We start from the raw sequence: 115,343 nt of genomic DNA, 5'->3' as shown, positions 1-115,343 counted from the left end.
TGATTAAAAATGTCAAAAATGCCTTGCCTATTTTAGAAAAACAAATTCCAAAAGATATAAGCATTAATATGCTTTATGATAAAAGCTTAAATATCCACAAGCACCTTTCTCAAGTGATTTTTGATATGGTTTTGGGGATTTTTCTAACCCTTGTTATCGTGTTTTTATTTTTAAGAAATTTAAGTGCAACTCTCATTGCTTGCATAGCTATACCTACTTCTATCATTTCAACTTTTTTTATTATCGATCTTTTAGGCTATGATTTAAACCGCTTAACTTTTATAGCTTTAACCTTAAGCATAGGAATTTTTATCGATGATGCTATAGTAGTGATTGAAAATATTGCTAAAAAACTAAAAACTTATCCGCCTTTACAAGCTGCTTTTTTAGGTATCAATGAAATAGGTTTTAGTGTTTTAAGCATAAGTATAGTTTTACTTTGTGTTTTTATCCCTATTTCTTATATGAACTCTATATCAGGGCTTTTTTTCAATGCCTTAGGCATAAGCGTTGCAAGTGGGATAGTTATAAGCTTTTTGGTTTCTGTATTTTTAATACCTAGTATTGGGGCAAGATTTTTAAATCCAAAAGAAAACAAGTTTTATGAAAAAACAGAAGCTTTTTTTGAAAAAATAGAGCAAAAGTATGAAAATTTACTCTATAAAATTTTACAAAATAAAGTAAAATTTATCCTAGCCACTCTTGTTTTTATAGGGCTTTCTTTTGCTTTAGCCACTCGCATAGGGCTTGATTTTTTACCTATGGAAGATGATAGTGAAATTCAAGTTTTGCTTGAAAGCAAAAAGGATTTAAGTTTAGAAGCCATGAAAGAAAAAAGTTTAAATTTGCTTGAAAAAATCAAAAATGATAGCAATGTCAAATACGCTTTTTTACTTGTAGGCTATGATGATGCCAAAGATGCTACAAAGGCTAAAATTTATGTTAAACTTAAAAATTTAGACGAAAGAAATTTAAGACAAACTGCCATAGTAAGTTTATATCGTCAAAAATTTCAAGATGAAAGTTTAAAAATCAAAATTTTAGAACTTCCAAAGATAGAGGGTGCAGGCATTGATGATCCCGTGCAATTTTTAATCTTAGGAGATGATTTAAACACTCTAAAAGAAGCTGCTTCTCAGGCAAAAGAAATTTTAGGCACTAATGCACGCATTGTAGATATAAGTGATAATGCTAATGCTACAAAAGATGAAGTAGCCTTACACATCAACAAAGAAAAAGCCAAACTTTTAGATGTCAATCCTCAATATATCGCTGGGGTTTTAGGGTATTCTTTCTCGCAACTTAGCGTAGGAAGCATGGATAGAGGCAATTCAAAAGATGATATTATCCTAAGTTTTGCTCCAGAATTTAAAAAAGACATAGAAGCTTTAAAGCGCATTAGCATTAAAAACAACCAAGGTATAAATTTAGAACTTTCAAGCGTGGTGGATTTTATATACAGTAAAGATTTAAAAACTATCAATCGTTACAATAAAAACCGCTCTGTGAAAATCACAGCTGGAGTGAATGATCTTTCCTTAGGAGCGGTGCAAAAACTTTTACTAGATAATATGGATAAAATTTTAAATAACAATCCAAGTCTTAGCTATGCTTTTTCAGGCTTTATCAATCTTTTAGGTGAAACCGTGCAAGGTTTTGCTATGGCAGTAGCACTTGCTTTTGTTTTAATTTATCTTGTTTTAGCCGCACTTTATGAAAGTTTTATTCTGCCTTTAATCATCATGATAACCATGCCTTTAGCCTTTGGCGGAGCTTCTATAGGGCTTTTTATCACAGGGCATAATTTTTCACTTTTTGTACTTATTGCCATCATCTTACTTTTTGGTATGGTAGGGAAAAATGCTATTTTACTCGTAGATGTAGCTAATAAAAAATGCCATGAAGGTTTAGATCCCGATAAAGCTCTTTTAATCGCTGGAAAATCGCGCTTAAGGGCTATATTGATGACAACTTTTGCTATGATTTTTGCTATGCTCCCACTTGCTCTTTCAAGGGGTGCGGGCTATGAAGCTAATTCTCCTATGGCAATAGCCATTATCTTTGGACTTATAAGTTCGACTTTGCTTACCTTACTCGTAGTACCTGCACTTTTTCAATTTTGTTTTAAACTAGATAGCAAATTAAGAAAAATTTATGAGAGAGAAAAATTAAATTAACCCAAATGATTAATTTAATTTTTTAAGTATTATTCTTATAAAGTGCTTTTAAGTTATCATAGGCAATTTGTATTTTTTCAAACTGCTCTCTTGCGTAAGCTTTTTCTATTGCACTTTTTCCTTGATGAAAATCAGGATGATAAAGTTTTACCAAAATCAAATATTTTTGTCTGATTTCACTAAGATCATTTTGCGGAGTGCATTCTAAAGTATTAAAATAATTACTAAAAAGCTTAGCTAAAGCATTAAATTTCCATTTCATATTTTCTTTATTGTGAATATTTTGGCGAAATTTTTTATACTCTTCGCGGTCAACTTCAAAATTCACGCAATATTTTAAATGCTCGCTCTCATCTGCAAAAGCTTCAAAAAGTTCAAGGGTATTCTCGTTTTTATATTCTAAAATTAGAATATTTGTCATTTCATTATATTCTATATTATGATCTTGAAAATAATTTCTTATATAAGTAATAAATAATTTTTCATTAGAGCTTAACTTCATCAAAATTCTACCCGCAACAAAATCAATCTTGATAAACAACATAGGCTTAAGCATATTATTTTGCTCAAAAATTAATCTAAAAGTTTTAAAATGAGCATCTTGTAAATTCTCTATACCTTCATTTGTGCTTTTGCGATATTTTTGATCTAAAACTTTTAAGAAATAACGGCGCTGTGGAATTTCATTTTCTTCAAAAAAAGAAAAAATTTTATTTTTTCGTCCTATGACCTTTGTGAAATTTTTGGTAATCAAGTCTTTAAAATACTGAAATACGCTAATATCATCTGTATTAACATTGATAGTTTCTAAAGTTTGCACGATTTGCATCTATTTCTCCCATAAAACCTCATTTTCAAAAAGCTCTTTAGTGCCTTTTAAAATTTCATTGGGTGTATAATCGGCTTTATAAGATAAAGATTGACACTTTTTTACAAAATACCCAAGATAAATATAATCTAAGTTCATTTTTTTAGCTATTTGTATTTCATTGAGCAAAGAAAATTTACCCAAAGAAAAATACGAAAAATCAGGATCATAAAAACAATAAATGCTTGAAATTCCATCCTCTAAAATATCAATCAAATCAACACAAACGAGCTTATCTTCTATATAAAATGCAAGCTCATATCCAAAATTCATAAAACCATCGACATAAAGATTATAATACTGTTTAAAGCTTAAATCATAACGCTTCCAGTTCTTTTTTTCTTCCATAAAACGATGGTATTTATCATATAAAAACAAATGTTCATTGCTTAAATTGGGTGTTCTAAGTATAACTTTGGTGTTAATATTTTTATTTACAACCCTTCTTTCACTTCTTGAAAAATTATATTCATTAACTAAAATTCTAAGACTTAAACATTCATCACAATCTTTACAAATAGGGCGTGAAAAATACCTACCAAAACGACGCCAACCTCGTTTTATTAGCTCATTATTGATTTCTTTAGGGCAATTTTCAATGTATTTATACTCTATTCTTGAACGTTTATCCTTTAAGTAAGGACACTGATCTTCAAGAGTACAAAAACCAATCTCAAGCATTAAATTTTCTTAATATCTGTATTTTTAATAAATTCGGAAAATTCATCCTGTAGTTTTTCTTGCTTTAAGAAAATTTCTTGCATTTCCTTATCTATGTTTGTTTCTTGATTTTTTTCGCGAATATCTTTAGCTAGTTTTTCTAAATTTTTTACACTTGCTCCACTCTTGCTTGATTTCTTCGCTAATTTTGAAGTATTGGTGTTAGCTTGCATTTCTTTTTTAATACTTTTAAGACTGTCTAAAAAATCCATCTATTATTCCCTACTTTCTCGTATTTTTTTAAGCGTAGCAGCTATTGCAGCTATAACTTCTTCTTTATTTTCTTGATGACGATCTTCTGTTTTTTCTAATAATTCTTGCATATGTGTCTCTATGAAAGAGGTGTCTAAATACCCCCTTCTAAATTCTCTTGTTTTTGTAATGGCAATTAAAAATGGTATTGTTGTTCTAATATCATCAATCACAAATTCCTTCAAAGCACGCTCAAGTTTATTAACCGCTAAATCATAACTTGTTGCTTTAATAATAAGCTTTGCAAGCATGGAATCATAATAAGGCGGCACAGTATAGTCTTTATAAATATGACTATCAACCCTAACAGATGGTCCAAGAGCTGGGTAGTATTCTCCTATTTTTCCAGGACTTGGAATAAAATTTTTCCATACATTTTCAGCAGTAATTCTAGCTTCAATAGCAAAACCCCTAGGTTTAATATCGCTTTGTTCTAAGTCCAAAATTTCTCCTGCTGCAATACGAATTTGTCTTACAATAAGATCAATACCTGTAATTTCTTCAGTAATTGGATGCTCAACTTGAATTCTTGTATTCATTTCCATAAAATAAAAGCGATTATAATCATCAAGCAAAAACTCTATAGTTCCAGCATTTGTATAACCTACAGCCTTAGCAGCTGCCACAGCTGTAACACCCATGGTTTTTCTAAGATTATCTGAAATTCCAGGGCAAGGTGCTATCTCAATTACCTTTTGATGTCTTCTTTGAATAGAACAATCCCTTTCACAAAGATGGATAATATTTCCGTAGTTATCTCCTAAAATTTGAAATTCTATATGTCTGGGATTAACTACATATTTTTCCATAAATACTTCATCATTATTAAAGTATGTTAAAGCTTCTCTTTTGCAAGATTCAAAGGCATTTTCAAGATCTTGTTCTTTATGAACAACGCGAATTCCGCGTCCACCTCCACCACCTGAAGCTTTTAAAATAACAGGATAACCAATCTTCTCAGCAAAAATTTTAATTTCTTCCATGCTATAGGAATTTAATTTTTCAGTCCCTGGAACAATAGGTATGCCATTTTTAGCCATTAACTTACGAGCGATATTTTTATTTCCCATCTTATGGATTACTTCAGATTTTGGACCTATAAAAATAATTCCAGCATCTTCACAAGCCTTAGCAAATTCGTAATTCTCACTTAAAAATCCATAACCAGGATGGATCGCATCAGCACCACAAGCCTTAGCAATCTCGACAATACGAACAACATCTAAATATCCTCTTATAGCATCCGTTCCTATGCGATAAGCCTCATCTGCGATTTTTACATGCAAACATTCACGATCAGGCTCTGTAAAAACTGCAACACTTTTAATATGTAAATCTCTACAAGCACGGATTACCCTAACAGCTATTTCAGCTCTATTTGCTATGAGAATTTTATGGATTTGATTCATAATTTGCCTTTTTTGTTATATTTTTATTGTTAATTTTAGCAAATTTTCCTTACAAAAACTTAGCAAAAAAATTAATTTATTTTAGTTATAATAAAACTTTTTAAAATTTTAATTCCAATAAAGAAAAGTTATAATTATAATGGTTGCTGATAAAAGATTATTTTATTTAAGTTGTATTTTAATCACCATAGGAATAGTATTTTCATACTCTCTTACAGCTTTTACTGTTCTTTTTCTTGACTATAGCGAGTTTCATTTTTTTATTCGTCAGCTTTTTTTTGGAATTAGTGGCATACTTATAATGTTTTTTATTTCTCGATTGGATCCTGATAAAGCACTTTCTAAAAAAATTATTTTAGCTATTTTGATTATTTCTTTTATCTTTATCATCATTTTGCCATTTTTACCTTCTGTATTAGCAACAGCTAGCGGAGGAGCTAAACGCTGGATACGCTTAGGCCCACTCTCTATCTCTCCTGTGGAATTTTTTAAAATAGGATTGATTTATTTTTTAGCATGGAGCTATACAAGGCGTATTGATGATAGCAAAAAAGCTATCAGACACGAGGCTTTAATTCTTCTGCCTTATTGTATCTTAGCTTCTATAGTTATAGGATATATTTATATCACTCAAAACGATTTAGGACAAAGCGTAATTTCTTTCTTTTTGATTCTAGCTTTAGCTTTTTTTGCAGGAGCTAGTAAAAGGCTTTTTGCTTTTGGAACTTTAATCATTATGATGATAGGTATAATGGTAATTTTTAGCAACCAAAGAAGAATTCAAAGAATCGCTTCTTGGTGGGGGAATATACAAGATGCTTTTTTACCTATGCTTCCTGATTGGCTGGCAAATGCTTTAAGAGTAAGCAGCAATAGCGAGCCTTATCAAATTTCACACTCTTTAAATGCTATAGCCCATGGAGGAATGTTTGGCGAAGGCTTAGGACTTGGAACTTTTAAATTAGGCTTTTTAAGTGAAGTGCATACTGACTTTGTTCTTTCAGGAATTACTGAAGAAATAGGACTCTTAGGTCTTGGGGTTATTTGCTATATTTATCTTTGGATGATTTTAAGAATTTTTAGAATTGCAGGAAGATGTGAAGCTAAACAAGATTTTATTTTTTGTTCAGGCATAGCCTTACTTTTACTTTTTTCTTTCTTTATGAATGCTTTTGGTATTATTTCTCTTACTCCACTAAAAGGCGTAGCGGTTCCACTTTTAAGCTATGGAGGAAGTTCAATGTGGGCAATTTGTATAGGCATAGGATATGTATTAATGATTTCAAAAAAGGTTAAATTATGACAATAGCTTTAACAGGTGGTGGAACTGGGGGACATTTGGCCATAGTGCGTTGCTTATTAGAAAGTGCGATTAAAAAAAATATAGAATGTGTATACATAGGCAGTCAAAATGGTCAAGATAAAGCTTGGTTTGAAAATGAAGTACGCTTTAAGGAAAAATTTTTTTTAAACTCTAAAGGAGTGGTTAATCAAAGCAAATTTGGCAAAATCAGTTCTTTACTCCACACCTTAAAACTCTCCAAAGATTGTAGAGAAATTTTTAAAAAATACCACATCCAAGCCGTTTTTAGTGTAGGTGGATATAGTGCAGCTCCTGCATCTTTTGCAGCTTTATTCTCACATTTGCCTCTTTTTATACATGAACAAAATTCAAAAAGCGGCTCTTTAAATATGCTTTTAAAACCTTTCGCTACAAAATTTTTTAGCGCCTTTGAAAAAGAAATTAGCCCTTATCCTGTAGCAGATAAATTTTTTGATAATGCTAGGATTCGCAAAGAATTAAAAAATATTATTTTCTTAGGAGGATCACAAGGAGCTAGCTTTATAAACGAACTAGCTTTAAATTTAGCACCAAAACTTCAAGAACAAAATATCAAAATCATCCATCAATGTGGAAAAAATGATTTTGAAAAGTGCAAAAAACATTATCAAAGCTTAAATATCCAAGCTGATATTTTTGATTTTAGTTTAAATTTGGAAGAAAAAATGAAAAATGCAGATCTAGCTATATCAAGAGCAGGTGCAAGTACTCTTTTTGAACTTTGTGCTAATACTTTGCCCACTATTTTTATACCTTATCCTTATGCAGCTAAAAATCATCAATACTTTAATGCTAAATTTTTACAAGATCAAGCTTTATGTCAAATTTTTATGCAAAACTCTATTAATCTTGATGAATTTTTTAAGTCAATATTAAAACTAAATCTAGAAAATATTTCTACAAGATTGCAAAATATAACCCAAAAAAATGGCGCAGATATGCTAATCCAAAAAGCTTTATTTGATAATTTGACTTTTATAAGATAAATATCCAAAGATATTTACTAAAATTCCAACAAAAACTAACATCAAAATAGCAAATGAAAAATTTTCAAATTTGTCATGCAAAAAACCTATAATCCATTGTCCTTGTGCTGCAATTAAATATCCAAAACCCTGAGCTAAAGCAGAAAGTCTCGCTGCTATTTGAGCATTAGAGCTTTTTTGTGCAATAAAAAGCAACGCAATGCCAAAAACTCCACCCCATGGAAAACCCATGATAAAAGCACTGATAATAATAGAAATTTTACTATCAAAAATAAAGAGCATACCAAAAGCGATCACATACATACTGCACAAACCTGCTATGTAAAAAGTATGTAAATTTTGTCTTAATTTTCCTAAAAGTAAAGGGCCAAAAAGAGACACTGGAGCTGCAACAAGTTGAGCAAATAAAACCATACTTGTAGAAAATTCTTTATCAAATCCTTTTTCTACAACAATTTGAACATACCAAAAAAACAAAGAATAAGCTAAAAAACTTTGAAATCCCATAAAAAGAGTAATTTTCCAAGTTGTTAAATTTATAAAAAGATTGATTTTTTTATGAGCTTTTTTCTTAATACGAAAAAATCTACCATTTTTAGCTTGAGGATAGTAAACTACTAAAGCTACAAAAGAAAAAATAGCCCAGAAAAACATAGCTCCAGCTAAATCAAATACACTAAGCAAAGGTATAGCTAAAGCAATACCCATAATCGAAGAAATACTCAAAACAAGACTATAAATTCCCATTATACTTGCCATTTTTTTTGGAAATTTTTCTTTAATAAAACTAGGAAGTAAAACATTTGCAATTGCTATACCACAGCCCATTGCTAACATTCCTAAAAATAAGCCATATACACCAAAATAAGAACGAATAATTTCGCCTAAAAAAATTAAAAAAATTCCAAAAACAATAGCACGAATAGGAGAAAAATACCCCACAATAAAAGAAATACTTCCAAAAGCTATCAAAGGAAGACTTGTAAGTATGCCCGCTACGGTTGAGTTTAAATAATACTTATCTTTAATAATATCAATAATAGGCCCCACTGCAGTAATTGGGGCTCTAAGATTAAAAGCTACAATAATAACAATAATAACATTAATCCAAAATATCTTTTTAAAAGAAGCCATAAAAGCCTTATTTGTTAAGTTCTACTTTGAATATTTTACCTTCTGCCATCTTAGGAATCCATAAAATATTACCTTCAATAAATATATCTGCAGGACCTTTCATCAAAGGAAGTTCAAGTTTTACAGATTTAACATTATCTAAATTATAAATATATCCATTTAGATTATTTCCCCAAGAACTTACCAATAAACCATCTTTATAAGGAACTATTCCATCATAAGATTCTTTTTCATTTTTAATTATACTGAGTTCTTTTGTATTTAAATCATAAGCCATTACAACACCGCCACTTACACCATCAGGATGATAACCAGCTATAAAAAGCTTATGTTTTTTTCTATCTAGATATAACCCATTTGGACCGCCAAATTTTGCTAAATCAAGTTTTAATAATTCATCATATTGCTTAGTTTTTAAATCAACCTTTAAAATAAGCCCTGTGCCAGTATCGCTAACCAAAAGCGTATTGTCGTCTAATTTTTCTATGTCATTTAAAAAGATTGCACCTTTAATAGGTAAATTAAAAATTTCTTTTTTAGTTTTAAGATCAAAACCGCGTAAAACATCGATATCTACCACATAAAGAGTTTTTCCAATCTCCATCATGCCTTTTGGTGCATTAAGATGGGTTAAAAATTTATATTCTAGCACTTTGCCATTTTTATCAAGCTTAGAAATAAATCCATCATTATCTTTCGCCAAAGGTTCAAGTTTTTCTCCTACATTAGATACATAAACATAGTTTTTATCTACAAAAATACTTTCAGGGCTTTTAAAACCATCAAATTCTTGATATTTTAATTCACTTGCACCAAGCAAACTTCCAAGAAGCGCTAAACTTAAAACATATTTTTTCATATTTTCTCCTTTATTTAAAAATATTTTCATTGAATTATATTTATTTAGATAAAAAAAATGTGCTAGTTTTTTGATAAAAAATACAAGTTTTTTGTTTTTTGATATTGCTTAGGAGTTTGCTCATATTTCTCTTTAAATCTTTCAATAAACCAAGCTACCGAAGAAAAAGCGCACTCATTAGCTATTTCATTGATATTTTTTTTAGAAAATTTAAGTAAAATCTTTGCTTTTTGCAACCTTTTTTCATCTAACCATTTTTTAGGACTTTGTCCAAAACATTTCTTAAATTCTTTAGAAAAAGTTGCTAAATCTAATTTCGCAAAATTAGACATTTCATTTACGCTTAAAAATTCTCTACCACAATACTCAAAAAGTTGGGAAAGATCAAGGCGAAATTCTTTTAAAATTCCTGATAAAAAACTAATAAAATAAATATTCTTATTTAAAAGCAAATGTAAAAAAATCTCTTCAAATTTCAAACTCACTATAGGATCTAAAATTTGCGTATTTTCTTCAAAATGCGGTGAAAAACTTTCCAAAATTCCTTGCAAAATCTTATCATTTTTTACCCAAAAAATTTCATAGTTTTGAAACTTTTGATCTAGTTTAAAAAAATCTTTATACTTATAAATAAGTTCAATTAAAAATGCATTGTCAAAAAAAAATAAATAAGCTTCATAAACTCCTTTACTAAGTCCTACATTGCTTAAAGTATAGCTCCCAGCTTTTAAAAACAAAGTTTCATAAGAGTTAATCTTATAATCTTTTGATGCAGTATGTAAAATTTTATATCCTTTGCGAACAAAAGTTAAAAGATGACTTCCTACATTAACAAAAGTAGAATGCGAAGTATCCGTTTGTGTATATTTGGCAAAAGTGCAAGATTTAATTTTTTTATAATTGACACCTTTTAATTGCTTTAAATCTTCTGGTAAAGAAAGAATTTTATTCATCGTAAATTTTGCCTACATTCTAAAAGATACTTTTTAAGATCTTTTTCTTTCATTAAAATTTCACGCATACAAACGCCTGCTACATTTATATCTTTAAAATTTTCTATATTTTGAGCATTGATACCGCCTATAGCATAAAGTGGAATTTGACTAAATTCAAGTAAGGATTTTAAAAAATCAAGCCCTTTAGGTTCTAAACCCATCTTGCAAGAACTTTCAAAAATATGCCCTACAAAAGCATAATTTACCTTATAGCTCATCGCCTCTAAAAGCTCTTCTTTGCTATGGACTGAAGTACCAAGTATATGAAAATATTTTGTTAATTTAGGTTCTTTTCTTAGCAAAGAAAGCGGTGTGTGAAAATAACGATGTCCCAATTTTAAACACTCCCTATCAAAAAAATGCAAAAAACAAGTCACTTTTTGCTTTGCGCAAATGCTTAAAACTTCTTTTGCTAAGTCATAATACTCAAATTCGCTTAAATCTTTTTCTCTTAAAACTATAGCATCTACCTTAGCCTTAGCAAGTTTTTCAATCTGCTTTAAAAAGTCTATTTCTACACATTTTCTATCGCTTATGGCGATGATTTTTTTATCCCACATAGATACTATCGCTCATCACAGCTTGCAAATTGGATCTTTTAAGCATAGCTAAAATTTCATCTACGCTTCTATCATCTGAAATTTCAAACTGCTCATCACCCTTTTTCTCACCCTTATGCTCACCTATACCCACACTCACTCCTGCACTCATTTTAGTAGCGCCAAGCTTAATAACCTCATCTCTAAAACCTATTCTTTCACGACTTGAAATGGTAATGCCCGCAAAAGGCAAAAAGAGTCTATAAGCACAAAGTACTTGCAAAAGGCGTTTTTCACTTACATCTTTAGGATGGATTTTAGCATTATTGATAATAGGCCTTAAACGTGGTACTGAAATAGAAATTTCAGCATGCGAATAAGCTTGTTGTAAAAAATGTGCATGAAGCGCCGTAGCAAGGGCGTCTTTTCTAAAATCATCTATACCCAAAAGTGCGCCAAAAGCCACTCCACGCATACCCGCTTTTAAAGCTCTTTCTTGAGCATTAAAGCGATAAGGGAAAATGCGTTTTTCACCAGCTAAATGAATTTTAGAATATTTTAAAGCATTGTAAGTTTCTTGAAAAACAGTCACATAATCACAACCCTTTTCATGCAAAATTTTATATTCATCTTCATTCATAGGATAAATTTCAACGCCTACAACCTTAAAATACTCTCTAGCTATTTTACAAGCATTTGCTATATATTCTACACTTGCAAACTCCCTACCCTCGCCTGTTAGCATTAAAATTTCTTCTAAACCACTTTTAGCAATGGCTTGCATTTCTTCGTGAATTTCAGCTTCACTTAGCTTGGCTCTTGCGATTTTATTACCTTTTTGAAAACCACAATAAACACATTTAGAATTACAATAATTTGACAAATAAAGTGGGGTAAAAAGAGAGATAGAATTTCCAAAATATTTTTGCTTGACTTTAGCGGATTTAAAGGCTAATTCTTCTATGAAATCTTCTGCTGCACTTGAAAGCAAAGCTTTTAAATGCTCTATGCTTAAATGTGTTTGATTTAAAGCATTTTTAACATCTTTAGCGCTAAATTGACTCTCATCATAGCTTTGAACTTGACTTAAAACCTTATTTAAAATTTCGCTTTTTATTTCCTGCATGTGAGGTAAATGCTGCATATAATCTTGCATAATCAATCCCTTAAAAAGCCTGTTAATGGAGAACTTGCTTTAGCTTCACTCACACTTGCCACACCTGCTAAAAAAGCCGCTCTTCCCGCATTTACTGCCAAAGAAAAAGCTCTAGCCATCAAGGCTATATCTTTAGCTTCAGCTATGGCTGTATTTACCATCACTGCACTTACTCCCATTTGCATAGCTTCACAAGCTTGCGCAGGACTTCCAATACCCGCATCTACAATGATAGGCAAATCAATCTCATTAAGTAAAATTTGTATAAATTCCTTAGCGCATAAGCCTTTATTACTTCCAATAGGCGCTGCCAAAGGCATGATAGCCGCAGCTCCTGCATCACGCATAGCTCTAGCTGCGTAAAGATCAGCATGCATGTAAGGTAGGGGCGTAAAACCCTCTTTAGCTAAAAGCTCACAAGCTTTAATCGTTTCATAATTATCAGGTAGCAAATACCTACTATCGCTTATCACTTCTATCTTGATAAGTTCTCCACAACCAAGCTCTCTTGAAAGCCTTGCAATGCGTAAAGCTTCATCGGCGTTTCTTGCGCCTGAAGTGTTGGGTAAAAGTGTGATATTTTTAGGGATATAATCAAGTATATTAGCAATTTCCCCTGTATTTGCACGGCGTAAGGCTAGAGTGATAATCTGTGCTTTAGCTTCTTCTATAGCTGATTTTATAAGCTCTAGCGAATATTTTCCAGAACCTAAAATAAATCTTGAATCAAACTCGTATTTGCCTATTTTTAATTTATCATTTTTTAAATTTTCTTGCATTTTTACTCCTTATTTGCTAAAAGCTCTAAAACAAGGTTGCTTTGATGTCCTGCGCAAATATTTACCCTTGGTGCCATAAGTCCATTTCCCACCTTAGCACCATTTACCAAATCCCCACACACATAGAAATTTTTAGCAATTTTTCTTGTTTGTATGCTGTTGCTATCACCATAGCCCGCAAGCCCTGAAGCGCAGATTAAAATACCATCTTTGTAAAATCTATGAAAATTTTGCGCTATCATTGCTTTTGCGATAGCACTATCAAAAGCTTCGCAAACTATATCTATATCTTTAAATAAAGACTCTAAATTATTCTCATCGATTTTTAAAGTGCAAATTTCAACGCTGATATAAGGGTTAATCTCGCTAATTTGCTCTTTTAAAGCTTCGGTTTTAAATTTACCCAAATCACTTACACGATAAGCTTGACGATTTAAATTGCTAGGCTCAATCACATCAAAATCAATCAGCTTTAAAAACCCCACTCCACTTCTTGCTAAATTTATCGCTATATGTGATCCAAGTCCGCCTAAACCACACACCGCCACGCGCCCATTTTTAAGTTTATCGTGAAGCTTTGGAGTGTGTCTTGCTCTCATCATAGCATCTAGTGCATCTTTTGGAGGTAAAGTATTTCTTTCTATACAAAAAAGCTCATCATCTTCATTTAAAGCGATATTCTCTTTTGTTGCAAAACCATTGATAATCCATACATCATTTTCATTTTTGCTGATATTTTCAAAAAATTCCAAACTTGTTTTAAAGTCTGTATCAAGTTCTTTGCCATTAAATTTCACTCTCATCATCCACCTCCTACAAAGCTTACGATTTCAGCTTTATCGTTTTCTTTTAAAATCAAATTTTCAAATTCGCTCTTAGGTACAATCTCTCCATTTAATTCCAAGGCGATAAGTTCGATTTTAAAACCTTTTTCTTTGATAAAATCCATAAATCTAAGCTCTTTAAATTCAAATTTTTCTCCGTTGATAATCATACTTTTCCTTGTATTTGCTCTTCTACTTTAATTTTTGCATTATCTAATAATTGTTTAGATTTTTTCCTTAAATTAAAGCTTTCTTGTATATATTTTGCAATTTTTTCTTGAGTTGTAGAATCTATTTTAGGGATAAGGATATTTTGCATATCTATTGAAGAAAGATTTGTTTGAACCCCACCTGTACCAATTCTCTCAAATTGCATTTTACAAATAAAAGAATTTAAAAGCAATACCAAAACATCACTATTAAAATTTTTAATCGAAATTTTTAAAATCCTTTGATTAACCATAGCTGATATATCATCTCTAACCACACAAGACAAACCAATGCTACCAGACATAGAAATTAAAATATCACCTTTTTTTATTTTATCTTTAGGGCTTAAATTATAAGCTTCATTTTTAAGATAGATAACATTGCTTAAATCTAGCGTAGCATTTTTTATATTATTAATCCTAATTAATACAAGCTCTCCAACATCTTGGTAGTCATCACTTGAAAATGCAAAACCACTTGAAATATCATTAACTAAATCTTTTAAATTACAAAAGCCATCTTTATAACTTCTAATCATCTTTTCTATGTCTTCATATTTACTTTGATAATATTCAGAATCCAATCTTCCTGTTTTTAGAAAAGATTCTTTTAATGTGTGTATAGAGATATTTGGTGAGTTTGTAGGATTATTTGTTTTAGAATCTAGCAAACTTTGCAATGGATTCTTTGGATCAAGTCCTAACTCAAGGTATAAAGTTTCCTCTGCTTTTTTATATAACTCCTTACTTTCTTCTAATGCCTTATGAGAATCTTTTACCAAATTTTGAATTTCTAACTGAAATTCCATAGGGAAAATGGGAATTTTAATTTCTTTTAATTCTTCAGGATTTACATTTGTTTGATTAATTGATGGTCTAGCCCTTCTTCTTATCTCTTTTTTACCAATATGCGTATTTAAAAAAACTGTAAGATACTCTGGCAACAGAATTTCCTTATTGCAAACAAGCCTTACTAAATATGAAGCAAAAACAAAGTTTTCTCTATTGTTATAAAAAATTCCTGTTCTGCCCACAAACTCATAGGAATTTGTTCTATTAAACAAAACATCTCCATAATTTAACCTAAAAGTTTGCAATTCATTTTTATCAATTAAAGCATATTTTTTGACTTCAAAATTACAAAGCATATTATCAATGTCATTCATTCTATAAATAGGGATACCATCGCCCCCTTCATTCATATTTATTGAAATACCATATTGAGATTTTAATAAACATTCTCCTATTTTTTTATAGTTCAACTTATTGTTATAGATAAGCTTCATTGTCCAAAAACTATCATCTATGCGAAAATCTATATTTTTTTTCACTTCACTAAGCTTTAATACACTTACTTCTAAATGTGGATATTTTTCCTGCAAAGTTTGGTTTAGATTCATTTTATTCCTTTTTTTATTTCAATCTAAGTAAAAAATATTTATAATTATAAAGCTCAACTACCGGTGGTAGAAAGAGATGGCTAGCTTTTATGCTTCTTGCAGATGCCTAAATCTGCACCAAACCCCTAAAACCATTCGCAATTCTTTAGCTCTATATCATTTCCGTTTATATAATTTCTATATCTTTTTTCATAAATATTTTTATTATATCCTTTATCTATGTAGAAACTTGTCACTAAAAATGAACTACTTCTGCCTAGCTTTTGTAAAATAACTATAAAATTATGGTTATGTAACCACAAATAAAAACGGATTGCTCGTTTCTCTTTATAATAAAAAGCTTTAATTTCGGGATGAGTATGATTGATAATAATTTGTTTAATCCAATTTATTCTGCAAGCTCTTTGGCTATCAAACTCCCTTGTTTTATTTTGTTTGTTTTCTCGTGTTGTGATATGCCAAAATATCTTTTCTTTCCCCTTATGCTTCTTATGTGATTGCGGATCTATATAAATACAACCTGCTAAATACAATGGAACCTCAATAAAGTCTTGTTTGAAAATTTTATAAGCTAAGTCAAATTTTTCATTTTCACATTTACAAGTGCTAAAATCCAAGAGGTAATACATTATTGTTCACCTTTACTCAATTGAATCCTAAAAATATTAAATTTATTTTCCCAAGGTGGCGTTCCTGCATCCAATTCAATATTTGCCAATGTTTCAATTTTATTTATAATATAATTTTTTATTTCGCTTACATGCTCTATATCATTTCTTGCTTTGTATGAAATAGCACCTATTAACAAATCCACAAGTTGAACAATATTTGATTCATGTGATTGAATTGTAAAAATTTTTATATTTACTGATTGTTTAAATTTATTAAACAAAACTTTTTCCAATCCTTTTATTTTATCTCCACTCTTCGTATCTTTATAATCAAGATATATTTTTATTTTTGTATCAATATCTATTAAATTATGCAATGCTTGATAATACATTTTATAATAAAATAAATCATGATCTCCTTGATTGTAAATATCATGTTGTAGAATGGTTTTATTTGGAATTAATACAGCTTTAAACCACATATATACAGAAGAAAAAAAGAATTCTAATAATTCATCATAAAAACCTTTTTGACTTAAATTTAGTTTTGTCCATTTAATTTCTTTATTATATTTATATTTATGCTTTAAATATTTAATTGTTTTATTAATTTTAATAATTTCAGATGATGGAACTTTAAGCGCTCCTAATACCATAACCTTTGAACACAAAGTTGGATTATCTTTGTAGGATAAATGATTGCTTTCATCGCAAAAAATTTTAAATTCTTTCATATTATCCATTCACTTATTCTTTCCAAAAACTCAAATTTTCTGCTTTTGCAAATTCAATAAAAGCTTCAGCTATGCCATCTTTTTGCAAGTCTTTATATTTTTCTACATTTAATCTATATTCTTGTATTCTTTTGTCAAACTCTTCTTGGCTTTCATCTTTTTGTTTTATAGGCTCATCTCCTTCTAAATGCGGATGAAATAAATCATGTTTTACTACTAAATGATCATGAGAATCTAAAAGTGGGTAATAAATCTTTTCGCCTGAATTATCTTTGCTAGGCTCATTCATAGTAGCAAAGAAGATATTATAGTCCTCACACTTTGGACATAATTTATCATCCCATTTTTGTAAAAATAAAACACTTGTTTTTGTCCCCGTGTGTGGTTTAAAGACATTTCCATGAAGTCCTACAACCGCTAAGATTCTAGCTTTTTGTGCAATGAATTCTCTTATATATTTATCGCTTGAATTATTAAAACGCCCTTGTGGCAATACAATAGCCATTCTACCACCAGGCTTTAACATGTCTAAATTTCGTTCGATAAATAAAATATCTCTTCCTACTTTACTTTGAGGTTTGCCATTTTCCTTTTTGCCCAACTCATATCTAGCTAAAATTCTACTCTCTTTTATATCTCCTGCAAAAGGCGGATTTGCCATTAAAATATCGAAATTAAAATCCCTATTTTGATTTTTAGTTGCTCTTAAATTTTTTAAGCGTTTAAAACCTTCAAAATACACATCTTGCCAATCTTCATCATCTTTTACCCATTCATCCCATCTATCAAAGTCAATGGAATTTAAATACAAAACATTTGTATGCCCATCACCTGCAATTAAATTAAGCATTTTTATACGCGCACACTCTTTTCATCAAAATCTATACCAAACACTTTTTCTTTTACATAATCTTGACACTCAGAAATCTTTTCTTGGGCTGTAAAGAGATGACTTGCTTCTATGCCTCTTTCTTTATAAATTGAACGCCACACATAAAAACAAGTATGTATCGGAAATCCACAACTTCCACTTGCAGTATCTATCATACTTTCATCTTTTTTAGGATTTAGCATTTTTACACACATATCTATTACATAACGCGGAGTAAAATATTGCCCTTTTTCACCTTTTGAGGATTTATTCACTAGATATTCAAAAGCATCATCAATCACTTCTAAATTTGAGTTAAATAACTTTACATTTTGCAATGATGATACACATACACTTAGGTGCGAAGGAGAAAGTTTAATTTTCTCATCATTATTAAATACACCTTCCCATTTTTTCTTTGCTTTATCAAAGAGTTTTTCTATTTTTTGCTTAAGTTCAGAATCAGACTCTCCATAATTTCTAAACTCTAAGCTCTTTGTTCTATCTCTTGCACCCTCTAGCTCATCAAAAAGTTTTATAAATATAAGCTTAAAACATTCTTCAAATACATCAACTCCAGCATTTGCCAACACCTCATCTTCCATTTCTGTAACTAAATTCTTTAAACTTCGCTTTTGACTTTTTAAAATATCTTCTTTAATCAAATCATCAAAGGTAAATTTTACTTTCAACAGATCCGGTAATGTCTGGTTTGATGCAGGAATATTTGGAATAGATTCAAAATAATTTGGATCTTTTCTATGATAATAGCTAATTTCTTTACCATTGCACCACACAGCCATAGTTGCACCTGTAGCATTACAATAACTTTTTAATTGTTCTTTACCATCTTTCAACTTTGGCTTTTTTACTTCTATAATGATGTATGGGACTGTGATTTGGATTTTATCCATTATCACAATATCAGCCCTTTTTACTTCGCGTCCAAAATGCACACCAAATTCAATTTTTATCATATCTTTAGGATAGTTATATTCATTTAAAAGCTTATCGATATAAAGCTGACGCACAATTTCTTCTGGCGTAAGTTTAATTTCTTTATCGCGGATAAGGCAATTAGTATAGTATATAATTTGGTTATTTTTGTTTGTTTTAGCTATAATTTTAGTTTCCAATTCAGCAATAGCTTTTTTACTAAATAGATCTAGCTTATAATCACTATCTTTTAAAATTTCCTCAATCATCCTAAACCTTTAAAAATTTTCTATCAAGTCTTTAAAAACAAGGCAAAGCTTTTCAAATTCTTCTATACTTACCCTTTCATCAATAGCGTGAATTCTATCATTACAAACCCCAAATTCTACTACCTTTACACCGTATTTTGCAAAATACCTTGCATCACTTGTACCGCCTTTGGTATTAAGCTCTGGCACTTCATGAGTGATTTTTTGAACGCTTTCATTCATTTTTTGAACGATTTTATTATCGATATTTGTCAAAAAAGCTTCGCTTGATTGTTTTAGCTCTAACTCATAGTTTAAACCATGACAAATTTTTTCTACATAACTTTTTACATCTTCTAAGCTTGTATCAGGGGAATTGCGAACATTAAACATAAGTTTTAAATCATTTGGAGTAACATTACACACCCCCATACCTCCGCGAATATCAGTTATAACGATTTTTGAAGGACTAAATTCAGCACTTCCAGGATCAAGATCAAAACCCGCTAAAAGCTTTAAAACTGGCGCAAAATCATGCACAGGATTGATACATTTTTCAGGATAAGCAACATGCCCTTGTTTTCCACGGATTAAAAGTTTTCCATTGATAGAACCACGACGCCCTATTTTAATACTATCGCCGATTTTTTTAACACAGGTTGGCTCGGCAACCACAGCATAATCAGGTAGCATATCTCTTTCTTGCATCCATTCTAAAACAGCCTTAGTTCCATATATAGCTTCGCCTTCTTCATCACTTGTTAAAATAAGGCTAAGTCTAGCTCCTTTAAAATCCGCATTCTTTACCGCATCTACAAAGGCTGCTACTCCGCTTTTCATATCTTGAGCACCCCTTGCATAGATAAAGCCTTCTTTTTCCATAGGCACAAAAGCATTATTACTCCAACCCTCGCCTGCAGGCACCACATCTACATGCCCACCAAAAGCTAAATGCTCGCCTTCATCTTTAAATTTTTTAGTGAGTAAAAGGTTTTTAATGCCTTCTTTTTCTATAAAAAAAGCTTCAAAATCACTCAGTTCCATAGCGATGAAATTTAAAGCTCCATCATCATTTGGCGTAACAGATTTAAATTTTAAAAGCTCGATTAAAAATTCTTTTGCATTCATTTTTTATCCTAAGAAAGTTTTATATAATAAATTAAGAGCAAAATACTCTATAATTATAGCTGAAATTATATTGATTATAAAAACAACTTTTGCACTAAAAACATGACTATATCTTGCCACCACAAAGGCTAAAGCACTTACCCAAAAAAGTATAGCCACAACAAGCCCTAAAGTCATCAAATAAGCATGATCGCTGCTTAAAACCACACTTGCAGCACTAAGCCAAAATCCTATCACAAAAGGATTTGAACCATTTAAAAAAGCTCCTTTAATATAACTTTTCAAAAGACTTTCTTTAAATTCTTTATGCTCTAAATTTAAGCTTTCTTTCTTTTTTCTTAGCATCAAATACGCCATATAAGTTAAAAAACAAAAACCAAAAATCGCCAAAAAACGCATAAAAATGACATTGTCTAAGAAATTTAAAAGCCCAAATTGAAGCAAAAAAAGATAAAGCATATCTATACTAAATGCTCCAAGTCCTACAGCTATGGAATTTTTAAAAGCTTTTAGTGCATAAGTTAAAATCAAAATATTTACAGGTCCAAAAGGCACACTCACTCCAAAGCCCAAAAAAACTCCACTTAAAAAAGAATCAAACATTACCATCTTTCATAAAATTTTCTATATCAAGTGCGATTTTATCAATAGCGCTTATAATATCTTCTATATAGATTTTATCAAAATACTGCTCTAAATTCGCATCTTTTTCGTAGATATTTAAAATACTTTTTTCGCACATTGAAGCATACTGCCCCACAGGCAAAACCGCCCCACTTGTGCCTATGCTAATAAATAATGAAGTTTGATGAAGTAAAGAATAAAGCGTAGCATAAACAGGAGCTTGCTCTTCAAACATGACTATATTGTGTCTTAAATCCTTACTTTTGCATTTTGGGCATTGTTTATCTGTGATTTTTTCATAGCCTATATTAAAAATTTCTTCGCATTTTAAGCAGCGAAGTTCAGGCAAAAAGCCATGCAAATGAATCACATCTTTACACCCTGCACGCTCTAGCAAATCATCTACATTTTGCGTGATGACAAAAAGGTTTTTACCCCATTTTTCTTTTAATTGTGCGATTTTTTCATGAGCGTGATTTGGCTTTACATTTTGAAGTTGCACCCTTCTTGCATCGTAAAAATCAAGTACTTTTTTAGGATTTTTTCTAAAACCTGTTGCAGAGCAAACCTCCATCACATCGTATTCTTCCCAAAGTCCGTCATTGTCTCTAAAAGTTTTAAGCCCACTTGGAGCAGACAAACCCGCTCCGCTTAATATCATAATGTTTTTCATAGCTAAACCTTATAAAATTTACAAAGTTTAGCGAAAAATGCTTTAAGAAAATAAATATTTTTGTAAGATTTTTTCTTTTTCTTTTTCTAAAAATTCTAATTTAAGATTAAGAAAATCAATTTGTTGTTCTACCAATTCAATGTTTTGAACAATTTTTTCTTGAATTTCTAGCGGTGGGAGTGGGATTGTAAGATTTTTTATAAAATTAGAATTAGCCATAGCAAAATCTCCTAATTTTCCAAATTGGCCATATAAGCCCATACAAGCATAATATAAATATTTTGTATTTAAGATTTTTAGATTTTTTGGATATAAACCAGTAATATTCTGATTTGTTGCACTTTCAAAAGTTAAAAAACCGATTTTACCTATAGTAGCACCAACTAATGCAATTAATGTTGTTTCTTTCTTTAATAATTTTGCCGATGATTTTTGTAATCCTAATTCTGTAATTTTTTCTTTAACTTGATAATCATAAACATAACAATTTTGACATACTTCAGATTTTACCCAATTGATATTTCCATTCCAATATTCTTTAATTTTTCTATCAGGTGTTCCTCCGCTTTGAATGCTAACAATTTCATTTAGTTTTTCTTTATTCCAACCTTGTTTTGGTGGTGTTGAAAAGGTACCTAAAATAGCTTTTATATTCTTGACGAATTCTTTAAATTTCTTTAAGTCTTCTTGCCTTGCATTAGTAAAATCATCTATAAATGAAAACAAGAGATTAAAGTCAAGTTTAGATTCTAATTTTTGCAAATTTTCTAAAATAGAATTTAGTTCATATTCTTGATTGTCCTCTATAATACCACATTTTTGAAGCATTGCTTTGATTAGGTTTTGATACTCTTTTATACTCAAGCTTAAAGTATTATGCTGCTCTTCTACCTTTTCACACTCTGCTACGATTTGTTTTTGAATTTCAAATGGCGGAAGTGGGATTTTAAGTGATTGTATAAAACTTTTTGCTATATTTTTTAAAGCAATACCCTTAAAACCTACTTCTAAAATATGTAAATTAGAATTAATCACATAATAAATAAACTTAAGAATAATATTTTTTTTATTATTAATAAAAATATATGTATGGTCTGAACTAGAAAATTTGCCGTTTATATAATGTATATTAGCACTACCTCCATCGCCTATAATTAATGCTTCTATATCAAAATCATATTCATTGCATTTTTCTAAAATTCTAGAACTCTTTATAAAAGGATATTTTCCATTAGAATCTGCAAAAGAAGCTGGTCGCCTTCCTTTTCCTAAGCTTTTTGTCAATTGTCCAAATTCCACCAACTCATACTTAGAATTTGCAAAAGGATTAGACATCTCACTTTGCGTTGAATTGCTAGGATTTAAACTTATAGCTTTATTAAATTCCACTTTTTCAAAATCCATCATATCAATAAGCCTCGCTTTACCAGCATAGCCTTGTAAATCTTTTGGTATATCGCTAAGAGTTTTTAAAAATGCTTTACAAATTAAAGTATTAAGCTTGGTCTCATTTTGTGGATTGCCTCTTTCAAAAAGTGGGCTCAAATAAGGCTCATGCAATTCTTTTAAACCTTCATCGCCTTTTCTATTGCTCCACTCATAACCTAAAAATTTCTTTTGTTCTTTTATATCACTTGGGGATTTTATGATTAAGACTTCTTGATTAAGACTTAAGCAAAAATAAAGCAATTTATCCTTTTCTATTGCTTGAGTATAAGCTAAAAAGGCTTTATCTTCTAAATCTTGCTTATCTTTACTTTCTTTATAAATTTTAGATTCTTTAAGTTTTTTATAATCGCTTGTTTGCTCAAATGCATTGCGATAATCTTTAAAGGCTTCTAACTCTACAAGTTTAGAATCTAAGCTGCCATTTAAAAAATTTTCATAAAGCTCTTTATCAAATTTTCTAAAATCACAATACGCACTTAGATAATTTTGATAAAAGTTTTCACTGTCTTTTAAATTTTCAGCTTCTATGCGTTCTTTAATCAAACTATAATCTTGAGAAATAAGATGATTTTCTTGTTTAAAAGTTTCTTTTTTGCGTAAAAATAAAATAATCGTATTTGTCCCTGTTGCTCCAAATGTTTGGCTCCCAAGCTCAACAATGGCAATAAAATCAAAATTTTGAAACAATATTTCTCTTGTATTTTTATAAATAGAATCCTTATTTAAAATAGAACTTGGTAAGATAATAGCGGCTTTAGCATTATCATTTAAAATTTGATTTGCTCGCTCGCAAAAAAAGCATTCGATAGAATTATTTGTTTCTATGTTTATATCATCGTTAAAAAGTTTATAGGTATTCTTAGATTTATCACTTAAAGTTTCTAAAAATCCTTTTACAGAATAAGGCGGATTTGCTATAAGCAAATCAAAACTATTTGATTCTATTTGTGGTTTTGCTTTTTCTCCTTCTAAATTATTTGTATTTGCTAATTCAAAAGAAGCAAGTGCATCAGCATATAAAATATTGATTTCATTTTGCCCATACATTGCACTTGATACCTTAGAAACCTTACTTAAGCGATACTCTTTTTCAATACCATAAATATTTTTATAATGCTCTTTAAGCTCATCTTCTGTTAGATAACGCTTAAGCTCATTGGCATAGGTGTTTAAAAAATGTCCAGCACCACAAGCATAATCAATCACCCTTAAAGCTTTAGAGCTTTTGCTTAACATTTCTTGAAGCGGTAAAGAATACATAATAAATTCACAAATTTGAATAGGGGTAAAAAACTGCCCTTCATCTTGCTTCATACCTTTTTGCAAAAAAAGTTCAAAAAGATTGCCTAAAAATTGATTTGTAGAGTTTTGGGTAAGCTTGTAATTTGCAAAAAGCTCTACTATTTCTTTTAATACAAGTGCATTTTTTAAGAATAATTCTTTATTATGCACTTCTAAAAATGCAAAATCATTATTTGAATAAAATTTTAATTCTTTGATGTAATTTTGCATTACTTCTTTTAAAGTTTTTATCTTTAATTGCTTAAAGTCTTTTTCTATATCTTCATTAGATACAAAGGTAATTTTTTCTCCTAAAAATTCTTTCATAGCTTCTTTATAAAGCCACATTAATCTATCTTGCATATTTGCATAAGTATCTGCCATTACGCCAAAATATCCAAAATTGAGATTGTTTTTATTAAAAGTTTCATCATAAATTTTGCAAAGAAAAATATTTACAAGTTTATCAAAGGCATTTTCCTTGCCTGATATATTATGCTTGCGTAAAATTTTTGCAAATTCGTGATATTTGCCTTCTTCTTTAAGTTCTTTAAGATTATCAAAAGTTGGAGTAATTTCTAAAATTTTATAAGCATTGACATTTGCTTCAAAAATACCTTGTTTAAAATATTGCAGTTCATAACTTTCTTTCCAAGTTTTAAAAAGTTCTATATTGTTATTAGATTTTTTATAAGAATTTTGTAATTCCCTTTCTTTTAGATATTCTTCGTTATCGTAAGCTTGTATGATGTAATTTTTATATTCTAACTTATCGCTAAAATCACTTGTATAAAGACAAAGATATTTTACACCTTTTTCTTACTGAAAATAAGAAAAAAGCTGCCCGCCATCTTCTTGCATTCTATTCCATTCTTTTATAAATTCACTATTTTTAGAATCTGTGGTTTTACATTCTATAATCAAATAAGGATTTTTTTCATTATCCTTTACTAAAATATCAGCCTTACCACCTTTTTTATCCCTACCAAGATTCCATTTTGGCTCTAACTCTAAATGTTGGGCCTTATAACCTTTTTCTAAAAGTCTATGCACACATTCAAAAACTACAAAATTTTCAGGATGTGAAAAATTAGAAGTAGTTTTATCGTGAATTTTTATTTCTTTTGGGTAATTAATACTTTGGTTTTTATAATCTATTAAAAGTGTGTAATTATTGATTGTTTTTACATAATTTTCATTTTTATTTTTAAAGCCTAAGTTTTCTAGAACTTGTTTTAAATTATCTTTTGTAATCATTTATTTCCTTATAATCTCACCACCTTAGCACCAAAGCCACCTTGATTGATCGGTGCGTCATTAAAGCCCTTGACACTTTTATGAGTTTTCAAAAACTCTCTTACAGCAAAGGCAAGCTTTCCTGTTCCTATACCATGGTAAACTAAAACTTCATCAAAGCCTGCAAGCAAAGCATCTGAAATAAATTTATCAAGCCTTGAAATAGCTTCATCACTCCTAAGCCCATGCAAATCCAAGCTAACGCTAAGATTAGTCGGTTTTGCCACACTAATGCTTGTTTTTGGACTTATTTTAGGTGTAGGAGTGCTTTTTTTAAGCAGTTTTAAAGGCACACGAAGTTTGATCCCATCACTTTCAACCATAGCATCGTTTTTAGAAATGCTTATGATTTTACCCTTAATTTTTTCATATTTTACAAAATCCCCCACACGCAATTCTTCGTTTTGCTCCATACTTGGCAAGATGATTTCTTTTTTAAGTTCATTGGCTTTATTAAGACTTCTTTGCTTGTCTTTTATATCTTTAAGCTGTATGGTTTTTTTAGCTTCTTCTATGGCTTTGTGAAATTTAAATTCTAAATTTCTCAAACTCGTACGAAATTCTTGTTCATTTTTTTCTTTTTGCTCTTTTAAAGAAAGTAAAATTTCATCGACTTTTTGCTCTTTTTTCTCAACATTTTCAAGCTTAGCTTTTAGTTCTAATTCAAGATTGATATTTTTACCCACAAGCTCTTCTAAATTTTCTTTATCCTCGCCATAAAGCTTTTTAGCCTCGCTAACTAAATTCGGCGGAATCTGATAACGCAAAGCAGTTTCAAAGGCATAAGATTTTCCTATAGTACCTTTTAAAAACTCATATTTTGGGCGTGAAAGCTCTTCATCATATAAAGCAGCAATGAGTTCAACTTGCTCATTCTTTGCTAAAAGCATAGCAAGGCGTTTGTGGTGTGTAGTAATGATGATTTTAAGATTATTAGCTATGAGTTTTGAAATTAACACACTATACAAACAAGCCGCTTCTTCAAAATCTGTTCCAAGCTCTATTTCATCGATACCTAAAAGCAAATTTTTCTTAGAAAAAAGTCTAGAAAAATGCAACATTCTTCCTGCAAAAGTTGAAATGTCGTTTTTAACATTTTGCGGATCTTCTATGATGGCATCAAATTCTTTAAAAGTACCAATTTTACTTTCACTTGCTTTGATATGCATAGGCAAAAGATGTTTAGCTAAAAATGCTGCGCTTAGCATGGATTTTAAAAGCATGGATTTTCCGCCTGCATTTACCCCTGTGATGATTAAAACTTGTTTTTTAAATTCCAAACTCACGCTTTTTGGATTTTTTAAGGCAGGATGAGCGAAATTTTTAAGCACTAAATCTGTACTTTGATCACACAAAACAAATTCAAAATCCCTTTTTTTAGCAAGCAAAACCCTAGCACTATAATGATCAAAAAGATCAAAGGCTGTATTGATAAATTTTAAAAAAGGTAGGTTTTTTGCTAAAAAAGCTGAGAAATTTTTAGCGTATTCATAATAAATTTCTTCTTTTTGATTTTTGATTTTTTCTATATCATTTTGCAAATTTTCAACACTTAAAGGCACGATATAAAAGCCACCGCCACTACTTCTACCTATGATTTTTGCTTTAATAGCGTGATTAAACCCGCCTCTTACAAGCAAGGCTTCAAGATTGTTTATAAGATGGATTTGTGTATCGATAAGATAAGGCATTAAAGCTTTTGTATAGCAAAATTTCTTAAACTCAGCTATTATGCTTTCATTTTTTAATCTTAGAGCGGCATTAAGATTTACAAGTCTTTCATCTAAACTTTCTTTTAACTCCCCTTTTTCATCGAAATTCAAACAAAGCTCCAAAGCCCCGCTAATAAATTCTATCTTTTGTAGCCAAGAGTCTAAATTTGTTCCTAGTTTTATTTTTTTTAGCTTCTCAAAATAACGAAAAATTTTTACAAATTCAAAAATTTCATCTAAATGCAAAATTCCTTGCTTGCTTAAATGCACTAAGGCTTTATCAAGATTGCTAAGCTCTGGCATAGTAGGAAATTCCACCTCGCAAAGCTCATGTATGCGTTTAAAATGAAGATTAGAATCTCCTTGTAAAAAAATCTCTTTATCTCTTGCAAAAAGAGCTTTAAACTCTTCTAAATAGCCATTTAAATCAAGCTTTGAGATCAACTCTTCTTTAATATCATTCATCATTTAACCTACAATCTTTAATATCTATGATTAAAGAATTAAAACTTTGATTATTATCCTTTGAAATAAAACTTCCTGTACCAAATTCATAATTAAAATACGCCTTAGAAACATTGATATCTTTACATAAAATATTTTTATTTTGATTAAAAGCTACGATAATATTTGTTCTTAAATGACTTTTTTGTGTGTTTTCAAATTCAAAAAATACTGCTAAAACAATAAAAATCACAAGCAAAATACCAAAAAAAGGTTTAGTTTTTTTGCCTAATTTTTCACGCAAAGCAAAAGTGATTAAGGCTAAAATTAAAATAATTAAAAAATATAAAAAAACCCTACTCATTTTTTTGCCTTAATTTATTACTGATATCTCCTGCACCAAAACCTATAATAAGCCCTTCTTCAAAAACCTGTCCCTTGGAAGCTACTAAAAATTTACCCTCTCTTTTGATATCTTCTACGAATAAAGCCTTAGGAAAAATCGCTTTTAAATCAAGTTCTATAGGCTCTTCTCCTGCGGCATAAACAGGTAAAATTACAAGCTCATCAACACCTTCAAAAGCCTTTGCAAATTCCTTTAAATTTGCAGCTAAACGCGTGTAGCGGTGGGGTTCAAAGATAGCTGTGATTTTTTTATATCTACCTAATTTTGCGTATTCTTGTGCTGCACTTAAAGTCGCTTTTATTTCGGTTGGATGATGACCATAATCATCGATTAAAACCAAATTTTCATCAGCATGTAAAATATCAAAACGCTTTTTAATACCTTGATAATTTTTAAGCCTAGTTCTTATCGTTTCTATATCTAAAAAATTTAGAGCCGCCAAAATCGCCAAAGACGCATCAAGGGCTAAATGATATCCCATACCAAAAACTTTAAACTCACCTAAATCTTTTAACTCAAAGCTTGTAAAAGGTTTGAAATTTTCTATACACATGGTGCAGTTTTTGATATCTTTGCTTGGATAAAGCTTGATTGACTCATTTTTATAATTTTTCAAAAACTCATCTTCAGCATTAATCACGCGAATTTTAGCCGTATCTAAAAACTCCGCATAAGCATGATGGAGTTTTGAAACTTCATTGCCATAATGATCTAAATGCTCTGCTTCCGCATTGGTAACTATAGCCAAATAAGGATTTGAATTTAAAAAAGAACTATCGCTCTCATCAGCTTCAAAAACAAGGTTTTGGCTTTCTTTATAAATCATATTTGAACCAAATTCTTTTAAAATCGCTCCGATGATCACAGAAGCATCATCAAGCAAAGAAGCTAAAATACTTGAAGTTGTGCTTTTTCCATGTGCTCCTGCAACTGCAAAAACACGCTTATCTTCTAAAATAAGAGGCAAGGCCTCCTTGCGTGAAAGGCATTTAATGCCTAATTCTTTAGTGTGTTTAAATTCAGGATTTTCTTCTTTGATAGCTGCAGAATAAATAACTAAATCTTTGTTTAAAATATTGTCTTTATGATGAGGGATGCTGACCTTAACCCCTTCTTTTTCTAGTTCTTTAGTGATTTTACTCTCTTTAAGATCACTTCCGCTAATCTTAAAACCTTTTTCTTTTAAAAATCTTGCTAAAGCGGAAATTCCTATACCGCCTATGCCGATAAAATGGATATTTTGCATCATTTAAACCTTTATACTTTAAAGGCTAAATTTTAGCACTTTTTTACTAAAAAGAAAATATAAATCCTATTTTGAAATGCCTAAACGCTCGGCTAATTGATATAAATTTAACTCTCTATAAAATTTATCAAAGTCTTTAGTATAAACATCAAGGTTAAAAGCTTTATTCATATCTTTTAAAGTATCATTACTTTCAAAATAATACCCTTTACCGCCACTATAAATACCTTTTTTATCAATCCATACAGCATCGTTGATCCCAAATTCTAATTTCTCATCACTTGGTCTTGCTAACATATTTCTTCCGCTTACGCTTAAATACTTAACATTATTTAAACTTAAAGCATAAAGAGTTGGAAAAATATCTTTATGAGATCCTACACGATCTTTATCATAATAAATATCATCTTGTAAATCCTTAGGAATATAAAGATAAAAAGGTACACTATAAGCAAAAGCTTTTTGGGAATTTAAATCTATACTCATTTCGCGTACTCTATGATCTCCAGTTGCTGCTATAATGACACTATTCTTAAATGGACTTTGTTTTACTTTATCTAGAAATTTTCCAAATTCATTGTTTGCATAAGTATAAGCTTTGATAATGTTATCTTGTTTATCTTTTTCATAAGGAAGCATATTAAGCAAAGTTTGCGGAATGTTTTGTAATTTTGGCAAATCATTTTGTGGAATTTTATAAGGTGGATGATTAGAAATAGTAAGAGCAATTATAAGGGTGTTGTGTGGATTTTTTTGAAGTAAGTCATAAACTTTTTTATATAAAAACTCATCAGCTACCCCATAACCATTTTCGCTATCTTTTGCTCCATTATACTCTTTCATTAAAATATTTTCATCTATAATCTCATCTACCCCCAAAATACTGAGATAATTTTTAATATTTTGCCAAGATCCATTACCTGCACTTACAAAAATCACCTTATATCCTGCTTTCTTATAAATAGCAATAGGTGTTAAATCTAAATAAGTTTTCTGAAATTTACTTGTGGAAATATTAGAAAATGGACTTACAAAAAATAAGTTTGCAAAACTTGGTATAGTTCCATTACTAGAACTCAAAAAGCGTTTGAATAAAAAATCTTGCTTAAAATGTTTATCTAACGAACCCAAAAAATTATGTTCCGTATTTGTAAAATCAGCCAAATTAAGCCCAAAACTTTCCATTAAGTTAACAAATACACTAGGATGATTCTTTTCAGCTTTTAGATTTATAGGACTTTGATGCAAATAATCAAAAAGTTTTTCTTTAAGTTCTTGTGCTTTCAAAGGTGTGATAACCTTCAAAGCCACTTCTTCTTTATATTGTTTTAAAGCCCAAGAAAATGCCATAATTGGATTTAACATTGTATCATTTACAACACTATATTCGCTAAAAGAATAATTTTGCACATTTATAGCCACATGCTTAAAGGGACCCCTTAAGGCTATAACATAAACAATAATTAATATTAAATTTAAAGCTATTAAGGGAAATAATCTTAAATTAACAGGTTTTAGCTTTAAATTTAATATTTTCAAATTTAAAAAAAATACAAAAACTCCAAAAATCAACATTAAAGCTAAAATTTTTAAAATTGGATAATCGTGATAAATAATACTTAAAATAGTTTTTGTATTATCATCTTTTAGAGTAAACATAAAAATATCAAATTTAGTCTTGTAAATTTCGTAATAATAGTATTTTGCATAAGAAAATCCTATACAAAGACAAGAAAGAACAATTATATAAATGCTTGAAAAAATGAAATAAAAATTTTTACTATATATTACTAATTTATTATTTATTTTTATATTAGAAAAAATTAAACTTAAAAAACCACAAAGCAAGAATGGTAAAAACGCTGCACTTAAAAATCTTATATCATGAAAAACACCTAAAAGATACATTAAAAAGATTTCATTTTTATCGCTAATTAAACCAGTAGGGATAAAAGAATTTTGCATTAAAATACGATTAATGGTAAAAGTTACTATAAATAATACACTAAAAATAAAAATTTGAAGTAAAATTTTTCTCATATTCATCTTCTTTAAAAATTCTTAAGAATTTTATCAAAACCCCAAAGTTTTCTTGCTTCATCACTTTTTTTAGGCTCTATGATAAGCATTTCTTCTTCAGAACCTAATTTACTTTCTATCTCACCAAAAGCATTGATAAACAAAGTATCACCGTAAAAATTCCATTCATCTTTTGTTTTACCTATGCGATTGACTCTTAAAATGCTTGTAGAATTTAAAAACGCTCTTGTTTTTAAAAGTTCTTCCCATCTTTGTTTACTTTCAAAGGTACAAGCACTAGGAACGATAACCAAATCAATTTTTTTCGCCATAATCTGTTGCCAAAAAATATCAAAATGCGTCTCAAAACCAAAAAGCAAAGCACATTTTAATTTTTCATAATTAAAAGTAAAAATTTTTAATTCTGATGGAGTTTTGTTGCTGAAAAATTTTTCTTCATTCCAATGTTCATAAGGCATTAAAATTTGCTGTTCATAACTTTTCACACCATTTGGAGTAACTTTTAAGCAAAGTTTTTTATAACTTTTAGCTTCAACGCTTACATAAGGAGCGATGATTTCTAATTCGTATTTTTTAGCAAGTTTAATCAAGCTTTCTTTTTTAGCTTCGCTTTGTTCTTTTATCATATTTTTTGGCATATGCAAAAGTTCTGTAAAAAAACTGTTGATCACATATTCTCCCAAAACTACTAAATTTGCTCCATTGTCTTTTGAAGCTTTAAGATAATAATCAAGCCTTGATTCACTTAAAGCTAAAGTTGGAAACTGTAAAGCTGCTATTTTACTCATCGATTTGCTCCACTTCTAATTTTGCTTTTTCAAGCTCAAGTCTTGCTTTTTTAATGCTTTCTAAACCTTCTTTATAAATTTTTACACTTTCATCTAAGGCAAGCTCTTGATTATTTAATTTTTCCAAAGATTCATTAGCGTGTTTTAAATTTTCTTCAAAACTCATTGATGATTAACCTTGTAGTTTGGTGCTTCATGAGTGATAGTAACATCATGCACGTGACTTTCTTTAAGCCCTGCAGTGGTAATTTCAACAAATTCGGCTCTTTTTTGAAAATCTTCTATATCTTTAGCCCCAACATAACCCATAGAAGAACGCAAACCTCCTAAAAGTTGATGCACCACGCTTCTTATACTTCCCACATAAGGAACACGCCCTTCTATACCTTCAGGAACGAGTTTATCTTGAGCAGTACCTTGCTGAAAATATCTATCCGAACTTCCCTTTTGCATAGCCCCAAGTGAGCCCATACCACGATAAGACTTATATTGTCTTCCTTGATAAGTAAAAAGATCTCCTGGACTCTCATCCGTTCCAGCTAAAAGCGATCCTATCATAACAGAACTCGCACCTGCAGCTAAAGCTTTTGCAATATCACCTGAATATTTAATCCCACCATCAGCTATCACAGGAACGCCAAATTTATTTGCTTCTTCTACGCATTCATCAATGGCTGAAATTTGAGGCACACCCACACCTGAAACAATACGTGTAGTGCAAATACTTCCTGGTCCAATACCTACTTTAACCGCATCTACCCCTGCTTCACAAAGTGCTTTTGCTGCAGCTGCAGTGGCGATATTTCCTGCGATAAGATCTAAATTTGGATATCTAGCCTTAATTGCTTTTACTGTATCAATAATACCCTTAGAATGTCCATGTGCAGAATCAAGCACAACAACATCAACACCCGCTTCAACTAAAGCATCCACACGATCCATTTGCCCTACTCCTATAGCCGCACCCACACGTAATCTTCCAAAATTATCTTTATTGGCATCAGGATATTCTTTACGTTTTTTAAGATCTTTTATAGTGATAAGTCCTTCCAAGCGTCCTTGTTCATCAACTATAGGAAGTTTTTCTACTTTATTGGTACTAAAAATTTTTTCCGCATCATCTAGAGTGCAACCTTTTGGAGCAGTGATTAAAGGCATTTTAGTCATAACATTTTCAACCAAATTTGAAAAATCACTCTCAAATCTTAAATCACGATTGGTCAGTATGCCTATTAGTTTCTTATCTTCATCTACTACAGGAACACCTGAAATTCTATACTCTGCCATGATTTCTAAAGCCTCTGCAACACTTGCTTTAGGACTTACAAAAATAGGATCGATAATCACTCCACTTTCGCTTTTTTTCACTCTTTTTACTTCTCTAACCTGTGAAGCTATATCCATATTTTTATGAATCACTCCAAGTCCTCCAAGTCTTGCCATCATGATAGCAGCTCTGTGTTCAGTAACGGTATCCATAGCCGCAGAGATTAAAGGCATATTTAAAGTGATATTTTTTGTTAGTTTAGTGTGAATTTTTACTTCCTTAGGTAGAACTTCAGAATACCCAGGACGCAATAATACATCTTCAAAAGTTAAAGCTCTTTTTACAATTTTCATCTTTTATCCTTAATTTTTAATCATTTGTTCTAAACTTAAAGCCCCATCTAACAAGGTTTGTTCATCATAAGCTTTGCAAATCAGTTGTGCTGATATATTAAGCCCTTCTTTATCTTTTGCAACAGGCACGCTAATGCCTCCAAGTCCTGCTAAATTTACAGAGATAGTATAAACATCTTCTAAATAAGTTTGCATAGGGCTTTTTTGAGTATCAAATTTAAAAGCCGTTGTAGGAGTTACAGGCATAAAAACAAGATCACAATCTTGCAAAATTTCTTCATATTTTGCCTTGATAAAAGCTCTAGCTTTTTGTGCTTTGATATAATACGCATCATAATATCCACTGCTTAAAACAAAAGTTCCTAACAAAATTCTTCTTTTTACTTCTTCGCCAAAACCTTCGCTGCGTGTATTTACATACATTTCTTTTAAATTTTGGATATTTTCGGAACGCTTGCCATAACGTACCCCATCATAGCGGCTTAAATTCGCACTTGCTTCGGCTGTTGCGATGATATAATACGCTGCGATATCAAACTTAGAATCAAGTAAATTTTTATATACAATCTCATGTCCATTAGCTTTTAACATATCTATGGTTTTTAAAAGTGCGTTTTTTACTTCGCTATCTGCATCATTGATATAATTTTCAATCACTGCAATTTTTAATTTTTTATTTGCATTTAAATTTGAAGCGGTTTTGATAAACTCGATATTTGCACTCGTGCTATCCATTTTATCATATCCTGCAATCGCATCATATAAAATTGCCGCATCTTCTACATTTTGCGTTAAAACCCCGATTTGATCCAAACTTGAAGAATAAGAAGCCAAACCATAGCGACTCACTCTTCCATAACTCGGTTTAAATCCTACACAACCACAAAAAGCTGCAGGTTGACGTACAGATCCTCCTGTATCAGAACCCAAACTTGCCAAAGCCAAGCCACCCGCTACCGCAGCAGCACTTCCACCACTTGATCCACCTGGAACACGCTCAAAATTTAAAGGATTTAAAGTTTTTCCATAACAAGAACTCGCTGTTGAACTTCCCATAGCAAATTCATCCATATTGCAACGCCCAAAAGGAGCAAAACCATTAGCTTTTAAATTAACAATCGCACTTGCATCATAAGGAGCGATATAACCTTGTAAAATTTTACTTGCGCTAGTAAGCTCCCAACCTTTTACACTGATATTATCTTTTATAGCTACAGGCACACCTTCACCTGAAACACTTAAGTCTTTATCTAAAAATTGTTCAATATAAGCACCTATTTTTTTTTCTTTTTTTGCTTTTTCATTGAGTTCTTTTTTTAAATTTTCAAGTTCTTCTTTGGAGTATTTTAAAGCTTCTTTTAAAGTTATCATTTATTTTCCTTTGTTTTTTTGATCAAAAATACTGCTAAAGCACTAAAAGCTAAAACCACCGCTATAGTTGTGATGATAATGCTATTTGGAATAGGATTTTCTAGCATTGAATCCCTTTTAAAACTTCTTCACATCTTAAACAAGGTGTTTCTTCATTTTTACTTTGAAGTTTCCAACATCTTGGGCATTTACAAAGCGAAGCTTTGGTGATTTTAAATTTCTCATTCTCTACTTCAAATTCAGCTAAAATTTCTTCATTTTCATTGCTGATTTGACTCACCATAAACCAATCGGCTAATTCCTCATTTGGGAATTTATTAAAACTAATGTTTAAATTTAATTCCAAAGTAGATTTAATGATTTTATCTTTTTTAAGCATATCAATTTGTTCAAAAAATTTCTCTCTAGCGCTTATTAAAAATGTATCATCTATACCAAAATCATAATCAAAATCCTGAGTTAAACTCAAATCAAATACATCTTTTGCATCGCCTTTGATTAAAACATTAGCATGTTCTAAAGCCTCATCTACGCTATAGCTTAAATTTGGAGCAAGTAAATTTAAAAGCTCTTTTGCTATCAAAGCCATAGCCACTTGAGCAGATTTTCTTCTTTGGGCATTTTCACTATCACAATAAAGTCTATCTTTGCTGATATCAAGATAAATCCCGCTTAAATCCGCACTTAAGAAATTTAAAAGCAAACTAAAACCTTTAGCAAATTCATAAGCAAAAAATGCTTCTTTACTTGCTTTAAAAACTTTAGTTGCACGGCTTAATATCCATTTATCAATAAAGCTAAATTCTTCAACCTCTAAATCTTTTAAGTCATTTGTATTGGCAAGCAAAAATCTTATAGTATTTCTTATTTTGCGGTATTGTTCACCTACTTGTTTTAAGATATTGTCCGAAATTTTTAAATCACTTGAATAATCACTTAAAAGTATCCAAAGTCTTAAAATTTCGACTCCATAAGTTTTTGCTACATATTCAGGAGCGATCACATTGCCTTTAGATTTAGACATTTTTTGCCCTTTTTCATCCGTAGTAAAACCATGAGTTAAAATGCTTTCATAAGGTGCACTTTCATTGATCGCTGTACCTACAAGTAAAGAGCTTTGAAACCAACCACGATGCTGATCGCTTCCTTCTAAATACATACTTGCTCTTTTTTCTCCTGCGTCATAAAGTCCGCTATTTAAAACCGCATTAAAAGTACTTCCACTATCAAACCAAACATCTAAAATATCATATACTTTTTCTAAATTTTCAGCGTTGTATTTTGAATTTGCAGGAATTAAATCTTTGATTTCAAACTCCCACCACGCATCAGCGCCATGTTTTTCAAAAATAGCTGCTACAAAGTCAAAAAGTTCATCATCAAAAATCACTTCTTTAGTGTTTTTATCTCTAAAAAAAGCTATAGGCGTTCCCCAGTCCCTTTGTCTTGAAATACACCAATCTGGGCGATTTTCCACCATAGAACCTATTCTTTTTACCCCACTTTGCGGATAAAAAGTTGTTTTTAAAAGTTGTTCTTTTGCACACTCTCTTAAAGTTTTTCCTTGAAGTTTTGGTTCATCCATTAAAATAAACCATTGTTTAGTAGCTCTATAAATCACAGGCTTATGCGTTCTCCAACAAAATGGATAAGAATGTATAAATTTAGAAGAATGTAACAGTTTTGCGCCTAAAAGTTCTAAAATTTTTTCATTGGCCTTAAAAATATGAAGACCTATAAACTCTTCAAGCAAATGAGAAGGCAAAAGCTCTTTAGCTCTTAAAGTTTCATCATAACATCCACCATCATCAACAGGCATTAAAACTTCAATACCGTATTTCAAACAAGCATAGTAATCATCTTCGCCATGTCCTGGTGCAGTATGCACAAGTCCACTTCCACCATCCATCAATACATGCTCACCCATAATTAAAACAGATTTTCTTCCATTTAAAGGATTGATAGCTTCAAGTTTTTCAAATTCTTTTGCGTTTAATTCTTTTTGAATTTCTCCACTTGTAAGTCCTTTTTCTACCATACTTTTAAGTAAAGCACTTGCAAAAATCAAACCTTCTTTGGTAATCACATAATTTTCATTAGGATTTAAAGCTATAGCTTGATTAGCCACTAAAGTCCAAGGCGTAGTTGTCCATATCACTGCGCTTGCTTTTGAAACACCTAATTTTTCGCAAGCTTTTACATCTAAATCAAAAGCCACAAAGATAGAATAATCTTCTTTATCTTGATACTCTACTTCAGCTTCCGCTAAAGCTGACTTTGCCGCCCAACTCCAAAAAACAGGTTTAGAACGCTCGCAAAGTAAGCCTTTTTTAGCAATCTCACATAAAGTTCTATAAATCGCTGCTTCAAACTCAAATTTCATAGTCAAATAAGGCTTATCCCAATCCGCAATAATGCCTAAATTTTTAAATTCTTCTCTTTGGATATCTACAAATTCACTCGCATGTTGTCTGCAAAACTCACGAATTTCTTTCTTGCTTAAGCTTTTTTTCTTTTCTCCAAGCTTTACTTCTACTTGTTGTTCTATAGGTAAACCATGACAATCCCACCCTGGAGTAAAACGCACACTCTCACCTTTAAAATAATGCGTTTTGATAATAGTTTCTTTTAAAATTTTATTTAAAGCATGTCCTATATGGATATGTCCGTTAGCATAAGGGGGGCCATCGTGTAAGGTAAAACTTTTTTTCGCATTTTTGCGATTTTCTTTCATTTTTTCATAAGCATAATTTTGCTCAAACCATTTTTTAAATCTTTGCGGTTCAAGTTCCGCTAAATTCGCCCGCATAGCAAAAGTAGTGCTGGGCAAAAGTAGAGTTTCTTTGTAGTCCATTTTTTCCACCTAATTTTTAATAATCTTAAATTCTACTCAAATTAGCTTTAATTTCTACTTTGTTTTTGGCTATAATTATAAGAAAAAAAGGAAAATTTATGAAACATTTGCTTTATCTTATAGGAGATGAGCTTACTATAAACGAAAAATTCAAAAATTATATTTATAGAACTTATGAAGAAAAATTTAAAGAAATCAACGAAATTCGCATACAAAATAAAACTGATAAAGATTTACCCTTTTTGCTTGAAAATCTCTTAAATCAGTACGATTTTATCACTTTATTTACAAGCCCTTTGCATTATGCAACTGTTGCTAAAATTTTAGCAACTTTGAATGATGATAATCTTATCTTAAAAGATGATACCTTGGTTCCAGATAAAGCAGAATTTAGTAAAAATAGCTTTGTGTGTAATTTTTCAAATTCAAAAATCAATGTCGTTAAAATAAATCCAAGCGAAAAATTACCCAATCTTCTTGGGCATATAAAATTAAATTTTGCATATTTTTGCATTTTTGGCATGGATGATGAAAGCGCTATATTGCTACTGCAAACCCTAACAAAATCTTATGAGATAAGTATAAAATCAACTAAGCTTTTAGATAATCTTGTGCTTATTAAGGCCACTTGTGCTAATTTTGGAAAACTTGATGGTTTTTTAAATAGCGTAAAAAATCTTTTTGGACAAAAGGTGTTTTTAGGTAAAGATCCTATACATTTTATAAGCTCTAAACTTTTAGAAAAAAAATTAAAAATTTCTTTTGCTGAAAGTTGCACAGGTGGACTTTGTGCAAGTACCTTAACCAAAATTTCAGGTGTAAGTGAAATTTTTGAAGGTTCTATTGTAAGTTATTCCAACCGCATCAAACACGAATGGCTTGGAATTAGCGAAAGCGTCTTAGAGAATAATGGCGAATACAGTGAACGTTGTGTTTATTTTATGCTAAAAGGTATTTTTAAAACAGCTAATCCTGATTTCGCCTTAGCTATTAGCGGAGTAACTGGCGAAAAAGATGAGGGAAAAATAAAATCAGGTACTATTTATATAGGTGCAATGTTTAGAGATGGAACTTTTATCCAAGAAACGCTTTATTTAAATGGGGATCGTGAATTTATGCAAGAACAAGCCGTTTTAGCAACTTTTTGCTTACTTTTAAAATTAAAACCTGAGATTTTTGAAATTTAAAGGATTTAAAAATGAAAGAAATAAAGCTAAAAGAAGACTTGGAAAAAATTTATCCCTTGATAAAACAATTAAGAAATAACCTATCTTTGAAAGTTTTTTTAGACAAATTCCAACTTACTACACAAACTCAACATTATAAACTTTTTGCCTACGAAAATGAGGGAAATTACAAAGCAGCTTGTGGAGTCATGCCTTTTAATATACCTTATCATAATCATTTGTCTTTATATTTGTGATTTTGTCGTAGATGAAACTTTAAAAGAAAAAGGTATAGGTTTAAGCTTTTTTGACAAAAATCCAAATTTGGGCAAAAGATCAAGGAAATGAAAAATTAGAACTAAGCTCAAGCTTTTTTAGAACACAAGATCATGAATTTTATATCCAAAAAATGGGTTTTGAAAAATCTGGTTTTGTTTTTAAGAAAAATATCAAACTATAATATTTTTTGATTAAGCTTTGCATTTTATAATTAATATTATTATTTTTGATTTTAAGGAATAAAATGAATTTTAAAGAACTAATTTCAAAACGCAGAGCTTGTAAACTTTTTAATGATAAAAAAATCAATGAAAAGGATTTGCATTTTATCTTAGAAAGTGGAGTCTTAGCCCCAAGCTCACATGGATTTGAGCCTTGGAAATTTGTAGTATTAGAACAAAAAGAACACAATCTTAAACTCTCAACCCTATGTTACAATCAACAAAATGTAGCAAGTGCGAGTCATAATATTATTTTTCTAGCAAGAAAAGATCTTCAAAGCAAAGATGAATTTGCACAAAAACAAGTGCGTCGCTTCTCAGGTTCTAGTGAAGAAAATTTTCAAAAAATTTTAGAAATTTACACCCATAAAACCAATGCAATGAATGATAATGAACTCTATCATTGATGCACAACTTCAATGCTATCTTGCTATGATGCAAATGTCGCTAGCTGCAATGAGCTTAGGTATTGATTCTTGTATGATAGGTGGCTTTGAAAAAGCTAAGGTTGATAATTTTCTTAATTTAACTTATCCTTTTGAAACTGCTGTAATTTTATCCTTAGGATATAAAGCCCACGAACCAAAATATTCTACTCAACGCTTAAATTTTAATGAAGTCGTCGAATTTTACAAGGAAAAATAATGAAAAAAGAACTTGAAATTTTTAGCACAAGATATTCTTGTAGAAATTTTAAAAATGAAAAACTCAAAAAAGAGGATTTAAATTCTATTTTAGAAATAGCAAGATTAAGCCCCAGCTCCTTAGGACTAGAACCTTGGAAATTTATAGTAGTGCAAGATGAGAAAAGAAAAGAAGAACTTTCTAAAATTTGCAACCAACAAAAACATGTAAAAGATTGCGCTGCGTTAATTATCATCATTTCAAGACTTGATTTTTTGGATTATTTTGAAGAAAAACTTAGAAAAAGAGATATGAGTAAAACAGAAATTCAAAAACGCTTAGATACTTATATGCCTTTTTTAAAATCTCTAAATCAAGAACAAAAAATATCTTATGCAAGAGAACAAGCTCATATAGCTCTAGCTAGCATACTTTACAGTGCTAATGCTTTAAATATAGCAAGCTGCACTATAGGTGGTTTTGATAAAGAAAAGCTTGATTCTTATTTATCACTTGATATTCAAAAAGAAAGATCAAGTTTGGTAGTGGCTTTAGGATATTGCAACGATGAAAAAAATCCTCAAAAAAATCGTTTTAGTTTTGATGAAGTTGTAAAATTTATTTAAATTTTGCTTTTAAGCAAAATTTAAATAAAAATAAACTGATTCTTTTTTGTATTTTTACTAAGTCTTTGCTTAAATTTTATACAATTTTGATTATAATTTTACATTTAATTTCACAAGGCTTGTTATGAATTTACCCAATATCTTGGCGATTTTTAGAATGGTTTTAGCGCCTTTGCTATTTTTTTTGTTAATTCATAAATTTGAAAATATTCATCAAAGTTGGATTAATTATTTTGCTGCTTTAACTTTTTCATTAGCGGCTTTAAGTGATTTTTTTGATGGATACATCGCAAGAACTTGGAAACAAACTACAAAACTGGGTGGAATCTTAGATCCATTAGCTGATAAAATGCTTGTTTTAGCAGCTTTTTTAGGACTTTTGCTTACAGGAAAAGCTAATGAATGGGTAATTTATATTATATTAGTAAGGGAATTTTTTATCACAGGTTTTAGAGTTGTGATGATTAGCGAAAATTTAAATGTCAATGCTTCTTTTGCAGGTAAACTTAAAACCGCTTTTCAAATGACTGCGATAGGATTTTTAATCATGGAGTGGATAGGCGGTGAAATTCTACTTTACATAGCTTTGATTTTAACTCTTTATTCTGGATTTGAATACATCTATACTTATATAAAAGCTCAAAAAAAAGGAGAAAAATGAGATCTTTATTGTTTTTAATTGTTATTTTGATTTTGGGAATTAAATTTTATTCTATTGAATTTTTAGCAACTATTTTAGTCATCTCATTTTTAATTTTCTTTCACGAATTAGGACATTTTTTAGCTGCAAGATCTTTGGGTGTAAAAGTTGAAGTCTTTAGCATAGGATTTGGAAAAAGTCTTATAGAGCGTGAATTTAAAGGCACGAACTATCGCTTAAGTGCTTTGCCACTTGGAGGATATGTTAAACTTAAAGGACAAGATGATATGCGTCCTGGTTTTGAAAATCTAGACAAAGATAGCTATAGCATTTTAAGTCCTTTAAAAAAGATTTATATTCTTTTTGCTGGACCATTTTTTAATCTAATTTTAGCTTTTTTTCTTTATATTATCATAGGAAATTTAGGTCTAAACAAACTTGCTCCGCAAATAGGAAACATAGCGCCAAACTCTGCTGCACAAGAAATAGGACTTCAAAAAAATGATACTATCTTAGAAATTAACGGTGTAAAAATTCAAAGCTTTGATGAAATTTCAAAGCATTTAAGTTTAGAGCCTTTGAAAATATTAATCAATAGAGAAGGAAAAAATTTAGAATTTATTTTAACTCCAAAAATAGGACAAGGATATAATGACTTTGGACAAATCGTTGAAAAACCTCAACTTGGAGTCAGTCCAAATGCGACAAGCACTCTTGTAAAACATCAAGGTTTAGAAAGTTTTAAATATGCCATACAAGAAAGTTTTCAAGCTTCTACACTCATCATCAAGGGTATAATAAAACTCATAAGTGGTGAAGTTGAAGCAAAAAATTTAGGCGGTATTATCACCATGACTGAAATTACCTCAAAGGCTGCACAAAATAGCTTTACTTTGCTTTTATTTATCACTGCTTTAATTTCTATAAATTTAGGCATTTTAAATCTTTTACCTATTCCTATGCTTGATGGAGGACATATACTTTTTAATCTTTATGAAATGATTTTTAGACGCAAGGTTCCACAGCGTGCTTTTGAATACTTAAGTTACGCAGGTATGGCAATACTTTTAAGTCTAATGCTCTTTGCAACTTATAATGATATATCAAGGATTACAGGTGAATAAAAAATTTTCCTACCCTATTCCAAATTTTACTGATAGAAGAAAAAGTATCATCTTTTGGCGCTATTTGCGTTTTCAAGCAAGAAAAATTCTATATTTTCCTCAAGTAAGGCTTCTAGAAAAAACGCTTAATGAAGAAAAAAATAAACATTTAAAAGACTTTTTCTCTCAAAGACCCTATGCTTGCTACAATGCTATAAGAAGATTTTGCGATAAAAGTTTTAAAGCAAATGAACGCGTTAAAACACTTATTTATGATGTTGATAAGGGACTTACTTGTTTTAAATTTCTTCCCGAAGAACAAATGATTTTTTCTTTTGATGAAGATTTTGAGCTTTTTTTAGGATATAACCATAATGTTTACGAAGAAGGTTTTTGGGCTTTTTCTTTAAAATTTAAAAAATACACTATCTCACAATGTAATTTTTGCTTTACTTTAGAAAATAATCTTCTACTTTCTTGCATACAAGGATATAAATACAAAGATTTTAATATTTTAGAAATTAATAAAATTTTAACTAAAAAATGTCATGGTTTGCGCCCTGTTGCTTTACTTATAGAATGCTCTAAGATGCTTTGTGAAATTTTAAAACTTCAAGCTACTTTAGGTGTGCATGAAAAAAATCAAATCCGTTCTCAAAAAGGAAAAGAAAAAGGATATTTTGTAGATTATCAAAAAATTTGGCTAGAAAATGGTGGAGAATTAATAAAAATCAATAAACACAAATACTATAAACTCCACCACTCTCAAAAAAACCTAGAAGAAATCCCTTCACAAAAACGCTCCATGTATAAAAAACGTTTTGCCATGCTTGAAGAAATCAAAGTAAATTTAGATAAGACATTGGATATTCAAGACTAATTAAGTATATTTTGATATAATCTAGTCTTGCTTTATGCAAAATCCTTGCTCATGAAAATGGGCTTTAATATCCATAAGGAGAAAAGATGAAACATTATGAGGTTTTATTTATCTTAAAACCAACACTTACCGAAGAGGAAGTGAATGCGAAGTTGGAATTTGTTAAAGAAGTCCTAACCAAAAATGGTGCAGAAATTGAAACTGTTGTTCCAATGGGCACTAGAAAATTAGCGTATAAAATCAAAAAATACGAAAGAGGAACTTATTTTGTGATTTATTTCAAAGCTCCTACAAACTTGATCGCTGAGCTTGAAAGGGTGTTAAGAATCACTGAAGAAGTAATAAGATTTTTAATCGTAAAATATGAAAATAAAAAAGAAATTGCAGCTTGGGAAAAACTAAGCCACGGGATTAAGCAATCTAAAAAAGAAATCAAACCTTTAGATGCTCCTGAAATTCAATAAGGAAAAAGATGTTTAACAAAGTTGTTTTGGTTGGAAATCTTACACGCGATATAGAAATGCGTTATGCACAAAGCGGTAGTGCTATTGGAGCTTCCGCTATAGCAGTAACAAGAAGATTTACCACAAATGGAGAAAAAAGAGAAGAAACTTGCTTTATTGATATAAGCTTTTATGGTCGCACCGCAGAAGTTGCAAACCAATACCTTACAAAAGGTTCAAAAGTGCTTATAGAAGGACGTTTGAGATTTGAACAGTGGAGTGATCAAAATGGACAAAATCGCTCTAAACATAGCATACAAGTTGAAAATATGGAAATGCTTGGAAATTCCAGCACTCCACAACAAGGTGGAAATTTTGGCAATAATAGCTTTTCAAACAACAATTATAGTGGAAACTATGAAAATCAAAGCTATGATCCTTATATGAGTGAAAATCAAAATTTTAATAAAGCAAAAGCAAACCCTGCTCCACAAAGAAACCAAAACCCACAACACGAAGAAAAAATAAAAGAAATTGATATCGATGCTTATGATAGCGATGATACTAATTTACCATTTTAAAGGATAAACTATGGCAGAAAAAAGAAAATACTCTCGCAAATATTGCAAATACACTGAAGCAAAAGTTGAATTTATTGATTATAAAGATACAGCAATGTTAAAACATGCTTTATCTGAAAGATTTAAAATCATGCCACGCCGTTTAACAGGTACAAGCAAAAAATACCAAGAAATGGTAGAAGTTGCAATCAAACGTGCAAGACATGTAGCTCTTATCCCTTATATAGTGGATAGAAAAGAAGTAATCAATAATCCTTTTGAAGGACTATAATCTTTTAAAAGCAAACTTATAAAAAGTTTGCTTTCTTATACATTTATTCTCAAAATAAAATTAAACCAAAGTATATTCTAAAACATCACTAAAAGTATCAACAGCAATGATTTCCATATTGTCTCTAACCTCACTAGGAATATCTTTTAAATCCCTTTCGTAATTTTTTCTTGGGATTAAAGCTGTTTTTATATCTGCTTTATAAGCTGCAATTAATTTTTCTTTTAATCCGCCTATTGGTAAAACTTTTCCTTTTAAATCTATTTCACCTGTCATTGCAACATCTGCTTTAACCTTTTTATCACTAAAAATAGAAGCAATGGCTGTGCTTATCGTAATGCCTGCACTTGGGCCATCTTTTGGAGTAGCTCCATCTGGCACATGTATATGAATATTATAACTATCATAAACATTAACTTTAGGATCGATAATTATTTTTTTAGGTATTTTTATTTTTCCTTCATCGATTAAAACTTTTATCATGCTAAAAGCAATTCTAGCTGATTCTTTCATTACATCACCCAAACTTCCCGTGAGCGTTAATTCTCCTTTACCTTTAATTTTTACAGCCTCTACTTTTAAAACATCTCCACCTACACTTGTCCAAGCCAAACCATTAACCTGACCTACTTGATTTTCTCCATTATTTTTTTCTATTTCAAAAACTTTTTTATCTAAAAATTCATTCAAATTTTTTGTATTAATAATGACTTTTTTAATATTTTCTAAAAGTAGTTTTTTAGCACTCTTACGACACAACTCTGTCACTTTGCGACGCAAATTTCTAACTCCTGATTCACGAGTATAATCACTAATGATTAACTCTATAGTTTCATCATCAATAGATAATTCATTGGATTTTAAGCCATGTTTTTTAAGCTCATCTGGAATTAAATATTTTTTCATTATATGAAATTTTTCACTTGGAGTATAAGAGCTAAGTTCTATAAATTCCATTCTATCTCTTAAAGGTGTAGGAATATTGCTAATATCATTTGCCGTTGCTATAAAAATGACTTTACTTAAATCAATATTAAAATTTAAATAATAATCTCTAAATTTAGAATTTTGCTCTGGATCTAAAATTTCTAAAAGCACCGCACTTGGATCGCCTCTAAAACTGCGATTTAATTTATCAATTTCATCCAATACAATTACAGGATTAATTTGTTTTGCCTCTATGAGTCCTTGGGTAATACGTCCAGGCATAGCGCCTATATAAGTTCTACGATGACCACGTAGCTCATTAACATCTTCAAGTCCGCCTAAGGCTATGCGAATAAGCTCTCTTTTTAAAGCTTTTGAAACAGAATTTGCCAGTGAAGTTTTACCCACGCCAGGAGGTCCATAAAGACAAAGTATAACTTTAGCACCATCTTTTTCTGCTATTTTTCTTTTTTCTAAAAGTTCCCTAACTGCAAAATATTCTTCTATGCGTTCTTTTGGTTTGTTTAATGCATAATGATCATGGTTGAGCTGTTTTGAAACTTCTTTAATATCAAGTTTTTTCTTAGAAATTTTTTCAAAAGGAATATCTAATGCTGTTTCTATGTAAGTTTGAATCATCGATGCTTCGGAATTATCTTGATGAATGCGTTCAAATTTTTCAATTTGCTTTTTGATTTCTTTATAAGCGTCTTCGTGCATAAATTTCTTCTTTAACTCCAGACGCTTTTGATACTCTCTAACCTCATCTTCTTTTTGTGTATCAGAACCAAGCTCTTTTTGAATTTGTCTTAATTGTTCTTTTAAAAAATATTCTTTATTTACCTTATCAATACGAGAATGTACTTTATTTTTAATTTCTTTTTGAATTTTATTGGCTTCTATTTCTTGGGCAATTAAATCTATTAATTTTACTAATTTTTGCTCAAGATCTGTTAAAACAAAAAACTCATAAGCAACTTGTTTTTTAATACGCACAGTATTTAAAATCAAATCACAAATCCTAGACGCATCAAAACCTTCTTCAATTGTTCTTAAAAGATCTGGAGAAAAATAATGACTAATATTTGCCAAATTTTTTACCTTCTCTTTTAAAACTTCAAGAAGCGCTTCTTTTTTAGTTCCTTCTAAAAAGTCTTCTTTTATAAGTTCTATCTTGGCTTCTAAAGGTTTATTAGAAATTTGCTCTATAATTTTGCCCTTAGCATATCCTTGAAAAAGTATTTTCACCCTTCCATCGGGTAAAGGAACTTTTCGCATGATAGTCCCAATCACTCCACAATTATAAATTTCATCAAAATTTCTTCCATTTTCCAACTTTGAAGGTGCAACAAAAAGCATACTATCATTTTTAATCGCAAGATCTAAAGCTTTCATATTGGATGAATCGTTAATAAAAATAGGAGTTATCATAAAAGGATATAAAAATAATTCATCTTCAACCAATACTGGTAAATTTGCTGGATAATTTTGTATCTCTTCAATCTGCATTTATTTTCCTTGTTTATTAAAATCTTTCAAATATACTTCTATACCAAGGAAGCTCAGGTTTGATAATACTTTGCTGATAAAATTCACTTTCTTGAAGTCTTTGTTTATAAATTTGCGCACTTTCATCATGCCCTATGCGCTGGTATAGATTTTCTATAGTACTATTAAGATAAAAAACCGCTAAATTAAATTTTGTAAGCATTGTTTGAACCAAAGGTTCATATTCTGTATAAGGATAATCTTTCAAAAAAGTATCTATTTCTTTTTGGCTTTCAAGCATTAAAGCCTGATTACGATTTGGCACTGCAAATGCATCAAATTTTGCTTTAATTTTAAGATAACGAATATAATCAGCATTGCGTGAATTTCCAAATTTTTTATTATATTCATCTAAATAAAATTCAGCTAACTTATATTCCTCTTCATCCATATGAGCTTGTGCTAAAATAATTAAAGTAGTTTCCAATAAAGGATCGGCAACATGCTCACTTGCCATACCATTATAATGATCATCAGCTTTTTCCAAATCCTTGTCCTGCAAATCTTTAATAATTTGCTTATACCACTCACTAGCACTAAGATTGTATAAACCTTCATCATTTTTCGTACTACACGCACTAAAAAAAACACTTAAAAAAACCAATAAAAAAATACCTTTTTTCATACTTCACCTTGATTTATATTCTCAAAAATATATATTTTAACGATTTTATAATTATGTTCTTCTAAAATTATAATAAAATTAATTAAATAATTTAAAATTTTGGAATGATTATTGCTTATTTTATGTTAAAATATTAAACATTATAACTTAAGGAGAAAACATGACCCTAGCTGTTAAATGCCCTATCTTAGGTTTTGAAGAAACCAAAAATATGGAATTTTCAACTATCGATGAAGTATTTGTAAGACTTAAAAGTCTTGATGGTAAAGACTTTTCTTTTGTTTTAATTAATCCTTATTTGATTAGACCTGATTATGAATTTGATATACCAACTTATTATCAAGAGCTTCTTTCTTTAACACCTGAATCTAATATGAAAATTTTTAATATAGTAGCCATAGCAAAAAGCATTGAAGAATCGACAGTGAATTTTCTAGCTCCAGTAGTCATTAATCTTGATAATAATACTATGGTACAAGTGATACTAGATACAGTTAATTATCCCGACTTTTTTCAAGCTGATCAAATTGCTAATTATATTAAAAAATAATGCTCTATATACTTGCAAATGGATCTATGGCAACAGCCTTAGCCTATGGATTAAAAGATGATTATGAAATTTGTATAGTAGGAAGAAGTATAGAAAAACTTCAAGCCCTCGCCAAAGAAGGCTTTAAAACCTTACTTTACAAAGATTTTAACATAGAAGGTAAAGATGTTATTTTAGCATTTAAACCTTATGCTTTAGAAAATATTGCTCAAATGCTAAAAGGACAAGCACGTATCTTAATCTCTGTTTTAGCCAATGTTGATTTTGAAAAACTACAAACCATCAAAGCTCAAAATTATGTTAGAATAATACCCAATACAGCAGCTAAATACAAGGCTTCAACCACACCATATATACTTAAAAACTCTCATTTTGAAAATGAAATTTTAGACATTTTAAAAACTTTTGGCTCGGCTTATAAATTAGATAATGAAATACAAATGAATGCAGCTATGGCGATTAGCGGCTGCGCTCCTGCTTTTTTAGCACTTATAGCAGAAAGCATTGCTAATGCTGGAGTTTATGAAGGTTTATCAAAAGAACTTAGTCTTAATCTTACGCGCTCTTTATTTAAAAGCTCTAGTGCTTTACTAGAACATGAACATCCAGCTATTATCAAAGAAAATATTTGCTCCCCTGGCGGAGTTACAATAAAAGGCATAAAAATACTCGAACAAAAAGGAATTCGCGGAAGTTTTTTTGAAGCCATAAATGCTAGCAGCGCCAAATGAAAAAGGCTTTCATACTTATAGAAAGCATTAGTGCTATAACGATCATATCTTTAATTTTCATTGGCATTTTTTATTACTATATTCAACTTTACAAAAACTATGAAAATTTAAATATTTTTGAAAGACTCTATAAACTTCAAGAAGAATTATATGAAAAGCCTATTTTTAAAACCATCATACTTCAAACTTCAGCCTTAAAACCTATAGTTTTACAAGAACAGTTTGTTAATGATGGTATATTTCAATTTCAAAAATTATACTTTCAAGATCAAAATTATAGCGTTTATTTTAAAGAATGAGCAAAGCTTTTACACTTTTTGAACTTATAATATCACTAATACTTTTTACTTTTATAACTAGCTTACTTTCAAAACCTTTAATGGATTTTTATCATTTAAATTTTACTGCTTTACATACAAACAATCTTATCACTCAAGCACATTTAAACTTGCTTAAAATAGAAAAATTAATACAAAATTGTATTAATATTACATTTTCACAAAATACATTAAAATGTCTTTTAAAAGATGAGTTAATTAGCCTAAAAGATAATAAACTTTATCTTATTAATTCTGCTCTTATTTTAGAAAATAATCATACACTTTATTCACCTCATTCTGATTTTAAAACACAACTCCAAAATAGAAAAGATTTATACAATGACAATGAGCATATTAGCTATGCTTATAAAATTAATAAGATTGAAAAAATATCCATCTTAGAAAATGGTATATCTACAAATTTTACAGGTAGTTTTATTCCTTTGCAAGCTCAATTAGTTATCAAATTGCAAAATGAAGAACTTATATATGAAATAAAGCCAAAATTTAATGAACAATTAAACCAACAAGGATTAATTTCTAAAAACATAAGCTCATTTAACCTGCAAAACAATAAATTAAAAATTTGCCTAAAAAGACAAACAAAATATTGCCTTGAAAAAAGAATTTTACTATGAAAAAAGCTTATGTTTTAATTTGGACAATTTTTTTAATACTACTAATAAGTCTATGGATGAGCTTGACCTTAAACATATCTAGCTACACTCCAAAAATAATCCAAGATAGTTATTACTACCTTCAAGCTCAAATTTTAAGTCACAATGCAACACAATTTTCTAAATATTTTTTATATCAAGCAAAGCAAGAAAATAAAGAATGTTTAGATAATATATATTTTAATTACGCAAAAGCTTTGATTAAAATAAAATATTTTTATCCTATTGCACAATGTGTTAATTTTAAATTTTCCAACTTCAATCCCGATGCAAATTTAAACAAAGATGGTGTTATTATAGCCCACATTAGCATTGCTTTAAATCGTGATAAAAATGTCAATGATGAAATTTTACTCACAAAAAGCATTATTATTTATCCTAAAGAAAATTTTTGGAATTTAAAAAATTAAACCAAAGTCTTAGCGAGCTTAACACAGTCTAAAAGACTTTGATTTTCGCATATATAAAGATTTTTAAAATTTAAAAGCTTCTTTGCTGTGCTTTGTCCTATAACTACAACCTTATCTTCTTCTTTTAAGCTATAAAATTTTAAAAAATTTTCTACACTTAAAGGAGAGGTAAATATAAAAATAGCAGGATGAGTAAGTTTTTTGTCACCTTTTTTAAAAACATTTTCATAAACAATCACTTCATCTAAATCCACACCTGCATTTTTAAGATCCAAATTTAAAGTTGAAACAATATTTTTAGCCCTTAAATACAAACATTTTTGCGTTTTTAATTCCTCTTTAAATTCAAGAAAAAGATCTTTTCCATAAGCCTTTGATGGAATTTTAATCTTTTTAAAACCTAAATTTTTAGCGTATTGAGCTGTACTTTGTCCTACAGCGTATAAATTGAGTTTGAAATTTAAAGTGATTTTTGCATGTTGTAAAGCTTTTAAAGCATTTTTTGAAGTACAGATTAAAGCATCATACAAACTCAAATCTATACTAAAATCATAAAAAACAATCTCATTTAAAATAAGATTTTCTACCCCTTCAAAAGGAGTTTCATTTAAGAGATAAATTTTCATAGATTTTACACTTTAGCTCTTTAGCTGCCAAAAAAGCATCTTTAGCATCCATGATCGCCCTAACCACAGCCACGCCGCTTAAATTTATACTCTTTAACTCATCAAGCACCGCTTTATCAACCCCTCCTATAGCTACAACCCCTATAGGACTTTTATCACAAATTTGGCTTAAAAGCTCAAGGCTTAAAAGCGAACTTTCTTTAGTAGGCGTTGCCTTGATAGCTCCACAACCTAAATAATTTGCTCCTTGTATGAACTCAAGTTGTTCTAGCTTTTTAAGGCTTAAGCCTATGATTTTTTCATCTCCTAAAAGCTTTCTAGCTAGTTTTACTTCTAAATCTTCCTGTCCTAAATGCACCCCATCAGCATCTAAGGCTAAAGCTATGTCCACTCTATCGTTAATCAAAAAAGGTATTTTATAAGCCTTGCAAAGTTTTTGCACCTTTAAGCCTAGTTTATAAAATTCTCTTGCATTAAGCTCTTTTTCACGAAGTTGTATGATACTTACTCCACCTTTTATAGCATTTTCTAAAGTATTTAAAAAACACTCCTCGCTTTTATTTCCCTTAGTAGCAACCAAATAAAGACTAAGATCTAATTTATTTTTCATCTAAAAACTTGAAAAAATGATTTGTAGGACCACAACCTTTTCCAAGATTGAGTGAATAATAAATCGCATTTCTTACATATTCTTTAGCTTCACTAACAGCATGAAACAAATCCTTGCCTTTAGCTAAATTACTAGCAATAGCCGAAGAAAGCGTACAACCTGTACCGTGAGTATTTTTAGTTTCTATGCGTTCGCCTTTTAAAATATAAATTTCTTTTCCATCATAAAGCACATCATTGGCATTTGTTTCACTATGTCCGCCTTTAAGCAAAACTGCCTTAGCCCCCAAGCTGCATAAATGCTTAGCTGCTTTTATCATCTGCTCTTCATTAGCGATCTTAAAACCACATAAAAACTCTGCTTCAGGAATATTAGGAGTAAGAATGTCTGCAAATTTTATTATAGTTTGTTTGAAAAAATCACAATTTTCTTGCGGCATTAAAGCATAGCCATTTTTGGCAAACATTACAGGATCAATAACTACATTTTGAGGTTTAAACTCGCTTAAATTTTTAGCTACACAGCTCATTAATTCACAAGAACCTATCATTCCGATTTTAGTTGCCTTTGGCACTATATCTTCAAACACGGCAAGCATTTGTTCATCCACGCTTTGAGTAGGTATATCGTGTACAGAAATCACCCTTGCGGTATTTTCAGCTACCACACTTAAAACCACACTCATACCAAAAAGATTGTGTGCACTAAAGGTTTTAAGATCGGCTTGTATCCCTGCTCCACCACTACAATCACTCCCTGCTATAGTTAAAACAGGTATAAGCTCGCTTCCTTTTGCTTTCATAAATCTTCCTTTAAAATTTTGATCCATTCTTCACCCTTAGGGCTTAATTTTTGTCCTTTAAAACTCTGTTTTGCAAAAGCTACAATCAAAGCATGAAAAATTTGATAAAGTTCGTAAAGTTCGCATTTTTTTCCTAAAATTTTATACAAATTTTCTTGCTCACTCTCTATGCCACTTTGAAAAAATTCTCTTAATTCTTCATAATTTTCAAACTCATAACCTAAGTAAAAAGCCAAACGCAAACTATAATTATCTACAACCAAAACCTCTCTTTTGCAAAGATAGTTTAAAATACTATCAACGCTTTCAAAACCTAAACCTTTGATATTTAAAAGCCATTCTCTGCTTGCATTTGTTTTAAAATTTTCTAAATTTTCATAAGTGTTTATAATACTTTCTACCAAACCTTTTAAACGCTTAGTTTTGGTATTATAAAATCCGCTAGGCTTAATTAAAGTTGCAAGTTCTAAATTGGATAAAGTATTGATTTGTTCTAAGCTTGCAATATTTTCTTTTTTTAAATTTTCTAAAGCTTTTAAGACATTTTTCCAATTTGTATTTTGAGTTAAAACGACAGAAATTAAAAGCTCAAATTCACTCAATCCTTGATTTTCAAGCCAATCAAAATCATGATAATTTAAATCCAAATTTAAAAGCTTGGTAAAAATTTGTGCTCCAGTCATTTAAAATTCTCCTTAAAAGCTAAATAAAATTGCTTTGCGGTACGACCACTTCTACTTGCTCTTAGAGTAGCAAATTCTTTAGCTTTAGCGTGTAAAAGCTCTTTATCACAAGAATAATCTTTAAAATAAAAATCTATCATCTTTAAATACTCTTCTAAATTTCCCTGATAAAAACTTAACCACAAACCAAATCTATCACTCAAGCTTAATCTTTCTTCAGCAGCATCGCTTAAATGAAGTTCTGTATGTGTGATTTGCGTATCAAGATTATCAGTAATGCTTTCACTTAATAAATGCCTACGATTTGAACTCGCATAAATAATTACATTATTTGGGGCTTTTTCTATGCTTCCCTCAAGTAAAGGTTTTAAAAATTTATAACTATCATCTCCCTTTTCAAAAGAAAAATCATCACAAAAAAGTATGAATTTAAAATTTTCCAATCTGATTTCATCGATGATATCTGCTAAGGCAAATAAATCTTCTTTATTTAATTCGACAAGTCTTAAGCCCCGTTCTTTAAATTCATTAAATATAGCTTTAATTAAACTTGATTTTCCAGTGCCCTTAGATCCCCATAAAAGTGCGTGATTTGCTCCCTTATCTTGAATAAAATTTAAAGTATTTTCATAAAGTGCTTTTTTTTGACTTTCCATACCTACTAAATCTTTTAAAGCAATAGGATCGATTTCAAAAATAGGCTTTAAATAATCTTTTCTTGCTCTATAAATTGCTGCATAAGTTTTATTCCAATCCATTTTAAGCCTTTCTTAAATGCGTTAAAATTGCCTCTAAAATATCATCATCATCTTTGCTTTTTGCCTTGATGAGTTCTTTTTCATCATTTAAAGCAGTAAATTGAATATTTTGCTCATAGTTACTAATGCTTTTAAATTTATTTAAAGCTAAAATTTTAATAGTAATCAAAGATAAAAATTGCTTAGTATAAATGTCAAGTTTTCCAAAGCGATCTTCAATTTCACCTTCAATCTCATAAACCTCATAAACTTGCTCACACTTGCTAAGTCTTCTATAAAGTTCTAATCTTAAGCGATCTTCGCTGATAAGCTCACTATTTAAAAAGGCATTAACATTGAGTTTTAAATCAAGTTTATTTTCTTTTTGATCCACTTCATTTTTACTTAAAGCATTAAGTTCATCTTCTAACATTTTAAGATATAAACTATATCCAATTTGCTCGATATGTCCACTTTGATCCACGCCTAATAAATTTCCACCGCCACGAATTTCAAGATCATGATAAGCCAAAATAGAACCTGCGCCTAAAAAAGAATTACTTTCTAAGGAAACAAGACGCTTTAAGGCATCTTTTGTGATAGCATTTTTATCTTCAATTAAAAAATAACAATAACCTTGCTTATCACTTCTTCCCACACGCCCACGCAATTGGTGTAGATCAGCCATACCAAAACGATCGCTTTTTTCTACTATGATAGTATTTGCATTAGGCAAATCAATTCCACTTTCTACGATAGAAGTACTTAAAAGCAAATCATATTCTTTATTTTCAAATTTTAACATTTCTTCTTCTTGTACCTTAGCATCAATTTTAGAATGTAAAATCAAAATACGCAAAGTAGAAAAAAGTTCTAATAAATGCTTTTTACACTGCTCTATACTTGCAATATGATTATGAATATAAAAAATTTGCCCACCACGTCTTAACTCTCTTGCTATAGCTTCTTTTAAAAGTGCGTCATCATTTTCTTTAACAAAAGTTCTTACATCTATTCTATCTTCTGGTGGAGTTTGTAAAACACTATAAGATTTTATAGAACTTAAAGCTTGATTTAAGCTTCTTGGTATAGGGGTTGCTGACATGGATAAAATATGTGAATTTTGAGTGATTTCTTTAAGCTTTTCTTTTTGTTTCACTCCAAATTTATGTTCCTCATCGATAACAACAAGAGCTAAATTTTCACATTCTACACTTAAAAGTGCATGAGTTCCTACAACTACAAAAGCTTTATTTTCTTTTAAATTTTGTAAAACCTGTTTTTTTTCTGCACTACTTGCAAAGCGATCAAGTTTAAAAACCTCTATATCAAAAGGATCAAAACGCTTTTTTAAGGTTTTATAATGCTGATGAGAAAGCAAAGTTGTAGGTGCAAATAAAAATGCACAAAATCCGCTTTTAACTACTGAGTAAATAGCATTCATAGCAACTTCAGTTTTTCCAAAACCCACATCACCGCTTAAAAGCCTATCCATGACTTTTCCACTTTGAAAATCTTGCAAAATTTCATGACAGGCTTTATCTTGATCACTTGTATAAACAAAACCCGCACTAGCTATAAAATCAGCTTGTCTATTTAAATCCACTGTAATTTTTTTTGCTTGCACCAAAGATCTTTTAGCCGCCATAATAACAATTTCAGAAGCTATGGCTAAAAGTTTAGTTTTTAATTTTTCTTTAAGTTTAATAAAGCTTGTTTTACCTAGTTTATCTAAGCTTGGAATAGATCCACTCACGCCCAAATATTTATCAATTAAATAAAGATTTTCCACTGGTAATAAAAGCTTGTCAGAATTTTGATACTCTATAGCAACAAACTCTTTTTTTGCTCCGCTTATCACTATCATCTCAAGACCTAAAAATTTACCTACCCCATAATCTTCGTGTACTATATAATCCCCATTTTTAAGCTCATCTATAATCAAACTAGCTTTTTTTCTTGTTTTTTGTTTTTCTTTTTGATTTAAAGAAATGATTAGCTCTTCAGGACTAATAAGATTAAGTCTTAAATCACTTTTTATAAAATGGATATTTTGAGTATCTTCAAGCTCTAAAGCTTTAAATAAAGCTTCGTTTTTAGCTAAAAGTGTGATTTTTTTATTTTTATGAAATTCAAAAAAATCTTTATTGTAAGAACTTTGCAATTCTTTAAATTTTTTAGCTTGAGGTAAAATTTTTGCATTCACAAAACTTATATCTTTTTCATATTCATTAATATCAAACTTTTCACAAGCTAAAAAATCAAGCTCCAAATAATCAAAAAAATCATCAATACACCAAAACCCTAAAGAATTAATATCATGTATTAAAGTATCGCTTTGAAAATCTTCTAATTTGTCCTTAAAAATTTCATAATTTTCTTTGTCAAAATATTTTAAAAAAGGACAAATTTCAAAATGTTCCAGTTCATTAGGAATAGACTTTTGACTTTGCAAATCAAAATATCTTATACTTTCAATCTCTTCACCAAAAAGTAAAATTCTAATAGGGTTTTCTTCATTGATACAAAAAATATCAATAATATCGGCACGAATCGAAATTTCACCCTTATCCTGAACTATATCTACAAATTCATATCCCAATCTTGAAATTTCATCTTTAAAACATTTCAAATCAAAATTTTGTTTTTTATCGATATGATAATTTTGCAAATGTTTTTTTGAAGGAAGTTTTTTTAAAACAGTATTTAAAGGAGAAATAAGGATTTTTTTTTCTTCTTCTTTATGATAAGCATTTAAAATCTTGCAAAGATCAAAAAGTTCTTTAGAAAAAGCCCTTAAATCATCTCCAAACTGCGCTCTAAAATCAGGTAAAACAAAGGTTTTTAAACCCTTAAATCGTGAAACTTGAGCAAGTAAATCTGCTTGTTTTTCATCTTTACAAAGCAAAAGTTCACAAATTTTTGGATTTTGTAGGTATTCATAGAATGAAGCTTGCATTATTCTTCGTTGTTATTTTCAATAAGTTTGATAGTATCTTCTTTAATTTTACTAGTCCCATTAAAGCGACCGCCGTTTTCTATAGAAATCTTTTGCGTTGAAACATCGCCATTTACAACTCCGCCCGCTAAAATTTCCAAACTATTAGCTTCAAGCTGTCCTTCAAAATAACCATTTACTACAATTTTATCTGCTTGTAATTCACCTTTTAAATTTCCATTTTTTCCGATAACTACAATGCTTTCAGAATGAATAATACCACTTAACTCCCCATCAACATGAAGCATAGAAGCAAAATAAAATTTACCCTCAATTCTTGCACCTGAAGAAATTACCGTTGTTTCTGAGCTAGAGCTGGATGCTGGGCTGATACCGCCTTTATTAAAGATTGCCATGGAACTCTCCTTTCTTGATTAAAAAAATCATTCATATTTTTTCTTTGCAAATTTAAAAAATACAAAGGTTCTAAAGTTTTATTAATAAACCTTACCTCATAGTGCAAATGCGGCCCCGTAGAAAGACCTGTATTGCCACTATAACCTATCAACTGTCCTTTATTAACAAATTGACCTGCTTTAACCACTTCTTTGCGCATCATATGAGCAAATACTGTTTTAAAACCAAAATTATGCAATAAAATTACATTATAGCCATAGCCATTATCACTATAACCTGAAAATTCCACTACTCCACTAGCTGGCGCATAAATAGGAGTACCAATTTCCGCTCTTAAATCAATACCAGGATGAAATTCCCTTCTTTTTAAAAGCGGATGCTCTCTCCAGCCAAAATTTCCTGTAATGCCTTTATTTTCAATAGGCCATCCATTAGGAATTTGCCCCAAAATTCCAAGTTGCTGCTCATTGGTAAGCTGAAGATTATCAAGTCTTGCACTAATTGTAAGATTATTTTCTGCTTCTAAGCCCAAAGCCTCTTCAAAAGAAGCTATTTTATCTTCTATAGCTGCATACTGCTGAGTTTTTTCTTCTATGCTTTTTTGCATTTGCGAATTAGATAATTCCAATTCTTTGCTTTTTTTCAAAAGCTCCTCACGCTTTTCACTGATATCACTAAGTTTACTATCAAGATATTTGATATAAAAACCACTAAAAACTAAAAATAAAACAATAAAAGCAATAGTATAAAAAACTATTTTTTTGATTATTTGATTTAAATAAAAATGTCTTGAACCGTTAATATCTGTAATGGTAATAGTGAATTTATTTTTTACCACACCACTCCTTTAAAAAATTTTCTACCAGTATAAAAGAACCAAAAACTAAATTTTTTTTATTTTCTTCCAATTTTACAAATTCTTTACATTGTATGCCTAGCTTTGATGCAATACTATAAATTTCATCATCAGCCAGCTTTCGTTCTGCACTTTTATATTTATATATTTGTATTGTATCAATAATAGGCTTTAATGTATTTAAAATTTGAAAAATATCTTTATCCAAATAAGCATTATAAATAAGATTTATTTTTTCTCCTTGAAATTTATCAAGCATAGCCTTAGCAGCCATGGGATTATGACCCACATCAACAAAAAAATTTGGAGAAATTTCTTGACATCTTCCTTGTAAATTTAACTCTTGCAACTTTTTTAAAGCTTCTAAAGTTTTTTCTTGCGAAGTTAAAATTTCACAAGCCTTTAATGCAAGCTTTAAATTATGCTTTAAAAAACAAGGTAAAACAAACTTTTTACAATAAATCTCAAATTTTTCTTTCAAAAAAGGATTTAAGGAAGAAACTTGCAAATTAGCTTTTTTTAAAAAAGCAATTTTTTTTGCTAAATTTAAAACATTTTGCTCTTGCTCATCACTTATAAGTGCTATAGGCGCCATAACTTTAAGCTTGGTTCTTGCAATATCTTCTAAAGAATTGCCCAAAATTTGAATATGGTCAAATCCAATTCTTGTAAAAATATTCATTCTTCTTTCAAAAACAGAAGTAGCATCATATTCTCCACCCACTCCTGCTTCTAAAACAATGAAATCGCATTTTTGAAATAAAATCATAGCTAAAAAAGTAGCGTATTCAAAATAACTTAATTTTTGCAAGTCTTGTTTAAAAATTTCTTCAAGATTTTCATGAGCTTGTTCTAATTCTTCATCATTTGCAATCTTACCATCAAGATAAAATCTTTCATTAAAACTGAAAATATGCGGACTAGTATAATGTCCTATTTTATAATTTAAATTTTCTAAAAGTTGGGTTAAATATCTACCCGTGCTACCTTTGCCATTTGTACCTATAACTTGGATTATAGGAATATTTTTAAAATATTTCTTATATTTTTCATACATTCTAAACATCAAAAAACGATCAATTTTATCGTAATTTATACTTTTTTGAGCTAAAAAATTCTCAACTTTCATTATATTGTTCATTAACCGCTGCAATTTGCTTTATTAACTCATCTAAAATATTAATACTTGGTTTACTTTGCTTATCAAGATAAGCCACGTGAATTTTAGGAGTTATAATATCTTGCTTATAAATAAATCTAAAATTTTCTATAGTTTTAAGATTTGTATTTACAAGCTGTGTAATTTCATCTTTGCTTTTTCCTGGAGAAACAATCAAATAACTCTTTTCATCTATCATCCACAGCTCATCAAATTCGCTACAAGAATCTTTTAGAATTTTTTTAAATCGCACAAAAATTTCATTCAAACTTCCCATGCCATATTTTTCCATAATAAAACGGTAATTTACTATAGAAAATAAAGCTAAAGAATAATTAACTTTATACTTATTAAAATTTTCATCCATTTTATCAAGCTCTTTAAGAACACTCCAAGCCTCTCTCTCCTCTAAGCTTTGTGTGAATTCAATTTGATTATTTAAAGATGTAATTTTTTCTCCAAGTTTTTTAAATTTTAATTTTAAATCTTCAAAACTAAGTTTTACTTCCCCATTTTCATCTGGTTTTAAGGTGTTAATAAAATCCATATTTTGTTCATTCGATTTATTGAGCAAAATAAGCAATTCATTGATTTTTTTTAAATTATCATTAAAAAAATTTAAATTTTTTTGGACATATATATTATCAACCATTATACGATGATTGATAAATCCCATTAATTCGTTCTTAAAATTTTCTTCACCTATTACAAAAGGTTTTTGCGTTAAATTTTGTATAAAACCTTGAATTTTTAAATCTTCTACCAATGAAGGATTTAAACCCAAACATAATAATTCACTAAAACGCTCATAACTACGCTCTTCAAGTTTGACTAAAAGTTTTTTAATCACACTATCATAATCATCATATTTGCTAACGCCATATTTACGAGCTTGCTCCTCTAAGTCATTTTCATCATAATTTCTTTCAAGCTCTTTCCATTTTTTAGTAAGCAAGTAAATACTTTCACTATCCATAGTTTTAGAAATTCTAATCGAAGTCACTTTAGCCAAATCTCTTATTTTTTTATCTTTACTTATTTGCAAGGTTTTAGATATAGTAGATAAAAAATCAAAAAATTCACTAAATTGTTTTCCACTTTGTCTATTTAAAGCAGAAATTAAAAAACTAATTAGTTCTTCTAAACTTCTTATAGTTTTAGAATTTAATTCTTGTTGATAAATCGGTAAAAGCAAGGTTTTGTATTTGTCAAGTTTAGCTTTATTTGAGCTTGTGATACCATATTTTAAAGATAATTCTTCAAAAATTTCCGTATAATTTTCAGGGGTTGGCTTTAGTTTTCTTTCTTTTAATGTAATTAAAGTTTGCTTTGCTATTTCATTAGTATTTGGAACCACGTTTTTGCCCTTTAATAGCAATTACGGAAATAAACTCATCAAATGCCTCACTTGAAGCCGCTCTAATAGCCTCATACCTTGCAGAATCACTAATAATGCTATTTGGAGAAATTTCAAAATTATAACTCCCACTTGTACTAAAAGCCTGACTTGAGCCATCTTTAAAAACAACATTAAAATCTAAATTTAACTTAGCTTTATAACTAATAACATAGCCATTTTTATCATAGGCCAAAGGAATAAATTCTAAATTGTTCATTTTAACATTGATTACATCATCAGCTTCATGTTTTAAAGCAAGCTTACGCCCTAGTTTTGAAATCACCATTTCTTTTAAAGTGTCAGCAACATAGATACTATTTTTTGGATCCTGTTGACTTAATTCAACATTAACATAAACTTTCTCATCAAAAATATTATTAGCGATTTTTGATGTAGGAATATATCCACAAGCACCTAAAAATAAACCTATACAAAAAATCAAAATCTTTTTCATTTGATTACTAGATTAACTAGCTTTCCTTCCACATAAATTTCTTTAACTATACTTTTACCTTCGAGCCATTTAGCGGTATTTTCTTTTGCAAAAGCTAAAATTTCTTCTTTACTCGCACTACTTGAAATTTCAAATTCAGCCCTTTTCTTACCATTGATACTTACAGCTAAATTTAAAGTATCTTTTACAAAAACCTCTTCTTTAAGTTCTAATTTTTTGAAATTTTTACATTTAAAAAGCTCCTCGCTAAGCTCAAAACAAACATGAGGAATAATAGGCTCTAAGATATTTAAAATAATATAAAAAGCCTCTTGTTCCAAAGCCTCATTTTTACAAAGCGCTAAAGCATTTAAAGCTTCCATACAAGCTGCAATTAAAGTATTAAAAGTAAAACTCTGATGATAAACTTCAAAAGATTTTTTTAAAGCTTCATACACCTTTAATCTTGCATATTTTTCTTCTTTATTTAAATTTTCTTGTTTTAATTCTACAAGCTCACCTTTTTTAACATTTTGCGCTCTATCATAGAGTTTACAAATAAATCTATAAGCCCCTTCAACCGCATCATCATTCCATTCAAGTTCTTTAGCCGGAGGTGCAGCAAAAAGTATAAAAAGTCTTGCGGTATCAGCACCATATTTTTCTATAATCTCATCAGGATCCACAACATTGCCTTTTGATTTTGACATTTTAGCACCATCTTTTAACACCATACCCTGAGTTAAAAGTCTATCAAAAGGTTCATTTTGTGTTAAATAACCCAAGTCTCTTAAAGCTTTTTGGAAAAATCTCGCATAAAGTAAATGCAAGATTGCATGTTCAATACCACCTATATATTGATCCACACTCATCCAATACTTTACACTTTTTTCATCTAAAGCTTTTTCCTGCCAAGTTTTCTCATCACTTGCAAAACGTGCAAAATACCAAGAACTTTCAAAAAAAGTATCTAAAGTATCACTTTCTTTTTGAGCCTCTTTACCACATTTTGGACAGATACAATTTTTCCAAGTTGGATGTTTATCAAGTGGATTACCCTCACCTGTAATTTGCACATCTTCAGGCAGAGTAATAGGTAAATTTTCTAGTTTTTGAGGCACTACACCACAACTTTGACATTTAATCATAGGAATAGGCGCACCCCAATATCTTTGACGCGAAACACCCCAATCACGAATTTTAAAATTTACAACCCTTTTTCCTATATTTTTAGCTTCAAACTGAGAAATGATTTTTAATCTTGCTTCATTACAATCAAGATTATCAAATTCTTGACTATGGATTAATTTTCCTGATTTTTGCGTATAAGGTAAATTTTCTTGAGTTTGAATAACTTGTTTGATGGCAAGATTATATTTTGTTGCAAATTCAAAATCTCTTTCATCATGAGCTGGAACAGCCATAACCGCTCCACTACCATAATCAGCCAAGACAAAATTAGCCACCCATAAAGGAATTTTTTCTCCGCTTAAAGGATGAATGGCATAAATTCCTAAAAAATAACCTTCTTTTTCAGAACTTTGTCTTTCTCTTGGGCTTTGATTTTGAATAACTTTGATTTTATTTAATACATCTTGATTTAATAAATTTTGTGAAAGCAAATTTTGAACAATCTTATGTTCTGGAGCTAAAGCGATATACGAAACTCCATAAATTGTATCTGCTCTTGTAGTAAAAACTTCTAAAGAACTTTCTTTGGTTTTTTGCTTACTTTCTTCGTCTAAATTTAAAGAAAATTCCAAACCTTCACTTTTACCTATCCAATTTTCTTGCATAGTTAAAACTTGATTAGGCCATTTATCTTTTAATTCTTCTAAATCTTTTAAAAGTTCCTCAGCATAAGCAGTGATTTTTACATAATAACCTGGCATTTTTTTCTGCACTACTTCATGACCACAACGCCAACATTTTCCGTCTTCAACTTGTTCATTAGCCAAAACCGTTTGATCTTGTTCACACCAATTTACATTTGCTTCTTTAGTGTAAATCAAACCTTTTTCAAACATCTTAATAAAAAATTCTTGCTCAAATTTTGTATAAAGTGGATCTGAAGTAGCAAGCATTCTTTTTTTAGAAAAAGAAAAACCTAAAGAAAAAAGTTCTTTTTTCATATAAGCTATATTTTCATAAGTCCATGACTTAGGATGAATTTTATGTTTAATAGCTGCATTTTCAGCAGGCATACCAAAACTATCAAAACCTATAGGATGTAAAACATTAAAACCTATCTTGCGATAATATCTTGCCAAAGCATCACCTATAGTATAATTTCTTACATGCCCCATATGAATGCGTCCACTAGGATAAGGAAACATCGATAAAATATATTTTTTAGGCAAATTTAAGTCATCTTTTGGCTCAAAATATTCATTTTCATCCCAAATTTTTTGCCATTTTTTTTCTATTAAACTTGCTTCATAAGCCATAAATTCTCCTTACACAGTTCCTTTTTCATACATTGCACGATTGCGTTCTTTATCTTGTTTTCTTTTTGCTTTTTCAATTTCTTTATTTCTAAACTCAAGCACACTAAATTTAAACCATAATAATGTCGGACTTGCAACAAAGATAGAGCTTAAAGTTCCCGCTATAATACCTACAATTAAAGCCAAAGAAAATCCTTGTATCATTTCCCCGCCAAAGAAATAAAGTATCACAACGGTTGCTAAAGTCAACCCTGAAGTTAAAACCGTTCTTGATAAAGTTGCTGAAACACTTTCATTAATAATAGGTGCAAGTTCGGTTTTTTTACTTGTTTTAATACCTTCTCTGATTCTATCAAAAATAATAATTGTATCATTTAAAGAGTACCCAAGCACAGTTAAAACAGCAGCCAAAGTATCTAAATTGACATCAATTTTAAATAAAGAAATTGCCCCTAAAGTAATCACAACATCATGAATTTCACTGATTATAGCCGCAAGAGCAAAACGCCACTCAAAACGCAATGCTATATAAATTAAAATTGCTATCAAAGATACAGCTATAGCCATAAGTCCTTTATTTCTAAGTTCATCACCTACTTTTGGACCTACCACATCAGCACGACGCACTTCAAATTTTCCCGTATCCTTTAAAAGAATGCTTATATGCTCACCTATATCATTGCTTACATTATCATTACTTCCTAAAAAGCGTATAGTTACTTCTTCATTGCTTCCAAACTCAGTTACAGATAAATTTTGAAAAGTTCCTTGATTTTCTAAAATTTCTCGAATTTGCGTTATAGGAGCTGCATTTTCATATTTAAGCTGAACTAAAGTTCCTCCGCTAAAATCAATGCCATATTGCAAACCCCTATCCCAAAGTAAATAAATAGAACTAAAAAACAAAATAAAAGAAAAGGAAATAGCAGCAAAACGCATTCTCATAAAATCATAAATTTTCTTTTCGCTAAAAAACTGCATTATCTTCTCCTATAACCAAACCAAAATCTTGTATTATTATTTTTTTCTATGCGTTGCATAAAATAATCAAACATTCCGTGAGTTCCTAAAATAGCTGTAATCATAGAAACAACGATACCAATTCCCAAAGTCACAGCAAAACCTTTAACTGCTCCTATTCCATAGGCATAAAGTGCTACCGAAGTAACTAAAGAAGTGATATTTGAATCTATAATCGCACTCATAGCATTTTTATAACCTTGTTCTATACTAACTCTTATATTTACTCCATCTCGCAAGAGTTCTCGTATACGCTCATTGATAATCACATTTGCATCTACTGCCATACCCACAGTTAAAACAAGTCCTGCCATCCCTGGTAAAGTTAAAGTTGCTCCAAACATAGCCATAACGGCAACTACTACCAAAACATTAACTAGCATTGCAATATTTGCAAAAATTCCTGCCACACCGTAATACATCATCATAAATACTACAATAAAAACCGATGCACCGATTAAGGCTATCATACTCATTTTAATACTATCAGCACCTAAAGATGGTCCTATGCTTCTTTGTTCAAGTAATTTTACAGGCGCAAGCAAAGCTCCACTTCTTAAAGCTACCGCCACATCGCGTGCTTCTTCTTGAGTAAAAGCTCCACTGATTTGCCCACTACCTCCGCCTATGCGTTCATTAATAGATGGAGCAGAATATACTTTATTATCAAGTACAATAGCAAGACGCTTTCCAACATTTGCTCCTGTATAATCAGCAAATTTTTTAGAACCCTCGGCATTTAAAGTAAAATTAATCACAGGATAATTACTCTTATCGCTAAGTCCTACTCTAGCATCAGTAAGCATAGATCCATCTAAAATAGGTATACTTTTTAAGGTATATTTTAAATTTGGATTTCTAGAATCAGGCACTAAAATCAGTCCATAACTCGCAGCCTCAGCATCACTCATTGTAGAAGCTTGACCCATTTTAGAATCATCAACTTCCATAAGTTGCAAATGTGCTGCTTTTGTGATGCGTTCTTTTGCTCTTAATTCGTCTTCTTTGGTTTTAATCCCAGCAAGTTCAACCAAAATCTTATCATCACCTTGTTTAGCAACTGTTGGCTCTGCTAAACCAAATTGATCAAGCCTATTTCTTATGGTTTCAACTGCTTGTAAAAGTGCAAAATTTTCTATATTTTTTACTTCTTCTGAGGTAAAAGAAATTTTATAGTGCATATTTTCACTTTGTATATTAATTCCTTTTATTTCTTTAAGCAAATTTTCAACTTTTGCAACATCCGCATTATCGAGCAAAGTAAATTCTAAAATATCATCATGGGTATTTAAGCCATCATTTAAAATATTTTCTTTATTAAAAGAATAACTCAATGAAGATGCAATTGATTTTATTTTAGATTTTACAGCTTCTTCATTATCTACACCTAAGAGCATATAAAGCCCACCTTGCAAATCAAGACCTAAATTAATCTTCGCACCACGTTCTGACTGCAAAAAAGAAGGGAGTGAAAAAGCCACTCCAAAAATAAATACCGCCATAAAAATAATCAAGCGATAATTGATTTTAGAATTACGCATCAATTTTCTTTGCTATAAATTCTCTTGAAATTTTTGCAGTAACATTATCTTCATTAAGCTTAACTTTGATAAAATCCTCCTCTGGTTTTACGACTTCACAAATAAGTCCGCCATTGGTGATGATTTTATCTCCTTTTTGCAAAGACTCAAGCATTTGTTTATGTGCTTTTGCTTGTTTTTGTTGTGGTCTAATTACCAAGAAATAAAAAATTGCAAATAACACTACAAGAGGTAACAATGAAGTTAAAATTGAATTTTCTGCCATATTTTTCCTTTATTCCAAAAAAATTAAACACTAATTCTATCATTTTTAAAATAATAAAAGTCTTTTTTATTGCAATTTTACTTTCAAATTCTATTTATCTATCATTTTTTGAAAATATTTTTACACAAACCATTAGTCCATTTTTAGCTATTTGGGGGTTAGTTTTACTTCTAAAAAGTAAAACTTCTAAACAATATTTTTGGATAGGTTTTTTTGTAGGGATTCTTTGGTTTTGGTGGATTGGTTTATCTTCAATTTATTTTAATCTAAACTATTTAGTACCAATTATACCAATTATCATTGGTTTTATTTATGGGTTACTTTTTAGATTATGTTATTTATTAAAATTTGATTTTTTAAGGCTTTGTGGAATTTTTTGCATAAGTTTTATCCATCCTTTAGGATTTGATTGGTTTAATTGGGGGATTTTTACAGTTTATGGTTTTTTTGACCCAAGTTATCGTGGCATTATTTGCATATTTTTAATAGCATATTTCATCTATGAGGGTTATATATCAAGATATTATAAAATAGCAATTGTTCTTATTTTATTCTTTAGTGGATTTCAATATAATGAAAAACAAGCTCAAACTCTTAATTTAAACTACAAACTCATCAATACTAATATCTCTCAAGATCAAAAATTTTTACAAGAAAATTTAAAATCAAATTCTGATATCTTAATTCAAGATATACTTCAAGCTATAAATGAAAAAAAAGAACTTGTAATCTTGCCTGAAACCGCTTTTGCTTTTGATTTAAAAAATACCAAATATGAGCTTATGCTTAAAGAATTATCTTATAAAATCACCATTATTACAGGAGCATTTCATGTTGAAAAAGAGCATACTTACAATAGCACTTATATCTTTAAAAAAGGCAATGTCTATATTTTAAATAAGTATTTTTTAGTTCCCTTTGGTGAAGAAATTCCATTTTTTAAAGACTTAACAAAAAAATATTTTCTTAAAAATATTGAAGAATTTTCTAAAGGTCCTATACAAAGCAAATATAAATTAGATAATCAAATTATCACAAATGCAATTTGTTATGAAGCTACCAAAGAACAAAACTATCAAAATTCACAAATTATTATAGCCCTAAGCAACAATGCTTGGTTTAATAATAGCAGCGAATACAAACTCCAGCAACTCTTAATGAAATTTTATGCAAGTAAATATGGGGTTAGTGTTTATCATGCTACAAATGGCAAAGAGAATATAGTTATACTCCCTAAAAAGCTTTTAAGTAAAGATTGGAAAAATTTATCCAAAGAAATATTTAATGATAAAAAATAATATTAAAATTTTAATTTTAAAGTAATTTAAGTTATTTTATATTATAATTCTGTCAAACAATATTTTGACTTAGAGGGGTTTTTACCCCAAAAGCTAAATTAATTTAGCTTCCTTCCTAACTTTTATATTTATGGGGGATATTGAAAAATATCCCTCTAAGTCAAAAATTAATATAACTTTATTAATTCTTTATAATTATACAAGCCTTATTTAAGCTTGTATAATATTGTTAATTTTTTAAAGTAGTTTTTTAAACTGCTCTAGAGCATCAAGTTTTTCCCAAGGATAGTCCTTTTGTCCTACTTGCCCACGAGCTGCTACATCTGCATAAAGAAAAGTTTCTTTACTTGGTTTATCCAGATGAAATTTATCGCGAATCCAATTTGGTGTTAAAGAGAAATTTTGCATTACAAAATCACTTAAAACATCATCATTTACACTGGTATTTGTACCCATACAATCCACGCTTACCGAAGTAGGTTTTGCAACACCTATAGCATAGCTAAGTTGAACAATACATTTTTTAGCAAGCCCTGCTGCAACTATGTTTTTAGCTAGCCATCTACCTGCATAAAGTCCACTTCTATCAACCTTAGTATAATCTTTGCTCGATTGTGCGCCACCACCTATTGGAGAATAACCTCCAAAACTATCTACTATAAGTTTTCTTCCTGTTAAACCACTATCATGCAAAGAAGAGTGATTGACATATTTACCAGTTGGATTAATTAAAATTCTAGTTTTATTAGGATCAAAAAGTTCTTTTGGTAAATTACTATCTAAGATAAGTTTCATCACCAAAGATCTTAAATCTTCTATTTTCATACTTTCAACACAAGGTGCAGAAACTACTATAGTATGGATACTTTGCGGTTCGCAATTTTCAAAATTCGCCTTAGTACCATAATCAATAGTTACTTGAGTTTTAATATCTACTCCAAGTTCATGTGGATTTGCTTTTGCATAAGCATAAACTCTATCGCATAGCATTCTTGCATAACTAATAGCTGCTGGCATGTATTCTTCAGCTTCGCAACTTGCAAAACCAAACATAATACCTTGATCGCCTGCTCCTGTTTCGCCATCTTCTTGATCGACACCTTGATTGATATCAGGGCTTTGTTCATTTAAAAACACCATAACATCAACTTCATCAGGATGCAAACACTGCTCTTTACTAAAATGCCCTGCTCCGTCATAACCAATGTTTTTTAAAACATCTTTAACTAAATTATCGTAATCAGCTTTACTAAGTTTGTGATTTGACTTAACTTCGCCTCCTATCACAACCTTATTTCCTGCGACAAAAACCTCACTCGCCACCCTTGAATTTTTGTCATTTTTCAAGAGTATATCCACTATCGTATCAGCGATTATATCAGCGCACTTGTCTGGATGACCTGCACTTACGACTTCTGAAGTGAATAGATACATAAAAAGTCCTTTCATTTAAAATGAACCACAATTGTATCCAAATAAACTTATCAAAGCTTGATAAATTAAAAATTCTCTAAAATTAAGCAAAAGTTAGCTAAAATCAACTTCTGATATAAAAAATATTTAAAAGGTTTTTATGTTTTCTAAAATCATTCAAAGCTACGCTAAAGGCAACCTCATAGTTCAAATTTGTATAGGTATAGCACTAGGAATACTTATAGGCATTAGTTCTAAAGAAATATCTGAAATTGCAAATTTACTTGGAATACTTTTTACAAGTGCCTTAAAAGCTATCGCTCCTATGCTTGTTTTTATTTTAATTTTAACCTCAATTTGCACTAAAGATTTTTCTCAAAGTGGTGCTAAGATCAAAAATATTATCATTTTATATATAGTAGGCACCTTTTTTGCTTCAGCTTGTGCAGTTCTTGCTAATTTTTTCTTCCCTGTAAAGCTTGTTTTAGATGGAGTTCAAACTGCTACAAACTCATCTCCAACCCACATGAGTGATATTTTCAAAGATCTTTTATTTAAAATTGTTGATAATCCCATAAATGCTCTTTCAAGTGGAAATTATTTAGGAATTTTAACTTGGGCAATAGCTGGAGGTATAGCATTAAAACACTGTTCTAACGAAGCAAAACAAGTTTTTATAGACATTAATGAAGGGGTTTTAAAAATTGTTAAATTTGTAGTAAAACTTGCTCCTTTTGGAATTTTTGGACTTGTGGCTAATTCTGTAGCACAAACAGGAGCACAAGGTTTACTAAGTTATGTAAAACTTTTAATTTTACTTGTAGCTACTATGCTTTTTGTTACTTTTGTTATCAATGCCTTAATAGTCTTTTTTTATACAAGAAAAAATCCTTTTCCTTTGATTTTTATCTGCTTAAGGCACAGTGCATTTTTTGCCTTTTTTACAAGAAGTTCAGCGGCAAATATTCCTGTAAATATGGCACTTTGCGCTAAACTTGGCATAGATAAAGAATTTTATGGCATTTCTATACCTTTAGGAGCTACTATCAACATGGCAGGAGCAGCAGTTACTATAGCTATTTTAAGTCTTACTGCAGCCAATACCGTTGGTATAGAAATCAGTCTTTTACAAGCCTTTTTATTAAGCATTATTGCTACCTTTGCAGCTTGTGGGGCTAGCGGAGTTGCGGGCGGATCTTTACTGCTTATACCTTTGGCTTGTTCTTTATTTAATATAGACTATGATATTGCTATGAAGGTAGTTGCCATAGGTTTTATTATAGGGGTTATTCAAGATAGTGTTGAAACTGCTTTAAATAGTTCTACAGATGTTCTTTTTACAGCAATTTGTTCTAAAAATGAATTAAATTACAATATCAAATAAGGTAAAAACATGCGTCATCTCATCACTACAAAAGATTTTAATAAAGTCGAAATTATGGAGCTTTTTAAAGAAGCAAGTGATTTCTTAGATGAAAAACCTAGAACTTTTCTTAAAGGAAAAAGTATCACGACAATTTTTTTTGAAAACTCTACACGCACCCTTTCATCTTTTGAAAGCGCTGCAAGAAGATTAGGCGCTAGGGTTTTACGCCTTGATGTTTCAAGATCAAGCTCTAGCAAAGGAGAAACTCTTTATGATACTGCTGCTAATTTAGATGCCATGAGTCCTAATGCTATTGTTGTAAGACACGCAAACTCAGGAGTTCCCTTGATATTAGCAAAGCATATGCATTGTCCAGTTGTTAATGGAGGAGATGGAAAACACGCCCATCCTACTCAAGCTTTGCTAGATTTATTTACTATTTATAATCATTTTCAAGGTGATGTCGAAGGTAAGAAAATTTGCATCGTAGGTGATATTAAAAATTCCCGCGTTGCAGCGTCTAATATAGAACTTTTAAGCAGATTTAATCTTGATATTACCCTAGTAGCTCCACCGCATTTTATGCCTAATACCCATCTTAAAAAACATTATAAGCTTGATGAGAATATCATAGCAAATTCAGATATTATCATGAGTCTTAGAACACAAACAGAAAGACATAATAAAACCGTTTACGCTTCACTTAAAGACTATGCAAATGATTTTTGTATTCAAAAAAGCTTAGTAAAAGATAAAAAGCTTATTTTACTACATCCAGGCCCTGTAAATCGCAATATTGACATAAGCGATGAAATGATGAGCGATGAAAGAACTTTAGTTTTAAAACAAGTTAAAAATGGAGTGGCCATTAGAATGGCTGTTCTTAAAAAACTCATATTAGAAAATGAAGGATAAAAAATGTTAGAATGGGATTTAAGTGCTTTATTCCACGATAAAGAAGCATTACAAAATTTTACACAAGATCAAATCCAACAAAGTTTAAATTTCAAAAAAAACTATGAAAATAAACTTTATGCATTAAATGCTAATGAGTTTTTGCAAGCTTTAAAAGATTATGAAAATTTAAATCAAGCTCTTGGTAAAATCATGACTTATGCTTATTTGCTTTTTGCTAAAAACACTCAAAATGGTTCTTTTTACGCACAATACGAAGAAGAATGCAAAAAAATAGAAGAAAATTTACTCTTTTTCGAGCTTGAATTTTGCGAGTTAGCTCCTGAGAAAAGTCGAGAATTTACAACTTTTTGCAAAGATTATGATTTTTATCTTTCTAATTTATTGCAAAACAAACGCTATAATCTTAGCAAAAACGAAGAACGCATTATGCTTTATCTTTCAAATACAGGTGCAAATGCTTTTAGTAGACTTTTTGATGAAAGTATGAGTGCTTTAAAAATCCCTTTTGAAGGTAAAAAACTTAGCGAAGAAGAAATTCTAAGCAAAATGTATGATGAAGATAGAAAGATACGCAAAAAAGCTGCTAAAAAATTCAGTAAAGTTTTGCAAAAAAATAGCAGACTTTTAAGTTTTATTATCAATATGATAAAAACAGAAAGAAAAAATATAAGCTTATTAAGAGGTTATGAAAATGCTGAAATTTCAAGACATATCAGCAATCAAATTTCACAAAAAAGCGTTGATTCTTTGATAGCAAGTGCGCAAAAACATTTTAACTTAGTATCGCAATTTTACAAAAGAAAAAAACAAATTTTAGGCTATGATGAGCTTAAAGACTATGATAGATATGCACCCATAGGAAAAGAAGCAAGTTTTGATTTTAAAACAAGTAAAAATATTGTTTTAGAGGCATTTCAAGCTTTTTCTCCGCAATTTTATAATATAGCAAAAAATGCTTTTAATCAAGGCTGGATTGATGTTTATCCACAAGAAAATAAACAAGGGGGTGCTTTTTCACATTCTGCAACTTCTGATGCACATCCTTTTGTTTTATTAAACTACACCGATAAAAGACGCGATCTTTTTACACTTGCACATGAATTAGGACACACCATCCATCAAAAACTTTCTTATAATGTAAGCTATTTAAATCAAAACACGCCTTTAACCACCGCAGAAACAGCTTCAGTTTTTGCTGAAATGCTCGTATTTGATTTTATTAAAGATAAGTTAAAAAAAGAAGAACTCCTATCTTTATATGCAAATAAAATCGAAGATATTTTTGCAACTTTTTATAGACAAATTAATTTTACTTGTTTTGAAAGACGCTTACATGCTCAAGAAAATGAACTTAGCACCGAAGAAATCAATAAAATTTGGATGGAAGAATCTCAAAGGATGTTTCAAGACAGCGTAAAACTTACAAAAAATTATGCTTCTTGGTGGAGTTATATTCCTCATTTTATCCATTCTCCTTTTTACTGCTATGCTTATGCCTATGCACAACTTTTAGTTTTAGCTCTTTATGGACTTTACAAAAGTAAAAAATGTGAAAATTTTAAAGAACTTTATATCAAAATGCTTTCTTTAGGTGGAAGCGTGAGTCCAAAAGAACTAGTAGGAATGTTTGGATTTGATATAGAAGATGAAAATTTTTGGGAAATAGGCATAAAAGAAATTCAAAAACTCATCAATGAATTCATGGAGTTACAATCATGCTAGAAACAATCTTAAAAAATGAAAATTTTATCCATACCATGCAAAAGCATTGTTATGAAGTTATTTCACACCTTATAGAAGAAAATATAGAATTTTCCATAGTTGCAAATACAAATTTCATAGATTTTAACCCTGAACTTCCCAAAGAGCTTGATATTAAACAAAATCCTTATGCTCTTTTTGCTCTTGGAGGATACACCTTTGAATCCATACAACTAAATAAAGATTTCATTCAATTTCACGCAGGTTTTGGAAATGATGATTTTGATAGTTTTGTAAAGGTTGATTTAGGAGCTATCACGCAAATTCAAGTAGAAAATAGCATTTTATTCGTTAATTTTAGTCTTTATAAACGTGAAGATAGCAAAAATTTACAAAAATCTAAAAATATATTTTTAAATAATCCAAAAAATAAAGATATTTTCAAAAAATGAATCTATTTGAAGATTTAAATGATAGTCAAAAACAAGCGGTAAGCCACATTGATGGAGCCATGCTTATCCTAGCAGGCGCAGGTAGTGGAAAAACCAAAACTATCACCACTCGTCTTGCTTATCTTATCGGTGAAGTAGGCATCCCCTCACATAACACTCTTACTCTTACTTTTACAAATAAAGCAGCTAGTGTTATGCGTCATAGAGCATTAAATTTTCTACAAGGCAATCACAATCCTTTGCTTTGCACCTTTCATAAATTTGGACTTTTATTTTTAAAACTCCATTTTGAAAGATTGGAGCGTAAAAATAGTTTTATTGTTATCGATACAGATGATACAAAAAAAATAATTAAAGACTTAATCCATGATAAAAACAAAGATAATGTCTATGATATTATCCAATACATATCTTATTGCAAAAATGAAGGCAAAAGAGTAAGCAATGTCTTTGAAGATTTAAATTTACTAAAAGAACATAATTTTGAAAAATATCAAAATGAATACAAATTTGCCAACTATTACCGTGCTTATGAAGAATACTTATTAAAGCAAAATTTTGTAGATTTTGATGATCTTTTATTGCTAAGCAATCTCATTTTAGAAAATGATATAAATTTTGCCAAAGAACAAAGCTTACTTTATAATTACATTACAGTTGATGAGTATCAAGATACTAATACCTTGCAATATAAAATTCTAAAAAATCTATGTTGTATGCATGAAAATATCACAGTTGTTGGTGATGATGATCAAAGTATTTATAGTTGGCGTGGAGCAAAAATTGAAAATATTTTAAATTTTCAAAACGATTTTAAAAATGTTAAACTTGTAAAACTTGAACAAAACTATCGTTCAGTAGGGACTATTTTACAAGCAGCAAATAATCTCATATCTCACAATGAGCAACGACTTGGAAAAACTTTAATCTGCACTAAAGATACTGGGGAAAATATTAAAATATTAAAAAACGAAAACGAAAAAGATGAAGGTTTATATATCGCTCAAGAAGTGAAAAAATTGCTAAATTCTGGAGTAGAAGCTAAAGAGATCGCCGTTTTATTTCGAGTTAATGCACTATCAAGAGCAATAGAAGAAGCATTTATGAAGGAAAAAATTTCTTATAAACTGCTTAGCGGTATGCGTTTTTATGAGAGATTAGAAATAAAAGATTTAATCTCGTATCTTAGACTTATCTTAAATCCAAATGATGATTTGTCGTTTAGGCGTATTATTAATCGCCCTAAAAGATCCATAGGAGAAAAAGCCCTAAAAAATTTAGAAGAATATGCAAAAAAACGTCAAATTTCACTTTTTGATGCCTTATGTGAAAGCGATGGCGGTGTAGGAATTTTAACAACAAAAAAAGCACAAAATGAAGCAAATATTTTTATACAAAATATTCACACTCTAAAAAGCTACGATAATGCAAAAAAAGTTTTTGACAATATAGAAGAATTATTTAAAATCAAAGATTATTTTTCAGAGCAAGATGATGGAGATGAAAGAATCAGAAATCTTGATGAGTTTTATGCTAATCTAAGAGAAAAACTCAAAGAAGATCCCGAAGCTTCTTTAGAAGATCTACTTAGTGAAATTTCTTTATTAAGTGATCAAGATAATTTAGATGAAGAATGTGTTTGCTTGATGAGTATTCATGCTAGCAAAGGTTTGGAATTTGATTATGTTTTTATAATAGGCTTTGATGAAGGATTTTTTCCTTTAAATAGCGAAGAAAATCTCGAAGAAGAACGCCGTCTTGCTTATGTTGCCATCACTCGCGCCAAGAAATTTCTCACAATAAGTGTTGCAAATTCTCGTTTTTATCATGGTTCAAGAGCAAATATCAATCCTAGTCGCTTCTTAGAAGAAAGTAAATTAATCAATAAAAAATCAAAAAATCAAAATATACAAAAAACTAGTTTTTGCAAAGGAGATCTAGTTAAACATAAAATTTTTGGCATTGGCAGGGTTGTTGAAGTTAATAAAAGCGGAAAAGAGGAAAAGCTTAATATTAATTTTGGTGGTATAATGCGTGTAATCATGGCAAGCTTTGTGGAAAAAGCAGTATGAATAAGATCTTTGCAGCCTTTAAACCAAGAGGTTTGAGTTCTAATGCCTTTTTAAGTACTTTAAAGAAAAAATATAAAAATAAAAAAGCAGGATATTCTGGCACTCTTGATCCTTTCGCCAAAGGGGTTTTAATCGTTGCGTTTGGACAATACACAAAACTTTTCCGATTTTTAAAAAAAACTCCAAAAACCTATAAAGCTACTTTATGGCTTGGAGTTTACTCCTTAAGTCTTGATGATCAAAATATAAAAGAAATTAAAAATATAAAAGAATTTGATCTTGCAAATTTACAACAAATCATTGATCAAATGCAAGGAATTATCTCCTATACACCGCCGCAATTTAGCGCCAAAAGAATCAATGGAACTCGCGCCTATGAACTTGCAAAAAAAGGTATAGAAGCAAATTTAAAACCTTGCCAAATGGAAGTATTTGATTGCAAGATTTTAAGCTATAATCATCCTTTTTTAAATATCGAAATCACAGTCAGTGAAGGTGCTTATATAAGATCTTATTGCGAACTTTTTGCTAGAAAACTAGGTATTAATGCGACTTTAAGCTCTTTAGAGCGCATTAAAGAAGGCAAATTTGTTTATAATAATGAGAAAAGCTTAAATGTGTTAAAATACATTAACCTAAAGCCAAATTTTATCAAGGATTTAAATAAACTCGAAAATGGTGCTAAAATTTTTGTCGAAGAATTAAAATTTCATGATGAAGGAGATTATTATATTGAAACAGAAAAATATTTTAGCATAATTAATATTAAAGAAAATACAGTAAAATATCTTCTAAATAAGGTTGAAAAATGTTAATATTATCAAGAAAAGAAAATGAAAGTATAATTATCGGAGAAGGTATAGAAATCAAAGTCGTTCAAACAGGGAAAGGATATGCCAAAATAGGCATAGAAGCTCCAAAATCCCTTATGATACTTAGAAAAGAACTTGTTCAACAAGTAAAGGATGAAAATTTGCATTCTGTTGTTCAGAATGATATTAAACTTGATGACTTAAGCAAAAAACTAATCAAATGAAAGCTTACGCTAAAGCAAATATTTTTTTAAAACTTACCGGTTTTGACTCAAGAAAATATCATCTTTTAGAATCACGATTTATACTTTTAAAAGATCTTTTTGATGAGCTTGAGCTTGTTGATAAAGAATCAGACTCTAAAAAAGAATTTGAAATCATTAGTAATTTTAAATGCGAAAATAATATTATTCAAAAGGCTTACTTACTACTTTCTAAAAGATATAACAACGAATTAAAAGAATTATTTAGCAAAAAAAGCCTAAAACTCACAAAAAATATCCCAGTATGTGCTGGACTTGGCGGTGGAAGTAGCGATTGTGCGAGTTTTTTACTACTAATGAATGAAACCCTAAATTTAAAATTAAACCTACAAGAACTTATAAATTTAAGCATACAACTAGGAAGCGATATTGCCTTTTTTTTAAGTGGCTTTCACTCTGCTAATGTAAGTGGCTGTGGCGAAATTATAGAAGAATTTGAAGATGACATACCTAATTTAAAATGGACTTTTCCACAAATATCTTGCCAAACTAAAGCTGTTTATGATGAATTTGATAGAGGAATATTTGACTTTCAAAAAAACAATAATCAAGCGCAAATCTACAAAAAACTCAGCACAAAAGAGTTGTTACAAAATTTTAAAAACAAAGAATTAAATGATTTATTTACTCCTTGTGCAACTTTATATCCTAAAATGAAGTCTTACTTACAAGAAGATTTTTTTCTAAGCGGTAGCGGTAGTAGTGTTTTTAAGGTTGATCGATGAAAATTATTGCGAGAAATAAAAAAGCTTTATTTGATTATAGCATCATAGAACGCTTTGAAGCCGGAATTGTCCTTAAAGGAAGTGAAGTTGTAGCCTTAAGAGCAGGAAGAGCAAATCTTAAAGACTCTTTTGTTCGCATTATAAAAAATGAGATTTTTTTACTTAATTCTCATATTTCATTGCTTCATACTACACATTCTTTCTATAAACACGAAGAAAGAGGTGCTAGAAAGCTTTTAATGCATAGAAAGCAAATTGATAAATTATTAGGTAAAGTAAGTATAGAAGGATATACTATTGTTGCATTAGATCTTTATTTTAACACAAAAAATAAAGTAAAAGCCACTCTTGCTTTAGCTAAAGGGAAAAATTTGCACGACAAGCGTGAAACTTTAAAGAAAAAGCAAGCCGATTTAGAAGCTAGAGCTGCTATGAAAAATTATAAATAAAGGAAATTAAATGAAAAAAATTTTAACCCTATTTTTAATAAGTTTAGCATTTTTTCTTAATGCTTGCTCCAAAGAAGAAGAAATTCAAAATGATTTTATGTTTGAAGAGTATCACAAAGGAGATAAAATAGTATTAAATAGTGTAAATGGTGGAAGCAAAACTTTAATAAGAACAGATAAAGGTTTTGTGGTAGAAGGAGAGGAAGGAAAAGTTCTAATGTTTGATTTTTTTGGCACTTTTTGCACCCCATGCAAAGAAGAAGCTTTAGATCTTAGCAAACTTTGGAAAAATAATTCTAGCAAATTTATCATTATAGGACTTACACATTTTGAAGATGTTAGCGATGAAACAGTTAAAAAATTCGCGGATGATTATGGTGCTTACTATTTTCTAAGCAATGGCAGCTCTAATGATCGTATTATTGCTCAAATTTTAAAAGATATAGACTATCAAAATATGGAGCAACTTCCTTTTAAAGTTGTTTTAAAAAATGGAATTTATCAAAAAATAAGCGATTACTGGAATAATAATACTCCAACAAATTTTTATCTTGGTAAAATTCCAACAGAACTCATGCAAGAAGATTTAAATAAAATCTACAAAGGAAAATAATGCCAAAAACCCAAACTCTAGAGCAAACAAAACTTAGTGAACCAAAAATGTATAAAGTTATACTCTTAAATGATGATGTAACAACCATGGATTTTGTTATAGAAATTTTGATGAATATTTTTCATCAAAACCTTGAGAAAGCAAGTCAAACAATGTTAGAAATTCATCACAATGGTTCTGGAATTTGTGGCATTTACACTCAAGAAATAGCTCTTTCAAAACAAAAAAAAGTTATGGATGCAGCTAAACTTGCTAATTTTCCGCTACAAGCAAAGGTAGAAGAAGAATGAAATACCAAGAAAATTTACAAAAATATCTTGATAATGCCAAAAATCTAAGCTTAATAAATCACCATGAATTTGTTACCTGTGAGCATGTACTGTTTGCATTACTAAAACTAAGCACTGATTTTAAGGATATATTTGAAGAATTTTCAGATGGAGATCTTGAGCTTCTAGAAACCGAATTAAAAAATTACATTTCTCAAAACAATCAAGTTATTAAACAAGAAATAGAACCTACAATATCTGTTGTTTTAGATGAAATCTTACTTTCATCTAAAAATAAAAATAATGAAATTAAAATTATAGATTTTTTAGAAAAGCTCATACAGGATTCAAGAAGTTATTCTAGCTATCTCTTAAAAAAACACAACATAAATCTTAACAAAATTCAAGAAGTTCAAAATCATGAAAATATACAAAATTTAAGCAACCACACAAGTGATTTAACACTTTTAGCTCAAAATGGCAAGATTGATCCTTTAATAGGAAGAAAATTTGAACTTGAAAGAATGATGCAAATTCTTTCACGTCGCAAGAAAAATAATCCTATTTTAGTAGGAGAAGCAGGAGTTGGCAAAACGGCCATTGTAGAAGGATTAGCATTGGCTATTGCGGAAAAAAAGGTGCCTAAAAACTTACAAAATGCAAAAATTTTTAGTCTTGATATGGCTAGTATACTTGCGGGAACAAAATACCGTGGAGATTTTGAGAAAAGAATTAAAGAAATTTTAAATGAACTTGAGAAAATACCCAATGCTATTTTATTTATTGATGAAATTCACACTATAGTAGGAGCTGGAAGCACAGGAGAATCTCATACTGATTTTTCCAATCTTTTAAAACCAGCTCTAAGTAATGGAACTTTAAAATGCATAGGTGCAACAACTTTTATGGAATATAAAAATACTTTTGATAAAAATAAACCTCTAAGTCGCCGTTTTGCTAAAATAAATGTAGATGAACCAAGCCAAGAAGAAAGTTTGCAAATTCTTAAAGGATTAAAAAACAAATATGAAGAATTTCATCATATAAAATTAAACGATGAAATTCTTCAATATGCTGTAATTTGGGGTAAAAAATTTTTTAATGATAAATTTTTACCTGATTGCGCTATAGATCTGATCGATGAACTTGGCGCTTCTTTTGCTTTAAATCCAAAAGCTAAAAAAAATGCAAATTTAAAAGATTTAGAAAATGTTTTAGCAAAAATGACCCACCATCACAAAATGTTTGAATTCGATCAAAATAAAGCTTTAATGAATTTAAAAACAAATTTAAAAGCAAAAATTTTTGGCCAAGATGAAGTTATAGATAGCCTTGTTTCATCACTTAAGCAAAGTTTTGCGGGATTTAAAAATTCCAATACACCACGCGGAGTGTTTTTGTTTACTGGATCAAGTGGAGTTGGAAAAACAGAACTTTGCAAAGCTTTAGCTGAATTTTTAGGTTTAAATTTAGAGCGCTTTGATATGAGCGAATATGCAGAAAAACATGCTATAAGTAAACTAATAGGATCTCCAGCTGGATATATAGGTTTTGAAGAGGGTGGACTTTTAAGCAATGCTATTCGCAAAAATCCTTTCAGTCTTGTTCTTTTTGATGAAATAGAAAAGGCTCATCCTGATTTAAGCAATACCTTTTTACAGATTTTTGACAATGCTGAACTCACCGACAATAGCGGTCTTAAAGTAGATTTTAAAAATACAATCATTATTATGACATCTAATCTAGGACTTAAAGAAAGCAATGAGCTTGGTTTTTTAAGTAAAAATGAAGAAAAAAGTAATCGTGCTATCAAAGATTTTTTTGCTCCAGAATTTATTAATCGCATTGATAAAATTTTACATTTTAATGATTTAAACGATGCTATACTTGTTAAAATTATCGAAAAAGAACTTGATGAAATTTCTAAAAATTTAAATAATATAAAATTATCAGTGGATGATAAAGTCAAAATTTATTTAGCTAAAAAAGCCTATAATAAAGAATTTGGAGTAAGGCTTTTAAAACGCATAATTTCTGAGGAAATAGGAGAAAAAATCAGTGATGAAATTTTATTTGGAAAGCTTAAAAAAGGTGGTATAGCTAAAATCAAACTTGGTAAAAATGGAAAGCTCGAATTTATATTCTAAATTACTCAATGCGCCTAAAAATGCTCCTGTATTTTTAAGTCAAAATTTAGAAGCTGATTTTATTGTAAAAGCTTATACTTTTGGTCTATTCCCATGGACAAGTAAACCTGTAACTTGGTGGTGTCCAGATCCTAGATGCATTTTAATTCCAAATCAAATTCACATCCAAAAAAATATGAAAAAATTTATTAATCTCTATCAAATTAAACTTGATTATGATTTTTTAAAATTAATTACATTATGTCGCGATACACGCTCTCAAAGCTGGATAGATGATGAATTTATTACCACTTATTATAAGTTATTTACCCAAGGCTATGCGCATAGCCTTGAACTTTATGAAAATAATGAACTTATAGGTGGAATTTATGGTTTAATTTTAGGCAAGGTTTTCTTTGGTGAAAGCATGGTAAGCATTAAAAAAAATGCATCTAAAGTTGCCATGATTAAACTTTGTGATTTATTAAAACCTTATGATTTTATCATAGATTGTCAAGTTTATAACCAACATTTAGAATTTATGGGTGCTCATAATATTTCTAGGAAAGAATTTTTAAATATTTTAAAAGAAAAATGCAATCAAGAAAGTGGTTTTAAAAATTTTAAAGATTTAATTACTTAAAAAATAAGCGTGAAAATCACGCTTATGACATTGCTTTAGCAACTTCAGCAGAGCTTTCACGAATTTTCTCCATACATTCTCTTGCTTCTTTTGCAAGTTCAACACTCTGATTAACATCCTCTAAACCGCTTTTAATACTCTCAACCACTTGTGATGTAACATTACGAATAGAATTAATCGTAGTGGTAATTTCATTAACTGAATGCCCTGTTCTTTCAGCTAAATTTCTTACTTCATCAGCAACAACAGCAAAACCTCTACCATGTTCACCAGCACGTGCTGCCTCAATAGCAGCATTTAAAGCAAGCAGATTAGTCTGATCAGCAATATCACTAATAGTCTGAATAATAGATTTAATTTCATCTGATTGTTGATTTAATGAGGAAACAAGATTTGAACTTTGAGACATCATATCAGCAATATTCTGAACATTTGAAACAGTGTTTTCAATTACACGATCTCCATCTTGAGTAAGATTATCATTTTTTTCTGCAAGTTCGCTTATGAGGCGAAGTTTTTCTTGATCTTTTTTAACTTGTTCGCTTATATCTGTAGCAAATTTAATAACCTTGTAAATTTTTCCATCATCATTTTTAACCGGATTATAACTTGCTTCAAGGTATACTTTTTTATTATTTCTTCCGTATCTTATATATTTACCTGATTGAAATTTGCCCTCTCTTAAATCTTCCCAAAATTGAACATAGTCCTTAGAGTGTCTATAATTAGAATCACAGAACATACTATGATGCTTTCCTTTAATCTCATCAATATTAAAATCCATAGTTCTTAAAAAATTTTCATTAGCCGTAATAATAGTCCCATCAGGTTTAAATTCAATAATAGCCATAGAACGATTAGCAGCAGCAATAGTATTTCTAAGATCAAGCATTTCATAATGTCTTTGAGTTATATCATTGGCAAATTTAATAATTTTATAAACATGACCATTATTATCACTAATTGGAAGATAATTTGCTTCTAAATAAACATCTATCCCTCCCTTAGCTATACGTCTAAAAAGACCACTTCTGGCTTTTCCATCTCTTAAATCTTTCCAAAAATCACTATATGCTGAAGAATTAACAACTTCAGGCAAACAAAACATACTATGATGCTTGCCCTTGATCTCTGAAAGGGAGTATTTCATAGTTGTTAAAAAATTTTGATTTGCCTCTAAAATAACGCCATCGGTGGTAAATTCAATTACTGCCATGGTATTCCCAATAGATCTTAAAATATCTCCTAAACCATTACACTTTTTTTCAAGTTGTTCAATTATTTCAGTATTATTTTTCTTAGCACCAAACATAAAACTCACCTTTTTAATAATAAATTATTTTAAAATTATATCATATTTATATAGTATTATTTACTTAAAATTATATTAATTTATAAGTTAAATATATCCTTTAAACCTACAATAATCATCTTAAACCCCATAGCAGCAATAAATACTTGTGCTATACGAGAAAAAACATGTAAAATCAATTTTCCAACTATTTTTTCTATAGTAGCTGCAAAATGAAAAAGTATAAACATAAAAATAAAAGCTATCATTACTCCGCCAAGAGCAACATCAAGCCCACCATCTTCGGCTATAACGATAACACTAGCTAAAGTTCCAGGCCCAACAAGCATAGGAAATGCCATAGGTATTAAACTCTGTCTTAAAATTTCCTTATCATCCATATCCTGATAAGAACTAAAATCCTTAGTTGCAATTTTTGTTGAAAAAAGTAAATTTTTAATAGCCATTATAATAAGAACCAAACCACCAGAAACCCTTAAATCATCTAATGAAACCCTAAAAATATAGTTCATAAACAAAGGTCCTGATAATAAAAATACCAAAACTATAGTAAAAGCTGTATAGAGAATAGTTCTAAAAAGTTTTTTTCGAAGCATTAAAGGCAATCCATCACTCATAGCCAAAAATTGAGTTAAATTACCAAAAGGATTTAATATGGCAAGTAAAGTAATTGCAGCAAAAAACATCAAATAAAGCTCAGAACCCATACTAGAAAACACTATCAATCCTTAGTTTTTACAAATTCCAAAGAAATAGAATTTACACAATGTCTTACATTTTTAGCAGAAAATCCTTCTCCTTCAAAAACATGACCTAAATGTCCATTGCAGTTTGCACATACAATCTCGGTTCTAATCCCATCTTTATCAGGAATTCTTTTAACAGCCCCTTTTATTTCATCATCAAAGCTAGGCCACCCACAACCTGATTTAAATTTATCTTCGGATTTATAAAGCGAAGCTCCACATTGCTTGCATTGATAGATTCCTTTTTCATAAAAATCATTATATTTCCCACTAAAAGGAGCTTCTGTTCCTTTATTTAAAATTACTTTTTTTTCTTCTTCATTTAATTCTTTCATGATCTACCCTTGTAAAATAATTTTTATATTATATAATTAAAATTTCAATTTTAAATGATAAATTTTTATAATTTTCAAGAAAGTTTTAAATGCAAAAAGAATTTTTTCAAGAACTTCAAGATATTTTATATGAAAAAAATATAACTATAAAATTTCACTCTTTTCAAAATTTTTATGAAGACTTTAAAAGCCACAAATTTATTTTTAATCACGAGCATCAAAGCATTTTCAAAAAAAATACATCGCAACAAATTACCTTGCTTCATCCTACACGTATAAGAAGGCCTAAATTTGTCAATTCAACTCATGCGCTTGCTAAAATAATTCATTCAGTCGCTCATATAGAATTTAATGCAATTAACCTGGCTTTAGATGCGAGTTATCGCTTTAAAAATCTACCTTTGCAATTTTATTACGATTGGCTGGAGGTGGCAGATGAGGAAATTAAACATTTCAAACTTTTAAATTCAGCACTTGAAGAACTTGGTTACAAATATGGAGATTTTCCAGTGCATGATAATTTAGAATCTGCTCTAGAAGCTACAAAAGACTCTTTAAGCTTTAGAATGGGAATAGTTCATAGAGGTTTAGAAGCTAAAGGGCTTGATGCCAACCCCTTTGTTGTTCAAAAACTTCAAAGCTCCAATCATTCCATTAAAAATCTTTTAATGGAATATCTTGAAATTATACTTAATGATGAAATAAAACACGTTAAAAAAGGAGATACTTGGTGGAAATTTGCAAATCAAAACAAGTATGATTTTATCGAGCTTTGTAAAACGTTTAAACAATTCTCTCTTGCAGGAAAAAAACTTAACATTCAAGCAAGAATCAAAGCTGGCTTCACTCAAGAAGAATGCGAAGTCATTGAAAAATTTTACTCTTGATTTCTTATCTTAAATTTTGAAACAATAATGGTATATAAAACCCGAATAATCCCATAAAGCACATACAAGCTTGCTAAAATTACTAAACTTTCAAGAGGATAAAGATATAAAAATGAAAATATTATAATTAAAATAATCAAAACTTTTAAAACACTAGAACGATTAAAATCAAGCTTTTTAAAGCTAGGATAGCGTATATTACTTACCATTAAAAGCCCTAAAATTGCTTGAAGCACCAAAAAAACTACACCATAAGGCTTTAAAAAATCATAACTGATAAACGCATAAGTCCATATAGCACTCACAACTGCTGCAGTAGGTATAGGAAGACCTATAAAAACGGAGGGTTCATAAGTGCCTGTGGTGACATTAAATCTCGCCAAACGAATAGCTCCAAAAACCACAAAAAAAGCTGTAATCAAAGATCCAAGCTTTCCAAAATCATAACCTATAGCCATATAAAAAAGAACCGCTGGAGCAACTCCAAAAGCTACTAGATCAGCTAAAGAATCAAATTCTACTCCAAATTTTGAAGTAGAATTTGTAAGTCTTGCAACGCGGCCATCAAGCCCATCACAAATCAAAGATAAAATAATATAAATCAAAGCTGTATAATAATTTCCATGTATTGAAGCTATAATAGAAATAACCCCTAAAAAAGCTGAAGCAGCTGTAAAAAGATTGGGTAAAATATAAATTAGTTGCGGTCTGTTATTCATTATTTTTCCTTACGCAAAATAGCCTAGCAATGAACCTGCTTTAATTTCATCATTTAAGCCTATATGAATTCTAGTATCTTTTGGTAAAAGTAAACTTACGGAGCCATTGATTAAAAAACCCATTCTATCTCCTGCTTTTAAATCATGGGAAATATTATCAAGCTTTAATTTTCTATCAAAAGAACCTGCATAGATTCGCAAGGCTATCGTTTTATTCTCTTTAACTTTTGCCAAAATAAAAGCTCTTTCATTCATCATTTTTGCAGATTTTAATTCACTGCACAAAAAAAGCCCATGTCGTAAACGAATATCTATTATAGACATTGCAAAAGGTGTATTAAAATTCCCAGCATCATAAAGAGCATTTTTAATAGTAATTTCAACACATTCACCCAATTCTTTATGATGAATATTTTCTATTTTAGTAACCCTACCATCTATAGGCGCAAAAATAGCTTTTTCATCACTACAAACAAGTTCTCTTTTAGGTGTTCTAAAAAGAAAAATACAAATTGCAATTAATACTAATAGCAAGATGGAAAAAGAATAAAAAATCCACACAAAAATAAAAATCAAGCTTAAAATAATAAGACTTAAATATCCATCTTTTGTAATAAAATCTTTCATTCTTCTACTTTAACTTCAGTTTTAACTTCTTCGAGCTCTTGTAAACGTGTTGGTAGACTATTTTGATCCTCAAACTCTTTAATAATCTCACGCACTTTAGCACCTTCAATAGTTTCTTCTTCATAAAGGGCTGCAACCATAGTTTCAATCGCTCCTTTATAAGTATTTAAAGTATCTTTAACATCTTTATAGCGTTCATCTAAGGTTTTCTTTACATAATCATCCAAAGACTCTGCCATCTTTTCAGAATAATCTTTTATAGTTTGTCCACCACTTAAGAAAGTATTTCTTTGTTTTTCAAGCACCATAAGCCCTGCAATTTCACTCATACCATACATAGAAATCATAGCTTTTATGATATCGGTTGCTCTTTCTAAATCATTACTTGCACCGGTTGAAATTTCACCTATAAACACTTCTTCAGCCGCACGACCACCCAAAAGTACATCTACTTCAGCAATAAGTTCATGTTTTTGCATTAAAAATTTATTTTCCTCAGGAGTGTTTAAAGTATAACCTAAAGCTGCAAGACCACGCGGAATCACAGAAACCTTACTTACACGTTTTGCGCCTTTGGTAGTTTCAGCGATTAAAGCATGACCGCATTCATGATAAGTAACAATTTTCTTTTCCTTTTCATTAATACGACGTGATTTCTTCTCAAGCCCTGCTATAGCCCTTTCGACAGCTTCAACTAAATCATTTTGTTCTACATATTTTTTAGAATCCCTACCCGCTAAAAGCGCTGCTTCATTAATAATATTTGCAAGATCAGCTCCTGCAAGCCCTGCGGTTAAGCGTGCTATATCTTCTACTTTAACTTTTGGGGAAATTTTGACATCTTTCATATGCACTTTTAAAATATCACACCTACCTTTAAAATCAGGTTTATCAACTAAAACTTGTCTATCAAACCTTCCTGGTCTTAAAAGTGCTGCATCTAAAACTTCTGGGCGATTTGTTGCTGCCAAAACAATGACTGGAGAACTCTCTGTCCCAAAGCCATCCATTTCAGCCAAAAGCTGATTTAAAGTTTGCTCTCTTTCATCGTTTCCACCCATCATGCCACTTGCTGCACGACTTTTACCAATAGCATCTATTTCATCTATAAAAACAATAGCTGGAGCTTCTTTTTTTGCATTTTCAAACAAATCTCTCACACGAGAAGCACCTACACCCACAAACATTTCTATAAAAGACGAACCTGAAACACTAAAAAACGGCACATCAGCTTCACCTGCAACTGCTTTTGCAAGCAAAGTTTTTCCTGTACCTGGAGGTCCAACAAGTAAAAGTCCTTTTGGAATTTTCGCTCCCAATTTAATATATCTTTCAGGATACTTTAAAAAATCTACAATTTCTTTTACTTCTTCTTTAGCTTCTTCAACACCAGCTACATCGCTAAATTTTACTTTAGGTTTTTCTGAATTTACAAGCTTCTTAGAACTTCCTATACCCAATATAGAACTTCCCATATTTTTTTGCATACGACTTGCCAAAAACATCCAAATACCAAAGAAAATAAATACTGGTAAAACCCATGAAAAAAGTATATCTGTAAACCAATTTGTTTCAGAATACGCACCATAAGCGATATTTTTACTATCTAGTAAACTCACAAGCTCAGGATCATTAACTTTTTTTGCTGTATAAACAGTATTGTGAGAGCTTGAAATCGCTTTGATTGTTGTTTGTCCTATGCTAACTTGATTAATTTGCCCACTTTCAATAAGCTTTTTTAACTCAGAATAAGGGACATTTTTATTTACTTCATTGCCATTCAATGCCCCGCCAAAAGAACCATTGCCATCAAAAAATCCCTTAAAAATAATTATCATTACAATTGCAAAAATCGCAAAAATAAAAATGGGATTTTTGTTAAAAAAATTATTACCCTGCGGATTACCCTTATTATTTGGGGTATTATTATTCATTACTTATCCTTTTTTATTATTTTTATATACAAAACTACACCACTCATTGATTTGCATTTCATCAATGAGTTCCAAATCTTGAAATTTTTCTTTAATTCTTGTTGAATATTTATCTAAAATTCCCGACAAAATAAGTATAGCATTATCTTCTAAATGGTTTTTAATATCTTTTTCTAAAATTAAAATCACATCTGCAATGATATTTGCAACAATTAGATTATATAAACCATTTGCTTTATCTATAGATCCACACCAAGCCTTGTGAAAATCGACACCATTTAATCTTGCATTTTCTAAAGAACTATCAATAGCCAACTCATCAGTATCACAAATTTCAACATTACAGCCAAACTTTGCCATAATAATACCCAAAATTCCACTACCACAACCAAGATCTAAAGCTCTTAATTTACTTTTAGAAAATTTTTGTAAAAATTTTACACAAGAATATGTGCTTTCGTGATGTCCTGAGCCAAAGGCTAATGCCGGATTAATCTTTATATTTATACAATTCTTCTTTTCTTCTTGCCAAGTTGTATGGATGTAAACATTATCCACTAAAATAGGTTTTATGCCTTTTTTATATTCTTGTATCCAGTCCTTGTTTTCTTTCTCTACAAGACTTAAATTAGAAATAATTTTATGGTTTAAATTGAAAGTAGTTGTAAGTTTTTGAGCAAATATTTCAAGTGCCCATGAAAGCTCTTCTAAACTCTCATGGGATCTAATGTAAACACCATTATCTTTCTCTTCTATAGCTTCTATACCTAAATCAAAAGCAAAATCAAGAAATAAATTTTTATACCGCTCTTCTACGATAAAGAACAATTCATAATATTTTTTTTGCATTTAGAATTTTAAAAATCAGCCTTTACTCAGCTGCACCTTCTCCACTTCCTGTTCCTAAAACATCTTCAAGTTTTTCCTTTAAAACTTGTGGAGTAAAAGGTTTTACAATATAGTTATTTACGCCAGCTTTTAAGGCAGTAATCACTTCAGCTTTTCCGCCCTCAGTTGTAACCATGATGATAGGCATATCTTCATATTTTTTCTCTGCTCTTACTTTTTTTACCAACTCCAAGCCATTCATTTCTGGCATATTCCAATCTGTAATTAAAACTTTTACATCTTCATTTTTAGTTAATAAATCCCAAGCTTCAACGCCATGCTCAGCTTCTAAAACATCATCGTGTCCAAGTCTTGTTAGGGTATTTTTAATAATCCTTCTCATAGTAGAACTGTCATCAACAACTAACAATTTCACAATTTCGTCCTTTCAAAGTTTTTATAGTTTTATTTTACCCTTTTTAGCCTTATTAATCAAGCTAAAAAATTTTAAAAAACAGCATTATATCATCTTTTACTTAAATTTTTACTCAAATATTATTATTTTTATACTTAACCGTAAATAAATATACACTTAAACCTAAAAGAAGCAAGCTCACTCCACCGATAAGATAAATCGCATAAATCATCTGAGAAAGATCACCAATAGCAAGTTTGAATACCAACATCAAAGCTTCTATAGCTAAAGCAATGATAATAGAACCCAAAAATCTCACCATAGTTTTTTGAATTCCACCTTCTTCTTTTTTTGTCCTTCCTAATACTTCTTGTTCGATCAAAGTTTTTGCCAAATCAAAAATAGCTAAAGCCAAAGTTATAGCGATGGTACTTTCAAACATATGTTCTATACCTATAGCTTGATTATCAAAAAGACTAAAAAAACCTTTTTGAAATAAAAAACAAGTAATCACAAATAAAACCAGTGCGAAGCAAAAATATACCAAACGACTAAATTGAGTAAAAACAAACTCAAATTTTCCTGCTTGAATAATCTTTAAAATATCTTCAAGCTTGATATCAATACAAACAACAAAAAGCAAGTTATTTTTATCATCGTAAATTGGCATAGAAGCTGTCACGCAAAGCTCATTATTTAAAACCGAAGGATAAGGATCGCTCAAAACACATCTTCTTAATTTTACAGCTCTATAAAAATAAGAGCGAGTACTTCTATCCTCGCCCTGTCCTATTTCATGAGCCTTATTTAAGGAAATCGCATTTTCTATTTGCATGCCTGAAATATCTAAAATATACAAAGCATCAAAAACAACAACTTCATGAGCTATTTTATCCAAAGCTGTTTTAATCGTTTCAAGGTGAATGTCAGGAAGTTTATTGGGTAGATTTCTTGTTAAAATATAACTCATATAAGCTCTAGCACGATAGCGATTATCTTCAAATCTTTGTATATCTTTTATATACATTATACACCTTCTTTATTGTGTTTAAATTCAGGTACAATCTTTAATAAAGCCTCTGAAATATCTTCACATATTTGTAAATTTTCTATCTCTTTATTAAGCCAATCAAGATCAACCTTCTCATTCTTTGCTACAAAAATACTCTCATATTGCGTTTTAGCATCATTTTCATCAATCAAAAGCTCTTCATAAAGCTTCTCACCTTTTCTTAAGCCTGTGATTTTAATTTCTAAATCATTGCGATTAGAAAGTAAAAGCATTTTTTTAGCTAAATCTATGATTTTCACAGGCTTACCCATATCCAAAACAAAAAGTTCTCCCCCTTTTGCGATAGCCCCAGCTTGTAAAACAAGTTGCACTGCCTCAGCCACAAGCATAAAATAACGCACTATATCAGGGTGTGTTAAAGTTAAAGGCTCATTATTGGCAATTTGTGCTTTAAATTTCGGTATCACACTACCACTAGAACCTAAAACATTGCCAAAACGCACACAAGCAACTTCAAAATTTTCATCACTCATACTTAAAGTATAAAGCTCACAAACTCTTTTAGTGCAACCCATAATATTTGTTGGTCGTACTGCTTTATCTGTGCTTATCATCACAAATTTAGCTACTTTATTTTCTTTAGCGCTGTCGCATAAAATTTTAGTTCCTAAAATATTATTGATTACTGCTGAATGTGGATTTTGTTCGCAAAGAGGCACATGTTTATAAGCGGCTGCATGTAAAATAAGCTCAGGTTTATAAGTTTTTAACACCTCATCTAAACTTTGCTTATCTAAAATACTCAGTAAAATAGGAGTAATTTTTTCTTTATATAAATTTAAATCATCATTGATCTTATAAAGATTATACTCACTATGATCAACCATAATAAGATGCTTAGCACCAAATTTAATACATTGCTTACAAAGTTCACTGCCTATAGTTCCACCTGCTCCACTTACCAAAACTACCTTGTCTTTTAAAAAAGCCGCAACAGCACTATCGTCTAAATCTTTTGGTTTTCTAGCAAGCAAGTCTTCTATACTGATATCTCTTGCTTCGTTTCTTGTAAAAGAAAATATTTTTACATCGCAAATACCATAAGCTACAAGTTCTTCAAAAAGTTTTTTAAGCTCTTCTTGTTCAAGTCTTAAAGCAATAATGGCAGTTTTTACCCCTTGTTCTACATAAGATTTTATTTTTTCTTTTTCTTCTACAACAAATTTATCGCAATAAGTCCCTATAAGCTCTTTTCTCGCATCAACTACGCCCACAGGAAAAAGCCCTAAAGAACCTTCTTTTGCACCTTTTAACAAATGCAAAGCCTTAGAAGTTGCCCCTACTACAATACAAGGAGTTTCTTCTTCTTTCATTTTAGAAGGTTTAAAATCCACAAGCATTCTTTTGCTAATTCTTAAAGTACCTATAAACATATAAGAAAGAACAAAATCTATCACAATAGCACTTCTTGGAAAAGGATTAAAAAAATCACTAAAAAAATAAAAAATAAGAAAAAAACAAAACTCAGCTAAAAGCAAAGCAATAAAAATTTTTCTTGCTTCATTGAGAGAAAAAAATCTCCAAGCTACTTTATAAATTCTAAAAACAAACAAAAATGAAAGTTTTAAAACAAGCAAAATAATAGCAGAAACCATCATACCATGATAAAAAATGCTCGGAATATCTCCACTAAATCTCAAAGAAAAAGCCAGATAAACACTAAGTAAAATTAAAACAATATCTGAAGTTAAAAAAAATGCTAATCTTTTGCTTTTATAAAAAATCATTTTAAGCCTTTATGCTCTTTAAAATCAGTTTTGAAATTTCATAAACATCATCTTTACTCATCGCCGTACCACTTGGCAAACAAATTCCTTTTTGGAAAAATAACTCACTATTGCCATTAAGATAAGCCTTAGCTCCTTTAAATACTTCTTGAGTGTGCATGGCTTTCCATAATGGTCTTGTTTCTATTTGTTCATTTTTCAAATCTTCTATGAGTTTTGAAATTTTTGGATGCAAAGTAATATTTTTTTGACTGATATTTATATCTTTTTGACAAGCATTAAGTTCATTTTTATCAAAATCAATCAAAGCTGTACTTAACCAACGATTACTTCTTGAATTTTCTAACTCATCTAAAAAGCTAAAATGCTCTCCTAAAAATTCTTTATACCACTCATAAATTTCTCTTTTTTTAAGCACTCTTTGTTCTAAAACCTCCATTTGTGCTACACCAATAGCTCCTAAAACATTGCTTAAACGGTAATTATAACCATAATCTAAATGTTCATAATGCAAACAATTTTCCCTTGCTTGAGTGCTGTAAAATCTTGCCTTTTCAATCTTTTCTTTATTTTTTCCTATAAGCATACCTCCACCTGAAGTGGTGATGATTTTATTACCATTATAAGAATAAGCTCCAAATTCTCCAAAAGTTCCTAAAGCTTTATTCTTATAAAAACTTCCTAAAGCTTCGGCAGCATCTTCGATTAAAACAATGTCATTTTCTTTGCAAATTTCAACAATTTCATCCATTTTTGCAGCATTACCATAAAGATGAGTTAAAATCAATGCTTTTGGTTTTTTTTTACATTCTTTAATAGCAAGCTTTAACAGATCTACATCGATATTATAAGTTTCATCACAATCTATAAATACAGGTTTTGCTTTAAGATAACAAATAGGTGCTACTGAAGCGATAAAAGTAAAAGAAGAAGCCAAAACAATATCATCTTGTTTTACCCCCGCCACCCTTAAAGCTAAATGCAAAGCCGCTGTAGCTGAATTTAAAGCTAAGGCATTTTCACTTTTGCTATAATCTTTTACACTTTGTTCAAAGCGATTTACAAATTCACCCAAAGGTGCTATATAATTACTTTTGAAAACTTCTTCTATGTATTTTAATTCATTGCCGCCCATATGCGGAGGAGAAAGAAAAAATCTCATGATTTATCCTTTGTATAAAACAAAATTTTTATAAATTGACTCTATTTTACCTAAAAAAATTTACAAAGAATCAAACAAAAATCTTTTTATAATCATTTCATATTTTTCTTTTTGCAGGCACTCCCACAAAAACACCTTTTTCATCTTGACTTTTAACCAAAGTTGCTCCACCACCCAAAATACTATCATCTGCTAAGCTTAAATTAGGCAAAACACAAGAATTAATCCCTAGAAAACAATTTTTACCGATTTTTACATTACCTGCACATTTAGCCCCCACACTCACATGAGAAAATTCCCCTATCATGCATTCATGTTCAATCACACTTGAAGTATTTAAAATCACGCCTTTTTCTATTTTGGCTTTAGCATTAACTACTACATAAGGCATGATTAAAATTCCTGCATTTTCTTCCACACTTGCACTAGGACTTATAAGCGCGCTTTTATGAATAAGATTAACGATTTTAAAGCCATTTTCTGAAATTTTTTGATAAATCTTTTTTCGAATTTCATTGTTTCCTATGGCTATAAAAATATCATATTTTGGCAAGGTGCTTTCAAATTTCATTCCTTTAAAATCATCTAAAAAAATACATTCTTTATAACCCATATTTTTAGCCACATCTTCACAAACAAGCCCATGACCACTAGCACCATAAATATAAATTTTTTCAGTTCTTGCCATTAAATTTCTCTGTTGTAACATGGCCTTCTTTGCTTACCCCACTTCGTTTTAAAACCTTTAAAGCTGTTAAAAACATGATTTTTAAATCAAGCAAAAAAGAAATATTTTTCACATAATACACATCAAGTTCGAATTTTTTCTGCCAAGAAATAGCATTTCTGCCATTTACCTGCGCCCATCCTGTTATACCTGGACGCACTTTATGACGCAATTTTTGCTCTTTATTGTAAAGAGGCAAATACTCAACCAAAAGAGGTCTAGGCCCCACAAAACTCATATCCCCTTTTAAGACATTAAAAAGTTGCAAAAGCTCATCCAAACTTAAGCTTCTAACGATTTTTCCAAAAGCTTTTAAGCGAAGTTCATCGCTTAATAACTCACCCTTTTCATCTCTTTCATCACTCATGGTTTTAAATTTATAAATTTTAAAAATTTTTTCATCTAACCCGGGACGATTTTGGGTAAAAATCACACTTCCTTGAGTGATTTTTAAAAGCAAAGCAGTGATTAAAATCACCGGAGAAAAAAGCACCAAAAGCACTAAAGCTAAAATAAAATCAAAAATTCTTTTAAAAACTTTTTCATACATTCTTAATTACCCTATCATAAAGTTTTAAATAACGCTGTGCGATTATATTTTCATCGTATTGTAAAGCATCTTGGGCGGCATTTTTAGCTAAATTTAATCTTAATTTTTCATCTTCTAATAAAAGTGAAATTTTTTCGCTTAAATCTTTAGCATTTTTTGTTTTTGCCCAAAGTCCATCATAAGCATTAGAAATAGCCTCTACACAACCTTCACAGTCACTTACCACTATAGCCTTACCACAAGCTTTTGCCTCCAAAACACTTACAGGAAAGCCTTCTTTATAGCTTGGCAAAACAAAAATATCACAATTTTGTAAAAGCTCGACTATATCACTTCTAGCACCCAAATAATGCACCACACCCGAGTTTAAAAACTTCAAACTTGCACAAGAAGGATTTTCATCTCTTCCACCAACTAAAACAAAATTTGCTTTGTCTTTTAGCATAGCAGCACTTTCATAAAATTCTTTTACACCTTTATGCCATAAAGCTCTTGCTATCATAAGCACAATGGGTTTTTTATCTATGTTTAAATTTTTCCAAAAAAGCTCTTTTTTTTCCGATTCTACATAAATAGGAAAAAATTTTTTTAAATTGATCCCTACAGATTTTATCACGCAAATTTTATTTTCTTTAAGTCCTAAATTCCGCATAAACTCAGCATTACTTTCATTGACAAAAATAAATTGGTGTGCAAATTTAAAACTTAATTTATAAAGACTATTAATAACAAAACGCACTAAATTTGCCTTAAAACCTTGATCTATATAAAAAGATCCCAAGCCTTCTACTAAGGCAAAACGATAAGGAATTTTTGCCCATTTTGCTGCTAAAATTCCAAAAGTATTGCTTTTGTGTGCTGCACTTTGAATAAAATCAAGATTTAAATTTTTCAAAACCTTAGCAAGATAAAAAAAATTCTTTAAAACCACAAAAGGATTTAAACTAGCTCTTGAAAACTCATAAACAATTACTTTTAAGCCAAGATCTCTAAGTTTTTGCGTGTATTCATCTTGCGGCACTATAACAAAAACTTCGTCTTTTCTATCTTTTAACGCTTTTATAATAGGCATTCTAAAATGATAAATACTCGCTCCTGCATGTGATAAAAATCCTATTCTCATTTTCAACCCTTAAATTTTAAGTTTAAAAACCTTAGCATCTCTAGAATTAATCACCAAGTCAAATAAATTCTTATCATAATTTCCCAAAAAAAACATTTGCACATAAGCACTATTAAACATGGTTTTATCCATTAAAATAAATTGTGCATAAGGAATAGCACTATCCTTTAAATAAAAAATATAAAACTGAGCCTTATCATCGATTGGAGTGATTTTGTATTCACCTTGTTTAATAGAATTAATCTCTACGATACTATTTACAGAAACCACATTATCACCTATTTTAAAACTTCTAAAATCATCGCTTAAAACCACTCCGTTGCTAAGATAAATTTCTCCATTTTTAACATCAAGTGGATAAGCTGTGCTAAAAGTAAAAGGTTTATCCAAAACTCCTGTATCTAAATTAATAAAAGAAAAACTAGCCACCGTAGAAAAAATCAAAGACATTCTAGCGGGCATATAAAGATAAATATCACGAGTTTTTGGCGTATCGATTTTAAAATCAGGTTTTGATAATGAAGCTAGAAACAAATCCACATTGCTTTGATTATAATCTTTCATCATGGCTTGCAAAATGTCTGTTTTTAAAATATCATTCTGCGGAGCATAAAAGCTTTTTTCTGTATATTCTACACTAAGTCTTGCCATATTAGCTGCAGCTTGTTCATCTTTACTTAAAGCAAAAGAAGGGAAAAAATTATCCTTACCTAAATGCTTTCCACCATCTACTAAAGTTTTCACATCGCTATAATAACGCACAGGATAACCATAATCCCACCAAGTTACCACATAATCTTCTCTATTGGCTATATTTTTTAATTGATTTAATAATGATGCTTCATTTTGAGAAAAAACTGTTGGCGCTTTATAGTTGTAAATATGGATAAATACTGGAGCCAAAGTCAAAATAGTTGCAAAAACAATACAAACATTTGAAGTTAATTGGCTATATTTTTTAACCAATATAGCCTTAAACTCGCTCAATAAAAAACCAAATCCTAAAGCCATTACAGGTACAGAATAAATGGTAAATCTAAGTCCTCCTTTTAAGGCTAAAAACCCAAGCACCAATATAGGTAAAGCCATAATCATACTTTTATGTTTTCTCAAAAGCCATACAAAACCAAACAAAGAAAACAAGAAAACAATTTCACTACCACTAATTCTTCGCATAAATTCGCTAAAATCTACATTTTCAACTTCTTGTATGGTTTGATTAACATTAAAATACATAAAGCCCTGTGTTAAATTCGCACTTTCATCACTTCTAAAAATATAAAATTTAAGCTGATAAAGTATGGGATCAACCCCGCCACTTAAAATCAAAAATATCAAAGTTGCACTACCTAAAATTCCTATAATCATAAAATTTAAGCGTTTTTGCTCTAAAGCAAATAAAGCAAAAAGTATTACTATAACGGCACTTTGATAAAACCATGCTATATTTGAAAGAGTAAGAGAAGACAAAATCACAGCTATATAAAAAATCTTTTCTTTTCTATGAAAAATAAGTGTATAAATTAAAAAAAGTCCAATTAAAGCTACATTTAAAGTATAGCTTGAAGGATACCACCAAAGATAAATTCCTATAAATAATGGCAAGGCAATCAATGAAAAAAAGTCTTTTTTTAAAATCATTCTTATCATAAAAAATAAAATAAACATAGGTAAAACAATTACCAACATATCCGTATCATAATACCCACTCATAGTGCGATTATAATAACTGTTTGCTACACTTGCTAAAAGAGCAGCTACAAAACCCATTAAAGGACGTTTATATTCATTAGCTAGTAAAATAATAGGAATCACCACCAAAGAAGATAAAAAAGTACTCATATATAAAATGATACTTTCAAAAGAAAAAGGTGTGATTTTATAAAGCCAATAAGTAAGCGTAGATAAAGAAGATCCATAATAACTCAAATCATTAGGCTGATGAAAACCTGCTATCATATCTCTTGCGCCCTCAGCAAAGGCATAGCCATCGTTTGAAATGATCATTAATTGATTATTGAAAAAATACTCATTAAACTCACTTGCCCACCAAATCCAGTAAAATCTACACAATACACTAAAAACATAAGCTAATATAATCATCGCAAACAAAACTAAATAAGGGTTTTTTAAATACTCTTTTTTCAACATCTTTTATCCTAATAAATATTTCAAAGCATCGCGTGCAATTTTTACTTTATCAAAGGCTTTAGCCCTAGTTTTAGCTTTGTTTTTATACGCTTTTCTTAATTTATCGTCTTCAAGCATAGTTTTTAAACCCTGAAACATAGAGTTTTCATTATCTACTTCTACTAAAAGTCCAAATTCATCATCGCCAAAAAGCTCTCTTGCACCACTTTTATGATCAGTGCAAACCACCGCACAAGAACAAGCCAAACTTTCGATTAAAACATTTGAAAAACCTTCAAACACAGAAGCAAAAGCAAAAAATTCGCATTTAGCCATGTATTTATAAGGATTATTATCAAATCCTAAAAGCAAAACCTTTTCTTCCAAATTTAATTCTTTAATCAAAGTTAAAAGCTCATCTTTAAGCACACCTTCACCTAAAATCACAAGCTTTAAATCTGTTTTCAATCTCGCATAAGCACGAATTAATAAAGCATGATTTTTACCTTTATCAAGCCTACCCACACTTAAAATAAATTTATCTTTTAAAGCTATATCTTCAAGAGCTTTTTGCTCTATGTTTTCTAAATCGATGGCATTGTATAAAATTTCACATTTTTTTGGTTTTATACTAAAATTTTGCACTAAATCTTCTAAATTTCCCTTAGAATTAGGCAAGATTAAATCAGCTCTTGGATAAAGTAAAGAAATTAGAAATTTATTTGCCAAAGAATTAAAATTATTTTTCGCATACATCACACTTGGCGTAGTGCATTCATTGATCACAAGGCGAGTTTTGTTTCCAAACATTCTTGCCATTAAAGCTATATAATTAGGTCGATTTAAAAAAACAAATTCTGTATCAATACCCAAATTTCTGCAAAGTTTTTTGTATTTTAAAGCCAAAAAAGGTAGTTTTAAAAATTTCAAAATAGGATTTTCACTAGGTTTTGAACATTCTAAAAAATGAATTTGACACTCTGGAATTTCATAAGAAATTTTATCATTCATCAAGATCAAATGCACTTCAAATTTCAAACTTAAAATAGGCAATAAAGTCGCCACAACTCTTTCAGCACCACCACTCCCTAAAGAATAAATAAAAATGCCTAATTTTTGCATAAAGCCACCCGAATTTTTGATAATTTTTCAATCATATTATTTGGAATTATACTTAAAATGAGTAATATCAAAGCAGGAGCATTGATTTTTATACTCAGGCTTTTAAACAAACATTTATAAAGGGCTTTATAATTTTTTGCCAGTTTTGCATAATAAGCTGCCATTTTATAATAACTCGCACAAGTTTTTTTATAATCTTTATCCTTACTCATTCTAAGTTCATTTTCTAAAATTTTAGCAAGCTCTAAATATCCCAAATACACCCTATGAGCATTTTTACTCGCCCCTAAAGTCACGCTATCTTGCCTAAAAATCCTATAAATCCTAAAAGCCTTATGGATATAAAAACTTTTTTCCTTGTATAAATTTACCCAAAGCGTGGCTTCATTGCCATAAAATTCTTCATTAAAACGCTTGTTTTCAAGTAGAGATTTTTTAAAAACAGAAAAAAACTCTCCGCTAAATTTAGCCATTAAAAAATCTTTTTTAGAAATTTCACTATCTTTTTCCAAGCCCTTGCCGCTAAATTCCTTGCTTAAATTTCCTTCTTTTTCTATCAAACAATTTCCAAAAACATGAGCATAACCCTCATTTGCTTTTTGCATCAAGGTGCTTAAAGCCCCAGATAAAAGTTCATCATCATCATCTAAAAAAGTTACAAACTCGCCACTTGCTTGATCTAAGCCATTATTTTTATTGCCATTTGGGCCTTGTTTGTAATTTTGATTTAAAAAATACTTAATGCGATCATCATCTTTTTGTAAATTTTGCACCACACTTTTAGTATCATCGCTAGAATTATCATCGCTTACAATAATTTCTAAATCTTTAAAATCTTGATTTTGTATGCTTTTAATAGCCTTTTCTAGTAAAACTTGACGATTAAAAGTTGGTACTATAACAGAAAGTTTAGGCATTTTTAACCTCAGCTATAAGCTTAAGCCATTCTTCTTTGATATGAGAAATTTCAAAGTCTTTACACCTTTGTTTGGCATTATTTACAAGTTCTTTTCTAAAATTTTCATTATTTAAAACAAGTTCAAGTTTTTTAGCAAGTGCTATTTCATCATCACAACCTATCAAAAGCCCATCATGATTATCTTTGATTAAATCCTTAGCACCATTATAATAAGAACTTGAAATTCTACAAACCTCAAAATACAAACTTTCAATTAAAACCGTTGGCAAACCCTCTACAAAAGAACAAAGACAAAGCACTTTTGCTTTTTCATAAAGAGTCTTGACATTTTCAACTCGTCCTAAAAAATCAACTTTTATTCCTAAAGATTTTACCTTGTATTCAAGTTCTTGCCTTAACTCTCCATCTCCTGCTATAACAAATTTATAATTTTCTTGCAAATTTTTATCCAAATGCGCTATAGCTTTTAAAAACATTGCAGGGTTTTTGTTGTGATCTAAACGCCCTATAAAAAGAACCAAATTTTCCTTTTCAAAACTAGAATCAAAAGGAATTTCATCGCTAAAATGACAAGGGTTTAATAAAAGCTTAACCCTTTTTACAAATCTTTCATAATACACCTTATCACTGCTTCCAAGCACACTTAAAGCATCACAAAAAGGATAGCTTACCCTTCTTAAAAAACGCCAAATTTTAGGTTTTAAATACGCTTCATTGCTATGCTCACTTATAATGAGTGGAGTTTTAAACCCTATTTTCGCAGCAATACAAGCAATATTAGTCGTATCCAAAAAAGAAATAAAAACATCAGCCTTACTTTCTTTCAAAGCCTTTCTTAAAGCAAAAAATTTCTTAAAACGACTTGCGATTTTATGATAAAGCGTATCAAATCTAAATTGTTCTAAACTTGTAACTTTAACTTCATTTTCAAGCTTATAAAAAGATTCTCCTGCATGAAATTTAATAATACTTACTTCATGCTCTTTGCAAAGTGCATTAACTAAGGTTACTAAAACACGCTCAGCGCCTCCTGAATTTAAAGTTGCGATAATAAAGCTTATTTTCATCATTTCTCCTCTTTAAGCTTACCGTGTTCTAAACGATAAACCTTATCACATTGCGTTATCGTAGAAAGGCGATGTGCGATAATAATCATGGTTTTATCTTTAGAAATTTTATAAATTTCATCCATGATTTTTGCTTCACTTTGAGTATCAAGAGCAGAAGTTGCTTCATCAAGCACTAAAATTTCAGGCTCTAAATATAAAGCTCTTGCTATAGCTATGCGTTGTTTTTGTCCCCCGCTTAAATTACTCCCCCCATCACCCACTTTTGTTTGCACTCCTTGAGATAAATTTTTTATAAAATGCTCTAAATTTGCTTGTTTGATAACCCTATTAAGTTTTTCTTCATCAACCGCATCTCCAAAAGTGATATTTTTAGCTATACTGTCATTAAAAAGATAGATATTTTGCGGGATATAGCCTATTTTTTGGCGATAATTTTTTGTATTATTTGCATTTAATTCTTGCTCATCAATTAAAATTTGCCCTTCTTTTGGTTTTAAAAGTCCTATGATAAGATCTACTAAGGTGCTTTTTCCACAACCACTCTCCCCTATAAAAGCGATTTTTTCGCCTTTTTTAATGTTTAAATTAAGATTTTTAAATAAATGTTTTTTTCCCTCATAACCAAAGCTAAGATTGCAAATTTTAAGCTCTTGATTAAAGCTTAATTTTTCCTCGCCCAAATTTTCTTCTTCTTGTCTTAAATTTTGATAAATAATATCCAAAGAAGAATGATAATAAAGCAAATCATGATAACTTGTAATAATACGATTTGCGCTTGGCATTAAGCGATAAAGTGCTAAAACAAAAATAGAAATCGTGGATAAAATACCTGAAATATCACTTTCATTTTTCAACACCAAAAATACCACGATAAAAACAAGTACACAAAAACCTATTCCTTCAAGATAAATTCTAGGCACCGCAGCTACACTTTCGTTGGTAATATTTGCTTTAGAAAAAGCTTCACTTTGCGCTTTAAAAAGACTTAATACTCCATCTTCTTTGGTTTTAAGCTTGATAAATTTAAAATTATTTAAATTTGTATTTAAAATTTCAAAGAAATTTTTCATCGCTTCTTCGCGTCTTACTCCTGCTTTTTTAATGATAGGGCTTAAAATTTTCACTAAAATAAAGGCATTTAACACCATAAAAATACTTAAAAATAAAGTGATTTTATAATTAATCAAAAGCATTAAAGCATAAAGCAAAAGCACTACAAAAATTTCACTCATCAAAAGCAAAAATGATGAAATCATAGTGCTTAGATTATAAACTTCCCCTGTAATGGACTTTAAAATTTCAGATTGATTTTTTTGAGTAAATTTTTCATAATTAATATTTAAAAATTTAGAAAAAACCTTATAAGCGATCGCATGATAACGCCCTTTAGAAAATCTTGCTAAAAGATGAAAATAATACGCATTTAACAAAGCTCTAAACACATAAAAAACAATAAGCCCCACCCCAAAATAAACAATGATTTCAAAAACAGGGATATTAAGATATTCTTTTAAGCTGATTAAATATTTATTACGATCAAAATAAGAAAAATCACTGGCCAAAGTGATAAAAGGCATTACTAAAGAAATTGCAAAAGTTTCTATAAAAGAAACAAATATTGAAAAAACAAGCAAGAAAAATAAAAAATTTTTATCTTCCTTACTTAAAATAAAAAAAAGTTTTTTTAACACTGTTTTTCCCAATCAAAAGCAGATTTGCAAATAAGCTCTAAATCATCATATTTAGGCTGCCAAGAAGTAAGATTTCTGATTTTACTTGCATCAGAAATCAATACACTAGGATCACCTGCACGGCGTGGGGCAAGTTCTACTTTAAAATCCACTCCACTAACTTTTTTCATCGCTTCAATCACTTCTTTTACACTAAAACCGTGCCCATAACCTACATTAAAAACATTACTTTCATTCTCTTGTAAATAATCCAAAGCCGCTAAATGCGCACTTGAAATATCATCTACATGGATAAAATCTCTTATGCAAGCACCATCTTTTGTATCATAATCATCGCCAAATATGAAAAGTTTGTCACGTTTTCCTGCGGCACATTCAGCTGCAACTTTTATGAGCAAGGTTGCTTTTGGATAGCGTTGCCCTAAAGTATAATCCATACAAGCACCTGCAACATTAAAATATCTTAAAATACAATGCTTAAATTCAGGATTTGCCATACTTGCATCACGCAAAACTTCTTCACTCATAAGCTTACTACGCCCATAAGGATTAATAGGTGCTAAAGGACTTGTTTCGCTCACAACGGGAGTTTGTGGTTCGCCATAAGTGGCTGCCGTTGAAGAAAATATAAATTTATTTACTCCAGTTTGCAAACAAGTTTCGATGAGATTTGTTGTATTAACAGTGTTGTTCATATAATATTTTAAAGGGTTTTGCATACTTTCAAAAACTTCAATGCTTGCTGCAAAATGCACAATAGCGTCAAATTTTTCTCTCTCAAACAATGCTTTTACGCCTTGAAAATCACTTAAATCTTGTTCGAAAAATTTAAAAGCTCTTATTTTTTGCAAATCTTCTATTGCGATTTTAGAACCCTTAGAAAGATTATCTAAAACACAAATTTCATGATCTGTTTTTAAAAATTGTCTTAAAGTATGAGAACCTATATAACCTGCACCACCGCTAATAAGAATTTTCATCATCATTCCTTTTTTTAAAAAATGTCAAAAATAAATTTTAATATATTTTCTTAAATACTTAAGATCGAACTTTTGAAATTTCACTTTCACAAGCTTTTGCAAAAACTTCTGTATAAGAACGATCCGATTTTTTTGCACGCAAAAAATCTCTCATATAAGAAAGAAAATTAACATAATCTTCTTCATCAACATTAGCTTTAATAAGTTCATATTTTAAAAAAAGCATATAAGTGTTTAAAACATCGCTTTCGCAATATTCGTGGATTTTTTCAAGTTCATTTTCATAAAAAAGTTTCATCACCTCATCGCCATGCACATCATATTTTCCTGGCAAACCCACCATAGAGCAAAGTGTATCAAGCCTTATTCCACGCCCATTAGATCCTAAGGATTCTAATAAATCACAATGTTTTAATTCTGAAAATCTTGTTTTATAATTATTCCATTTATCACTTTGAGTATCCAAATAAGTTGCTGCTTTTAAATTGTATTTTAAAGCCCTTAAAACGAGAACAGGCATATCGAAATTTTTACCATTAAAACTGACTAATTTTGGCTCATAATTTTCTATAAAATTAAAAAAATTAGCAATCATTTCTTTTTCATTTTGTCCATCAATTTTATTTACTTTGATAAATTTTCCAAAATTATCACTTAAAACCGCACAAATACTGATAATTTTATGATAAGGCAAAGGCAAAAACTCACTCCCACTTTGTTCTTTTTGCCACTGAAGTGCTTTTAAACTTACCTCTAAATCACTTCCTTCAAAACCCAAAGTTTTGCGGATAAGCTCAACATCTGGCACACTCTCGCAATCAAAAACACAAATATAACCTTCATTTTTTGCCATTTTTAACCTTTTTTTAAATAATTTCGCTAAAATCATAGCAAAAATTTTAAAATATTAGGCTTTTAATGAAAATAGCAATTGTTCGTTTGTCAGCACTTGGTGATATTATACAAAGTGCCGTGGTTTTGCAATTTATCAAAAATTTTAAAAAAGATATAGAAATTCATTGGTTTGTAGATGAAAAATTTGAAGGTATACTCAAAAATCATCCTTTAATAGACAAACTCTATGCCCTGCCCTTAAAAGACAAAAAAATTTTAAAAAGCCTAAAAATTCTTCTTAAAGCAAGAAAAAACAACTATAATGCAGTAATAGATCTACAAGGGCTCATAAAATCTGCTATTGTAAGTCGAATTTTAAGTAGAAATAATTTTGGTTTTGATAAAAATAGTCTTAAAGAAAATTTTGCTCATAATTTCTACAACCAAAAACTTGAGTTAGATTACAATGAAAATGTATTTGTAAGATACTTAAGTCTTACCTCCTTTATGTTAAATACTGATTTTAATGTCAAAAATTTAGCCTTTAAACAAGATATTTTTAGCGTAGATGAAAATTTAAAACAACTCTTAAATAATAAACTCAAACTCGACAAAAACGAAAAAAACATACTCATACATGTGGGCTCAAGTGTAGAAAATAAAATCTATCCTAAAACAAAACTTGCTATACTTTGCAAACTTTTAATCAATGAATTTCAACAAACAAAAATTTGGCTCGCTTGGGGAAATGTAAAAGAATACGAATTTGCTAAAGAGGTTTTAAATCTTAGTGGTATTGATGAAACACATATAGAATTAGCGCCAAAATTTAATCTTGAAGAGCTAATGGCTTTTACAAAAATGATGGATCTTATCATAGGAAATGATAGTGGTCCAACACATTTGGCTTTTGCTTTAAATAAGGCATCTATTACGATTTTTGGTGCAACACCAAGCTACCGCAATGCTTTTCAAACTCATATCAATAAAATCATTGATGCAGGTAAAAAAATCCAAAATGCCAAGCATATCGATAAAAGTGATTTTTGTATCACGCGTATAGAAGAAGAAGATATCTTCAAACTTGCCAAAGGCTTACTTAATGAAAAATAGTGATAGAATATATCTTAGTCTTTATTATATTTTGAAATTTTTTGTTACTTTTATGCCTGATTGTATCTTGCATTTTTTAGCTTTGATTGTAGCAAGAATCGCTTTTTATCTTAACAAAAAACACCGCAAAATCATCAATACAAATTTGCAAATCTGTTTTCCTCAATACACTCAAAAAGAACGCGATAAATTGTCTTTAAAAATTTATGAAAATTTTGCTCAATTTGGGATTGATTGTTTGCAAAATCAAAACACCACCAAAGAAAAAATTCTCAATAAAGTAAATTTCATCAATGAAAATTTTCTTATAGATGCTCTAGCTTTAAATCGTCCTATTATCTTCACAACTGCACACTATGGAAACTGGGAAATTTTAAGCCTTGCTTATGCAGCTAAATATGGTGCGATTTCTATAGTAGGGAAAAAGTTAAAAAGTGAAATTATGTATGAAATTTTAAGCCAAAGTCGCACCCAATTTGACATAGAACTTATCGACAAAAAAGGCGGCATAAGACAAATGCTAAGCGCCCTAAAAAAAGGACGAGCTTTGGGAATTTTAACTGATCAAGACTGCGCAGAAAACGAAAGCGTAAGATTAAAATTTTTTAACAAAGAAGTGAATTATCAAATGGGAGCAAGCCTTATCGCACAAAGAAGCAATGCTTTGATCATCCCTGTTTATGCCTATAAAGAAGATGGTAAATTTTGCATAGAGTTTTTTAAAGTAAAAGATTCTCAAAATGCAAGCTTAGAAGAACTGACACTTTATCAAGCACAAAGTTGCGAAGAAATGATTAAAAAAAGACCTTGGGAATACTTTTTTTTTCATAGACGCTTTGCAAGTTATAATCAAGGAATATACTCATGAATATTTCAATAGTAATACTAACTTTTAATAGTCAAAAATATCTTCAAGAAGTATTACAAAGTGTTAATTTTGCCAATGAAATTATTTTAATAGATAGCGGAAGCACAGATGATAGTCTAATAATAGCAAAAGCTTTTAAAAACGTCAAAATTTTTCATCAAGATTGGCTTGGTTTTGGAAAGCAAAAACAATTTGGAGTTGAAAAAGCAACTAATGATTGGATATTTGTTTTAGATAGTGATGAAGTTTTTACTGAAGAATTAAAAGAGGAAGTATTACAAATAATTAAAAATCCATCATTTAAAGCATACAAAGTAGCAAGATTAAATTTTTTCTTTGGAGAAGCAATAACAAAAATGGGGCTATATCCTGATTATAACATAAGATTATTTCATAAAAAATATGCCAAATTTAATGAAAGAAAAGTTCACGAAAGCATAATCTGTCAAGAAAAAATAGGGAAATTAAAACATCATTTTTTACATTATGCTTATGAAAATATCGAGCAATTTATAGATAAGCAAAACAAATACTCAAGTCTAAATCCTAAAAAAAATAACCTTCTTAAAGCTTTAATAAATCCTTATTGGACTTTTTTTAAACTTTATTTTGTAAAATTAGGTTTTTTAGAAGGCAAAAGAGGTTTTATCATAGCAAAGCTTTATGCACAATATACTTTTTGGAAATATATTAAGTAGTTTTAATCATATCAAACAATTCATCCCATTTTTTCATCACGCTTTCTACCTTATGAGATTCAACTTTTTCTTTGGCCTTTTTAACAATTTTTTGCCTTAAGTTTTCATCTTGCATTAAAAGCGATATTTTTAAAGCCATATCATTAAAATCACCCATCTTAAATAAAAGTCCATTATTTTTATCATCGATTAACTCATTTACACCCATATAATCACTACTGATTCTAGCGCATTCATAAAAAGCAGCTTCGATTAAAACTATAGGTAAGCCTTCTTGTTTGGAACATAAGCATAAAATTTTAGCTTTTTCATAGTAAAAACTTAAGTCTTCTATATAACCTACAAAATCGATGTGCAAATTTAAATTTTTAGCAAGCTCCATCAAATTCTTTTTTAAAGAACCTTCTCCTGCTATGATAATCTTCCATTTATTTAAAACATCTTTTTGGATACAAGATAAAGCTTTAATAAAAACATCCACAGCCTTTTCTTCCTCTAATCTTCCTGCATATAAAATAATGTTTTCTTTATCATTTGTATGAATTTGTTTTTTTACACCCGAGGGATTAGGCATGATGATTTTGTTTTTTACAAAAGAATAATATTTAAAATCTTCCCCGGTTAAAACACTTAAATAGGTAGCCAAAGGATATAGTTTTCTTCTTAAACGATTGGTTTTTTTAGACTTTTCTCCAAGATGAAAACCATGCTCGCAAATAATATGCTTGATGCCTATATTTTTATTTGCAAGTAGAGTAAATAAATTGGGCTTGGTTTTAAAAGAAATCATAATATCAGGCTTATACTGTTTTAATTTTTTTTTAATTGCGTACTTATATATGATTTTATTAATAAGTTTATTTAAAAAACGCATGGGAGTTAAAGCTTTAGTGTTGATAAATTCAACATAGGCATTGCTACAAATATCATCATAAGCTAGGGGAGTCTTTTCAAAAAATAACAAAGAAAGCTCGTGGTTTTTGCTCCATTCTTTAACAAGTTGATAAATAACATAACTTACCCCACCTTTGTTAAAATGGTCACTAACAATCAATATTTTCATAAGGTCTAACCTTTTTTAAACTAGGTAAAAAATATTTTATAAAAATATGAATTTTTTTAATATATTTACTTATTTTATTTTTCTTTTTAAGAAATTTTTTATCATCTTGAGTAGAACTTTCAAGCATAAAATTTTCATGCGTATAAACAAGCACAGGAAATAAAGCGTAAGTGTTTAAAACTTTTTCATTACAAGTAAGAGCATCTATAGGCAAATAAATTTTTTCTAAATGAGAAAGCAGTTTTAAGGCTCCATTTTTGGTTATAAAATAACCATAAGTACCGTTACCTCTAGCGACCAAACGACGAATTTTACAATTTAAGATTTTTTTTGCAAATCTTCTTGAGTAAGGACTTTCTATCCTAAAACCATCATCGTTATAAACCTGTCTTTGATGCCCTAATAACAAAAGCTCTAAGTCTTTAGGAAATTCATTAAAATGTTGTAAAAATTCAAGTAAGCTTTCATCAAAATACGCATCATCTTCTAAAATCACAGCGTATTTTAAATTTTCTTGCAATATTTTTTCATAACATTTTTTATGAGATAAAGAACAACCAAGCTCTCCAAGTCCTAATTCTCTTTTATGAAAATTTAGCATTTTTTCATAATCAACTATATTTAAATACTCTTGCTTGCTTATAGCTTTTCCTTCTACGGCTTGGATGATTTCATAATCAAGTTGATATTTTTGACACAATTTACCAATGTATTCTTTTCTTTGTTCTGCTTTTTTAAGATTGATGATAAGAAATTTCATTTTAATTCCATTTCTAATTGTTTTATATATTTTTTTCTTGTTAATTTTATCTTTTTTCTTTTTAATTTTATGAGAATTTTTTTAAAAAAATTATTATAAACAATACGATATTTTAAATCTAATTTATATATAGAAAGCTCGCAAATAAAGTATTGACACAATAAAAAATATATAGAATTTAAAGCATTAGAATATAAATTAAGTTTATGAATAACAAAATTTAAATTTTCTATAAAAAATTTCATCTTATCAAAATTTTTTCTTTCATTGGTTGATGAGCTAATATTTTGCATATTATAATTAATCAGACATTGCTCTAAAGTCACAATACGCTTGCATTCAAGATAATACAAAGTAAGGAGCAATGCATCTTCTGCCATAGTAAGTTTTGGGTTTTCATTGATTTTTTCAAAAGTCTTTAAATATTTTTGTTTTTGAAAAACTTTTGTCCATATACCCCAATTATATATGTTTGAATTAACAATCTGTTTTGCTAAAAATTTCAAATACTCATCAATATTATAATTATTATTAATAAAAAAAATATTTTTTTTCAAAGTTGTATCCAGAGTATTATAATTAAAACATATCAAATCATTATTTTGATCTAAATACTTAGATACTTCCTCACAAGCCTCAAGTTCTAAATAATCATCAGGGTCTAAAAACATGATATATAAAGAATTAGCTGCCTTAACTCCTTCATATCTAGCTCTTAAAAGACCCAAGTTTTTTTCATTGTGAATTATTTTTATCCTTTTATCTTTTTTGGCGTATTCTTTAGCTATATCTATACTTTTATCACTTCCACAATCATCCACTATAATTATTTCTATATCTTTAAAAGTCTGATTGATACAACTTTCTATTGCTTTGGGTATATATTTTTCTACATTAAAAGTTGGCAAGATGATTGAAATTTTAGACATTGTTTTTCTTAAAAATCTTTTTTGGGTGGCGAAAATAAAATCTTATTTTATTTTTTATATTAATAAAAGGAAGGAATTTATCATAATGTTTATCGCAAAAACTAAGATTATAATTTAATTTAAGACATAAATCAAGGATATTGTGCTTTTGAAGTAAAAATCCATAAATACACGATTTATAAAAATGATTTTTATTCATTTTATAAATTCTCCACATTTCAGAAAATAAATGCAAACAAAGTCTGTTTTCATCGAAAATTTTTTTATCTATAAAATCTCTAGTATTACCACAAGAAATTTGACAAGTATCTTTATAGTCTAGAGCATGTTTTTCTAAATCATATTCTTTAACCCATTTAGCTAAAAACCAAGGACCTATAATACCCCAAGGAATTATTTTGTTATCATCAACAATCTTTTTTGCTTCTTCTATAAGTAATTTTCCAAATTCACTTTGTTTTGGGAATTTTAAAAACGAATTAGTGATTGCTTGCTCATTATTTTTTGCAAATTCTGAATTAAAAATATAATCTTGTTTATAATCATAAAAATTTAAACACACCATATCAAGATCCACCCATACCCCCCCCCTGAGATAGAGTAGATTATATCTAAAAAAATCTGAAAAAGAAGCTACTCCAGCTCCCCTATCATCACTAAAATATTCTTCAAAAGGTATGATTTCATTTGCATCTTTAAGTATAAAATTATCAAACAGCTCTTGGAATTTTAAAAAGATTTTATCTTCTAAATTATAAGTATATAGATGGAATTTATACCCATGATCAAGCCAAGATTTAATCGTAAGAATTTCCATTAAACCTATACCCTTATAGCCTTTAGGAGTATACCAAAAACTTGAAATTTTGTAATTTTCTTGCAAATTCATCCTTTTTATTTAAAATAAATTACATATGCTATAAAAATTATATTAATAATATATAAAAACACTATAGCCTTTCGAAGTTTTCTATAGCTTGTTCTTAATGTATAAAGTTTAAATTCTTTTTTAACCCTTTTACCTAAACCATTAACTAAGCTTTCAATTTGTGAATTTTCTATATCTTCCTTTATCTGCATTAATTCCAAAGAAAATTCAGGAGTATTCTTTGCTGCCAACCAATATTCTTTATAAAAGGGATAAGGTATATTCTCTAAATTATCTCCAAAAATACCATAGGATAATTTGTCCCAAGGCTTAGACGGTTCCACTGTAAAATGAGCGATTTTAATATTATTTAGCTCAGTCTTAAATTCATATTGAGTATAATGAAGACTAGAATATTTTGATTGATCTCTAAATAATTTCTTACTATTATTTACATTAGCCACATAATAGGCCAATAACAAATTCCATCTCATAGGCAGTGTTAATACTTCAGTTAAGGCTATATTCAAAGCATCTTGATCGGGATATAAAGTTTTAAATTTTTTTAAAAAATCAATACTCTTATTTTCTATATTATCTCTTCTCCACCTATCAAGATTAACCAGAATAAATCCTGAATTAAAATATTTTTCAATGTTTGAAAATTTATATTTTTCACGCCCTTTAAGGGAAAAGAATACTTTTTTATTTTTTTTATGATTATTTCCATCAAGACAAACCGCTGCTTGATAATTGTTTATATCTACACTTAAAAGCTCTCTTAAATCCCCAAAACAAAGCATATCACAATCCAAATATAAACAAATTTTTAAATCCCGAGGCAAAACGCTGGCCATTTTTATTCTATAATACGCCAAATAATTTCCTCTCCATTTTAACATTCCTTTAAATTCATCATCGTTTAAAATGTGCAATACTATTTTGCAAGGATAAATATCATTTAATTGTTTTTCCAAATTAGAAATTCTAACCTTCATTGATTCTGAAATAAAATCACTCAATATGTGAAAAACATACCCCTCATCTGTATCAAAATTACAAAATTCGGACATAGATTTATTTAAATCTGTTTTTTGTATGATACTCGTCATTAAAACTGCGGCATACTTAATATAATTTTCATTTGCGTTTAAAACTATATGAAACATAACATTCCTCTGTTTAATTAATAAATAATTATATCTAAATTATTTCTTTTTTATACTCTATTTTTTAAATCCATCTCTTCTTTCTTTAAAACCCCAAATAGCTTTTGATGAAAGGTATTATTTTCAAAGTCTAAAGAAAGCTTTTTTATCAACTCATTGCTTTTCTTTTTATCTTGATAATTTTGATTTAAAATTTCTTTATTTTTGTTTTCATATCTTCCATTTGGATTAAATTCATAATGATAAATACAAGTTTTAAAAACAGCTATTTTCTCACAAAACATAAAATAAACATAACAAAAAAGCACATCTTCACCGTAACTCAAACGCTCATCGATTTTAACTTTTTCAAAACTTTTTAAGATGATATCTTTTTTAAAGCACTTCGCCCAAACCGACCAGCAAAAATGCCTTTGTTTGCTTAAAAATTCTAAAAATTCCTTTTGATTAAAAACTTCATCTTGTTTAAAACGATAAAATTGTTTGGTTTTTACTCTATGCACAAAGGCATCAAAACAAAGCAAATCAAAACCTTTTTTTATCTCTTTAAATGCTATTTCACAAGCATCAGGTGTCAAAAAATCATCACTATCTAAAAACATTATAAAATCAGAACTAGAATGCAAAACTCCTATATTTCTACTTGCAAAAGTGCCTAAATTTTCTTCATTTTGAAAGATTTTTATCCTTGGATCTTTTTTGGCAAATTCTAAAACCATATTTAAACTATTATCTTTACTTTTATCATCAATAATCAAAATTTCAATATCTTTTAAAGTCTGATTTATACAACTTTGTAAAGCCCTTGAAATAAAATCGCAAGAATTAAAAAGCGGGATTATGATCGAAAGTTGTGGCATATTTTTCCTAAATTTTGTTAAAATAATAAAAACAATTCTATCAAAGTTTAGGAAATTTATGAAAATTTTTATACATCTTCCCACTTGGCTAGGCGATGCGGTGATGGCTTCACCTGCTTTATGCACTATAAAAGAACATTTTAAAAATGCTCAATTTATCCTTTATGGCTCTTTGGTTTCCACAGCACTTTTTAAAGAATTTCCTAATTCTAAAATCATCATAGAAAATAAACAATCTCGCTATAAACAAGCCCTATCTTTACGCAAAGAACTTGGTAAGATCGATTTTAGCTTTGCTTTTAGATCTGCGTTTTCTTCTAAGATTATCTTGCATATTCTTAAAACAAAGCAAAGATATTTTTTTGACAAAAACAAGCACAAAGAAGAACATCAAGTTTTAAAATACCTTTATTTTATAGAAAACTCACTTAGTATAAAAACTCATTTTAAAGACTTAAAACTTCCCTTTAAGCTAAAATTTCAAAACCCTCTTGTCTTAAAAAATGGCAAAAAAATTCTAGGACTCAACCCTGGCGCAAGCTTTGGAAGTGCAAAAAGATGGGATGCGAGTTATTTTGCTAAAGTGGCTTTAAATTTCAGCCAAAGTCATGAGATTTTAATCTTTGGCGCAGGAAAAGCCGAACAAGAACTTTGTAATGAAATTTATCAAATTTTAAAAGAACAAAACATAAAAGTAAAAAATCTTTGCAATAAAACCACCATCAAAACCCTTTGTCAAAATATCGCCTTTTGTGATCTTTTCATCACAAATGACAGTGGTCCTATGCACCTAAGTGCGGTTTATAAGGTAAAAACCGTGGCTATTTTTGGCCCTACGAAATTTACTCAAACTTCACCTTGGCAAAATCAAAACGCAAAATTAGTACACTTAGATCTAGCTTGTATGCCTTGTATGCAAAAAATCTGCCCTTTAAAACACCACAAATGCATGAAAGATTTAAAGCCTCAAAGGGTTATAGAAGAAGCTAGAAATTTACTTAAAAACCCTCATCTATGATCTGACAAAGTGTGTGTATGATCAAAATATGCATTTCTTGAATTCTAGCCGTATCATCGCTTGGCACGACAAGATTATGATCACAAAGCTTATTCATCATTCCACCACCCTTTCCACTAAGCCCTAAACAAAGCATATTAAGTTCTTTTGCTTTTTTAAAAGCTTCTAAAACATTAGGGCTTTTTCCGCTCGTTGAAATACCGATTAAAACATCATTTTCATTTCCTAAAGCTTCCACTTGTCTTGAAAAAACAAACTCAAAACCATAGTCATTTCCTATAGCACTAAGTGCTGAAGTATCGGTTGTAAGCGCTATACCTGCCAAAGCCTTGCGTTCTTTTTTATAACGCCCACTAAGTTCAGCTGCAAAATGCTGTGCATCAGCCGCACTTCCACCGTTTCCACAAATCAAAATCTTGCCACCTTTTTTAAGACACTCGCACAAAAGCTCTCCTGCTTTAGCGATTTGTCCTTTTAAAATTTCACTTTCTTGAGCGATTTTTTGATGCTCTTGCCATTCTTTTTCCACTAAATTTATCATTTTTTATCCTTAATCTTTTCTATGATCTTACTCGTACTAAATCCTTCTTCAAAGTCGATTAATTCAACCTTTGAAACAATATCCGCACCCACAACAAGCTTATCTTTATAATCAGCTCCTTTAATCAAAATATCGGGTTTTAAAAAGCTTATAAGTTCTAAAGGTGTGTCTTCATCAAAAATCACTACAAAATCTACAAAATAAAAAGCTGCCAACATACAAGCTCTTTGAAACTCTGAATTTACAGGACGACTCTCGCCTTTGAGTCTTTTCACACTCGCATCTGAGTTTAAGCCCACAATCAAAACATCGCCCAATCTTTTAGCTTTCTCAAGGTATTTTATATGTCCAAAATGCACGATATCAAAACAACCATTTGTAAAAACGATCTTTTTATCATTTTGTTTTAAAAGCGTTAAAAGTTCTTCTTTGCTTTTAATTTTTTTCTCAAAATCCACACGATTAAAACTCTTAATCTCATCAAAACTCACACTCATGCTACCTATTTTACTCACTACAACAGCTGCGGCTTCATTGGCAAGTTCGCAAGCTTTAAAAATTTCAATCCCACTTGCCAAACAAAAAGCCAAAACTGCGATCACACTATCGCCCGCCCCTGTTACATCATAAACTTCTAAAGCTTTAGCAGGTGCAATTTTTAAACCCTCATCAAAAAGTGCGATCCCCGCTTCTGAAAGAGTGATGATAGAATAACGCAAAGCAAAATCTTCTTTTAATTTTTTAATCCCTTTTTCTAAATTTTCACCCTCTAAATTTTCAAATTTCAAAGCCTCTAAAGCTTCTTTTTTATTAGGCGTGAGTAAGGTTGCACCGCTATATTTACTAAAATCACTGCCTTTAGGATCAACTAAAACAGGAATATTTAAAGC

The 115,343-nt window shown here is 29.8% G+C and carries 110 protein-coding genes and 4 pseudogenes (1 of these 114 running past the window's edge); 37 read left to right on the top strand and 77 right to left on the bottom strand.

Annotated elements, in window-relative coordinates:
* Positions 1-2,177 carry the 3' portion of a multidrug efflux RND transporter permease subunit CmeF gene (gene cmeF / locus ELQ06_RS05360; protein WP_002890039.1) on the top strand. The gene continues 841 nt to the left of window position 1, outside the view, so 2,177 of the gene's 3,018 nt are visible here — the last part of the coding sequence; its start codon lies off the left edge, out of view; the stop codon is at positions 2,175-2,177.
* A 22-nt stretch (positions 2,178-2,199) separates the two neighbouring features.
* Here the strand turns inward: cmeF and ELQ06_RS05355 are convergent, their stop codons facing one another.
* The 4 genes from ELQ06_RS05355 to ELQ06_RS05340 are packed head-to-tail and all read right to left on the bottom strand — an operon-like array spanning position 2,200 to position 5,426.
* A complete protein-coding gene (locus ELQ06_RS05355) occupies positions 2,200-3,006 on the bottom strand; it encodes an adenylosuccinate lyase (protein ID WP_002852998.1) in 807 nt (268 codons plus the stop codon).
* On the bottom strand, positions 3,007-3,726 hold the full coding sequence (locus ELQ06_RS05350; protein ID WP_002853863.1) for an arginyltransferase: 720 nt from the start codon (positions 3,724-3,726) through the stop codon (positions 3,007-3,009). It lies immediately after the preceding gene.
* The gene (locus ELQ06_RS05345; protein ID WP_002853000.1) at positions 3,726-3,977 is read right to left on the bottom strand and encodes a hypothetical protein; all 252 of its coding nucleotides are present in this window, start codon (positions 3,975-3,977) and stop codon (positions 3,726-3,728) included. Before ELQ06_RS05345 ends, ELQ06_RS05350 begins: the two co-directional genes overlap by 1 nt.
* Positions 3,978-3,980: 3 nt before the next feature.
* Entirely contained in the window at positions 3,981-5,426 is a 1,446-nt protein-coding gene (locus ELQ06_RS05340) for an acetyl-CoA carboxylase subunit A (RefSeq protein WP_002853011.1), read from the bottom strand.
* 139 nt (positions 5,427-5,565) lie between these two features.
* Between ELQ06_RS05340 and ftsW the strand changes: the two genes are divergently transcribed.
* Both ftsW and murG read left to right on the top strand, forming a co-directional pair.
* Positions 5,566-6,729, top strand: a complete 1,164-nt coding sequence (gene ftsW / locus ELQ06_RS05335) for a putative lipid II flippase FtsW (RefSeq protein ID WP_002866069.1) — start codon at positions 5,566-5,568, stop codon at positions 6,727-6,729.
* On the top strand, positions 6,726-7,754 hold the full coding sequence (gene murG, locus ELQ06_RS05330) for an undecaprenyldiphospho-muramoylpentapeptide beta-N-acetylglucosaminyltransferase (protein ID WP_052797694.1): 1,029 nt from the start codon (positions 6,726-6,728) through the stop codon (positions 7,752-7,754). Before ftsW ends, murG begins: the two co-directional genes overlap by 4 nt.
* Here the strand turns inward: murG and ELQ06_RS05325 are convergent.
* The 26 genes and pseudogenes from ELQ06_RS05325 to ileS all read right to left on the bottom strand — a co-directional run bounded on the left by ELQ06_RS05325 (position 7,725) and on the right by ileS (position 37,981).
* On the bottom strand, positions 7,725-8,888 hold the full coding sequence (locus ELQ06_RS05325; RefSeq protein WP_020247016.1) for a CynX/NimT family MFS transporter: 1,164 nt from the start codon (positions 8,886-8,888) through the stop codon (positions 7,725-7,727). The two genes, murG and ELQ06_RS05325, sit on opposite strands and share 30 nt — an antisense overlap.
* Before the next feature lie 7 nt (positions 8,889-8,895).
* A complete protein-coding gene (locus ELQ06_RS05320) occupies positions 8,896-9,747 on the bottom strand; it encodes an ATP-binding protein (RefSeq protein WP_002918514.1) in 852 nt (283 codons plus the stop codon).
* Positions 9,748-9,809: 62 nt separating this feature from the next.
* Positions 9,810-10,700, bottom strand: coding sequence for an AraC family transcriptional regulator (locus ELQ06_RS05315; RefSeq protein ID WP_002852985.1), 891 nt, complete (start codon positions 10,698-10,700; stop codon positions 9,810-9,812).
* Positions 10,697-11,302 (bottom strand): thiamine phosphate synthase, encoded by a 606-nt coding sequence (locus tag ELQ06_RS05310; RefSeq protein ID WP_052781754.1) that lies wholly within the window; start codon positions 11,300-11,302, stop codon positions 10,697-10,699. Before ELQ06_RS05310 ends, ELQ06_RS05315 begins: the two co-directional genes overlap by 4 nt.
* Complete coding sequence (thiH, locus tag ELQ06_RS05305) at positions 11,292-12,437, bottom strand: 2-iminoacetate synthase ThiH (protein WP_052797693.1); 1,146 nt, start codon at positions 12,435-12,437, stop codon at positions 11,292-11,294. The genes ELQ06_RS05310 and thiH overlap by 11 nt, the downstream gene beginning before the upstream one ends.
* 2 nt (positions 12,438-12,439) lie before the next feature.
* On the bottom strand, positions 12,440-13,216 hold the full coding sequence (locus tag ELQ06_RS05300) for a thiazole synthase (RefSeq protein WP_052797692.1): 777 nt from the start codon (positions 13,214-13,216) through the stop codon (positions 12,440-12,442).
* Between the two features lie 2 nt (positions 13,217-13,218).
* Complete coding sequence (gene thiF / locus ELQ06_RS05295; RefSeq protein WP_079460080.1) at positions 13,219-14,022, bottom strand: thiamine biosynthesis protein ThiF; 804 nt, start codon at positions 14,020-14,022, stop codon at positions 13,219-13,221.
* Positions 14,019-14,210, bottom strand: coding sequence for a sulfur carrier protein ThiS (gene thiS / locus ELQ06_RS05290; protein ID WP_044260438.1), 192 nt, complete (start codon positions 14,208-14,210; stop codon positions 14,019-14,021). The genes thiF and thiS overlap by 4 nt, the downstream gene beginning before the upstream one ends.
* A complete protein-coding gene (locus ELQ06_RS05285; protein WP_052793794.1) occupies positions 14,207-15,649 on the bottom strand; it encodes a restriction endonuclease subunit S in 1,443 nt (480 codons plus the stop codon). Before ELQ06_RS05285 ends, thiS begins: the two co-directional genes overlap by 4 nt.
* Before the next feature lie 125 nt (positions 15,650-15,774).
* Positions 15,775-16,278 carry a hypothetical protein gene (locus ELQ06_RS05280; protein ID WP_002894495.1) on the bottom strand — a complete coding sequence of 168 codons (504 nt, stop codon included), beginning with the start codon at positions 16,276-16,278 and terminating at the stop codon, positions 15,775-15,777.
* Positions 16,278-17,003: a DUF3800 domain-containing protein gene (locus ELQ06_RS05275; RefSeq protein WP_052793793.1), complete on the bottom strand. Its 726-nt coding sequence runs from the start codon at positions 17,001-17,003 to the stop codon at positions 16,278-16,280. The genes ELQ06_RS05280 and ELQ06_RS05275 overlap by 1 nt, the downstream gene beginning before the upstream one ends.
* Positions 17,004-17,007: 4 nt before the next feature.
* Positions 17,008-19,070: pseudogene (locus ELQ06_RS09085) on the bottom strand (N-6 DNA methylase).
* A gap of 9 nt (positions 19,071-19,079) precedes the next feature.
* Positions 19,080-20,177, bottom strand: a complete 1,098-nt coding sequence (dapE, locus tag ELQ06_RS05265) for a succinyl-diaminopimelate desuccinylase (protein WP_002871776.1) — start codon at positions 20,175-20,177, stop codon at positions 19,080-19,082.
* 3 nt (positions 20,178-20,180) lie between these two features.
* Positions 20,181-20,780 (bottom strand): LysE family translocator, encoded by a 600-nt coding sequence (locus ELQ06_RS05260; protein WP_002779102.1) that lies wholly within the window; start codon positions 20,778-20,780, stop codon positions 20,181-20,183.
* On the bottom strand, positions 20,773-21,474 hold the full coding sequence (locus ELQ06_RS05255; RefSeq protein WP_052793037.1) for an NAD-dependent deacetylase: 702 nt from the start codon (positions 21,472-21,474) through the stop codon (positions 20,773-20,775). Before ELQ06_RS05255 ends, ELQ06_RS05260 begins: the two co-directional genes overlap by 8 nt.
* Before the next feature lie 42 nt (positions 21,475-21,516).
* Positions 21,517-25,461: pseudogene (locus tag ELQ06_RS05250) on the bottom strand (restriction endonuclease subunit S).
* A gap of 8 nt (positions 25,462-25,469) precedes the next feature.
* Positions 25,470-27,680, bottom strand: a complete 2,211-nt coding sequence (locus ELQ06_RS05245) for an endonuclease MutS2 (protein WP_079460081.1) — start codon at positions 27,678-27,680, stop codon at positions 25,470-25,472.
* Positions 27,670-28,020, bottom strand: coding sequence for a hypothetical protein (locus ELQ06_RS05240; RefSeq protein WP_052797690.1), 351 nt, complete (start codon positions 28,018-28,020; stop codon positions 27,670-27,672). The genes ELQ06_RS05245 and ELQ06_RS05240 overlap by 11 nt, the downstream gene beginning before the upstream one ends.
* Entirely contained in the window at positions 28,013-29,311 is a 1,299-nt protein-coding gene (gene murC, locus ELQ06_RS05235) for a UDP-N-acetylmuramate--L-alanine ligase (RefSeq protein WP_079460082.1), read from the bottom strand. The genes ELQ06_RS05240 and murC overlap by 8 nt, the downstream gene beginning before the upstream one ends.
* A 63-nt stretch (positions 29,312-29,374) precedes the next feature.
* Entirely contained in the window at positions 29,375-31,348 is a 1,974-nt protein-coding gene (locus ELQ06_RS05230; protein ID WP_134237481.1) for an LTA synthase family protein, read from the bottom strand.
* Between the two features lie 11 nt (positions 31,349-31,359).
* Positions 31,360-32,136, bottom strand: a complete 777-nt coding sequence (locus tag ELQ06_RS05225) for a carbon-nitrogen hydrolase family protein (protein ID WP_002853489.1) — start codon at positions 32,134-32,136, stop codon at positions 31,360-31,362.
* Positions 32,129-32,302 (bottom strand): exodeoxyribonuclease VII small subunit, encoded by a 174-nt coding sequence (gene xseB, locus ELQ06_RS05220; RefSeq protein ID WP_002853034.1) that lies wholly within the window; start codon positions 32,300-32,302, stop codon positions 32,129-32,131. Before xseB ends, ELQ06_RS05225 begins: the two co-directional genes overlap by 8 nt.
* Positions 32,299-33,756, bottom strand: a complete 1,458-nt coding sequence (gene guaB / locus ELQ06_RS05215; RefSeq protein ID WP_052793042.1) for an IMP dehydrogenase — start codon at positions 33,754-33,756, stop codon at positions 32,299-32,301. Before guaB ends, xseB begins: the two co-directional genes overlap by 4 nt.
* Positions 33,757-33,765: 9 nt before the next feature.
* The gene (gene gatA / locus ELQ06_RS05210; protein WP_052793043.1) at positions 33,766-35,127 is read right to left on the bottom strand and encodes an Asp-tRNA(Asn)/Glu-tRNA(Gln) amidotransferase subunit GatA; all 1,362 of its coding nucleotides are present in this window, start codon (positions 35,125-35,127) and stop codon (positions 33,766-33,768) included.
* A complete protein-coding gene (locus ELQ06_RS05205) occupies positions 35,124-35,234 on the bottom strand; it encodes a membrane protein (protein ID WP_002869114.1) in 111 nt (36 codons plus the stop codon). The genes gatA and ELQ06_RS05205 overlap by 4 nt, the downstream gene beginning before the upstream one ends.
* Positions 35,228-37,981, bottom strand: a complete 2,754-nt coding sequence (gene ileS / locus ELQ06_RS05200; protein WP_052793791.1) for an isoleucine--tRNA ligase — start codon at positions 37,979-37,981, stop codon at positions 35,228-35,230. Before ileS ends, ELQ06_RS05205 begins: the two co-directional genes overlap by 7 nt.
* A 98-nt stretch (positions 37,982-38,079) precedes the next feature.
* On the opposite strand from ileS, the gene ELQ06_RS05195 reads away from it, so the two are divergent.
* The 10 genes and pseudogenes from ELQ06_RS05195 to rpsR all read left to right on the top strand — a co-directional run bounded on the left by ELQ06_RS05195 (position 38,080) and on the right by rpsR (position 44,815).
* Positions 38,080-39,168, top strand: coding sequence for a CinA family protein (locus ELQ06_RS05195; protein WP_032592428.1), 1,089 nt, complete (start codon positions 38,080-38,082; stop codon positions 39,166-39,168).
* Between the two features lie 11 nt (positions 39,169-39,179).
* Positions 39,180-39,607: pseudogene (locus ELQ06_RS05190) on the top strand (GNAT family N-acetyltransferase).
* 63 nt (positions 39,608-39,670) lie between these two features.
* Positions 39,671-40,292 (top strand): annotated as a pseudogene (locus ELQ06_RS05185) (NAD(P)H-dependent oxidoreductase).
* Positions 40,292-40,897, top strand: a complete 606-nt coding sequence (locus ELQ06_RS05180; protein WP_002864275.1) for an NAD(P)H-dependent oxidoreductase — start codon at positions 40,292-40,294, stop codon at positions 40,895-40,897. The pseudogene ELQ06_RS05185 and the gene ELQ06_RS05180 overlap by 1 nt, the downstream one beginning before the upstream one ends.
* Positions 40,898-41,021: 124 nt before the next feature.
* On the top strand, positions 41,022-41,558 hold the full coding sequence (gene pgsA, locus ELQ06_RS05175) for a CDP-diacylglycerol--glycerol-3-phosphate 3-phosphatidyltransferase (RefSeq protein ID WP_002812871.1): 537 nt from the start codon (positions 41,022-41,024) through the stop codon (positions 41,556-41,558).
* On the top strand, positions 41,555-42,661 hold the full coding sequence (rseP, locus tag ELQ06_RS05170; protein ID WP_052797677.1) for an RIP metalloprotease RseP: 1,107 nt from the start codon (positions 41,555-41,557) through the stop codon (positions 42,659-42,661). The genes pgsA and rseP overlap by 4 nt, the downstream gene beginning before the upstream one ends.
* Positions 42,654-43,520, top strand: coding sequence for a VirK family antimicrobial peptide resistance protein (locus ELQ06_RS05165; protein WP_002892230.1), 867 nt, complete (start codon positions 42,654-42,656; stop codon positions 43,518-43,520). Before rseP ends, ELQ06_RS05165 begins: the two co-directional genes overlap by 8 nt.
* An 86-nt stretch (positions 43,521-43,606) precedes the next feature.
* Entirely contained in the window at positions 43,607-43,984 is a 378-nt protein-coding gene (rpsF, locus tag ELQ06_RS05160; protein WP_002812868.1) for a 30S ribosomal protein S6, read from the top strand.
* A gap of 8 nt (positions 43,985-43,992) precedes the next feature.
* Positions 43,993-44,544 carry a single-stranded DNA-binding protein gene (locus ELQ06_RS05155; RefSeq protein WP_052797676.1) on the top strand — a complete coding sequence of 184 codons (552 nt, stop codon included), beginning with the start codon at positions 43,993-43,995 and terminating at the stop codon, positions 44,542-44,544.
* Positions 44,545-44,554: 10 nt separating this feature from the next.
* Entirely contained in the window at positions 44,555-44,815 is a 261-nt protein-coding gene (gene rpsR, locus ELQ06_RS05150) for a 30S ribosomal protein S18 (RefSeq protein ID WP_002853032.1), read from the top strand.
* Positions 44,816-44,875: 60 nt separating this feature from the next.
* On the opposite strand, the gene lon is transcribed toward rpsR, so the two are convergent.
* Both lon and ELQ06_RS05140 read right to left on the bottom strand, forming a co-directional pair.
* Positions 44,876-47,251 carry an endopeptidase La gene (gene lon / locus ELQ06_RS05145; RefSeq protein ID WP_002892228.1) on the bottom strand — a complete coding sequence of 792 codons (2,376 nt, stop codon included), beginning with the start codon at positions 47,249-47,251 and terminating at the stop codon, positions 44,876-44,878.
* Between the two features lie 16 nt (positions 47,252-47,267).
* Positions 47,268-47,915 carry an outer membrane protein assembly factor BamD gene (locus ELQ06_RS05140; RefSeq protein WP_002852961.1) on the bottom strand — a complete coding sequence of 216 codons (648 nt, stop codon included), beginning with the start codon at positions 47,913-47,915 and terminating at the stop codon, positions 47,268-47,270.
* A gap of 160 nt (positions 47,916-48,075) precedes the next feature.
* Here ELQ06_RS05140 and fliW point away from each other — a divergent pair, with 160 nt between their 5' ends.
* The 5 genes from fliW to ELQ06_RS05115 are packed head-to-tail and all read left to right on the top strand — an operon-like array spanning position 48,076 to position 50,603.
* Positions 48,076-48,465, top strand: a complete 390-nt coding sequence (gene fliW / locus ELQ06_RS05135; protein WP_002852982.1) for a flagellar assembly protein FliW — start codon at positions 48,076-48,078, stop codon at positions 48,463-48,465.
* Positions 48,465-49,196 carry a pyrroline-5-carboxylate reductase gene (locus ELQ06_RS05130; protein WP_002859150.1) on the top strand — a complete coding sequence of 244 codons (732 nt, stop codon included), beginning with the start codon at positions 48,465-48,467 and terminating at the stop codon, positions 49,194-49,196. The genes fliW and ELQ06_RS05130 overlap by 1 nt, the downstream gene beginning before the upstream one ends.
* Complete coding sequence (locus tag ELQ06_RS05125) at positions 49,193-49,495, top strand: type II secretion system protein (RefSeq protein ID WP_002853046.1); 303 nt, start codon at positions 49,193-49,195, stop codon at positions 49,493-49,495. Before ELQ06_RS05130 ends, ELQ06_RS05125 begins: the two co-directional genes overlap by 4 nt.
* A complete protein-coding gene (locus ELQ06_RS05120) occupies positions 49,492-50,154 on the top strand; it encodes a hypothetical protein (protein ID WP_002866103.1) in 663 nt (220 codons plus the stop codon). The genes ELQ06_RS05125 and ELQ06_RS05120 overlap by 4 nt, the downstream gene beginning before the upstream one ends.
* The gene (locus tag ELQ06_RS05115; RefSeq protein WP_002869049.1) at positions 50,151-50,603 is read left to right on the top strand and encodes a hypothetical protein; all 453 of its coding nucleotides are present in this window, start codon (positions 50,151-50,153) and stop codon (positions 50,601-50,603) included. Before ELQ06_RS05120 ends, ELQ06_RS05115 begins: the two co-directional genes overlap by 4 nt.
* Here ELQ06_RS05115 and ELQ06_RS05110 read toward each other — a convergent pair.
* Genes ELQ06_RS05110 through yajC form a run of 15 tightly spaced genes read right to left on the bottom strand, consistent with a single transcriptional unit; the run spans position 50,600 to position 66,536 of the window.
* Positions 50,600-51,229, bottom strand: a complete 630-nt coding sequence (locus ELQ06_RS05110; protein WP_052797675.1) for a uroporphyrinogen-III synthase — start codon at positions 51,227-51,229, stop codon at positions 50,600-50,602. The genes ELQ06_RS05115 and ELQ06_RS05110 overlap by 4 nt on opposite strands.
* Positions 51,207-51,839: a thiamine phosphate synthase gene (gene thiE / locus ELQ06_RS05105; RefSeq protein ID WP_052797674.1), complete on the bottom strand. Its 633-nt coding sequence runs from the start codon at positions 51,837-51,839 to the stop codon at positions 51,207-51,209. Before thiE ends, ELQ06_RS05110 begins: the two co-directional genes overlap by 23 nt.
* On the bottom strand, positions 51,829-52,641 hold the full coding sequence (gene thiD, locus ELQ06_RS05100; protein WP_052797749.1) for a bifunctional hydroxymethylpyrimidine kinase/phosphomethylpyrimidine kinase: 813 nt from the start codon (positions 52,639-52,641) through the stop codon (positions 51,829-51,831). The genes thiE and thiD overlap by 11 nt, the downstream gene beginning before the upstream one ends.
* Positions 52,638-53,324 (bottom strand): endonuclease III domain-containing protein, encoded by a 687-nt coding sequence (locus tag ELQ06_RS05095; protein ID WP_052781742.1) that lies wholly within the window; start codon positions 53,322-53,324, stop codon positions 52,638-52,640. Before ELQ06_RS05095 ends, thiD begins: the two co-directional genes overlap by 4 nt.
* Positions 53,321-54,082, bottom strand: a complete 762-nt coding sequence (locus ELQ06_RS05090; protein WP_052779709.1) for an ATP-binding protein — start codon at positions 54,080-54,082, stop codon at positions 53,321-53,323. The genes ELQ06_RS05095 and ELQ06_RS05090 overlap by 4 nt, the downstream gene beginning before the upstream one ends.
* A gap of 1 nt (position 54,083) precedes the next feature.
* Positions 54,084-57,020, bottom strand: a complete 2,937-nt coding sequence (locus ELQ06_RS05085; RefSeq protein WP_052797673.1) for a DEAD/DEAH box helicase — start codon at positions 57,018-57,020, stop codon at positions 54,084-54,086.
* Positions 57,020-57,415 (bottom strand): polymer-forming cytoskeletal protein, encoded by a 396-nt coding sequence (locus ELQ06_RS05080; protein WP_052779707.1) that lies wholly within the window; start codon positions 57,413-57,415, stop codon positions 57,020-57,022. Before ELQ06_RS05080 ends, ELQ06_RS05085 begins: the two co-directional genes overlap by 1 nt.
* Complete coding sequence (locus ELQ06_RS05075) at positions 57,352-58,254, bottom strand: M23 family metallopeptidase (protein WP_002936717.1); 903 nt, start codon at positions 58,252-58,254, stop codon at positions 57,352-57,354. The genes ELQ06_RS05080 and ELQ06_RS05075 overlap by 64 nt, the downstream gene beginning before the upstream one ends.
* Positions 58,241-59,425: a folylpolyglutamate synthase/dihydrofolate synthase family protein gene (locus ELQ06_RS05070; RefSeq protein WP_079460083.1), complete on the bottom strand. Its 1,185-nt coding sequence runs from the start codon at positions 59,423-59,425 to the stop codon at positions 58,241-58,243. Before ELQ06_RS05070 ends, ELQ06_RS05075 begins: the two co-directional genes overlap by 14 nt.
* A complete protein-coding gene (locus ELQ06_RS05065; RefSeq protein WP_052781739.1) occupies positions 59,391-60,788 on the bottom strand; it encodes a hypothetical protein in 1,398 nt (465 codons plus the stop codon). Before ELQ06_RS05065 ends, ELQ06_RS05070 begins: the two co-directional genes overlap by 35 nt.
* Entirely contained in the window at positions 60,772-61,284 is a 513-nt protein-coding gene (gene lptE, locus ELQ06_RS05060; RefSeq protein ID WP_052781738.1) for an LPS assembly lipoprotein LptE, read from the bottom strand. The genes ELQ06_RS05065 and lptE overlap by 17 nt, the downstream gene beginning before the upstream one ends.
* Positions 61,281-63,710: a leucine--tRNA ligase gene (gene leuS, locus ELQ06_RS05055; protein ID WP_052781737.1), complete on the bottom strand. Its 2,430-nt coding sequence runs from the start codon at positions 63,708-63,710 to the stop codon at positions 61,281-61,283. Before leuS ends, lptE begins: the two co-directional genes overlap by 4 nt.
* 9 nt (positions 63,711-63,719) lie before the next feature.
* Complete coding sequence (gene secF, locus ELQ06_RS05050; RefSeq protein WP_052781736.1) at positions 63,720-64,691, bottom strand: protein translocase subunit SecF; 972 nt, start codon at positions 64,689-64,691, stop codon at positions 63,720-63,722.
* Positions 64,691-66,271 carry a protein translocase subunit SecD gene (secD, locus tag ELQ06_RS05045; protein ID WP_052797671.1) on the bottom strand — a complete coding sequence of 527 codons (1,581 nt, stop codon included), beginning with the start codon at positions 66,269-66,271 and terminating at the stop codon, positions 64,691-64,693. Before secD ends, secF begins: the two co-directional genes overlap by 1 nt.
* Positions 66,264-66,536, bottom strand: coding sequence for a preprotein translocase subunit YajC (yajC, locus tag ELQ06_RS05040; RefSeq protein ID WP_002786346.1), 273 nt, complete (start codon positions 66,534-66,536; stop codon positions 66,264-66,266). The genes secD and yajC overlap by 8 nt, the downstream gene beginning before the upstream one ends.
* Between yajC and ELQ06_RS05035 the strand changes: the two genes are divergently transcribed.
* Positions 66,509-67,834: an apolipoprotein N-acyltransferase gene (locus tag ELQ06_RS05035; RefSeq protein WP_052797670.1), complete on the top strand. Its 1,326-nt coding sequence runs from the start codon at positions 66,509-66,511 to the stop codon at positions 67,832-67,834. The genes yajC and ELQ06_RS05035 overlap by 28 nt on opposite strands.
* A gap of 237 nt (positions 67,835-68,071) precedes the next feature.
* Here the strand turns inward: ELQ06_RS05035 and metK are convergent, their stop codons facing one another.
* On the bottom strand, positions 68,072-69,268 hold the full coding sequence (metK, locus tag ELQ06_RS05030; RefSeq protein ID WP_002866117.1) for a methionine adenosyltransferase: 1,197 nt from the start codon (positions 69,266-69,268) through the stop codon (positions 68,072-68,074).
* A gap of 139 nt (positions 69,269-69,407) precedes the next feature.
* On the opposite strand from metK, the gene sstT reads away from it, so the two are divergent.
* Genes sstT through aat form a run of 13 tightly spaced genes read left to right on the top strand, consistent with a single transcriptional unit; the run spans position 69,408 to position 81,656 of the window.
* Complete coding sequence (sstT, locus tag ELQ06_RS05025; protein WP_002858067.1) at positions 69,408-70,631, top strand: serine/threonine transporter SstT; 1,224 nt, start codon at positions 69,408-69,410, stop codon at positions 70,629-70,631.
* A gap of 9 nt (positions 70,632-70,640) precedes the next feature.
* Positions 70,641-71,528: an aspartate carbamoyltransferase catalytic subunit gene (locus ELQ06_RS05020; protein WP_002855708.1), complete on the top strand. Its 888-nt coding sequence runs from the start codon at positions 70,641-70,643 to the stop codon at positions 71,526-71,528.
* Positions 71,529-71,531: 3 nt separating this feature from the next.
* Positions 71,532-73,253, top strand: coding sequence for a M3 family oligoendopeptidase (locus ELQ06_RS05015; protein WP_052797669.1), 1,722 nt, complete (start codon positions 71,532-71,534; stop codon positions 73,251-73,253).
* Positions 73,247-73,684 carry a hypothetical protein gene (locus ELQ06_RS05010; RefSeq protein ID WP_002852822.1) on the top strand — a complete coding sequence of 146 codons (438 nt, stop codon included), beginning with the start codon at positions 73,247-73,249 and terminating at the stop codon, positions 73,682-73,684. Before ELQ06_RS05015 ends, ELQ06_RS05010 begins: the two co-directional genes overlap by 7 nt.
* Entirely contained in the window at positions 73,681-75,756 is a 2,076-nt protein-coding gene (locus tag ELQ06_RS05005) for a 3'-5' exonuclease (protein WP_052797668.1), read from the top strand. The genes ELQ06_RS05010 and ELQ06_RS05005 overlap by 4 nt, the downstream gene beginning before the upstream one ends.
* Complete coding sequence (gene truB, locus ELQ06_RS05000) at positions 75,753-76,571, top strand: tRNA pseudouridine(55) synthase TruB (RefSeq protein WP_002866123.1); 819 nt, start codon at positions 75,753-75,755, stop codon at positions 76,569-76,571. The genes ELQ06_RS05005 and truB overlap by 4 nt, the downstream gene beginning before the upstream one ends.
* Positions 76,565-76,792: a carbon storage regulator CsrA gene (gene csrA, locus ELQ06_RS04995; protein WP_002852854.1), complete on the top strand. Its 228-nt coding sequence runs from the start codon at positions 76,565-76,567 to the stop codon at positions 76,790-76,792. Before truB ends, csrA begins: the two co-directional genes overlap by 7 nt.
* A complete protein-coding gene (locus ELQ06_RS04990) occupies positions 76,789-77,556 on the top strand; it encodes a 4-(cytidine 5'-diphospho)-2-C-methyl-D-erythritol kinase (RefSeq protein ID WP_002877773.1) in 768 nt (255 codons plus the stop codon). The genes csrA and ELQ06_RS04990 overlap by 4 nt, the downstream gene beginning before the upstream one ends.
* Positions 77,553-78,005: an SsrA-binding protein SmpB gene (gene smpB, locus ELQ06_RS04985; protein ID WP_002852861.1), complete on the top strand. Its 453-nt coding sequence runs from the start codon at positions 77,553-77,555 to the stop codon at positions 78,003-78,005. The genes ELQ06_RS04990 and smpB overlap by 4 nt, the downstream gene beginning before the upstream one ends.
* Positions 78,006-78,015: 10 nt before the next feature.
* Positions 78,016-78,618, top strand: a complete 603-nt coding sequence (locus ELQ06_RS04980; protein ID WP_002888338.1) for a TlpA disulfide reductase family protein — start codon at positions 78,016-78,018, stop codon at positions 78,616-78,618.
* Complete coding sequence (locus tag ELQ06_RS04975) at positions 78,618-78,908, top strand: ATP-dependent Clp protease adaptor ClpS (RefSeq protein ID WP_002852892.1); 291 nt, start codon at positions 78,618-78,620, stop codon at positions 78,906-78,908. Before ELQ06_RS04980 ends, ELQ06_RS04975 begins: the two co-directional genes overlap by 1 nt.
* Complete coding sequence (locus tag ELQ06_RS04970) at positions 78,905-81,034, top strand: AAA family ATPase (RefSeq protein ID WP_052797667.1); 2,130 nt, start codon at positions 78,905-78,907, stop codon at positions 81,032-81,034. Before ELQ06_RS04975 ends, ELQ06_RS04970 begins: the two co-directional genes overlap by 4 nt.
* The gene (aat, locus tag ELQ06_RS04965) at positions 81,009-81,656 is read left to right on the top strand and encodes a leucyl/phenylalanyl-tRNA--protein transferase (RefSeq protein WP_002826100.1); all 648 of its coding nucleotides are present in this window, start codon (positions 81,009-81,011) and stop codon (positions 81,654-81,656) included. Before ELQ06_RS04970 ends, aat begins: the two co-directional genes overlap by 26 nt.
* Positions 81,657-81,678: 22 nt before the next feature.
* On the opposite strand, the gene cetZ is transcribed toward aat, so the two are convergent.
* The 3 genes from cetZ to ELQ06_RS04950 all read right to left on the bottom strand — a co-directional run bounded on the left by cetZ (position 81,679) and on the right by ELQ06_RS04950 (position 84,049).
* Positions 81,679-82,968, bottom strand: a complete 1,290-nt coding sequence (gene cetZ, locus ELQ06_RS04960) for an energy taxis response protein CetZ (RefSeq protein ID WP_002861827.1) — start codon at positions 82,966-82,968, stop codon at positions 81,679-81,681.
* 80 nt (positions 82,969-83,048) lie between these two features.
* Entirely contained in the window at positions 83,049-83,675 is a 627-nt protein-coding gene (locus tag ELQ06_RS04955; RefSeq protein ID WP_002866128.1) for a MarC family protein, read from the bottom strand.
* 14 nt (positions 83,676-83,689) lie between these two features.
* A complete protein-coding gene (locus ELQ06_RS04950) occupies positions 83,690-84,049 on the bottom strand; it encodes a methionine-R-sulfoxide reductase (protein ID WP_002826104.1) in 360 nt (119 codons plus the stop codon).
* Between the two features lie 89 nt (positions 84,050-84,138).
* Here ELQ06_RS04950 and ELQ06_RS04945 point away from each other — a divergent pair, with 89 nt between their 5' ends.
* Positions 84,139-84,936 carry a ferritin-like domain-containing protein gene (locus ELQ06_RS04945; protein WP_002866129.1) on the top strand — a complete coding sequence of 266 codons (798 nt, stop codon included), beginning with the start codon at positions 84,139-84,141 and terminating at the stop codon, positions 84,934-84,936.
* Here the strand turns inward: ELQ06_RS04945 and pssA are convergent.
* The 18 genes from pssA to ELQ06_RS04855 form a co-directional block, all read right to left on the bottom strand.
* On the bottom strand, positions 84,927-85,655 hold the full coding sequence (pssA, locus tag ELQ06_RS04940; protein ID WP_002859122.1) for a CDP-diacylglycerol--serine O-phosphatidyltransferase: 729 nt from the start codon (positions 85,653-85,655) through the stop codon (positions 84,927-84,929). The genes ELQ06_RS04945 and pssA overlap by 10 nt on opposite strands.
* A 9-nt stretch (positions 85,656-85,664) precedes the next feature.
* A complete protein-coding gene (locus ELQ06_RS04935) occupies positions 85,665-86,282 on the bottom strand; it encodes a phosphatidylserine decarboxylase (RefSeq protein ID WP_044260490.1) in 618 nt (205 codons plus the stop codon).
* Positions 86,279-88,216 (bottom strand): ATP-dependent zinc metalloprotease FtsH, encoded by a 1,938-nt coding sequence (gene ftsH, locus ELQ06_RS04930; RefSeq protein ID WP_044260493.1) that lies wholly within the window; start codon positions 88,214-88,216, stop codon positions 86,279-86,281. The genes ELQ06_RS04935 and ftsH overlap by 4 nt, the downstream gene beginning before the upstream one ends.
* Positions 88,217-88,219: 3 nt before the next feature.
* Complete coding sequence (locus ELQ06_RS04925; RefSeq protein WP_002872220.1) at positions 88,220-89,065, bottom strand: 50S ribosomal protein L11 methyltransferase; 846 nt, start codon at positions 89,063-89,065, stop codon at positions 88,220-88,222.
* Positions 89,066-89,087: 22 nt separating this feature from the next.
* Positions 89,088-89,480 carry a chemotaxis response regulator CheY gene (locus ELQ06_RS04920; RefSeq protein WP_002866134.1) on the bottom strand — a complete coding sequence of 131 codons (393 nt, stop codon included), beginning with the start codon at positions 89,478-89,480 and terminating at the stop codon, positions 89,088-89,090.
* 112 nt (positions 89,481-89,592) lie between these two features.
* Positions 89,593-90,486: a PDC sensor domain-containing protein gene (locus ELQ06_RS04915; protein ID WP_002852871.1), complete on the bottom strand. Its 894-nt coding sequence runs from the start codon at positions 90,484-90,486 to the stop codon at positions 89,593-89,595.
* Positions 90,486-92,258, bottom strand: a complete 1,773-nt coding sequence (gene pglF, locus ELQ06_RS04910) for a UDP-N-acetylglucosamine 4,6-dehydratase (configuration-retaining) (protein WP_052797666.1) — start codon at positions 92,256-92,258, stop codon at positions 90,486-90,488. Before pglF ends, ELQ06_RS04915 begins: the two co-directional genes overlap by 1 nt.
* Position 92,259: 1 nt before the next feature.
* On the bottom strand, positions 92,260-93,420 hold the full coding sequence (gene pglE, locus ELQ06_RS04905; protein WP_052797665.1) for a UDP-N-acetylbacillosamine transaminase: 1,161 nt from the start codon (positions 93,418-93,420) through the stop codon (positions 92,260-92,262).
* Between the two features lie 97 nt (positions 93,421-93,517).
* Positions 93,518-94,108, bottom strand: coding sequence for a UDP-N-acetylbacillosamine N-acetyltransferase (gene pglD / locus ELQ06_RS04900; protein ID WP_002899503.1), 591 nt, complete (start codon positions 94,106-94,108; stop codon positions 93,518-93,520).
* Positions 94,095-94,697, bottom strand: coding sequence for an undecaprenyl phosphate N,N'-diacetylbacillosamine 1-phosphate transferase (gene pglC / locus ELQ06_RS04895; protein ID WP_002852766.1), 603 nt, complete (start codon positions 94,695-94,697; stop codon positions 94,095-94,097). The genes pglD and pglC overlap by 14 nt, the downstream gene beginning before the upstream one ends.
* Complete coding sequence (gene pglA / locus ELQ06_RS04890; protein ID WP_052797664.1) at positions 94,690-95,820, bottom strand: N,N'-diacetylbacillosaminyl-diphospho-undecaprenol alpha-1,3-N-acetylgalactosaminyltransferase; 1,131 nt, start codon at positions 95,818-95,820, stop codon at positions 94,690-94,692. Before pglA ends, pglC begins: the two co-directional genes overlap by 8 nt.
* Before the next feature lie 9 nt (positions 95,821-95,829).
* Positions 95,830-97,971, bottom strand: a complete 2,142-nt coding sequence (gene pglB, locus ELQ06_RS04885; RefSeq protein ID WP_052797663.1) for an undecaprenyl-diphosphooligosaccharide--protein glycotransferase — start codon at positions 97,969-97,971, stop codon at positions 95,830-95,832.
* Positions 97,972-97,974: 3 nt separating this feature from the next.
* Positions 97,975-99,072, bottom strand: coding sequence for an N-acetylgalactosamine-N,N'-diacetylbacillosaminyl-diphospho-undecaprenol 4-alpha-N-acetylgalactosaminyltransferase (gene pglJ / locus ELQ06_RS04880; protein ID WP_052797662.1), 1,098 nt, complete (start codon positions 99,070-99,072; stop codon positions 97,975-97,977).
* A complete protein-coding gene (gene pglI, locus ELQ06_RS04875; RefSeq protein ID WP_002866141.1) occupies positions 99,060-99,989 on the bottom strand; it encodes a GalNAc(5)-diNAcBac-PP-undecaprenol beta-1,3-glucosyltransferase in 930 nt (309 codons plus the stop codon). Before pglI ends, pglJ begins: the two co-directional genes overlap by 13 nt.
* A complete protein-coding gene (pglH, locus tag ELQ06_RS04870) occupies positions 99,982-101,061 on the bottom strand; it encodes a GalNAc-alpha-(1->4)-GalNAc-alpha-(1->3)-diNAcBac-PP-undecaprenol alpha-1,4-N-acetyl-D-galactosaminyltransferase (protein WP_079460084.1) in 1,080 nt (359 codons plus the stop codon). The genes pglI and pglH overlap by 8 nt, the downstream gene beginning before the upstream one ends.
* Positions 101,058-102,752, bottom strand: a complete 1,695-nt coding sequence (gene pglK, locus ELQ06_RS04865) for an ABC-type lipopolysaccharide transporter PglK (RefSeq protein ID WP_002890469.1) — start codon at positions 102,750-102,752, stop codon at positions 101,058-101,060. Before pglK ends, pglH begins: the two co-directional genes overlap by 4 nt.
* Positions 102,746-103,732, bottom strand: coding sequence for a UDP-glucose 4-epimerase GalE (galE, locus tag ELQ06_RS04860; RefSeq protein ID WP_134237480.1), 987 nt, complete (start codon positions 103,730-103,732; stop codon positions 102,746-102,748). Before galE ends, pglK begins: the two co-directional genes overlap by 7 nt.
* 58 nt (positions 103,733-103,790) lie before the next feature.
* Positions 103,791-104,585 (bottom strand): 3'-5' exonuclease, encoded by a 795-nt coding sequence (locus tag ELQ06_RS04855; RefSeq protein WP_052797660.1) that lies wholly within the window; start codon positions 104,583-104,585, stop codon positions 103,791-103,793.
* A 65-nt stretch (positions 104,586-104,650) separates the two neighbouring features.
* Here ELQ06_RS04855 and waaC point away from each other — a divergent pair, with 65 nt between their 5' ends.
* The 3 genes from waaC to ELQ06_RS04840 are packed head-to-tail and all read left to right on the top strand — an operon-like array spanning position 104,651 to position 107,245.
* Complete coding sequence (waaC, locus tag ELQ06_RS04850; RefSeq protein WP_052797659.1) at positions 104,651-105,679, top strand: lipopolysaccharide heptosyltransferase I; 1,029 nt, start codon at positions 104,651-104,653, stop codon at positions 105,677-105,679.
* Positions 105,669-106,547, top strand: a complete 879-nt coding sequence (htrB, locus tag ELQ06_RS04845) for a lipid A biosynthesis lauroyl acyltransferase HtrB (protein WP_052797658.1) — start codon at positions 105,669-105,671, stop codon at positions 106,545-106,547. The genes waaC and htrB overlap by 11 nt, the downstream gene beginning before the upstream one ends.
* Positions 106,544-107,245: a glycosyltransferase family 2 protein gene (locus ELQ06_RS04840; RefSeq protein WP_052797657.1), complete on the top strand. Its 702-nt coding sequence runs from the start codon at positions 106,544-106,546 to the stop codon at positions 107,243-107,245. Before htrB ends, ELQ06_RS04840 begins: the two co-directional genes overlap by 4 nt.
* Here ELQ06_RS04840 and ELQ06_RS04835 read toward each other — a convergent pair.
* The 6 genes from ELQ06_RS04835 to ELQ06_RS04810 are packed head-to-tail and all read right to left on the bottom strand — an operon-like array spanning position 107,238 to position 112,894.
* Complete coding sequence (locus ELQ06_RS04835; protein ID WP_052797656.1) at positions 107,238-108,308, bottom strand: glycosyltransferase; 1,071 nt, start codon at positions 108,306-108,308, stop codon at positions 107,238-107,240. The genes ELQ06_RS04840 and ELQ06_RS04835 overlap by 8 nt on opposite strands.
* A complete protein-coding gene (locus tag ELQ06_RS04830) occupies positions 108,289-109,068 on the bottom strand; it encodes a glycosyltransferase family 25 protein (RefSeq protein WP_052797655.1) in 780 nt (259 codons plus the stop codon). Before ELQ06_RS04830 ends, ELQ06_RS04835 begins: the two co-directional genes overlap by 20 nt.
* Positions 109,065-109,997: a glycosyltransferase family 2 protein gene (locus ELQ06_RS09040; protein ID WP_052797654.1), complete on the bottom strand. Its 933-nt coding sequence runs from the start codon at positions 109,995-109,997 to the stop codon at positions 109,065-109,067. The genes ELQ06_RS04830 and ELQ06_RS09040 overlap by 4 nt, the downstream gene beginning before the upstream one ends.
* Positions 109,990-110,880 (bottom strand): glycosyltransferase, encoded by an 891-nt coding sequence (locus tag ELQ06_RS04820; protein WP_079460085.1) that lies wholly within the window; start codon positions 110,878-110,880, stop codon positions 109,990-109,992. Before ELQ06_RS04820 ends, ELQ06_RS09040 begins: the two co-directional genes overlap by 8 nt.
* 11 nt (positions 110,881-110,891) lie before the next feature.
* On the bottom strand, positions 110,892-112,034 hold the full coding sequence (locus ELQ06_RS04815; RefSeq protein ID WP_052788765.1) for a glycosyltransferase family 8 protein: 1,143 nt from the start codon (positions 112,032-112,034) through the stop codon (positions 110,892-110,894).
* Positions 112,035-112,084: 50 nt separating this feature from the next.
* On the bottom strand, positions 112,085-112,894 hold the full coding sequence (locus ELQ06_RS04810) for a glycosyltransferase family 2 protein (RefSeq protein WP_052797652.1): 810 nt from the start codon (positions 112,892-112,894) through the stop codon (positions 112,085-112,087).
* A gap of 58 nt (positions 112,895-112,952) precedes the next feature.
* Here ELQ06_RS04810 and waaF point away from each other — a divergent pair, with 58 nt between their 5' ends.
* Complete coding sequence (gene waaF / locus ELQ06_RS04805) at positions 112,953-113,912, top strand: lipopolysaccharide heptosyltransferase II (RefSeq protein ID WP_052797651.1); 960 nt, start codon at positions 112,953-112,955, stop codon at positions 113,910-113,912.
* On the opposite strand, the gene gmhA is transcribed toward waaF, so the two are convergent.
* Positions 113,893-114,453 carry a D-sedoheptulose 7-phosphate isomerase gene (gene gmhA / locus ELQ06_RS04800; protein WP_002877119.1) on the bottom strand — a complete coding sequence of 187 codons (561 nt, stop codon included), beginning with the start codon at positions 114,451-114,453 and terminating at the stop codon, positions 113,893-113,895. The two genes, waaF and gmhA, sit on opposite strands and share 20 nt — an antisense overlap.
* Positions 114,450-115,343 (bottom strand): D-glycero-beta-D-manno-heptose 1-phosphate adenylyltransferase (gene rfaE2 / locus ELQ06_RS04795; RefSeq protein WP_134237479.1); only part of this gene is annotated, 894 nt, incomplete at its 5' end. The genes gmhA and rfaE2, both read right to left, overlap by 4 nt.

The organism is Campylobacter sp. CH246 (assembly GCF_004378835.1).
In the GTDB taxonomy this organism is placed as follows: Bacteria; Campylobacterota; Campylobacteria; order Campylobacterales; family Campylobacteraceae; genus Campylobacter_D; species Campylobacter_D jejuni.
Note: the sequence above shows the minus strand (reverse complement) of the source record. Positions and strands in the feature narration are given on the sequence as shown.

Coding starts and splice junctions, on each gene's coding strand:
- aat (WP_002826100.1), top strand. CDS start 81,009: ATGGAAAGCTCGAATTTATATTCTAAATTACTCAATGCGCCTAAAAAT.
- ELQ06_RS04830 (WP_052797655.1), bottom strand. CDS start 109,068: ATGAAATTTCTTATCATCAATCTTAAAAAAGCAGAACAAAGAAAAGAA.
- secD (WP_052797671.1), bottom strand. CDS start 66,271: ATGCGTAATTCTAAAATCAATTATCGCTTGATTATTTTTATGGCGGTA.
- ELQ06_RS05225 (WP_002853489.1), bottom strand. CDS start 32,136: ATGAGTAAAATAGCAGCTTTACAGTTTCCAACTTTAGCTTTAAGTGAA.
- pgsA (WP_002812871.1), top strand. CDS start 41,022: ATGAATTTACCCAATATCTTGGCGATTTTTAGAATGGTTTTAGCGCCT.
- ELQ06_RS05085 (WP_052797673.1), bottom strand. CDS start 57,020: ATGCAAGCTTCATTCTATGAATACCTACAAAATCCAAAAATTTGTGAA.
- ELQ06_RS05280 (WP_002894495.1), bottom strand. CDS start 16,278: ATGTATTACCTCTTGGATTTTAGCACTTGTAAATGTGAAAATGAAAAA.
- truB (WP_002866123.1), top strand. CDS start 75,753: ATGAATAAGATCTTTGCAGCCTTTAAACCAAGAGGTTTGAGTTCTAAT.
- pglJ (WP_052797662.1), bottom strand. CDS start 99,072: ATGCAAAAATTAGGCATTTTTATTTATTCTTTAGGGAGTGGTGGTGCT.
- xseB (WP_002853034.1), bottom strand. CDS start 32,302: ATGAGTTTTGAAGAAAATTTAAAACACGCTAATGAATCTTTGGAAAAA.
- ELQ06_RS05180 (WP_002864275.1), top strand. CDS start 40,292: ATGAAAAAAGAACTTGAAATTTTTAGCACAAGATATTCTTGTAGAAAT.
- ELQ06_RS05255 (WP_052793037.1), bottom strand. CDS start 21,474: ATGAAAAACATTATGATATTAAGCGGAGCGGGTTTGTCTGCTCCAAGT.
- waaC (WP_052797659.1), top strand. CDS start 104,651: ATGAAAATAGCAATTGTTCGTTTGTCAGCACTTGGTGATATTATACAA.
- ELQ06_RS05125 (WP_002853046.1), top strand. CDS start 49,193: ATGAAAAAGGCTTTCATACTTATAGAAAGCATTAGTGCTATAACGATC.
- ELQ06_RS05205 (WP_002869114.1), bottom strand. CDS start 35,234: ATGCTAGAAAATCCTATTCCAAATAGCATTATCATCACAACTATAGCG.
- pglA (WP_052797664.1), bottom strand. CDS start 95,820: ATGAGAATAGGATTTTTATCACATGCAGGAGCGAGTATTTATCATTTT.
- thiE (WP_052797674.1), bottom strand. CDS start 51,839: ATGAAAAATAAATTAGATCTTAGTCTTTATTTGGTTGCTACTAAGGGA.
- secF (WP_052781736.1), bottom strand. CDS start 64,691: ATGCAGTTTTTTAGCGAAAAGAAAATTTATGATTTTATGAGAATGCGT.
- pglC (WP_002852766.1), bottom strand. CDS start 94,697: ATGTATGAAAAAGTTTTTAAAAGAATTTTTGATTTTATTTTAGCTTTA.
- ELQ06_RS05140 (WP_002852961.1), bottom strand. CDS start 47,915: ATGAAAAAAGGTATTTTTTTATTGGTTTTTTTAAGTGTTTTTTTTAGT.
- sstT (WP_002858067.1), top strand. CDS start 69,408: ATGTTTTCTAAAATCATTCAAAGCTACGCTAAAGGCAACCTCATAGTT.
- ELQ06_RS04980 (WP_002888338.1), top strand. CDS start 78,016: ATGAAAAAAATTTTAACCCTATTTTTAATAAGTTTAGCATTTTTTCTT.
- ELQ06_RS04855 (WP_052797660.1), bottom strand. CDS start 104,585: ATGGCAAAAAATGAAGGTTATATTTGTGTTTTTGATTGCGAGAGTGTG.
- ELQ06_RS05340 (WP_002853011.1), bottom strand. CDS start 5,426: ATGAATCAAATCCATAAAATTCTCATAGCAAATAGAGCTGAAATAGCT.
- ELQ06_RS04815 (WP_052788765.1), bottom strand. CDS start 112,034: ATGTTTCATATAGTTTTAAACGCAAATGAAAATTATATTAAGTATGCC.
- ELQ06_RS05130 (WP_002859150.1), top strand. CDS start 48,465: ATGCTCTATATACTTGCAAATGGATCTATGGCAACAGCCTTAGCCTAT.
- ELQ06_RS04955 (WP_002866128.1), bottom strand. CDS start 83,675: ATGGGTTCTGAGCTTTATTTGATGTTTTTTGCTGCAATTACTTTACTT.
- waaF (WP_052797651.1), top strand. CDS start 112,953: ATGAAAATTTTTATACATCTTCCCACTTGGCTAGGCGATGCGGTGATG.
- ELQ06_RS09040 (WP_052797654.1), bottom strand. CDS start 109,997: ATGTCTAAAATTTCAATCATCTTGCCAACTTTTAATGTAGAAAAATAT.
- lon (WP_002892228.1), bottom strand. CDS start 47,251: ATGCAGATTGAAGAGATACAAAATTATCCAGCAAATTTACCAGTATTG.
- ELQ06_RS05310 (WP_052781754.1), bottom strand. CDS start 11,302: ATGTGGGATAAAAAAATCATCGCCATAAGCGATAGAAAATGTGTAGAA.
- ELQ06_RS04935 (WP_044260490.1), bottom strand. CDS start 86,282: ATGAAAGATTTTATTACAAAAGATGGATATTTAAGTCTTATTATTTTA.
- ELQ06_RS05195 (WP_032592428.1), top strand. CDS start 38,080: ATGAAACATTTGCTTTATCTTATAGGAGATGAGCTTACTATAAACGAA.
- ELQ06_RS05260 (WP_002779102.1), bottom strand. CDS start 20,780: ATGTTTGATTCTTTTTTAAGTGGAGTTTTTTTGGGCTTTGGAGTGAGT.
- htrB (WP_052797658.1), top strand. CDS start 105,669: ATGAAAAATAGTGATAGAATATATCTTAGTCTTTATTATATTTTGAAA.
- pglH (WP_079460084.1), bottom strand. CDS start 101,061: ATGATGAAAATAAGCTTTATTATCGCAACTTTAAATTCAGGAGGCGCT.
- thiS (WP_044260438.1), bottom strand. CDS start 14,210: ATGATTATCAACGGAGAAAAATTTGAATTTAAAGAGCTTAGATTTATG.
- ELQ06_RS05155 (WP_052797676.1), top strand. CDS start 43,993: ATGTTTAACAAAGTTGTTTTGGTTGGAAATCTTACACGCGATATAGAA.
- ELQ06_RS04840 (WP_052797657.1), top strand. CDS start 106,544: ATGAATATTTCAATAGTAATACTAACTTTTAATAGTCAAAAATATCTT.
- pglI (WP_002866141.1), bottom strand. CDS start 99,989: ATGCCTAAACTTTCTGTTATAGTACCAACTTTTAATCGTCAAGTTTTA.
- leuS (WP_052781737.1), bottom strand. CDS start 63,710: ATGGCTTATGAAGCAAGTTTAATAGAAAAAAAATGGCAAAAAATTTGG.
- ELQ06_RS05320 (WP_002918514.1), bottom strand. CDS start 9,747: ATGAAAAAATATGTTTTAAGTTTAGCGCTTCTTGGAAGTTTGCTTGGT.
- ileS (WP_052793791.1), bottom strand. CDS start 37,981: ATGGACTACAAAGAAACTCTACTTTTGCCCAGCACTACTTTTGCTATG.
- pglB (WP_052797663.1), bottom strand. CDS start 97,971: ATGTTGAAAAAAGAGTATTTAAAAAACCCTTATTTAGTTTTGTTTGCG.
- pglD (WP_002899503.1), bottom strand. CDS start 94,108: ATGGCAAGAACTGAAAAAATTTATATTTATGGTGCTAGTGGTCATGGG.
- ELQ06_RS04970 (WP_052797667.1), top strand. CDS start 78,905: ATGAAATACCAAGAAAATTTACAAAAATATCTTGATAATGCCAAAAAT.
- ELQ06_RS05035 (WP_052797670.1), top strand. CDS start 66,509: ATGAAGTTAAAATTGAATTTTCTGCCATATTTTTCCTTTATTCCAAAA.
- smpB (WP_002852861.1), top strand. CDS start 77,553: ATGAAAATTATTGCGAGAAATAAAAAAGCTTTATTTGATTATAGCATC.
- ELQ06_RS04915 (WP_002852871.1), bottom strand. CDS start 90,486: ATGTATATAAAAGATATACAAAGATTTGAAGATAATCGCTATCGTGCT.
- rseP (WP_052797677.1), top strand. CDS start 41,555: ATGAGATCTTTATTGTTTTTAATTGTTATTTTGATTTTGGGAATTAAA.
- dapE (WP_002871776.1), bottom strand. CDS start 20,177: ATGAATGCAAAAGAATTTTTAATCGAGCTTTTAAAATTTAAATCTGTT.
- ELQ06_RS04950 (WP_002826104.1), bottom strand. CDS start 84,049: ATGAAAGAATTAAATGAAGAAGAAAAAAAAGTAATTTTAAATAAAGGA.
- ELQ06_RS05350 (WP_002853863.1), bottom strand. CDS start 3,726: ATGCTTGAGATTGGTTTTTGTACTCTTGAAGATCAGTGTCCTTACTTA.
- rpsF (WP_002812868.1), top strand. CDS start 43,607: ATGAAACATTATGAGGTTTTATTTATCTTAAAACCAACACTTACCGAA.
- ELQ06_RS05345 (WP_002853000.1), bottom strand. CDS start 3,977: ATGGATTTTTTAGACAGTCTTAAAAGTATTAAAAAAGAAATGCAAGCT.
- rpsR (WP_002853032.1), top strand. CDS start 44,555: ATGGCAGAAAAAAGAAAATACTCTCGCAAATATTGCAAATACACTGAA.
- ELQ06_RS05240 (WP_052797690.1), bottom strand. CDS start 28,020: ATGAGTAGGGTTTTTTTATATTTTTTAATTATTTTAATTTTAGCCTTA.
- murG (WP_052797694.1), top strand. CDS start 6,726: ATGACAATAGCTTTAACAGGTGGTGGAACTGGGGGACATTTGGCCATA.
- ELQ06_RS04975 (WP_002852892.1), top strand. CDS start 78,618: ATGCCAAAAACCCAAACTCTAGAGCAAACAAAACTTAGTGAACCAAAA.
- ELQ06_RS05315 (WP_002852985.1), bottom strand. CDS start 10,700: ATGAATAAAATTCTTTCTTTACCAGAAGATTTAAAGCAATTAAAAGGT.
- ELQ06_RS04945 (WP_002866129.1), top strand. CDS start 84,139: ATGCAAAAAGAATTTTTTCAAGAACTTCAAGATATTTTATATGAAAAA.
- thiF (WP_079460080.1), bottom strand. CDS start 14,022: ATGATGAGAGTGAAATTTAATGGCAAAGAACTTGATACAGACTTTAAA.
- ftsH (WP_044260493.1), bottom strand. CDS start 88,216: ATGAATAATAATACCCCAAATAATAAGGGTAATCCGCAGGGTAATAAT.
- pssA (WP_002859122.1), bottom strand. CDS start 85,655: ATGAATAACAGACCGCAACTAATTTATATTTTACCCAATCTTTTTACA.
- ELQ06_RS05245 (WP_079460081.1), bottom strand. CDS start 27,680: ATGATGAATGATATTAAAGAAGAGTTGATCTCAAAGCTTGATTTAAAT.
- gatA (WP_052793043.1), bottom strand. CDS start 35,127: ATGATAACTTTAAAAGAAGCTTTAAAATACTCCAAAGAAGAACTTGAA.
- ELQ06_RS05300 (WP_052797692.1), bottom strand. CDS start 13,216: ATGCAAGAAAATTTAAAAAATGATAAATTAAAAATAGGCAAATACGAG.
- ELQ06_RS05090 (WP_052779709.1), bottom strand. CDS start 54,082: ATGGATTGGAATAAAACTTATGCAGCAATTTATAGAGCAAGAAAAGAT.
- guaB (WP_052793042.1), bottom strand. CDS start 33,756: ATGAAAATTGTAAAAAGAGCTTTAACTTTTGAAGATGTATTATTGCGT.
- ELQ06_RS04835 (WP_052797656.1), bottom strand. CDS start 108,308: ATGAAAATATTGATTGTTAGTGACCATTTTAACAAAGGTGGGGTAAGT.
- lptE (WP_052781738.1), bottom strand. CDS start 61,284: ATGAAAAAGATTTTGATTTTTTGTATAGGTTTATTTTTAGGTGCTTGT.
- galE (WP_134237480.1), bottom strand. CDS start 103,732: ATGAAAATTCTTATTAGCGGTGGTGCAGGTTATATAGGTTCTCATACT.
- ELQ06_RS05015 (WP_052797669.1), top strand. CDS start 71,532: ATGTTAGAATGGGATTTAAGTGCTTTATTCCACGATAAAGAAGCATTA.
- ELQ06_RS05325 (WP_020247016.1), bottom strand. CDS start 8,888: ATGGCTTCTTTTAAAAAGATATTTTGGATTAATGTTATTATTGTTATT.
- csrA (WP_002852854.1), top strand. CDS start 76,565: ATGTTAATATTATCAAGAAAAGAAAATGAAAGTATAATTATCGGAGAA.
- ELQ06_RS05275 (WP_052793793.1), bottom strand. CDS start 17,003: ATGGATAATATGAAAGAATTTAAAATTTTTTGCGATGAAAGCAATCAT.
- fliW (WP_002852982.1), top strand. CDS start 48,076: ATGACCCTAGCTGTTAAATGCCCTATCTTAGGTTTTGAAGAAACCAAA.
- ELQ06_RS05010 (WP_002852822.1), top strand. CDS start 73,247: ATGCTAGAAACAATCTTAAAAAATGAAAATTTTATCCATACCATGCAA.
- ELQ06_RS05020 (WP_002855708.1), top strand. CDS start 70,641: ATGCGTCATCTCATCACTACAAAAGATTTTAATAAAGTCGAAATTATG.
- cetZ (WP_002861827.1), bottom strand. CDS start 82,968: ATGTTTGGTGCTAAGAAAAATAATACTGAAATAATTGAACAACTTGAA.
- ELQ06_RS05095 (WP_052781742.1), bottom strand. CDS start 53,324: ATGACTGGAGCACAAATTTTTACCAAGCTTTTAAATTTGGATTTAAAT.
- ELQ06_RS05285 (WP_052793794.1), bottom strand. CDS start 15,649: ATGAATCTAAACCAAACTTTGCAGGAAAAATATCCACATTTAGAAGTA.
- ELQ06_RS04990 (WP_002877773.1), top strand. CDS start 76,789: ATGAAAGCTTACGCTAAAGCAAATATTTTTTTAAAACTTACCGGTTTT.
- ELQ06_RS04810 (WP_052797652.1), bottom strand. CDS start 112,894: ATGCCACAACTTTCGATCATAATCCCGCTTTTTAATTCTTGCGATTTT.
- metK (WP_002866117.1), bottom strand. CDS start 69,268: ATGTATCTATTCACTTCAGAAGTCGTAAGTGCAGGTCATCCAGACAAG.
- ELQ06_RS05080 (WP_052779707.1), bottom strand. CDS start 57,415: ATGGCAATCTTTAATAAAGGCGGTATCAGCCCAGCATCCAGCTCTAGC.
- thiH (WP_052797693.1), bottom strand. CDS start 12,437: ATGCAAGATTATATGCAGCATTTACCTCACATGCAGGAAATAAAAAGC.
- ELQ06_RS05110 (WP_052797675.1), bottom strand. CDS start 51,229: ATGAAAATTTATCTCTTAAATGAAACTCCTTTTGAAGGGGTAGAAAAT.
- ftsW (WP_002866069.1), top strand. CDS start 5,566: ATGGTTGCTGATAAAAGATTATTTTATTTAAGTTGTATTTTAATCACC.
- pglE (WP_052797665.1), bottom strand. CDS start 93,420: ATGAGATTTTTTCTTTCTCCTCCGCATATGGGCGGCAATGAATTAAAA.
- ELQ06_RS05355 (WP_002852998.1), bottom strand. CDS start 3,006: ATGCAAATCGTGCAAACTTTAGAAACTATCAATGTTAATACAGATGAT.
- ELQ06_RS05120 (WP_002866103.1), top strand. CDS start 49,492: ATGAGCAAAGCTTTTACACTTTTTGAACTTATAATATCACTAATACTT.
- ELQ06_RS05005 (WP_052797668.1), top strand. CDS start 73,681: ATGAATCTATTTGAAGATTTAAATGATAGTCAAAAACAAGCGGTAAGC.
- yajC (WP_002786346.1), bottom strand. CDS start 66,536: ATGGCAGAAAATTCAATTTTAACTTCATTGTTACCTCTTGTAGTGTTA.
- ELQ06_RS05230 (WP_134237481.1), bottom strand. CDS start 31,348: ATGAGAAAAATTTTACTTCAAATTTTTATTTTTAGTGTATTATTTATA.
- ELQ06_RS05115 (WP_002869049.1), top strand. CDS start 50,151: ATGAAAAAAGCTTATGTTTTAATTTGGACAATTTTTTTAATACTACTA.
- thiD (WP_052797749.1), bottom strand. CDS start 52,641: ATGAAAGCAAAAGGAAGCGAGCTTATACCTGTTTTAACTATAGCAGGG.
- gmhA (WP_002877119.1), bottom strand. CDS start 114,453: ATGATAAATTTAGTGGAAAAAGAATGGCAAGAGCATCAAAAAATCGCT.
- pglF (WP_052797666.1), bottom strand. CDS start 92,258: ATGATTTTTTATAAAAGCAAAAGATTAGCATTTTTTTTAACTTCAGAT.
- murC (WP_079460082.1), bottom strand. CDS start 29,311: ATGATGCAAAATATCCATTTTATCGGCATAGGCGGTATAGGAATTTCC.
- ELQ06_RS04925 (WP_002872220.1), bottom strand. CDS start 89,065: ATGCAAAAAAAATATTATGAATTGTTCTTTATCGTAGAAGAGCGGTAT.